Annotated in this window: 111 protein-coding genes, 1 tRNA gene, 3 pseudogenes and 1 riboswitch (1 of these 116 running past the window's edge); of the genes and pseudogenes, 79 read left to right on the top strand and 36 right to left on the bottom strand. The window is 69.1% G+C overall.

Features of this window, described 5'->3' with window-relative positions; genetic code table 11:
- The 5 genes in view from secD to IPJ61_RS09095 are tightly spaced (at most 56 nt apart) and all read left to right on the top strand, a layout consistent with a single transcriptional unit that may run on beyond the window.
- Positions 1-1037, top strand: the 3' portion of a protein-coding gene (secD, locus tag IPJ61_RS09115) for a protein translocase subunit SecD (RefSeq protein WP_459251274.1). 592 nt of this gene lie to the left of the window's left edge; only the last 1037 of its 1629 coding nucleotides appear in the window; the start codon falls outside the window, past its left edge; its stop codon occupies positions 1035-1037.
- A complete protein-coding gene (gene secF, locus IPJ61_RS09110) occupies positions 1037-2152 on the top strand; it encodes a protein translocase subunit SecF (protein ID WP_297106003.1) in 1116 nt (371 codons plus the stop codon). The genes secD and secF overlap by 1 nt, the downstream gene beginning before the upstream one ends.
- Complete coding sequence (locus tag IPJ61_RS09105) at positions 2149-2694, top strand: adenine phosphoribosyltransferase (RefSeq protein ID WP_297106001.1); 546 nt, start codon at positions 2149-2151, stop codon at positions 2692-2694. The genes secF and IPJ61_RS09105 overlap by 4 nt, the downstream gene beginning before the upstream one ends.
- Before the next feature lie 4 nt (positions 2695-2698).
- Positions 2699-3775, top strand: a complete 1077-nt coding sequence (locus IPJ61_RS09100) for a potassium channel family protein (RefSeq protein WP_297105997.1) — start codon at positions 2699-2701, stop codon at positions 3773-3775.
- A 56-nt stretch (positions 3776-3831) separates the two neighbouring features.
- A complete protein-coding gene (locus IPJ61_RS09095; RefSeq protein WP_297105992.1) occupies positions 3832-6105 on the top strand; it encodes a RelA/SpoT family protein in 2274 nt (757 codons plus the stop codon).
- Between the two features lie 2 nt (positions 6106-6107).
- Here IPJ61_RS09095 and IPJ61_RS09090 read toward each other — a convergent pair whose 3' ends face one another.
- The gene (locus IPJ61_RS09090) at positions 6108-7352 is read right to left on the bottom strand and encodes a DUF349 domain-containing protein (RefSeq protein ID WP_297105989.1); all 1245 of its coding nucleotides are present in this window, start codon (positions 7350-7352) and stop codon (positions 6108-6110) included.
- Between the two features lie 30 nt (positions 7353-7382).
- On the opposite strand from IPJ61_RS09090, the gene IPJ61_RS09085 reads away from it, so the two are divergent.
- From IPJ61_RS09085 to aspS, 5 genes are all read left to right on the top strand, one after another.
- Positions 7383-8054, top strand: coding sequence for an MBL fold metallo-hydrolase (locus IPJ61_RS09085; RefSeq protein WP_297105985.1), 672 nt, complete (start codon positions 7383-7385; stop codon positions 8052-8054).
- A 9-nt stretch (positions 8055-8063) separates the two neighbouring features.
- Positions 8064-9395 carry a histidine--tRNA ligase gene (gene hisS, locus IPJ61_RS09080; protein WP_297105983.1) on the top strand — a complete coding sequence of 444 codons (1332 nt, stop codon included), beginning with the start codon at positions 8064-8066 and terminating at the stop codon, positions 9393-9395.
- A 1081-nt stretch (positions 9396-10476) separates the two neighbouring features.
- On the top strand, positions 10477-12825 hold the full coding sequence (locus IPJ61_RS09075; protein WP_297105980.1) for a CHAP domain-containing protein: 2349 nt from the start codon (positions 10477-10479) through the stop codon (positions 12823-12825).
- 487 nt (positions 12826-13312) lie between these two features.
- Entirely contained in the window at positions 13313-14437 is a 1125-nt protein-coding gene (locus IPJ61_RS09070) for an AI-2E family transporter (RefSeq protein WP_297105977.1), read from the top strand.
- A 68-nt stretch (positions 14438-14505) separates the two neighbouring features.
- Positions 14506-16287, top strand: coding sequence for an aspartate--tRNA ligase (aspS, locus tag IPJ61_RS09065; protein WP_297105974.1), 1782 nt, complete (start codon positions 14506-14508; stop codon positions 16285-16287).
- Here aspS and IPJ61_RS09060 read toward each other — a convergent pair.
- Entirely contained in the window at positions 16284-17504 is a 1221-nt protein-coding gene (locus IPJ61_RS09060; protein ID WP_297105971.1) for a multidrug effflux MFS transporter, read from the bottom strand. The two genes, aspS and IPJ61_RS09060, sit on opposite strands and share 4 nt — an antisense overlap.
- A gap of 36 nt (positions 17505-17540) precedes the next feature.
- On the opposite strand from IPJ61_RS09060, the gene IPJ61_RS09055 reads away from it, so the two are divergent.
- The 10 genes from IPJ61_RS09055 to IPJ61_RS09010 are packed head-to-tail and all read left to right on the top strand — an operon-like array spanning position 17541 to position 27385.
- Positions 17541-18899 (top strand): replication-associated recombination protein A, encoded by a 1359-nt coding sequence (locus IPJ61_RS09055; protein ID WP_297105968.1) that lies wholly within the window; start codon positions 17541-17543, stop codon positions 18897-18899.
- A 22-nt stretch (positions 18900-18921) separates the two neighbouring features.
- Positions 18922-19314 carry a DUF948 domain-containing protein gene (locus tag IPJ61_RS09050; RefSeq protein ID WP_297105965.1) on the top strand — a complete coding sequence of 131 codons (393 nt, stop codon included), beginning with the start codon at positions 18922-18924 and terminating at the stop codon, positions 19312-19314.
- Positions 19311-19544 (top strand): hypothetical protein, encoded by a 234-nt coding sequence (locus IPJ61_RS09045; protein WP_297105962.1) that lies wholly within the window; start codon positions 19311-19313, stop codon positions 19542-19544. Before IPJ61_RS09050 ends, IPJ61_RS09045 begins: the two co-directional genes overlap by 4 nt.
- A 19-nt stretch (positions 19545-19563) precedes the next feature.
- Positions 19564-22215, top strand: a complete 2652-nt coding sequence (gene alaS, locus IPJ61_RS09040) for an alanine--tRNA ligase (protein ID WP_297105960.1) — start codon at positions 19564-19566, stop codon at positions 22213-22215.
- The gene (ruvX, locus tag IPJ61_RS09035) at positions 22208-22669 is read left to right on the top strand and encodes a Holliday junction resolvase RuvX (RefSeq protein ID WP_297105956.1); all 462 of its coding nucleotides are present in this window, start codon (positions 22208-22210) and stop codon (positions 22667-22669) included. The genes alaS and ruvX overlap by 8 nt, the downstream gene beginning before the upstream one ends.
- Positions 22666-23796 carry an endolytic transglycosylase MltG gene (gene mltG, locus IPJ61_RS09030; RefSeq protein WP_297105953.1) on the top strand — a complete coding sequence of 377 codons (1131 nt, stop codon included), beginning with the start codon at positions 22666-22668 and terminating at the stop codon, positions 23794-23796. The genes ruvX and mltG overlap by 4 nt, the downstream gene beginning before the upstream one ends.
- Positions 23790-24605, top strand: coding sequence for a shikimate dehydrogenase family protein (locus IPJ61_RS09025; protein WP_297105950.1), 816 nt, complete (start codon positions 23790-23792; stop codon positions 24603-24605). Before mltG ends, IPJ61_RS09025 begins: the two co-directional genes overlap by 7 nt.
- Positions 24606-24618: 13 nt before the next feature.
- A complete protein-coding gene (gene aroC / locus IPJ61_RS09020) occupies positions 24619-25815 on the top strand; it encodes a chorismate synthase (protein ID WP_297105948.1) in 1197 nt (398 codons plus the stop codon).
- Positions 25812-26312 (top strand): shikimate kinase, encoded by a 501-nt coding sequence (locus IPJ61_RS09015; protein WP_297105946.1) that lies wholly within the window; start codon positions 25812-25814, stop codon positions 26310-26312. Before aroC ends, IPJ61_RS09015 begins: the two co-directional genes overlap by 4 nt.
- Positions 26309-27385, top strand: coding sequence for a 3-dehydroquinate synthase family protein (locus IPJ61_RS09010; protein WP_297105943.1), 1077 nt, complete (start codon positions 26309-26311; stop codon positions 27383-27385). The genes IPJ61_RS09015 and IPJ61_RS09010 overlap by 4 nt, the downstream gene beginning before the upstream one ends.
- Positions 27386-27394: 9 nt before the next feature.
- On the opposite strand, the gene IPJ61_RS09005 is transcribed toward IPJ61_RS09010, so the two are convergent.
- Complete coding sequence (locus IPJ61_RS09005) at positions 27395-28180, bottom strand: hypothetical protein (RefSeq protein ID WP_297105940.1); 786 nt, start codon at positions 28178-28180, stop codon at positions 27395-27397.
- A gap of 299 nt (positions 28181-28479) precedes the next feature.
- Between IPJ61_RS09005 and IPJ61_RS09000 the strand changes: the two genes are divergently transcribed.
- From IPJ61_RS09000 to IPJ61_RS08990, 3 genes are read left to right on the top strand one after another with little or no spacing between them, the layout of a single operon-like run.
- Positions 28480-29130 (top strand): hypothetical protein, encoded by a 651-nt coding sequence (locus IPJ61_RS09000; RefSeq protein ID WP_297105937.1) that lies wholly within the window; start codon positions 28480-28482, stop codon positions 29128-29130.
- Entirely contained in the window at positions 29127-30071 is a 945-nt protein-coding gene (locus IPJ61_RS08995; protein WP_297105934.1) for a hypothetical protein, read from the top strand. Before IPJ61_RS09000 ends, IPJ61_RS08995 begins: the two co-directional genes overlap by 4 nt.
- 5 nt (positions 30072-30076) lie before the next feature.
- Entirely contained in the window at positions 30077-30793 is a 717-nt protein-coding gene (locus IPJ61_RS08990) for a response regulator transcription factor (RefSeq protein WP_297105931.1), read from the top strand.
- Between the two features lie 67 nt (positions 30794-30860).
- Here the strand turns inward: IPJ61_RS08990 and IPJ61_RS08985 are convergent, their stop codons facing one another.
- From IPJ61_RS08985 to IPJ61_RS08975, 3 genes are all read right to left on the bottom strand, one after another.
- Entirely contained in the window at positions 30861-31427 is a 567-nt protein-coding gene (locus IPJ61_RS08985) for a hypothetical protein (protein WP_297105929.1), read from the bottom strand.
- Entirely contained in the window at positions 31424-32143 is a 720-nt protein-coding gene (locus IPJ61_RS08980; RefSeq protein ID WP_297105926.1) for an ABC transporter ATP-binding protein, read from the bottom strand. The genes IPJ61_RS08985 and IPJ61_RS08980 overlap by 4 nt, the downstream gene beginning before the upstream one ends.
- A gap of 129 nt (positions 32144-32272) precedes the next feature.
- Positions 32273-33562 carry a sensor histidine kinase gene (locus IPJ61_RS08975; protein ID WP_297105915.1) on the bottom strand — a complete coding sequence of 430 codons (1290 nt, stop codon included), beginning with the start codon at positions 33560-33562 and terminating at the stop codon, positions 32273-32275.
- A 158-nt stretch (positions 33563-33720) separates the two neighbouring features.
- On the opposite strand from IPJ61_RS08975, the gene IPJ61_RS08970 reads away from it, so the two are divergent.
- From IPJ61_RS08970 to IPJ61_RS08895, 16 genes are all read left to right on the top strand, one after another.
- Entirely contained in the window at positions 33721-34833 is a 1113-nt protein-coding gene (locus IPJ61_RS08970; RefSeq protein WP_297105912.1) for a sensor histidine kinase, read from the top strand.
- A complete protein-coding gene (locus IPJ61_RS08965; RefSeq protein ID WP_297105910.1) occupies positions 34830-35504 on the top strand; it encodes a response regulator in 675 nt (224 codons plus the stop codon). The genes IPJ61_RS08970 and IPJ61_RS08965 overlap by 4 nt, the downstream gene beginning before the upstream one ends.
- A gap of 77 nt (positions 35505-35581) precedes the next feature.
- Positions 35582-36145, top strand: a complete 564-nt coding sequence (gene efp / locus IPJ61_RS08960) for an elongation factor P (protein WP_297105907.1) — start codon at positions 35582-35584, stop codon at positions 36143-36145.
- The gene (gene nusB, locus IPJ61_RS08955) at positions 36145-36573 is read left to right on the top strand and encodes a transcription antitermination factor NusB (RefSeq protein WP_297105904.1); all 429 of its coding nucleotides are present in this window, start codon (positions 36145-36147) and stop codon (positions 36571-36573) included. The genes efp and nusB overlap by 1 nt, the downstream gene beginning before the upstream one ends.
- A gap of 14 nt (positions 36574-36587) precedes the next feature.
- Complete coding sequence (carA, locus tag IPJ61_RS08950; protein WP_297105901.1) at positions 36588-37715, top strand: glutamine-hydrolyzing carbamoyl-phosphate synthase small subunit; 1128 nt, start codon at positions 36588-36590, stop codon at positions 37713-37715.
- Complete coding sequence (carB, locus tag IPJ61_RS08945; protein WP_297105897.1) at positions 37715-41020, top strand: carbamoyl-phosphate synthase large subunit; 3306 nt, start codon at positions 37715-37717, stop codon at positions 41018-41020. Before carA ends, carB begins: the two co-directional genes overlap by 1 nt.
- On the top strand, positions 41017-42069 hold the full coding sequence (locus IPJ61_RS08940) for a quinone-dependent dihydroorotate dehydrogenase (RefSeq protein WP_297105894.1): 1053 nt from the start codon (positions 41017-41019) through the stop codon (positions 42067-42069). Before carB ends, IPJ61_RS08940 begins: the two co-directional genes overlap by 4 nt.
- Entirely contained in the window at positions 42066-42863 is a 798-nt protein-coding gene (gene pyrF / locus IPJ61_RS08935) for an orotidine-5'-phosphate decarboxylase (RefSeq protein WP_297105890.1), read from the top strand. Before IPJ61_RS08940 ends, pyrF begins: the two co-directional genes overlap by 4 nt.
- A 107-nt stretch (positions 42864-42970) precedes the next feature.
- On the top strand, positions 42971-43282 hold the full coding sequence (gene mihF / locus IPJ61_RS08930) for an integration host factor, actinobacterial type (RefSeq protein WP_297105888.1): 312 nt from the start codon (positions 42971-42973) through the stop codon (positions 43280-43282).
- 22 nt (positions 43283-43304) lie between these two features.
- Positions 43305-43883: a guanylate kinase gene (gmk, locus tag IPJ61_RS08925; RefSeq protein ID WP_297105885.1), complete on the top strand. Its 579-nt coding sequence runs from the start codon at positions 43305-43307 to the stop codon at positions 43881-43883.
- On the top strand, positions 43880-44224 hold the full coding sequence (gene rpoZ, locus IPJ61_RS08920) for a DNA-directed RNA polymerase subunit omega (RefSeq protein WP_297105883.1): 345 nt from the start codon (positions 43880-43882) through the stop codon (positions 44222-44224). The genes gmk and rpoZ overlap by 4 nt, the downstream gene beginning before the upstream one ends.
- 98 nt (positions 44225-44322) lie before the next feature.
- Entirely contained in the window at positions 44323-45510 is a 1188-nt protein-coding gene (gene metK / locus IPJ61_RS08915; protein WP_297105880.1) for a methionine adenosyltransferase, read from the top strand.
- A 3-nt stretch (positions 45511-45513) separates the two neighbouring features.
- Positions 45514-47442 carry a primosomal protein N' family DNA-binding protein gene (locus IPJ61_RS08910; RefSeq protein WP_297105877.1) on the top strand — a complete coding sequence of 643 codons (1929 nt, stop codon included), beginning with the start codon at positions 45514-45516 and terminating at the stop codon, positions 47440-47442.
- Entirely contained in the window at positions 47439-48350 is a 912-nt protein-coding gene (fmt, locus tag IPJ61_RS08905) for a methionyl-tRNA formyltransferase (protein WP_297105874.1), read from the top strand. Before IPJ61_RS08910 ends, fmt begins: the two co-directional genes overlap by 4 nt.
- Positions 48311-49681 (top strand): RsmB/NOP family class I SAM-dependent RNA methyltransferase, encoded by a 1371-nt coding sequence (locus tag IPJ61_RS08900; protein ID WP_459251292.1) that lies wholly within the window; start codon positions 48311-48313, stop codon positions 49679-49681. Before fmt ends, IPJ61_RS08900 begins: the two co-directional genes overlap by 40 nt.
- Positions 49682-49807: 126 nt before the next feature.
- Positions 49808-50047, top strand: coding sequence for a hypothetical protein (locus IPJ61_RS08895; RefSeq protein WP_297105870.1), 240 nt, complete (start codon positions 49808-49810; stop codon positions 50045-50047).
- Between the two features lie 109 nt (positions 50048-50156).
- Here IPJ61_RS08895 and nadC read toward each other — a convergent pair whose 3' ends face one another.
- Genes nadC through nadA form a run of 3 tightly spaced genes read right to left on the bottom strand, consistent with a single transcriptional unit; the run spans position 50157 to position 53775 of the window.
- Positions 50157-51023, bottom strand: coding sequence for a carboxylating nicotinate-nucleotide diphosphorylase (gene nadC / locus IPJ61_RS08890; protein WP_297105868.1), 867 nt, complete (start codon positions 51021-51023; stop codon positions 50157-50159).
- Positions 51020-52762, bottom strand: coding sequence for an L-aspartate oxidase (gene nadB / locus IPJ61_RS08885; RefSeq protein ID WP_297105865.1), 1743 nt, complete (start codon positions 52760-52762; stop codon positions 51020-51022). Before nadB ends, nadC begins: the two co-directional genes overlap by 4 nt.
- Positions 52762-53775 (bottom strand): quinolinate synthase NadA, encoded by a 1014-nt coding sequence (nadA, locus tag IPJ61_RS08880; RefSeq protein WP_297105862.1) that lies wholly within the window; start codon positions 53773-53775, stop codon positions 52762-52764. The genes nadB and nadA overlap by 1 nt, the downstream gene beginning before the upstream one ends.
- Before the next feature lie 62 nt (positions 53776-53837).
- Between nadA and IPJ61_RS08875 the strand changes: the two genes are divergently transcribed.
- A complete protein-coding gene (locus tag IPJ61_RS08875; RefSeq protein ID WP_297105859.1) occupies positions 53838-54557 on the top strand; it encodes an NUDIX hydrolase in 720 nt (239 codons plus the stop codon).
- Here IPJ61_RS08875 and IPJ61_RS08870 read toward each other — a convergent pair.
- Positions 54541-54891, bottom strand: a complete 351-nt coding sequence (locus tag IPJ61_RS08870) for a DUF488 domain-containing protein (protein ID WP_297105856.1) — start codon at positions 54889-54891, stop codon at positions 54541-54543. The two genes, IPJ61_RS08875 and IPJ61_RS08870, sit on opposite strands and share 17 nt — an antisense overlap.
- Before the next feature lie 47 nt (positions 54892-54938).
- On the opposite strand from IPJ61_RS08870, the gene rpe reads away from it, so the two are divergent.
- Genes rpe through IPJ61_RS08855 form a run of 3 tightly spaced genes read left to right on the top strand, consistent with a single transcriptional unit; the run spans position 54939 to position 57303 of the window.
- Positions 54939-55592, top strand: a complete 654-nt coding sequence (rpe, locus tag IPJ61_RS08865; protein WP_297105852.1) for a ribulose-phosphate 3-epimerase — start codon at positions 54939-54941, stop codon at positions 55590-55592.
- Between the two features lie 7 nt (positions 55593-55599).
- Positions 55600-55800, top strand: a complete 201-nt coding sequence (locus IPJ61_RS08860; protein ID WP_297105850.1) for a hypothetical protein — start codon at positions 55600-55602, stop codon at positions 55798-55800.
- A 15-nt stretch (positions 55801-55815) separates the two neighbouring features.
- Positions 55816-57303, top strand: coding sequence for a cation:proton antiporter (locus IPJ61_RS08855; RefSeq protein WP_297105847.1), 1488 nt, complete (start codon positions 55816-55818; stop codon positions 57301-57303).
- A gap of 21 nt (positions 57304-57324) precedes the next feature.
- Here the strand turns inward: IPJ61_RS08855 and IPJ61_RS08850 are convergent, their stop codons facing one another.
- The gene (locus IPJ61_RS08850) at positions 57325-58155 is read right to left on the bottom strand and encodes a proteasome assembly chaperone family protein (protein WP_297105844.1); all 831 of its coding nucleotides are present in this window, start codon (positions 58153-58155) and stop codon (positions 57325-57327) included.
- Between the two features lie 149 nt (positions 58156-58304).
- Here IPJ61_RS08850 and IPJ61_RS08845 point away from each other — a divergent pair, with 149 nt between their 5' ends.
- From IPJ61_RS08845 to IPJ61_RS22525, 13 genes and pseudogenes are all read left to right on the top strand, one after another.
- Positions 58305-59030: a BglG family transcription antiterminator gene (locus tag IPJ61_RS08845; RefSeq protein ID WP_297105841.1), complete on the top strand. Its 726-nt coding sequence runs from the start codon at positions 58305-58307 to the stop codon at positions 59028-59030.
- A 2-nt stretch (positions 59031-59032) separates the two neighbouring features.
- The gene (locus tag IPJ61_RS08840; protein ID WP_297105838.1) at positions 59033-60127 is read left to right on the top strand and encodes a BglG family transcription antiterminator; all 1095 of its coding nucleotides are present in this window, start codon (positions 59033-59035) and stop codon (positions 60125-60127) included.
- Positions 60124-61209, top strand: a complete 1086-nt coding sequence (locus IPJ61_RS08835) for an amidohydrolase/deacetylase family metallohydrolase (protein WP_297105835.1) — start codon at positions 60124-60126, stop codon at positions 61207-61209. Before IPJ61_RS08840 ends, IPJ61_RS08835 begins: the two co-directional genes overlap by 4 nt.
- Positions 61199-61573, top strand: coding sequence for a hypothetical protein (locus IPJ61_RS08830; protein ID WP_297105832.1), 375 nt, complete (start codon positions 61199-61201; stop codon positions 61571-61573). Before IPJ61_RS08835 ends, IPJ61_RS08830 begins: the two co-directional genes overlap by 11 nt.
- 9 nt (positions 61574-61582) lie before the next feature.
- Entirely contained in the window at positions 61583-61948 is a 366-nt protein-coding gene (locus IPJ61_RS08825) for an SFCGS family glycine-rich protein (protein ID WP_297105830.1), read from the top strand.
- Positions 61948-62283, top strand: a complete 336-nt coding sequence (locus tag IPJ61_RS08820; RefSeq protein WP_297105827.1) for a DUF4312 family protein — start codon at positions 61948-61950, stop codon at positions 62281-62283. The genes IPJ61_RS08825 and IPJ61_RS08820 overlap by 1 nt, the downstream gene beginning before the upstream one ends.
- A 254-nt stretch (positions 62284-62537) precedes the next feature.
- Positions 62538-63808, top strand: a pseudogene (locus IPJ61_RS08815) (ISL3 family transposase).
- A gap of 9 nt (positions 63809-63817) precedes the next feature.
- Complete coding sequence (locus tag IPJ61_RS08810; RefSeq protein ID WP_297105824.1) at positions 63818-64558, top strand: DUF4311 domain-containing protein; 741 nt, start codon at positions 63818-63820, stop codon at positions 64556-64558.
- Positions 64558-65247: a DUF4310 family protein gene (locus IPJ61_RS08805; protein ID WP_297105821.1), complete on the top strand. Its 690-nt coding sequence runs from the start codon at positions 64558-64560 to the stop codon at positions 65245-65247. The genes IPJ61_RS08810 and IPJ61_RS08805 overlap by 1 nt, the downstream gene beginning before the upstream one ends.
- Entirely contained in the window at positions 65244-66341 is a 1098-nt protein-coding gene (locus tag IPJ61_RS08800) for a DgaE family pyridoxal phosphate-dependent ammonia lyase (RefSeq protein ID WP_297105818.1), read from the top strand. Before IPJ61_RS08805 ends, IPJ61_RS08800 begins: the two co-directional genes overlap by 4 nt.
- A gap of 18 nt (positions 66342-66359) precedes the next feature.
- Positions 66360-67079: a KDGP aldolase gene (locus IPJ61_RS08795; RefSeq protein ID WP_297105815.1), complete on the top strand. Its 720-nt coding sequence runs from the start codon at positions 66360-66362 to the stop codon at positions 67077-67079.
- Positions 67080-67163: 84 nt separating this feature from the next.
- Positions 67164-70640: a methionine synthase gene (gene metH / locus IPJ61_RS08790; RefSeq protein ID WP_297105812.1), complete on the top strand. Its 3477-nt coding sequence runs from the start codon at positions 67164-67166 to the stop codon at positions 70638-70640.
- A pseudogene (locus tag IPJ61_RS22525) lies at positions 70630-72218 on the top strand (HAD-IA family hydrolase). The gene metH and the pseudogene IPJ61_RS22525 overlap by 11 nt, the downstream one beginning before the upstream one ends.
- Before the next feature lie 302 nt (positions 72219-72520).
- Here the strand turns inward: IPJ61_RS22525 and IPJ61_RS08775 are convergent.
- The 4 genes from IPJ61_RS08775 to IPJ61_RS08760 all read right to left on the bottom strand — a co-directional run bounded on the left by IPJ61_RS08775 (position 72521) and on the right by IPJ61_RS08760 (position 75510).
- Positions 72521-73009, bottom strand: coding sequence for a GNAT family N-acetyltransferase (locus IPJ61_RS08775; RefSeq protein WP_297105802.1), 489 nt, complete (start codon positions 73007-73009; stop codon positions 72521-72523).
- An 82-nt stretch (positions 73010-73091) separates the two neighbouring features.
- Positions 73092-73343 (bottom strand): hypothetical protein, encoded by a 252-nt coding sequence (locus IPJ61_RS08770; protein ID WP_297105799.1) that lies wholly within the window; start codon positions 73341-73343, stop codon positions 73092-73094.
- A gap of 2 nt (positions 73344-73345) precedes the next feature.
- A complete protein-coding gene (locus IPJ61_RS08765; RefSeq protein WP_297105797.1) occupies positions 73346-73510 on the bottom strand; it encodes a hypothetical protein in 165 nt (54 codons plus the stop codon).
- 146 nt (positions 73511-73656) lie between these two features.
- On the bottom strand, positions 73657-75510 hold the full coding sequence (locus IPJ61_RS08760; RefSeq protein WP_297105793.1) for a DUF222 domain-containing protein: 1854 nt from the start codon (positions 75508-75510) through the stop codon (positions 73657-73659).
- Between the two features lie 484 nt (positions 75511-75994).
- Here IPJ61_RS08760 and IPJ61_RS08755 point away from each other — a divergent pair, with 484 nt between their 5' ends.
- Complete coding sequence (locus tag IPJ61_RS08755; protein WP_297105790.1) at positions 75995-76795, top strand: alpha/beta fold hydrolase; 801 nt, start codon at positions 75995-75997, stop codon at positions 76793-76795.
- 82 nt (positions 76796-76877) lie between these two features.
- Here IPJ61_RS08755 and IPJ61_RS08750 read toward each other — a convergent pair whose 3' ends face one another.
- Complete coding sequence (locus IPJ61_RS08750) at positions 76878-77231, bottom strand: DUF3054 domain-containing protein (protein ID WP_297105787.1); 354 nt, start codon at positions 77229-77231, stop codon at positions 76878-76880.
- A gap of 299 nt (positions 77232-77530) precedes the next feature.
- Here IPJ61_RS08750 and IPJ61_RS08745 point away from each other — a divergent pair, with 299 nt between their 5' ends.
- The 13 genes from IPJ61_RS08745 (at position 77531) to IPJ61_RS08685 (ending at position 88541) form a co-directional block, all read left to right on the top strand.
- Positions 77531-77686, top strand: a complete 156-nt coding sequence (locus IPJ61_RS08745) for a hypothetical protein (RefSeq protein ID WP_297105784.1) — start codon at positions 77531-77533, stop codon at positions 77684-77686.
- Between the two features lie 139 nt (positions 77687-77825).
- A complete protein-coding gene (locus IPJ61_RS08740) occupies positions 77826-78371 on the top strand; it encodes a hypothetical protein (RefSeq protein WP_297105781.1) in 546 nt (181 codons plus the stop codon).
- Positions 78372-78450: 79 nt separating this feature from the next.
- Complete coding sequence (locus IPJ61_RS08735) at positions 78451-79479, top strand: peptidoglycan-binding domain-containing protein (RefSeq protein ID WP_297105778.1); 1029 nt, start codon at positions 78451-78453, stop codon at positions 79477-79479.
- Positions 79476-80123 carry an ABC transporter ATP-binding protein gene (locus IPJ61_RS08730; RefSeq protein WP_297105775.1) on the top strand — a complete coding sequence of 216 codons (648 nt, stop codon included), beginning with the start codon at positions 79476-79478 and terminating at the stop codon, positions 80121-80123. The genes IPJ61_RS08735 and IPJ61_RS08730 overlap by 4 nt, the downstream gene beginning before the upstream one ends.
- A 50-nt stretch (positions 80124-80173) precedes the next feature.
- Positions 80174-81214, top strand: a complete 1041-nt coding sequence (locus IPJ61_RS08725) for an FtsX-like permease family protein (RefSeq protein ID WP_297105772.1) — start codon at positions 80174-80176, stop codon at positions 81212-81214.
- Between the two features lie 50 nt (positions 81215-81264).
- Positions 81265-82062, top strand: a complete 798-nt coding sequence (gene prcB, locus IPJ61_RS08720) for a proteasome subunit beta (protein WP_297105770.1) — start codon at positions 81265-81267, stop codon at positions 82060-82062.
- Between the two features lie 2 nt (positions 82063-82064).
- On the top strand, positions 82065-82715 hold the full coding sequence (gene prcA, locus IPJ61_RS08715) for a proteasome subunit alpha (protein WP_366505435.1): 651 nt from the start codon (positions 82065-82067) through the stop codon (positions 82713-82715).
- Complete coding sequence (locus tag IPJ61_RS08710; RefSeq protein ID WP_297105764.1) at positions 82708-83784, top strand: prephenate dehydrogenase; 1077 nt, start codon at positions 82708-82710, stop codon at positions 83782-83784. Before prcA ends, IPJ61_RS08710 begins: the two co-directional genes overlap by 8 nt.
- Positions 83781-84437, top strand: a complete 657-nt coding sequence (cmk, locus tag IPJ61_RS08705; protein WP_297105761.1) for a (d)CMP kinase — start codon at positions 83781-83783, stop codon at positions 84435-84437. Before IPJ61_RS08710 ends, cmk begins: the two co-directional genes overlap by 4 nt.
- 326 nt (positions 84438-84763) lie before the next feature.
- On the top strand, positions 84764-85318 hold the full coding sequence (locus tag IPJ61_RS08700; RefSeq protein WP_297105760.1) for an HNH endonuclease: 555 nt from the start codon (positions 84764-84766) through the stop codon (positions 85316-85318).
- The gene (der, locus tag IPJ61_RS08695) at positions 85272-86765 is read left to right on the top strand and encodes a ribosome biogenesis GTPase Der (protein WP_459251273.1); all 1494 of its coding nucleotides are present in this window, start codon (positions 85272-85274) and stop codon (positions 86763-86765) included. Before IPJ61_RS08700 ends, der begins: the two co-directional genes overlap by 47 nt.
- A gap of 6 nt (positions 86766-86771) precedes the next feature.
- Positions 86772-87830: a YdcF family protein gene (locus tag IPJ61_RS08690; protein ID WP_297105756.1), complete on the top strand. Its 1059-nt coding sequence runs from the start codon at positions 86772-86774 to the stop codon at positions 87828-87830.
- Positions 87831-87845: 15 nt separating this feature from the next.
- Positions 87846-88541 carry a class I SAM-dependent methyltransferase gene (locus tag IPJ61_RS08685; protein WP_297105754.1) on the top strand — a complete coding sequence of 232 codons (696 nt, stop codon included), beginning with the start codon at positions 87846-87848 and terminating at the stop codon, positions 88539-88541.
- Positions 88542-88616: 75 nt separating this feature from the next.
- Here IPJ61_RS08685 and IPJ61_RS08680 read toward each other — a convergent pair.
- Positions 88617-88690 (bottom strand) — tRNA-Pro (locus IPJ61_RS08680).
- A 92-nt stretch (positions 88691-88782) separates the two neighbouring features.
- Positions 88783-88926 carry a hypothetical protein gene (locus IPJ61_RS08675; protein WP_297105751.1) on the bottom strand — a complete coding sequence of 48 codons (144 nt, stop codon included), beginning with the start codon at positions 88924-88926 and terminating at the stop codon, positions 88783-88785.
- A 45-nt stretch (positions 88927-88971) separates the two neighbouring features.
- On the opposite strand from IPJ61_RS08675, the gene IPJ61_RS08670 reads away from it, so the two are divergent.
- Together IPJ61_RS08670 and IPJ61_RS08665 are read left to right on the top strand one after the other, a co-directional pair.
- Positions 88972-89676, top strand: coding sequence for a Pr6Pr family membrane protein (locus tag IPJ61_RS08670; RefSeq protein WP_297105748.1), 705 nt, complete (start codon positions 88972-88974; stop codon positions 89674-89676).
- Positions 89677-89696: 20 nt separating this feature from the next.
- A complete protein-coding gene (locus tag IPJ61_RS08665) occupies positions 89697-91415 on the top strand; it encodes a lipase family protein (protein ID WP_297105745.1) in 1719 nt (572 codons plus the stop codon).
- Between the two features lie 20 nt (positions 91416-91435).
- Here the strand turns inward: IPJ61_RS08665 and IPJ61_RS08660 are convergent, their stop codons facing one another.
- Genes IPJ61_RS08660 through IPJ61_RS08650 form a run of 3 tightly spaced genes read right to left on the bottom strand, consistent with a single transcriptional unit; the run spans position 91436 to position 94790 of the window.
- On the bottom strand, positions 91436-92281 hold the full coding sequence (locus IPJ61_RS08660) for a transglutaminase family protein (protein WP_297105743.1): 846 nt from the start codon (positions 92279-92281) through the stop codon (positions 91436-91438).
- Positions 92278-93198, bottom strand: coding sequence for an alpha-E domain-containing protein (locus IPJ61_RS08655; RefSeq protein WP_297105741.1), 921 nt, complete (start codon positions 93196-93198; stop codon positions 92278-92280). The genes IPJ61_RS08660 and IPJ61_RS08655 overlap by 4 nt, the downstream gene beginning before the upstream one ends.
- The gene (locus IPJ61_RS08650) at positions 93192-94790 is read right to left on the bottom strand and encodes a circularly permuted type 2 ATP-grasp protein (protein WP_297105738.1); all 1599 of its coding nucleotides are present in this window, start codon (positions 94788-94790) and stop codon (positions 93192-93194) included. Before IPJ61_RS08650 ends, IPJ61_RS08655 begins: the two co-directional genes overlap by 7 nt.
- A 122-nt stretch (positions 94791-94912) precedes the next feature.
- Between IPJ61_RS08650 and IPJ61_RS08645 the strand changes: the two genes are divergently transcribed.
- Positions 94913-95194: a DUF2277 domain-containing protein gene (locus IPJ61_RS08645; protein ID WP_297105735.1), complete on the top strand. Its 282-nt coding sequence runs from the start codon at positions 94913-94915 to the stop codon at positions 95192-95194.
- Positions 95195-95223: 29 nt separating this feature from the next.
- Here IPJ61_RS08645 and IPJ61_RS08640 read toward each other — a convergent pair whose 3' ends face one another.
- Positions 95224-96360, bottom strand: coding sequence for a helix-turn-helix transcriptional regulator (locus tag IPJ61_RS08640; RefSeq protein ID WP_297105731.1), 1137 nt, complete (start codon positions 96358-96360; stop codon positions 95224-95226).
- Between the two features lie 160 nt (positions 96361-96520).
- Here IPJ61_RS08640 and IPJ61_RS08635 point away from each other — a divergent pair, with 160 nt between their 5' ends.
- Entirely contained in the window at positions 96521-97909 is a 1389-nt protein-coding gene (locus IPJ61_RS08635) for an FAD-binding oxidoreductase (protein ID WP_297105728.1), read from the top strand.
- A gap of 26 nt (positions 97910-97935) precedes the next feature.
- On the opposite strand, the gene IPJ61_RS08630 is transcribed toward IPJ61_RS08635, so the two are convergent.
- The 3 genes from IPJ61_RS08630 to IPJ61_RS08620 all read right to left on the bottom strand — a co-directional run bounded on the left by IPJ61_RS08630 (position 97936) and on the right by IPJ61_RS08620 (position 99316).
- A complete protein-coding gene (locus IPJ61_RS08630) occupies positions 97936-98304 on the bottom strand; it encodes a fluoride efflux transporter FluC (RefSeq protein ID WP_297105726.1) in 369 nt (122 codons plus the stop codon).
- A complete protein-coding gene (locus IPJ61_RS08625; protein ID WP_297105723.1) occupies positions 98304-98744 on the bottom strand; it encodes a FluC/FEX family fluoride channel in 441 nt (146 codons plus the stop codon). The genes IPJ61_RS08630 and IPJ61_RS08625 overlap by 1 nt, the downstream gene beginning before the upstream one ends.
- A complete protein-coding gene (locus IPJ61_RS08620) occupies positions 98732-99316 on the bottom strand; it encodes a universal stress protein (protein WP_297105721.1) in 585 nt (194 codons plus the stop codon). The genes IPJ61_RS08625 and IPJ61_RS08620 overlap by 13 nt, the downstream gene beginning before the upstream one ends.
- Positions 99314-99386, bottom strand: a riboswitch (Fluoride riboswitch). (Overlaps the previous gene by 3 nt.)
- 46 nt (positions 99387-99432) lie before the next feature.
- Here IPJ61_RS08620 and IPJ61_RS08615 point away from each other — a divergent pair.
- A complete protein-coding gene (locus IPJ61_RS08615; protein WP_297105717.1) occupies positions 99433-100350 on the top strand; it encodes a TIGR01777 family oxidoreductase in 918 nt (305 codons plus the stop codon).
- Here the strand turns inward: IPJ61_RS08615 and IPJ61_RS08610 are convergent.
- The 8 genes from IPJ61_RS08610 to IPJ61_RS08575 all read right to left on the bottom strand — a co-directional run bounded on the left by IPJ61_RS08610 (position 100347) and on the right by IPJ61_RS08575 (position 107684).
- Entirely contained in the window at positions 100347-100775 is a 429-nt protein-coding gene (locus IPJ61_RS08610; protein WP_297105714.1) for a VOC family protein, read from the bottom strand. The two genes, IPJ61_RS08615 and IPJ61_RS08610, sit on opposite strands and share 4 nt — an antisense overlap.
- 165 nt (positions 100776-100940) lie before the next feature.
- Entirely contained in the window at positions 100941-101759 is an 819-nt protein-coding gene (locus IPJ61_RS08605; RefSeq protein WP_297105711.1) for an ABC transporter ATP-binding protein, read from the bottom strand.
- Positions 101756-102811 carry a FecCD family ABC transporter permease gene (locus tag IPJ61_RS08600; protein WP_297105708.1) on the bottom strand — a complete coding sequence of 352 codons (1056 nt, stop codon included), beginning with the start codon at positions 102809-102811 and terminating at the stop codon, positions 101756-101758. The genes IPJ61_RS08605 and IPJ61_RS08600 overlap by 4 nt, the downstream gene beginning before the upstream one ends.
- A complete protein-coding gene (locus IPJ61_RS08595) occupies positions 102808-103761 on the bottom strand; it encodes a FecCD family ABC transporter permease (protein ID WP_297105705.1) in 954 nt (317 codons plus the stop codon). Before IPJ61_RS08595 ends, IPJ61_RS08600 begins: the two co-directional genes overlap by 4 nt.
- A gap of 86 nt (positions 103762-103847) precedes the next feature.
- A complete protein-coding gene (locus IPJ61_RS08590) occupies positions 103848-104894 on the bottom strand; it encodes an iron-siderophore ABC transporter substrate-binding protein (protein ID WP_297105703.1) in 1047 nt (348 codons plus the stop codon).
- Between the two features lie 136 nt (positions 104895-105030).
- Entirely contained in the window at positions 105031-105843 is an 813-nt protein-coding gene (locus IPJ61_RS08585; protein WP_297105700.1) for an AraC family transcriptional regulator, read from the bottom strand.
- 3 nt (positions 105844-105846) lie between these two features.
- Positions 105847-106953 (bottom strand): AI-2E family transporter, encoded by a 1107-nt coding sequence (locus IPJ61_RS08580; protein ID WP_297105697.1) that lies wholly within the window; start codon positions 106951-106953, stop codon positions 105847-105849.
- Positions 106954-107018: 65 nt separating this feature from the next.
- Positions 107019-107684, bottom strand: coding sequence for a DUF937 domain-containing protein (locus IPJ61_RS08575; RefSeq protein WP_297105694.1), 666 nt, complete (start codon positions 107682-107684; stop codon positions 107019-107021).
- Positions 107685-107791: 107 nt separating this feature from the next.
- Here IPJ61_RS08575 and IPJ61_RS08570 point away from each other — a divergent pair, with 107 nt between their 5' ends.
- Positions 107792-108571: an HAD-IIA family hydrolase gene (locus IPJ61_RS08570; RefSeq protein WP_297105691.1), complete on the top strand. Its 780-nt coding sequence runs from the start codon at positions 107792-107794 to the stop codon at positions 108569-108571.
- A gap of 200 nt (positions 108572-108771) precedes the next feature.
- Positions 108772-109239 (top strand): Fic family protein, encoded by a 468-nt coding sequence (locus tag IPJ61_RS08565; RefSeq protein WP_297105688.1) that lies wholly within the window; start codon positions 108772-108774, stop codon positions 109237-109239.
- On the opposite strand, the gene IPJ61_RS08560 is transcribed toward IPJ61_RS08565, so the two are convergent.
- Positions 109216-109440: an integrase core domain-containing protein gene (locus IPJ61_RS08560; RefSeq protein ID WP_297105683.1), complete on the bottom strand. Its 225-nt coding sequence runs from the start codon at positions 109438-109440 to the stop codon at positions 109216-109218. The two genes, IPJ61_RS08565 and IPJ61_RS08560, sit on opposite strands and share 24 nt — an antisense overlap.
- Positions 109441-109460: 20 nt before the next feature.
- Here IPJ61_RS08560 and IPJ61_RS08555 point away from each other — a divergent pair, with 20 nt between their 5' ends.
- Positions 109461-109829: a hypothetical protein gene (locus IPJ61_RS08555; RefSeq protein WP_297103262.1), complete on the top strand. Its 369-nt coding sequence runs from the start codon at positions 109461-109463 to the stop codon at positions 109827-109829.
- A complete protein-coding gene (locus IPJ61_RS08550; protein WP_297105680.1) occupies positions 109826-110938 on the top strand; it encodes an integrase core domain-containing protein in 1113 nt (370 codons plus the stop codon). Before IPJ61_RS08555 ends, IPJ61_RS08550 begins: the two co-directional genes overlap by 4 nt.
- Before the next feature lie 37 nt (positions 110939-110975).
- On the opposite strand, the pseudogene IPJ61_RS08545 reads toward IPJ61_RS08550, so the two are convergent.
- Together IPJ61_RS08545 and IPJ61_RS22180 are read right to left on the bottom strand one after the other, a co-directional pair.
- Positions 110976-111973: pseudogene (locus tag IPJ61_RS08545) on the bottom strand (IS3 family transposase); the annotation flags it as partial.
- A gap of 539 nt (positions 111974-112512) precedes the next feature.
- On the bottom strand, positions 112513-112782 hold the full coding sequence (locus tag IPJ61_RS22180) for a substrate-binding domain-containing protein (protein ID WP_366505620.1): 270 nt from the start codon (positions 112780-112782) through the stop codon (positions 112513-112515).
- Positions 112783-112820: the final 38 nt, after the last annotated feature.

The raw sequence follows: 112820 nt of genomic DNA, 5'->3' as shown, positions 1-112820 counted from the left end.
CGACCCGCGCCCTTGTCGCCTGTGACCCCGACGGCGTGCAGAAGTACCTGCTCGGCCCCACCGCGGTCATGGGCACGGAGCTGGAGACCGCGTCGTTCGGCATCCCGCAGGGCGACCTTTCCTACGCCGTCCAGCTGAGCCTCAAGCCGGCCGGAGCGGCACAGTTCAAGGAGCTCACGGGCGCCCTGCTGACCCGTACCAGCCCGCAGAACCTTTTCGCCATCGTCCTCGACGGCGTCGTCCAGTCCGCGGTGGAGCCGCAGGTCCAGATCGCCAACGGGCAGGCGTCAATCACCGGTAGCTTCACCGCCGAGAGCGCCGCCAACCTCGCCAACGTCCTGAAGTACGGCTCGCTGCCTCTCAACTTCGAGCCGAGCCAGGTGGAGACGGTGTCGGCGACGCTGGGCGGCGAGCAGCTCAGGGTCGGCATGATCGCCGGCGCGATCGGCCTGCTCGCGGTCACGCTCTACTCGTTCCTGTACTACCGCGCCATGGGCATCGTGGTCGTCGCGTCGCTGGCCGTCGCGGCCGCCGCCACCTACGCGGTGATGGTGCTGCTCGGCGCGGCGGTGGGCTTCACGCTGAACCTGCCCGGCATCGCCGGCGCGATCGTCGGCATCGCCGTGACCGCCGACTCCTTCATCATCTACTTCGAGCGCATCCGCGACGAGATCCGCGAAGGCCGCAGCCTGAAGTCCGCGCTCAGCTCGGGCTGGGTTAAGGCGCGCGGCACCATCGTCATCTCGGACGCGGTGTCGCTGCTGTCGGCGGTCGTGCTGTTCTTCCTCGCGATCGGCTCCGTGCGCGGCTTCGCGTTCACCCTGGGTCTCACGACCTTGATCGACCTGGCCGTCGTGTTCTTCTTCACCAAGCCGCTCGTCGAGATGCTGGGCCGCACGAAGTTCTTCGGCCAGGGCCACAAGTGGTCCGGCCTCGACGCCGCCCACATGGGCGTCACGGAGGACTCGCTGCTCGGCCGACGGCTGCGCCGCAGGACAGATCCCGTTCCCGCCACCCAGACCCCGCAGGAGGCCTGATGACAGGCAAGAAGCTAGGCATCGCCGGGCGGCTCTACACGGGCCAGCTGAGCTACGACTTCATGAAGAACCGCAGGCTGTGGTTCATCGTCTCCGGCGTCATCGTCGCCGTCGCGGTGCTCTCCGTGCTGATCCGGGGCCTCAGCCTCGGCATCGAGTTCACGGGCGGCACCGACTTCCAGGCCCCGATGGCGATCAAGGCCGGCACGGTCGACGACGTACGCGAGAAGGTCGCCGAGATCGACGTGGCGGACCTCGAGGCGCAGGTCTTCTCTCTTGGTGAGACCAACATCCGGGTGCAGACCCGCTCGCTGAACCCCGAAGAGACCTCCGTAGTTCGTGCCGCGGTCGCCGACATCGCGGGCGTCCAGGCCGAGGAGGTCGCCTACAACGCGATCGGCGCGTCGTGGGGGAAGACGATCTCGCAGCGCGGCCTCGTCGCCCTCTTCGTCTTCATGGGTCTGGTGATGCTGCTGATCGCGGCGTACTTCCGGGACTGGAAGATGTCGATCGCTGCGATCGTCGCGGTGATCCATGACCTCGTGCTGACCGTCGGCGCCTTCGCCCTGCTGGGGTTCACGGTCACGCCGTCAACGATCATCGGCGTGCTGACCATTCTCGGCTACTCGCTGTACGACACGGTGGTCGTGTTCGACAAGATCCGCGAGAACATCCGCGGCTTGACCGAGACCAACAAGACGTACTCCTACCAGGCGAACCTCGCGGTCAACCAGGTCGTGATCCGTTCGGTAAACACCACCGTGATCGGCGTGCTGCCGGTGCTGGCGCTGTTCGTCGCGGGCACCTGGCTGCAGTCGGGCCCGCTCGCCGACCTCGGCCTCGCGCTGCTCGTCGGCATGATCGCAGGCGCGTACTCCTCCCTGTTCGTCGCGGCCCCGCTGCTGGCGTGGCTGCGCGAGCGCGAGCCGGACATGGTCGAGCACCGGGAGCGGATCGCTCGCCGCGCTGCGCGCGCCGAGCACAAGCGCGCACACGCCGCGGAGCTGACGGAAGCCGACGTCACGAGCGACGGCTCGGCGGCGGCCACCGTTTCTACGGTCCGGACGCAGCGACGCACCGCGTCCACGCGCGCTGAACGCAAGGGCAAGAAGTGAGCAGGGAGGGCGCGGAGCGCCGCGCCCTCGTCGGCTCGCTGATCCGCGATGTCGTCGACTTCCCGAAGCCGGGCGTCGTGTTCAAGGACATCACGCCGCTGCTCGCCTCCCCGAGGGGCTTCCAGGCAGCCATCACGGAGCTGGTCACCGGGGCGCCGGAGCGGATCGACGTCGTCGTGGGCATGGAGGCGCGCGGATTCATCTTCGCAGCCCCCGTCGCGCTCGCGCTCGGCGCCGGCTTCGTGCCGGTCCGCAAGCCGGGCAAGCTGCCCGGCGAGACCATCAGCCACAGCTTCGAGCTGGAATACGGCAACGAGACCCTCACGATGCACCGCGACGCGATCCGCCCCGGGGCGCGGGTGCTGGTCGTCGACGACGTGCTCGCCACCGGCGGCACCGTCGGCGCGACGGCGGAGCTCCTGAAGCAGATGGGCGCCGAGCTCGTTCACGTCAGCGTCGTCATGGAGCTGGGATTCCTCGGCGGCCGGGACCGGCTGGCGGAGGCCGGCATCGACAAGTGCTCTGCCCTGGTGACAGTCTGAGGCCATGGCCAAGCTCCAGCAAGGCGGTCGCGGGGGAGTCCTCTCCCTCGTCAGCCTGCCTCGGATCGCGAGCTCCCCTTTCAAGGAGCTGGGCAGACGCGCGCTGCTCGCCCTGCTGCTCCTTTTCACCACCACCATGCTGGTGTGGCTCGACCGTGACGCATACGTCGACAACACCGCCGGCGACGGCGTGTCGTTCATCGACGCGCTCTACTACGCGACCGTCACCGTCACCACCACCGGCTACGGCGACATCACCCCGGTGCTGCCGCATGCCCGGCTGCTGAACGCGCTGCTGATCACACCCTTGCGGATCGGGTTCCTCGTGGTCCTCGTCGGCACCACCATCGAGGTGCTCGCTAACCAGGGCAGCCGCAGCATCCGTGACGCGATTTGGAGGAAGAAGATGCGCAACCACGTCGTCGTCATCGGCTATGGCACGAAGGGCCGCAGCGCCGTCAACACGCTGCGTAGGCAGGGCGAGCGGGCGGACAGGATCGTCGTGCTCGACGGGAGCGCGGTCGCCGTGGAGGAGGCCAACGCCGATGGCCTTGCCGCCTTCCAAGGCGACGCGACGCGCCGCGACGTGCTCAGACGCGCCGAGGTCAGCAAGGCGCGCCAGATCATCATCTCGCTCGATCGCGACGATGCGGCCGTCCTCGCCACGTTGACGGTGCGGCAGCTGAACCCGACGGCGGGCGTGATCGTCGCTGTGCGGGAGCAGGTGAACGTGCCGTTGGTGCGGCAGTCCGGCGCGTCGTCGGTGGTCACCAGCTCCGAGACCGTCGGGCGCCTCCTCGGGCTCTCGGCCATCGGTCCCGAGATGGGCACCATCATCCAGGACATGCTGACCGGCGGAGAGGGCCTCGAGGTGCATCAGCGGCTCGCGGAGGCGACGGAGATCGGGCAGCCGCCGTCGGCGGTGCAGGGCGAGCGCGTGATCGGCATCATCCGCAACGGGACGCTGCGTCGGTTCTACGACAAGACAGCGACGCGGATCGAGGTCGGCGACGAGTTGATTGTCGTGCGCCGAGCGCACCCCACCGCGACGAAGGCCCTCCTCCGCGACGAGGATGATTAAGCGGGCGAGGATGATTAAGCGACAGTAGCTCTCCAAAACGGCACTAGACTCACGCCATGGCGGAGGAAGCACTGACAGGGCCGTCCCGGCTGGTGACCGGGCCGGAGCAGCCGCGCCTGCGGATGCGTCACCGGCTCGCGCGCTTGGGCGCCGTCCGCTCCAAGTCCGCCGTGCTCGACCCCCTGTTCAGGATCGTCCGCTCGAACCACCCGAAGGCCGACACCGCGCTGCTTGAGCGTGCCTACAGGGTGGCCGAGAAGTACCACGAGGGGCAGACCCGTAAGTCGGGCGACCCGTACATCACGCACCCGCTCGCCGTCGCCACCATCCTCGCCGAACTCGGCATGACCGAGCCCGTCATCGTCGCCGCGCTGCTGCACGACACCGTCGAGGACACCGACTACTCGCTCGACCAGCTGCGCGCCGAGTTCTCCGACGAGGTCGCCCGCATGGTCGACGGCGTCACGAAGCTGGACAAGCTGACCTACGGCGAGACCGCGAAGGCCGAGACCATCCGTAAGATGATCATGGCGACCTCCGAGGAGGTCCGGGTCCTCGTCATCAAGCTGGCCGACCGCCTACACAACATGCGGACCCTCGCGTATCTCCGGCCTGACAAGCAGGTGCGGATCGCGACGGAGACGCTGAACATCTTCGCGCCGCTGGCCCACCGGCTGGGCATGAACACCATCAAGTGGGAGTTGGAGGACCTCTCGTTCGCGACGATCGAGCCGAAGGTCTACCAGGAGATCGTCGAGATGGTGGCGCAGCAGGCCCCGGGCCGGGAGCGTTACCTGCGTGACCTGATCGGGCAGTTCCAGGGCATGCTCGCCGAGAACAAGATCCAGGCGACGGTGTACGGGCGGCCGAAGCACTACTACTCGATCTACCAGAAGATGATGGTGCGCGGCCGCGATTTCCGCGACATCTACGACCTCATCGGCCTGCGCGTCCTCGTCGGCGACGTCAAGGACTGTTACGCGGTCCTCGGCGTGGTGCATGCCGGCTGGAAGCCCATTCCCGGCCGGTTCAAGGACTACATCGCGGTCCCGAAGTTCAACATGTACCAGTCGCTTCACACGACGGTGTTGGGTGCGAACAACGAGCCGGTCGAGTTCCAGATCCGCACGCACGAGATGCATCGTCGCGCCGAGTACGGCGTCGCGGCGCACTGGAAGTACAAGGCGGACCTCCGCGACGGTGTGACGCCCGAGGAGGCGGGCCTGCGGGCGATGCATCAGCTGGGCGTGATGAGCAAGGAGACCGAGGACCCCAGCGAGTTCCTCGACTCCGTGCTTTTCGAGATCAATGCTGACGAGATCTACGTCTTCACCCCGAAGGGCGAGGTGATGGCCCTGCCTGTGGGCGCCACGCCCGTGGACTTCGCGTTCGCCGTCCATACCGAGGTCGGCTACCGGACGATCGGCTCGCGGGTCAACGGCCGTCTCGTCTCGCTCAGCACGAGGCTGCAGCAGGGCGACAAGGTCGAGATCCTGACCACGAAGGCGCAGGACGCCGGCCCGAGCCGCGACTGGCTGAGCTTCGTGGTCAGCAGCAGGGCCCGGCAGAAGATCCGCCAGTACTTCTCCCGCGAGCGCCGCGACGAAGCGATCGAGCTGGGCAAGGAGGCGCTCGCGAAGGACCTTCGCCGCACGGGCGTTCCGATGCAGCGGCTCCTCACGCTGGAAAATCTCACCGCTGTCGCCAACGAGTTGGGTCACAAGGACGTCCCCGCGCTGTACGCCGCGATCGGTGAGGGACACCTGGGTTCGCAGTCCGTCGTCGAGAAGCTTGTACAGCTGCACGGCGGCGAGGAGGAGACGGTCGACACGGCCACCGAGGACGTGGTGGTGCGGCAGCGCCGTCGGCCCGTCCGTGACGGAGGTCACATCCTCGTCGACGGGGACGACTCGATGAGCGTCAAGCTCGCCAAGTGCTGCTACCCGCTGCCCGGCGAGGACATCATCGGCTTCGTCACCCGCGGCGACGGCGTCTCCGTGCACCGCGCCGACTGTCCGAACACGCCGGCGTTGATGAAGGAGCCCGAGCGGATCGTCGGCGTGAAGTGGGCGGGCATCGACCAGAACGCCGCGTTCCTGGTGACCATCCAGATCGAGGGCATCGACCGCGCCCGGCTGCTTTCCGACGTCTCCGCGGCGCTGTCCGAGCAGCATGTCGACATCCTGAGCGTGAACATCACGACGAACAAGCACCGCCAGTTCTCCGGCAAGTTCACCTTCGAATCGCAGGACCCGAAGCACCTGCAGCACGTGCTGAACCAGGTGCGCCGGGTCCCGGGCGTCTACGACGTCTACCGCGTCGCGGGTTGACCCTACTTGGTGAACTCCGCGAGGGTCACGCGAGCTTGGTCGAGCCAGCTGGCGTAGGTCTCGATCGACTTGGCTGCATCCTTCGCCTTGCGGGCGTCGCCCTTGGCCTCGGCCGCGGCCAGGTCTGTCTGCAGCTTCGCGATCTGCGCCTCGAACATCGCGACGGTGTCCTCCGCTCGTCTGCGGGCCTCGGGATCCGTGCGGCGCCACTCCTCGGCCTCGAGCTCTGCGACCTTGTCTCCCAGCGCGCGGACCTTATTGTCAAGGTCGCGCATCGCCTGGCGCGGCACGTGGCCGAGGTCGTTGAACTTCGAGAGGAACTCGCGGTGGAGCGCCTTCGCAGCGTCGACGTCGGTGACTCCCTCGAGGTCCTTGACAGCCTGAGCGAGCAGCGCCTGCTTGGCGGCGAGGTTCTCCGACTGCGCCCCGTCGACCGCGCTCTGGGCAGTGGTGCGGGCATCGAAGAACTGGTCCTGCAGGGCGCGGAAGCGCGCCCACAGCGCGTCGTCCTCGGAGCGGCGCGCGGTGCCCGCGGCCTTCCAGCGCTGCATCAGGTCGCGGAACGCGCCGGAGGTCGGGCCCCAGTCGGTCGAGTCGGCGAGTGCCTCGGCCTCGGCGATGATCGCCTCCTTCAGCGACTTAGAGCTGTCTCGGCGCTCGTTCAACTCCGCGAAGTGCGCCTTGCGGCGTCGCGTGTAGTGCGTGCGCGCGGACGAGAAACGATGCCACAGCTCGTTGTCGGTAGCGCGGTCGATCCGGGGGAGCGCCTTCCACTCGTCGAGCAGCGTGCGAAAGCGGTCGACGCCGCCGCGCCAGTCGGTGCCCTGCGCGAGCGCCTCGGCCTCGGCGACCATGGCCTCCTTCGCGGCCGCGGTCGCGGCGTGCTGCTCGGCACGAGCGGCCTTGCGGGCCTCCACCTGCGCGGGGAGCTTCTCCGCCAACGCGTCGAGCCTGGCCACGAGGCCGTCGAGGTCTCCGACGGCGTTCGCCGTGGCCGCGTTGTTCTTGGCGGTCGCGATCGCGGACTTGGCCTCTTCCGGCGACATCGCCTGGGCCGCGACCCGGGACTCGAGGAGCCCGACCTCTGCGGCGAGGTTCTCGAAGCGGCGCACGTAGAACGCCAAGGCTTCTTCAGGGGTCGAATCGGGGATCTGCCCGACACTTCGTTCGGCGCCGCCCTGGATGACGTAGACCGTGCCGTCGGCGTCGACGCGGCCGAAGTCAGCGGGCGCTTGCTGTTCGCTCATGCGCACAATCTAGCCGGATAGGCTGGAGTTGTGCGTGTTCAGCCCATCACCGTGTCCCCCTGGCAGGCGAATTGTTACGTTGTTGTGCCTTTCGAGGGTGCGACGGAGTGCGTGATCGTCGACCCTGGCGTGACGGCGGCAGGCCCGGTGAGCGAGGCGCTCATCCGGCTGGGCGCGACCCCGGTGGCGCTGCTGGCGACGCACGGACACTTCGATCACATCGGCGACGCACACCTGCTCGCCGCCGACTACGGCATCCCGCTTTACCTCGCCACCGCGGATCAGCACCTCATCACGCGGCCTGGGGACGGGCTCGGTGCGCAGGGGTCCGTGCTGATGCGGCAGCTGACCGGAAGCGAGGTCGCGCCCGGGGTCGGTGACGTCCGCGCCTACGGCGGCACCGTCGAACTGGCGGGGCTTCGGGTGGAGCCGTGCGCCGCCCCGGGGCACACGAGAGGCTCGACCCTGCTCACGGTCACTCGGGACGACGTCTCCGTCACGTTCACCGGCGACGTGCTGTTCGCCGGCACGATCGGGCGTACCGATCTGCCGGGCGGTAGCATGTCCGCGATGCGCGAGTCGCTGCGGCGCATCGCCCAGCTCTTCCCTGCGGACCGCACCTTGCTGCCGGGCCACGGGGAGCCGACGACCATGGCGGCGGAGTTGGCGACGAACCCGTTCCTGCAGCCCTACAGCCTGTGAGGTCCCGCCTTGGCCCGCCCTAAGCCGCTCAGCGGTTTTCCCGAGTTCCTGCCCGCTGGGCGCATCGTCGAGAACCGCGTCCTCGACGTCGTACGGTCGACGTTCGAGCTGCACGGGTTCGCGCCTATCGAGACGCGCGCCGTCGAGCCGCTGGAGCAGCTGTCGCGCAAGGGCGAGATCGAGAAGGAGATCTACGTCGTGCGGCGGCTGCACGCCGAGGCAGGCGACGCCGACGAGTTAGGCCTGCACTTCGACCTCACCGTGCCGTTCGCGCGCTACGTGCTGGAGAACTCGGGCCACCTCGCCTTCCCGTTCCGGCGCTACCAGATCCAGAAGGTATGGCGCGGGGAGCGCCCCCAGGAGGGGCGCTACCGGGAGTTCACGCAGGCCGACATCGATATCGTCGGCCAAGGGACGCTCGCGGCGCACCACGACGTCGAGATCCCGCTCGTCGCGCTGGACGTGTTCGAGAAGCTGCACCGCGACCTCGGCCTGCCGCCCGTCAGCCTGCGCGTCAACAACCGCAAGCTGTCCGAGGGGTTCTACCGCGGGCTGGGGATCGAGCAGCCCGACGCCGTCCTGCAGCGCGTGGACAAATACGACAAGATCGGGCCCGTTGCTGTCACGGAACTGCTGACCTCAGAGGTGGGTCTGAGCGCGGCGCAGGCCGATGCGTGCGTCCGGCTCGCGGGCATCTCCGCGGCCGACGAGTCGTTCGTCGACGAGGTGCGCGCTCTGGGTGTCTCGCATGAGCTCCTGGACGCGGGCTTGGAGGAGTTGTCCTCGCTGATCCGCGTCGCGCGCCGTTCGGTTCCCCACCGGGTGGTCGTCGACCTGAGGATCGCGCGCGGCCTCGACTACTACACGGGCACCGTCTACGAGACGCTGCTCGTCGGCTCGGAGCGGCTGGGCTCGGTCGCCAGCGGCGGCCGTTACGACTCGCTCGCGACCGACGGCAAGACGACCTTCCCAGGCGTCGGGTACTCGTTCGGCATCACGCGCATCCTGGCCCCGCTGATCGGCAAGGGCGCGTTGACGGCGTCGCGATCGGTTCCGTCGGCGGTGCTGGTCGCCGTCGACAACGAGGAGGCCCGCGAGCAGGCGATTGATGTCGCCGCCCGGCTCCGTTCCCGTGGTGTCGCCGTCGAGGTGGCGCCGAAGGCGGACAAGTTCGGCAAGCAGATCCGCTTCGCCGAGCGCCGCGGCATCCCCTTCGTCTGGTTCGGTGCTGGCTACGACGACTCGGTCAAGGACATCCGCACAGGGGCCCAGGCCCCAGCCTCGCCCGACGCCTGGACCCCGCCCGCCGTCGACCTCCACCCGACGATCACCGCTCCTTGAGCCGCGCCGAAAGGTGCCGCGTCAGCTTCGTTCCTTGAGCCGCGCTCTAGGAGCGCAGCGACGCAGCGCGTGTCGAAAGGTGCCGCGTCAGCTTCGGTCCTTGAGCCGCGCCGTAGGAGCGCAGCGACGCAGCGCGTGTCGAAAGGTCCCGCGTCAGCTTCGTTCCTTGAGCCGCGCCGTAGGAGCGCAGCGACGCAGCGCGTGTCGAAAGGTCCCGCGTCAGCTTCGTTCCTTGAGCCGCGCCGAAGGAGCGCAGCGACGCAGCGCGTGTCGAAAGGTCCCTCGCCGATCACCGCTGGTTGAGCCGAGATGCGTCGACGGAGTCGACCGCGACTCGTGTCGAAACCAATGACTGGCACCCGGTCTGAGGACTTGGCCGAGGCCGGTGTAGCGGTGCTGAGAGAGTTCCCGGGCGGCGCATTCAGCGCAGGGGCGGAGGTCTGTCTCGCCGTCGCGTGCGGGGTGGGCTTTCTTCGACGCGCCGCCCGACAACTCTCTCAGGACCGCCGGTGTCGGGGTTCGCTCGGTGCGCCAACGGCGTCTCACCGGCTCCCGCGACGCCAGTTCAGGGTTAGTGTGGCTGCATACCTTCGATCTGTCCCGGCGACGGCATTATCGTGGCGGCAAAAGTCAGCATGCTGACTTTGACGTTCACGTTAACCGGACTGGCTGTGTGGATCGAACGTTTGCAGCCACGTTGACGTTGTCGGTGTTGCCGCCGCCCGACGGTGAGGCCCGACCCTCATTCCTGAGCCGCGCCGAAGGGGCGTGCCGTCGCTCGTTGAGTTGAGCCGGACCCCGGGCGCGATGCGCCCAGACTGTGGCGGCCGTTCCTTGAGCCGCGCCCTCGCGCGAAGCGCCGGGCGCGTGTCGAAAGGTCCCGCGCTTGTTTCGTGTACTCGACCACGATTCGTCCGTGTCGTCACTGTTGAGGACACGGACGCTGTCCGCCGCGTGAATGCTCTTGTCTGGGTGTACGGAGTCGTATGGAGTAGGTCGATTCTCTTGCAGGGCGGGGTAAGCGTCTGGGAGAGTGTCAGGCGGTACCCGCAAGTTGGGTCGTTTGATGAAGGGGTGGGACATGGTCAAGGTGGACGACGTTGCGGTCGAGGGCCAGCGGCGAGCGGTGGCGAGTCGCTGGGTCGCGGTGTGGGTGGCGCTGGCGCTCGCGGTGGTCGGGAGCATCGCGGTGCCCACACCAGCACGCGCCGACTCGCCGCCGTTCAGTCACTGCTACGCGACGCGGAACCAGAGCTGTGTGTCTCAGTGGGGCTACACGGGTCAGCGAGCCTGGAACTACCCCGTGGATGCATATGGCAACAACTGCACGAACTATGCGGCATTCAGGTTGAGCGCGAACGGCTTCCAAAATCCAGGGAACCTTGGCGACGCGTCCAACTGGGCGACCAACGCACGAGCGAAAGGCCTGCATGTCTTCGCAGGGTCTGGGAACTCTCCGCGGGTTGGTGACGTTGCGCAGTGGAACTACGGACACGTCGCCTACGTAGAGTGGGTGAGCGCTGACGGCTCGCAGTTCGCGATCTCCGAGACGGGATACGAGTGGAACGGGTACGTCAGCATGTCGGGGCGCGGCATTTTCGGCGGGGGTGGCAAGCGCAATCAGGCGGCTTGGCCTGACAACTTCATCCGGTTCAACGGAGGTTCCGTACCGAGTCCGTCCGGTCAGGAAGGGCGTCCGTACTACTTGTCGGCAGTGAAGTCGAGTGGGGAGGCTTTCGCAAAGTCGGGGATGCACGGCGAGTGGGTCAAGGAGACCTCGTCGGTGATCCAGACGGCCGTGGCGTCCGACCCGGTGAACGGTCTGTTCTATGGCGCGCTCGCATCGGATGGAACGCTTCGTGGGAAGCAGGGTCTTCATGGTGGCTGGACGACTCTCAGCAGTGGTGTGAAACAGTTCTCGATCGCATCTGACTCGGTGAATGGTCTCTTCGTAGCGATAGTCAAGGAGAAGGATGGCGTCGTCTACGGCAAGCAGGGGATGCATGGCGGCTGGACTCGCCTTACGGATGGTGCAGAGCAAGTGGCGATCAGCTCCGACGCGAAGAACGGACTCTTTGTTGGTGTGCTCTACGGCGATGGGGTTGTGCGCGGTAAGCAGGGAATGAATGGTGAGTGGACCAAGCTGACCAGTGGCGTTAAGCAGATCGCGGTGACGTCGGATCCGGCGAATGGCGTCTTCTACGCAACGCTCCACGGGAACGGAGTCGTTCTCGGCAAGCAGGGAATGCATGGTGGATGGACCACGCTCACTGAGGGCGCGAAGCAGGTTGCGATCGCCTCCGATTCTCGCAACGGGCTTTTCGTGGGTCAGGTGAATAGCGCTGGTGTTGTGTATGGCAAGCAGGGCATGAACGGCGCCTGGACGAGGCTCACTGATGGCGCGCAGCAGGTCTCGGTCTCGTCAGATCCTGCTGGCGGCGTGTTCTATGTGACGCTTCATGGAGATGGTGTCGTGAACGGCAAGCAGGGCATGCATGGCGGGTGGACCAGGCTCACCAGCGGTGCGCTTCAGGTGGCCCTGCCCGGAGACTCGTCTGGTCGGCCGGTGAAACTGCCGCTGACTGCGTCACCTGCTCCTCAGATCAGCGGCGTGGCTCAGGTCGGGAAAACTCTCGCCGTGAACTCTGGGGAGTGGAAGCCTGCTCCGGTGACTCTGGCCTACCAGTGGCTGCGCGACGGCAAGACGATCTCGGGTGCGACCAAGGCGAGTTACACCCTGACGTCGGAGGATGTGGGTGCGAAGGTCTCGGTGAAGGTGACCGGGGCGAAGGCCGGGTACGTGACGGTGAGCAAGACGTCGGCGCAGACAGCGGCCGTGTCCGCGGCGCCGTCGCCGAGTCCGGAGCCTACGACGCCGTCGGTGAAGAAGCTGACCGCGACTCCTGTTCCGGTGATCACTGGGTCCGTGAAGGTGGGGAAGAAGCTCACCGCCGCAGCGGGGGAGTGGAAGCCTTCCGGGGTGGTGTTGTCGTATCAGTGGTACCGGTCGGGGAAGAAGATCGCGAAGGCGACCGGTCAGACATACAAGCTGACGGCGGCGGACAAGGGCGCGACGATCTCGGTGAAGGTGAGTGGGAGGAAGTCGGGCTACATCACGGTGACGAAGATGTCGGCTGTGACGAAGAAGGTCAAGGCCGGGACGTTGTCGGCGACGCCGAAGCCGAAGATCAGCGGAACTGCGAAGGTGGGCAAGAAGCTCACCGTCAAGGCGGGGGTGTGGAAGCCGGTGACGGTGAAGCTGTCGTATCGGTGGTTGCGGAACGGGAAGGCTGTTAAGGGGGCGACGAAGTCGACCTACAAGCTCAAGAAGGCGGATAAGGGCAAGAAGATCACCGTCAAGGTGACCGGCAAGAAGTCCGGCTACACCACCGCCTCGAAGGTCTCGGCGGCGACGAGGAAGGTTGCCTGAGGCGCGTGGTACTCGGCTGACCGAGAGGAATGAACGCTAACTGGCCGTTCTGGGAGGGATCTCTCCCGGAACGGCCAGTTAGCGTCGGATCGGGTCGGGTGGTCGTGTATGCGGTCGGGCGCGGGACGTTTCGACGCGGGCCTGGCGCTTCGCGCGGGGGCCCGGCTCAACGAACGATGTGGAGGTTTCGCGCGGGGGTCTGGCTCAAGGAGCGATGTGGACGTTTCGCGCGGGGGTCTGGCTCAAGGAGCGATGTGGACGTTCGCGCCGGGGTCTGGCTCAAGGAGCGAGTGGGTGCGGCGTGGGCGAGTTCGCGACTCTGCTTGCCCAGTGCCTTAGGAGGGAGATGTTTGTTGGTCTACCAACAAACATCTCCCTCCTAACTGGCTGGAGGGCCCGGAGTCGACGCGGCCTACGCCGTCGACCCCCACAAGAGGGGGATGGGGCTGCATAGGGGGAGCGGCGCGGGGGTGCGCGCCATTAGGGTGTGGCTGACGGCCGGGGCGTCCGGTCGCTGCCGTACCGACGAGGGGATCCTCGCCGCAGTACCGACGAGGGGATCAACGTGGACGACGTGCGGCTGCGGCGGCTGGGGAGAAGCAGCTGGGCGCTCCTCGGGATCATCGCGCTCGTCGTCGTGATCGCGATGGCGATCGGGGCGATCCGCGGAATCGTCGTCCCGCTCGTGATCGCCGTCATCCTCGGCACCGTCCTCGAACCGCTGGTCGAGTGGCTGGAGCGGCGCGGACTGCCTGCGACGCTCGCCACCGTCGTCTCGCTGCTGACCGCCGTTCTCGTCGGGATCGGCATGGTCGCGATCGTCATCTGGGGCTTCCTCAAGCAGCTGCCCGAGATCTCCGCGCAGCTCGTGCTCGGATGGGAGTCCTTCGTCCAATGGGGCAAGAGCCTCGACATCGACGAGATCTGGCTCGAGCGCGGGCGGGTGGCCGTCCAGGACTATGCGCCGCGCGTCAGCCAAGGCATCCTCGGCGCGGTGTCGGGCACGTTCTCCGGGGCCGTGTCCTTCGGGATCGGTGCCTTCTTCGCGATCTTCTTCCTTTTCTTCGTGCTGCGCGACGCCCGCACATTCCCCGAATGGCTGGCAAAGGTCACGCACCTCGACGCGCGCGCGGTGGCCGAGGTGACCATCGCGGCGAAGGAGTCCATCCGCGGCTATTTCAAGGGCATCGGCATCACGGCGCTGATCACCGCGCCGATCTTCATGATCCCGCTGCTCCTGCTGCGGGTGCCGCTCGCGGTGCCGATCTTCATCCTTTACTTCTTCCTCTCGTTCATTCCGTTCATCGGCGCCTGGCTGACCGGCGCGTTCGCCGTCCTGATCGCATTCAGCACGGGCGGCGCGTCCGCGGCGGGCATCGTCGCGCTGTCTCTGCTGGTGTCCAACGGCACCATCCAGAGCGCCGTGAGCTCCTGGGCGCTGGGCTCCTCGCTCAAGCTCCACCCCGTCGCGGTGCTGCTCGCGACCCTTGTCGGCGGCACCATCGCGGGCATCCTCGGCATGATCCTCGGCGCCCCGCTGGTGGCCGCCGCGAAGCGCTCGGTCGAGGCTCTCCGCGAGATCAAGCAGGAACGAGAGATTCGGCAGGAGTAGAGCCTCCCGGATACCATGGCCGTCGCGAGCCGCACCGTCTATGCGGCCGACGACGAAAGGAATATGCCGTGATCCGCACCCACGAAGCAGGAACGCTACGCGCTGAGAACGTCGGCCAGGAGGTCGTCCTCGCCGGATGGGTGGCGAAGCGGCGAGACCACGGCGGTGTCGCTTTCATCGACCTGCGCGACGCCTCGGGCATCTGCCAGATCGTCGTGCGCGACGAGTACCTCGAGTCGGCGGGCATCCACGACCTGCGCAACGAGTTCTGCATCAAGGTGACCGGCGTCGTCGACGCCCGCACGCCCGAGAACGTGAACCCGAACATCCCCACCGGTGAGGTGGAGGTGGCCATCCGGGAGCTCGAGGTCCTGAACCCCGCCTCGCCGCTGCCGTTCCAGATCGACGAGCGCACGAACGTGGGCGAGGACTCCCGCCTGCGCCACCGCTACCTTGACCTCCGCCGGCCGCGCCAGCACGAGGCCCTCGTGCTGCGCTCGCGCGTCACCCACACCATCCGCGAGGTGCTCGCCAAGCGCGACTTCTACGACATCGAGACCCCGACGCTGACCCGCTCGACCCCGGAAGGCGCCCGCGACTTCATCGTCCCCGCGCGTCTGCACCCGGGCAAGTGGTACGCGCTGCCGCAGAGCCCGCAGCTGTTCAAGCAGCTGCTCATGGTGGCGGGCATGGAGCGTTACTACCAGATCGCGCGCTGCTATCGTGACGAGGACTTCCGCGCCGACCGCCAGCCGGAGTTCACTCAGCTCGACATCGAGATGAGCTTCGTTGACCAGGACGACGTCATCGGGCTCGCCGAAGAGGTCATGGCCGCGTGCTGGCGCCTGATCGGCGTCGAGATGAGTACGCCGCTGCCGCGGATGACCTGGCACGACGCGATGAACGACTACGGCTCCGACAAGCCCGACCTCCGCTTCGACCTCAAGATCCGCGAGCTCACCGCGTTCTTCGCCGACACCCCGTTCCGCGTATTCCAGGCGGACTACGTCGGCGGCGTCGTCATGCCCGGCGGGGCGTCTCTGCCGCGCCGCCAGTTCGACGCCTGGCAGGAGTGGGCGAAGCAGCGCGGCGCCCGCGGCCTCGCCTACATCACAGTCGGCGACGACGGCGAGCTGGGCGGCCCTGTAGCCAAGAACATCTCGGAGGCCGAGCGCACGGGTATCGCCGAGGCCATGGGCGCCAACCCTGGCGATGCGATCTTCTTCGCCGCCGGCGCCCGCGAGCAGTCGCAGGAGCTGCTCGGCGCTGCCCGTCTGGAGATCGGCCGCCGCTGCGACCTCATCCCTGAGGATGCCTGGAGCTTCCTCTGGGTGGTCGACGCGCCCATGTTCAAGTCGACGGCCGACGCGGAGAAGGCGGGCGACGTCGCCGTCGGCGGCGGTAAGTGGACGGCCGTGCACCACGCGTTCACCTCGCCGAAGCCCGAGTCGCTTGACACGTTCGACACCGACCCCGGCTCGGCGCTCAGCTACGGCTACGACTTCGTCTGCAATGGCAACGAGGTGGGCGGCGGGTCGATCCGTATCCACCGCCGCGACGTGCAGGAGCGGGTGTTCGACGTCATGGGCATCGGCGCGGAGGAGGCGCAGGAGAAGTTCGGCTTCCTCCTCGACGCGTTCTCGTTCGGCGCCCCGCCGCACGGCGGCATCGCGTTCGGCCTCGACCGCCTCGTGATGCTGCTCGGCGGTTTCGACTCGATCCGCGACGTCATCGCGTTCCCGAAGAGCGGCGGCGGCTTCGATCCGCTGACCGAGGCGCCGGCCGCGATCACCGCGCAGCAGCGCAAGGAGGCGGGCGTCGACGCCAAGCCGGAGCCGAAGAAGGACTAACCAGCGGTAGAGAACCGGTGGGGGCGGAGCACCAGCCAAAGGGAGGCGCCCGCCAGCACGGCACAGATCAGCATCGCGAGGCCCATAGGGGTGGCGTCGTTCAGCTCGAACGAGCCGATGATCGGGCCGACGAGGCTGCCTGCCAGCATGCTGGACGACCCCATCAGCGAGGCCGCGACACCCGAAGCCGTGCGGTGACGCTGCAGCGCGAGCACGTTGTTGTTCGGTATGCAGAAGCCGACGCCCAGCGTGTAGGCGAACATGAAAGGCACAAGCGCGAACAGCGGGCCGTCGACGAACCCGACGGCCACCACGCCCGACGCGGCGACGATCATCAGCGTGTTGCCCCAGGCAATCATCCACTGCGATCCGAAACGGAGGGCGAGCCGCGCGCCGGCCTGGATGCCTGCGAAGATGCCGACGGAGCAGGTTGCGAACACGGCGCCGAAGCCCTGCGCGGACAGCCCGTAGACCTCCTGCAGCAGGACCGACGACGTGGAGACGTAGCTGAAGAGCCCCGCGAAGCCGAACGCCGCCGTCAGCAACGCCCCGACGAAGATCCGGTCGGAGACCACGGTGCGGTAGGAGCGGAGCAGCGGACCGATTCCGCCGCGGGTGCGCTCGGCGGGAGGGCGGGTCTCGACGGTGAACCGCAGCACGAGCGCGATGATGACCGCGCCGTAGAGGGCGAGGGCCCAGAACACCCCGCGCCAACTCATCATGCTCACCAGCACGGAGCCGATGATGGGCGCGAGGATCGGGGCGAGGCCGGAGATCAGCGAGAGCCTCGCTAGCGTCTTCACGAGCGCGCGGCCGTCGAACAGGTCGCGGGCCATCGCCATGGCGACGACGGCGCCCCCGGCCGCGCCGATGCCCTGCAGGGCGCGCATCGCTGTCAGGAACTCGACGTTGGGCGCGATGGCGACGAGCACGGAGGCCGCGACGTGCAGCGAGCTGGCGACGATCAGCGGGATCCGGCGTCCTATGCGATCGCTCCAGGGGCCGATCACCAGCTGTCCGAGGGCGAAGCCCAGCGTGGTGGCAGAGAGCGTGACCTGGACCTGCGCGTCGGTGATGCCGAGGTCGCCCTTCAGGGCGGGGAAGGCGGGCAGGTAGAGGTCGATCGTGAACGGGCCGAGGCCCGTCAGCAGCCCGAGGGTGACGATGATTGCGATGCGGCGCCGTTTGGAGAAGCGGCTACCTAGGTCTGGCGACATCAATGCTTTCGTGACGGGAGGGGTAGATTGCGTCCGATGAGCATAGACCTGTTCGGCAACGTCGATCCGCAACCAGCGCAGCGGGGCGGGTCGCTGAGCGACGCCGCGAACCCCCAGGCGCCGTTGGCCGTGCGCCTCCGGCCGCGGACCCTCGACGAGATCGTCGGACAGCAGCATCTGCTCGCCCCGGGATCGCCGTTGCGACGACTCGCGGACGGGCAGCCGATGTCGGTGTTCCTGTGGGGTCCGCCCGGCGTTGGCAAGACCACCATCGCGTCGGTCGTGTCGCGTGCTACGAACCGCCGGTTCGTCGAACTCTCCGCTGTCACGGCCGGGGTGCGCGAGGTGCGTGCGGAGCTGGACGAGGCGCGCCGTCAGCTCGCCCGCGGCAGCGCGACCGTTTTGTTCGTCGACGAGGTGCACCGCTTCTCCAAGGCGCAGCAGGACGTGTTGCTGCCAGCCGTCGAGAACCGCCTGGTCACGCTCATCGCCGCGACGACGGAGAACCCGTCGTTCTCCGTGATCTCCCCGCTGCTCTCCCGGTCGCTGCTGCTGCGGCTGCAACCGCTGACCACCGAGGACCTGGTTGCCCTCATCGACCGCGCCCTCGACGACGAGCGCGGGCTGAGGACGGCGGCGGGGGAGAAGTACACCCTCGACGACGACGCGCGCGATCAGATGCTGCGCCTCGCGGGAGGCGACGCCCGCCGCGTCCTCACCTATCTCGAGGAGTCCGCGGCGGCCGCGGAGGCGCGAGGCACCGACACCATCGACCAGGCCGCCGTCGAGTCGTCGGCCGACCGTGCGGCCGTGCGCTACGACCGCGACGGCGACCAGCACTACGACGTCATCAGCGCCTTCATCAAGTCGATCCGCGGGTCAGACGTCGATGCCGCCCTCCACTACCTCGCCCGCATGCTGGAGGCGGGTGAGGATCCGCGGTTCATCGCACGGCGGCTCATGATCTCGGCCTCCGAGGACATCGGCATGGCCGCTAGCGGCGTGCTGCAGACGTGCGTGGCCGCGGCTCAGGCGGTGCAGCTGCTCGGGATGCCGGAGGCGCGGATCACGCTGGCCCACGCCACGGTCGCCGCCGCGACGGCGCCGAAGTCGAACGCGGCCTACATGGGGCTGAACGAGGCGACCGCGGACCTGCGCGCGGGCAAGGGCGGCCTCGTCCCGCCCCACCTGCGCGACGCCCACTACTCGGGGGCTGCGAAGCTCGGCCACGGCGAGGGCTACAAGTACCCGCACGACTACCCGCACGGCGTCGTCGCCCAGACCTATCTGCCCGAGGACCTGGTGGGCGCGCAGTACTACCACCCGACCGAGAACGGCCAGGAGGCGGTCATTTCCGAGCGCGTCACAGCCCTCCGCAACCTGCTCAACCCGTAACCGGTCGGCTACAGTTACGCCCATGTCTGTTGGAGAAGTTGCCGGCCTTATCGCCGCGATCGCCCTGTGCGTCCTCGTGGCGCTCGCCGCCGTGCCGCTGCTGAAGCTCGGCCGCGTGCTGGACGAGACGCGGATCGCCGTCCGCGACCTCGGCAACAACAGCGTCCCCATCCTTCAGGAGTTGAAGGGCACCGTCGTCGCCACCAATGACGAGCTGGCGAAGCTCAGCGTCGTCACCACCGACGCCGCGCGCGCCTCGGCCCATGCGACGGTCGTGACCGAGAACGCCGCGCAGCTCTCGACGCTGTTCGCCGCCACGCTCGGCGGCCCGCTCGTCAAGACCGCAGCCTTCACCTACGGCCTCCGCAAGGCCGTGAAGGGCGGCAAGGCGGCCAAGGGGAGGAAGGCCTCGTGAGGAACCTCTTCTGGTTGCTCGTCGGAGTGGCGCTGACCGTCGTCGTCGTCCTCAAGGGCAAGGAGCTCTACCGCAAGCTGACGCCCGCGGGCGTCGCTGAGCAGGTAGAGCAGCAGGGCAAGAAGGCCGCCGCGAACCTAGGTGACTTCGTCGGCACCTTCCGTGCCGCCATGGCTGAGCGGGAGGCCGAACTCCGCGCCGAGTTGAACATCCCCGCCACCAACGACTGACATACAAGGACACCGAAACATGTTGACCTCCGAAGTCCGGAGCCGGTTCATCGACTTCTTCGCGCGCCACGACCACACGGTCGTGCCCAGCGCGTCGCTGCTCTACAACGACCCGACGCTGCTATTCGTCAACGCCGGCATGGTGCCGTTCAAGCCCTACTTCCTCGGCGACGAGCCGGCGCCGTTCCCGCGCGCCGCCTCCGTGCAGAAGTGTGTCCGTACGCTCGACATCGACGACGTCGGCAAGACGACGCGCCACGGCACGTTCTTCCAGATGCTGGGCAACTTCTCGTTCGGCGACTACTTCAAGGCGGGAGCGATCTCGCTCGCCTGGGATTTGGTCACCGGCAGCGAGGCTGACGGCGGCTGGGGCTTCGACCCGGAGAAGGTCTGGGTGACCGCGCTCTTCGGCGACCAAGAGACGATCGATCTCTGGCAGAAGGTGGGTATCCCGCGCGAACGGATCCAGGAGCGCGGGCTGAAGGACAACTACTGGCACATGGGCGTTCCCGGACCGGGCGGACCCTGCTCCGAGATCTACATCGACCGCGGCCCCGAGTTCGGTGCCGACGGCGGCCCGGAGGCCGACGAGGACCGCTTCCTCGAGATCTGGAACCTCGTGTTCCAGCAGGAGGAGCTGTCCGCTGTGCGCGCGAAGGACGACTTCGACGTCCTGCGCCCGCTGCCGAGCAAGAACATCGACACCGGCTCCGGCCTTGAGCGCGTCGCGCTGCTGAAGCAGGGCGTTGCGAACATGTACGAGATCGACGAGGTGTACCCCGTCATCGCGAGGGCCGCGGAGTTGTCGGGCAAGCGCTACGGCGAGGACCCGGTCGACGACGTGCGCTTCCGGGTGATCGCCGACCACGTCCGCTCCGGCCTGATGCTGATGACCGACGGCGTGACTCCCGGTAACGAGGCGCGCGGCTACGTGCTGCGGCGCCTGCTGCGCCGCGTCATCCGCGCCATGCGCCTGCTGGGTGTCGGCGACCCGGTCCTCGGCGAGCTGCTGCCCGTCTCGCGCGACCTGATGCGCGTCTCCTACCCGGACATCGACGACGCATGGCCGCGCGTCTCCCGGGCCGCGGAGGTCGAGGAGGAGACCTTCCGCCGGACGCTCCAGTCGGGCACGACGATGTTCGACACCGCGGTCGGCAAGGCGCGCGGCGAGAAGGCGACCGAGCTGCCGGGCGACAAGGCCTTCCAGCTGCACGACACGTACGGCTTCCCGATCGACCTCACCATGGAGATGGCGGCGGAGCAGGGCCTCACCGTCGACCGCGCGAAGTTCGACGCGCTCATGAAGGAGCAGAAGGACCGCGCCCGCGCGGACGCGAAGGCCAAGAAGGGTGGTCTGCAGAGCACCGAGGCCTACCGCGAGCTGCGGGAGACCGGCGAGGTGCCGTTCCTGGGCTACACCGATCTCGACGTCGCCACCCGGGTGCGGGGCATCGTCGCCGACGGCAAGGTCGTCGACCGCGCGCTCGACGGCTCCACGGTCGAGATCGTGCTGGCCGAGACCCCGTTCTACGCGGAGGCCGGCGGCCAGGATGCGGACCGCGGCACCATTGCGGGCGACGGCTTCAGTCTCGATGTGATCGACGTGCAGCGCCCCGTCCCCGGGCTGGTCGTGCACCGGGTCGAGGTGCTGGGCGAGCTGCCGGTGGGCGCGCTCGTGGACGCGAGGGTCGACGCCGAGGCCCGCCACGGCTCGTGCCAGGCGCACACCGCCACGCACATCGTGCACGCGGCGCTGCGTCAGCTCGTCGGCAAGAACGCCACGCAGGCGGGCTCGTACAACAAGCCCGGCTACATGCGCTTCGACTTCTCCTCGACGCAGGGTCTCTCGGATCAGCTCAAGGCCGAGGTCGAGGCCGTCGCGAACGAGGCGATCACCGCCAACTACGCGGTCACGGCGCAGCAGATGCCGCTGGAGGAGGCCAAGGCGCTCGGCGCGATGGCCATGTTCGGCGAGAAGTACCCGCCGATCGTGCGGATGGTCGAGCTGGCGGGGCCGTGGTCGCGCGAGCTGTGCGGCGGCACGCACGTCGCAACCACCGCGGAGATCGGCGTGCTGAACCTGCTCAGCGAGTCGTCGATCGGATCGGGCGTGCGCCGCGTCGAGGCCCTGGTCTCGGCGGATGCGTTCGCCAAGTTCGCCGCGGAGCGCGCCCTCGTGGCGGAGCTCACCGACACGCTGCGGGTCCAGCCCGACCAGCTTGTCGGTCGCGTCGAGCGTCTCGTCGCGCAGCTGAAGGACGCGGAGAAGCAGATCGCCGCGCTGAATGCGGAGCGGCTACTGGCCGGCGCCGCAGGCATGGTGAGCCAGGCGGGCGACGTCGACGGCGTCCGTTACCTCGGCGTCGCCACCCCGGGCGTGGGCGGCGGCGACCTCCGCACGCTCGCCCTCGACCTGCGTGAGCGGCTGGGCTCCGGCCCCGCCGTCGTCGCACTGGTCGGTGGCGCGGAGAAGCCGATGGCACTCGTGGCCACCAACGACGCCGCCCGCGGCCTCGGCCTCAGCGCGGGCCAGTTGATCGGCGTCGCGTGCGCGGCCCTCGGCGGCAAGGGCGGCGGAAAGCCGGACCTGGCCCAGGGCGGCGGCACGGACGCGTCGGCGGCGCCGCAGGCCCTCGCGGCGGTGCGCGAGGCGCTCGCGCAGCGTGGCTGACACCGTCCGCCTCGGGCTCGACTGGGGCAAGGCGCGCATCGGCGTGGCCGCGGCCAACGAGGGCACGTCGTTCGCCTACCCGGTCGAGACCGTGCAGGCCGGCCCCGACGAGCTGCGCCGCCTCGCCGCGATCGTCGCCGAGTACGAGCCCGGCCTGATCTACGTCGGGCTCCCGCTGACGCTGTCCGGCGAGCGGGCGCTGGCCGCCGAGTACGTGCTTGCGAAGGCGGCCGCGCTGGCAGGGGCCGTCGCCCCGATTCCCGTGCGGCTGGTCGACGAGCGGATGAGCACCGTCTCGGCATCGCGTAGTCTGGGCTCAGCCGGGCGCCGCGCGAAGCAGCAGCGGCAGGTGATCGATCAAGCCGCGGCGGTCGACATCCTGCAGCGGGCGCTCGACCTGGAGGAGCGCGTCGGAACCCCGGCGGGGGAGCCGGCACCGAGGGAGGCAACGTGAGTCGCAGGTTCGTGGACAACGACAAGCTGGACTGGCACAAGATCGGCTACGTCGCGCGCAGCGCGTTCGCCGTGCTGTTGTCGGCAACCGTCCTGATCGGCGGCGGCTGGTTCGTCTACTCGAAGGCCCACGGCATGTACATGTCCTGGCGCACGGCCGACGACTACATCGGCGAGGGCACCGAGGAGCGCGTCGAGGTCCTGATTCCGCTCGGCCCCAGCCAGACGCAGGTCGGCGACATCCTGACCGAGGCGGGCGTGGTCAAGTCCACCAAGTCCTTCCGGAAGGCCGCGCAGGAGAGCGGCAAGTGGCCGGAGTTGAAGGCCGGCCGCTACCGCCTCCCGAAGGAACTCCCCGCGGAGGTCGCCTTCCGGATGCTGCTCGACCCCGACAACCAGATCCGCCTCGAGATCACGTTCCCGGAGGGAACGACCGTGGCGGAGCAGTTCACGATCATGGACACCAACACCAAGGGTATCGCGCTCACCGCGAAGGACATGCAGAAGGCGGCGAAGACGCCCGAGAAGCTCGGCCTCCCGAAGTACGCGAAGAATAAGCTGGAGGGCTTCCTGTTCCCGTCGACCTATGTCGTGGCGGAGCCGCCGGCGGCGGCGGACGTGCTGAAGGGCCAGATCAAGCAGTACAAGAAGATCGCGGAGAAGCTGTCCCTCGAGGGGCGGGCCAAGGAACTCAAGGTCAAGCCGTTCGAGGTCGTGACGGTCGCGTCGATCATCGCGGCGGAGGTCACGAAGCCGGCAGACCAGCCGATGGTCGCCGCGGTCATCTACAACCGTCTCGAGAAGGGCATGAAGCTCGAGATGGACTCCACCGTCCACTACGCCGTCGGGAAGACGGGCAAGGTCACCACGACCGCGGAGGACCGCAAGAGCAAGTCTCCGTACAACACCTACCGCCACGAGGGCCTGCCCCCCGGCCCGATCAGCAACCCCGGCGAGACCGCCCTGGAGGCCGCGCTCAGCCCGGCGGACAGCGACGCGTTGTTCTTCGTGACCGTCGATCTCGACACGGGAGAGACACGGTTTGCCTCAACCCTTGCGGAGCACAACGCCAACAAGAAGATATTCCAGGCGTGGTGCGCGGCCAACAAAGACCGCGGCCAGTGCTGAGGCGCGCGGGCGTCGTCGGCGATCCTGCCGGCCATTCGCTCTCGCCCGTCATCCATCGCGCGGGCTACGCGGCGGTCGGCCTCGACTGGGACTACCAGGCCTACACGGTCGGCACGGAGGAGTTCGGCGGATTCGTGCGTGCGCGGCTGTACGATCCCGAGTGGGCGGGGCTGAGCGTCACCGCGCCGCACAAGGAGGCCGCCGTCGCGTTCGGGGAGCCCGACGAGCCGACGCGCTTGCTGGGCGTCGGCAACACGCTCGTCTTCGGCGATCGGGTCTCCGTGCACAACACCGACGTCCCTGGCTTCGTCCGCGCGTGGCGCGCGCACGGCCTGGATGCGCCGCGCCGCGTCGCGGTGGTGGGAAACGGGGCGACGGCGAAGTCCATCGTCCTTGCGCTCGCCGGTTTGGAGGCCCGCCAGGTTGTCGTGCTCGCGCGCGCGCCGGAGCGGGCCGCGGGCGTGATCGCGCTGGCGCGCATGCTCGGCCTTGAGGCGGAAGTGCTGCCGCTGGGCACGGATCCCGGTGCCGTCGATCTCGTCGCCAACACCGTCCCCGTCGCGGCGACGGCCCCGCACGCGGACCAGCTGGCGGCGCGCACGAGGATCGTGTTCGACGTCGTCTACGACCCGTGGCCGACGCCGCTGGGTGCCGCCGCGCAGCGCGAGGGGCGCATCCGCCTGAACGGCCTCGACCTGCTCGCGGGCCAGGCCGTCGACCAGTTCTTCCTGCTGACCGGCCACCAGGTCACCTTCGAGCTGGCCCGCTCGGCAGCCGGTCGCGAGATGAGCAGGCGCGCGGCTCTCTGACACAATGTCGGTCATGCTCCGCTACCTCACCGCCGGCGAATCGCACGGCCAAGCCCTGATCGCGACCATGGAGGGCATCCCCGCCCACGTCGAGGTCGGCGTGCCGGAGATCGCGGAGAACCTGCGCCGCCGTCGGCTGGGCGTCGGGCGCGGCGCGCGGATGAAGTTCGAGGCCGACGAGGTGACGCTGCTCGCGGGCTTCCGCCACGGGGAGACGCTGGGCTCGCCGATCGCCATCCAGGTAGGCAACACCGAATGGCCCAAGTGGCAGCAGGTCATGGCGCCTGGCGAGGTGGATGCGGAGGTGCTGGCGAAGCAGGCGCGCAACGCGCCGCTGACCCGCCCCCGCCCCGGCCACGCGGATCTCGCGGGCATGCAGAAGTACGACTTCGACGAGGCCCGCCCGATCCTCGAGCGCGCCTCGGCTCGGGAGACCGCGGCGCGCGTCGCGCTGGGCACCATCGCGCAGGCCTTCCTGAAGCAGGCGCTGGGCGTGTCCCTGCTCAGCCACGTCGTCGAGCTCGGGCCGGTGCGCGCCACGCGCGCGGAGCTCCCGACCCTCGACGACCTCGCCGCCATCGACGAGGACCCCGTACGATGCTTCGACGCCGAGGCCTCCGCGACGATGCAGGCGGAGGTCGATGCCTGCCACCGTGACGGCGACACGCTGGGCGGCGTCGTCGAAGTCGTCGTCTGGGGCCTGCCCCCGGGTCTCGGCTCGCACATCCAGGGCGACCGCCGCCTCGACGCACGGCTGGCCGGCGCGCTCATGGGGATTCAGGCCATCAAGGGCGTCGAGGTCGGCGACGGCTTCGAGCTGGCCCGTACCCGTGGCTCGCTGGCCCACGACGAGATCCTGCCCGCCGAGGCGGGCGTCGTGCGCGCCTCGCACCGCTCCGGCGGCACCGAGGGCGGCATGTCCACCGGCGAGGTGCTGCGCGTCCGGGCTGCGATGAAGCCCATCGCCACCGTTCCCCGCGCGCTGCGCACCATCGACACCTCGACGGGCGAGGCTGCGGCCGCGCACCATCAGCGCTCCGACGTCTGCGCTGTCCCCGCGGCCGGTGTCGTCGCGGAGGCGATGGTGGCGCTGGTCCTCGCCGAGGCCGCGCTTGAGAAGTTCGGCGGCGACTCGGTGGGCGAGACCCGCCGCAATTACGAGTCCTACCTCGCCGACGTCGCGGCCCGCGGCTTGGCGGTCGGCCGATGAGCGTCGTCCTGATCGGCGCCCCGGGGGCGGGGAAGTCCACGGTCGGCAAGCGTCTGGCGCGTCGGCTGGGGCTGTCGTTTGTCGACGTCGATGCCGTGATCGAGCGAGAGGCGGGTAAGCCCATCGCGGAGATTTTCGCGGACGAGGGCGAGGCGCACTTCCGCCAGCTCGAGGAGCGCGCGACCATCGACCTGGTCGCTGCCGAGGGCGTGGTCGCGCTCGGCGGCGGGGCCGTGATGAACCCGGCGATCCGCGAGGCGCTCGTGGGCCACGACGTGATCTGGCTGAAGGTCTCCATCGGGCAGGCCAGCCGCCGCGTCGGCCTCAACACCGCCCGCCCGCTGCTGATGGGCAACATGCGCGCGCGTCTGATCGAGTTGCTGCGCGAGCGTACGCCGGTCTACGAGGCGGTCTCGACGCAGATCATCGACACCGACGGCCGAGGCTCCTCCGAGGTCGCCGACCAGCTCGCTGCCGAGCGCGGAGCGGTCCTGTGAAGGTGAGTGTTGACTCCCAACTGGGGCCCTACGACGTGTTCATCGAGCCGGGCGCGCTTCGGCGGCTCCCAGACTTCGTCCAGGGCGCGTCACGGGTGGCCATCGTTCACCCGGGGACGCTTCCCGGCCTCGCGGTCACCGTCGCCAACCTCGTCGACCGGCCTGTGACGCTGATCCCGGTGCCGGACGCGGAGGCGGCGAAGACGCCCCAGGTGCTGGCCGACTGCTGGGACGCGCTGGCCGACGCCGGCTTCACGCGCAGCGACGTGATCGTCGGCGTGGGGGGTGGAACCACGACCGACCTCGCAGGCTTCGTCGCCGCCAGCTGGCTGCGCGGCGTCGACTACGTGAGCATGCCGACGTCGGTGCTCGGCATGGTCGATGCCGCCGTCGGCGGCAAGACGGGCATCAACCTGCCCGCGGGCAAGAACCTCGTCGGCGCGTTCTACGAGCCCAAGGCTGTGTTGTGCGACCTATCGCTGCTGGGGTCGCTGGCGCCGGAGGAGGTGTCGTCGGGGTTGGCCGAGGTGGTCAAGTGCGGCTTCATCGCCGACCCGGCCATTCTCGAACTCGCCACCTCGGACTTGTCCGATGCCCGCGACGTCGGCAGCGCGCGGTTCGCGGAACTGGTCGCGCGCGCGGTCGCTGTCAAGGCGCGGGTCGTGGCGGCCGACTTCACCGAATCGACCTCGAAGGGATCGGATGTCGGCCGCGAGGCGCTGAACTATGGGCACACGCTCGGTCATGCGATCGAGCGCCACGCCGGCTACACGTGGCGGCACGGCCAGGCGATCTCAGTGGGCATGGCGTGGATCGCACGGGTCTCTCGCGACCTGCTGGGCCTCGACCCTTCGTTCGTCGCGCTGCACGACGAGCTGCTCGGCGGTCTGGGGCTGCCGCTGTCCTACGACGCTCCGTTCGCCGAGCTGCGCCCGGTGATGAGCCTGGACAAGAAGGCACGCGGGAACACCCTGCGCCTTGTCGGCTTGACGGCGCAGGGCGCGCCGCGGATCATCGACGACGCCCCCGAGCGGTTGCTCGAGGGCGCCTATGCGGAGCTCAGCCGCGGATAGCCGCTCGGCTCAGCCGGCCAGCACCGAGCACTGACCGAGTGCCCGCCGCCCGATGGTGTTGCCGTAGCCGGTGATGCCATGGGTGATGTGCGTGCACACGACGTTGCGGCCGATCTCATTGCGGACGATGTAGGTCTTGTCCTCGTTTTCGCCGCCTTCGGTCGTCGGGTCATCGAGGGTGACGTCGGCCACCAATAGGTCCCCAGAGATCTTGTTGAACATGATCCCGATGCACCATGTGTTCTGGCCCGCGATGACCACGCTGCCGCGGACTGTGTTGTTCTTGATAGACCACGGGATCTCGTAGGACCCGCCGCCGAGCACCGTGAGGTTGCGCAGCGACACGCCGTTGATCAGCGCGGCCGAGGGCTTTATCAGGGTCACGTTGCCCTTCACCGTGATGCGCGACTGGCCCTCCTCGGGGTCGGAGGCGCAGGGGTGGGCCGAGTTGCCTGTGTACTTCGCTGCCTGGCAGCCGAGCCCCACGAACGCGCTCCGGCCGCTGGTGATGCCGCCGTGTACCGTAATCGTCGAGGGCGCGCTCTGGGCATCGAGCATGGCGCCTGCCCTGATGTCGATGTTGCCCTTGACCGTGATCGTGGCCCCGGGCGCCACCTCGCACGCGCCCTTCACCGTGATGCGGGAGTACGTCCCAGACGGGATCTCCCCGCCCTTGCAAACGTAAGCTTGGGGGGAGTGGCCGTGCTCCGGAGCTGCGGAGGCGGGGCTTGCCGTGAGCCCGAGCGCCCCGCTGAGAACCAGCGCGCCGAGCACCTTCCATCGGAGTTTCATCATCGACACCATCCTTCTTGGACGTCGCTGGCGCACGCCCCAACGCGTGCGCCCTGTTCGACAGGTCTCCGCTCTGCCAGGCCGGATTACTATCCCAGATATATGGGGAACAGGAACGCAGGGCTAGTGGTCTGTCGCACCTAAAGGTGCCGATCAGGACGCGGGGTCAGGCGGGATGAGCGACAAGGCGGAGGAGGGAGTCATTGCGGGGCACTACGTCGACCGACGACAACGACGTCAATCGCCCGCATGGCGCCGCGTACCGGTGCATCTAGGTGCGGCGGGCCACTAGGCTGGCGCGCATGGCTGAGGTCTGGGAACTGCTCGGGGAGGCGCTGCGTCTGTACCCGAACCTGTTCGACGGCGTCGACAAGACGGCGGCTGAGATGTTGGAGCCCGCGCTTGGCGTCGCGGCGCTCGCGGGGGCGTCGACCGTTCTTGGGCACATCGCCGTACTATTGGTGAACCGCGTGCACGGCATCCGCCTGGTGGTCAGCATGTTGCTCAGCATCGTCATGTTCGGGCTGCTGTACGTCTTGCAGGCCGTCGTGACGTGGACGTTCGGGTCGATCGTCACGCAGCGGCCGCTGCCGCTGCTCCCGCTGATCGTCGTCGCCCTGACGGCGACGGCGCCGCTCGTGTTCAACTTCGCGACGATCCTTCCGCACATCGGGATGCTGATCGGGCGGGGGCTGCAGGCGTGGGCGTTCCTGGTGTTCGTGCTGGGCATCATGGTGGCGTACGGCGCCACATTCTGGGCGGCCTTCTTGTTCAGCCTTGCGGGCTGGCTCGCCATTCAAGTGTTGTCGCGCGTGCTGCAGAAGCCGCTGGGTTGGGCGGCGTCGCGCCTGTGGACGCTCGTCACCGGAACGCCGACGATGCTGACCGCTGACGACATCCTGTCGGGCATGCCGTTCGTCCCGGTGAGCACCGAATCGACGGTGACGCGATGAGCTGGATACTGACCGCGATCCTCCTGGTGGTCTTCGGGTTCGTTCTGCTTTCGCCGCTCGAGTCGCTGCGCTGGTGGTCGAGCAAGGGTGAGGAGGAGGTTCGCGCCACCTTCGAGGAGTTGTCGGATGCGGAGCTGCCGCCCGTGCGTCACAAAGGCCAGTTCGCCGTCTTCCTCTCTGGCATCGGCACCCTGAGCGGCACCGAGCTGACGAAGCGCGAGACCGCGTTCGTGGAGGCGCTGCGGGAGGAACTGCCCGACCTCGTGGTTGTCGACGACGTCTTCCCTTACGCCGTCGACAACCGAGGCCTGAACCAGCGCGTCGGCATGCGGATCTGGAAGTGGCTGGATCGGATGCGGCGCCGCTGGCCGCTCAGCCCGCTGCCGTACCTGATCCAGGTGCGTAACGTGGGCCACGTGCTGGTGTCGGCGGATCCGCGCTACGGCCCCACCTACAGCATTGGGCTTGCGCAGGAGATCTGGCGCGGCTTGCAGCGGCGCGGCTATCGGGCCGGCAGCGGGGATCCGGTTATCATCATCGGCTACTCGGGTGGGGGGCAGGTCGGCTTGGGCGCTGCATGGTTCCTGGCCGGCGTCGGGGTGCCTGTTTCGATGATCTCGATCGGCGGCGTGTTCGGCGACGATCCCGGCCTCGATCGTCTCGACCACCTCTGGGACTTGTACGGCACCCGCGACAGCGTCCGCTACCTGGGGCCGATCGCGTTCCCCGGCCGCTGGCCGACGGCGCCGCTGTCGCGTTGGGCGCGGGCGAAGCGCGAGGGTCGCGTGACGCCGATCGAGATCGGCACCATGAAGCACGACGGGCCGGATGCATACTTCGGGCGCCGTAAGTTCGGGGCTGATGGCCGTCCGCACGCGGACGCGACCCGCGAGGCGGTTGCGGCGATCCTGCGTGAACAGGCCGGCCAGTCGGCGGCGTGACGGCGATGCGCGTCTTCCTGGCAGAGGATCAGTATCTGCTGCGTCAAGGCCTCGAGCGGTTGCTCGTGTCTCAGGGCGTGGAGGTGGTCGGCAGCGTCGCGACCGCCGAGGACTTCCTGGCAGCGATCGACCTCGGCCTCGGAGAGCCGGGGCGGGTTCAGCCGGCTGGCGGCGTTGGGGCGTCCACAGCGAAGTCGTCGATGGATCTGGCGTTGCTTGACATCCGGATGCCGCCGACGAACACCGACGAGGGGATTCGCGCGGCGTTGGAGTTGCGCCGTCGCCGCCGCGGCTTTCCCGTCGTGCTGCTCAGCCAGTACGTGGAACACGTCTACCTCGACGAGTTGTTGGGCGACGGCGCCGGCGGGATCGGCTATCTGTTGAAGGACAGGGTGTTCGACGACGTGAGCTTCGTCGCGTCGTTGCGCACGGTCGCCGCGGGCGGCACGGTCGTAGACCCGGAGGTGATCGTGACCCTGATGCAGCGCCAGACGGCGCGCGGCAGGCTGTCGTCGCTCACTCCGCGTGAGACGGAGGTCCTGTCGCGCATGGCCCAGGGAGACGCGAACACGACGATCGCCGCGCGCTTGGTGGTCACCGAGAAGGCGGTGCAGAAGCACATCAACGCGATCTTCTCGAAGCTCGGCCTCGCCGAGGAACCGACGTCAGCGCGCCGCGTCCTGGCCGTCCTGGCCTTCCTCCGCGGCACGACCGTCCCCTGAGCCTCGTTCCCTTGGAGGCATCGCGGGTCCCTGACCAAGGTCTCGGACGCTTCGACACGGACCCGGCTCAAAGGGTCGGGATACGCACCAGGTAGGCAACGGGGCCGACGAGGATCAGGCACAGGGGGATCGCCCAGGATAGGGGAGCGGAGGCGGGTGCCATCGGCCAGGAGAGGAGGTCGCTGCTCATCGGGAGCAGGCAGACAGCCGAGGCGAACGCCCAGGCGATCGCTGGTAGGGCTGCCGCCCGGAGTGAGAAAAGCGCTGCCGACAGCAGCGTCAGGCCGCAGTAGCCGAGGGCATTGCGGAACGACTCCCACAGCACGGATCCGCCGATTACGATCGCCGACGCCGCCACGAACGCGAGGGCGAGGGCAACGAGGGCGAGGTCGAGCAGCCAGATCCTCCGTCGGGCGAGCGACTCGCGGACAGCGTCTTGGCGAGCCAGCCCAACCGTGAGTGCCAACGCGGTCACGAGGGGGAGGACTGCGCTGAGCGGCGCGGTGAGTGCCCTGCCACCGGTCAGGTTCGGGAAGGCGACGAACACCGCAGAACCCGGGAGCCCGAGCCAGGCTGCGATGAAGGAAAGGACGAGAACGGGCAGTGCGGCACGGTTGGCCGCCCACAGCCTCATGCGCGTGCCCGACGCTGAGCGTCCAGTGCGAGCAGATTCGCCGGCGATCCCTTCCAGCGGACTCGGCCGTCGGCGAGCACGCAGACGTGGTCGAACGCGTCCTCCACGTCGGCCAGGTCATGCGTGCTCACCACCACAGGAAGGTCGGCAGGCAAGGCGGTGAGGATCTCTCGGAGCCCGACCCGCTGCGCGGGGTCGAGGCCCGCCGCCGGCTCGTCGAGGAGCAGGACGCGCGGGCGGCAGGCGAGGGCGGAGGCCAGGCCCATCCGACGCAGCTGGCCTCCGGAGAGGCGGGTGGAACGCTCGTCCGCCTTGTCGCTGAGGCCGACCTGGGCGAGGGCTCCTCGCGCGGATGCGAGCGAGGCTTTCGCCGACAGCCCGCCCAACCATGCGGCGTAGCGCACCGCGTCGAGCACCGTCAGGCCCGGCATGGGGGAGACATGCTGCGGCAGGTACCCGACCGCGGCCCTGAGCAGGTGCCAGTGCGTCGCCCCATCGAGCGTGACGGTGCCGGTTCGCGGTGAGGTGAGCCCCGCCGCGAGCCGCAACAGGGTGGACTTGCCCGCGCCGTTCGGTCCCAGCAGCACCGTGCGGCCAGGCGGGAACGCGACGGTGACCCCGCGCAGCACCTCCTTGCGGCGGGTGTAGCCGAAGCGCACGTCGCGCAGGGCGAGAGTCGGGCTGCTTGCGGGCGCGCTGAGTACAGGTGTTGGCATGTGAGGTCCTTGAGGATGTGGGGTTCAGGTCTGTTGGCAGTCCCTGGACAGGCGGCAGCTAGTGGCTTCGGCACGGGCGCTCGTTCCTCGTCGCCCGGCTCAACCAGCCGTGCTTGGCTCAACCAGCGGTCAATCCAGGGGTTTGGGGACGCGGACGGTGGCGACGGTCGGGCCGCCGACGGGGCTGATGAACTCGAGCTCGCCGTCGAAGGGGGCCAGACGCTGGCGAAGGCCCACCAGGCCGCCGTCGGCGGTCTCGACGGCGCCGCCGAGGCCGTTGTCGGTGACTACTGCCTCAACGACCCGGTCGTCGGCCGTCAGCTCGATCACCACCTCCGTGGCGGCGGAGTGCTTGGCCGCGTTGCTCAGCAACTCCGCGACGGCAAAGTACAGTGCCGTCTCGACGGTCGGCACGAGTCGACCCTCCAGCGAGGACACGATTCGCGTCTCGATGGGGCTGGCGGCTGCGAGTGAGCGCACCGCCTCGACCAGGCCGCGGTCCGCGAGCACCGGTGGGCGGATGCCACGAACGAGCGACCGAAGCTCACTGAGGGCCGCCGACGAGTCGTCCTTCGCGGCGGCGAGCATCGCGCGGGCTCCGTCCGGGTCGTGGTCGAGGAGCCGCTGCGCTTGCGTCAGCGTCATTCCCATCGTCACGAGCCGGGCTTGCGCGCCGTCGTGCAGGTCGCGCTCGATGCGCCGGATCTCCGCCTCCTGCAGCTCCAGCGCGGTGCGCCGGGTCGCGGTCAGCGTCGCGACCCGCTCCTCGAGCGACGCCGTCGAACTGGTGGCGAGCATGTAGCTCACCCAGCGGGCGTGGAGGCGTTGAATGAGCCGCGCGACGATGGGCGCGAGCCCTAGCTGAATCAGGCCGAGCACGCAGACCCCGAGCGCATTCGATGAGTCCACGTAGTAGTCGCCGCCCCAGAAGCTGAGGTAGATCGCATAGCCGAAGTTGTCGTACAGGAAGATCGACACGGGCGCGAGGGCCATCGTGAGCCCGTACCAGGTGAGGAGCGCAGGTACTACGAGCCCGACGGCGGTGGCGATCGGGTTGACCAGGTGCCAATCCAGGTCGCGAGCCTTGGCCCTGTCTTGTAGCTGCGCGCCGAGCGGCGCGAGCCCATTTGCTTTGTGCGGCGGACGCGCCGGCTCGTACTCCGCGATGAGTCGACGGCCGAGCTGCGCCGAGGCCCACTCGCGCTGACGTTCCGCGTTGGTACGCAGCGCGCCGAACACCTTCTCGATGTGCCCGAACCCGAGGAGGGAAAGCACCGTCGCCACCAGCCAGCGGATCAGCGTGAGGGTCTCGCGGAAGGCATACCAGCCGAGGCGTGCGGCGTCGCCCATCGAGCCGAGGTCCTTGACGAGGCGTCGGCTGAGTCCGCCAGACGAGCTGCGGTGTCGGGATGGCTCCATGGGGATCAGCTTGCCCGGTTTCGCGCGGTAGCGCAGTGGTCCACGCCCGTGTGTTCGAGGTGGTGCTGGCACCACCGACGTGCGACGAGGCCAACGCTGAGACATCGAGTTCGCTTCGAGCGCGCGATCTGGAGCCCCGAGGTGAATACGATGCGCTCATGAATGCGCGACGTGTCCTGACACGGGGTGGGCTTGAGTTCTGCATCGGCCTCATCTGGTTCGCGTTCTCGTTTGCCGGATGGGCGTGGGGTCGCATAGGCGTCGGGGCTCTCCTCGTCGACACGCTGGCGCTCGGTGCGCTGCTTCTCGGGGTGTTCCGCCCGCTGGCGGGACTTGTCGCGGCCTCCGCCGTCGTGGTGCTCGCGCTGTTAGCGGACCCGCAGGGTCTCGGGATGTGCCACTACATCGCCCTGTGCGCGCTCATCCCGGCGATCCGACGAGGCCACCTCAAATCCTCGGCGGCCGCCAGCGCCGTGGTGGGCGGCACGGTCGCCGCGACGATGCTCCGCAGGAACGGTAGCGCCGACGGCATCGTCGCCGCGGTCATCGCCACACCCGCACTCGTTGGTATCGCGTGGCTCGTCGGCTTGGCATTCCGGTGGATCGCTCAAGCCGAGGCGGATCGACTGTCGCGGCACTTCGCGGAACGGCAGCTCCACATCGCGACGGATATCCACGACTTCGTGTCCCGAAACCTCACAAGCCTGCTCGCCCAGGCTGAGTCCGACAGAGACCTTGTGGCGGCCCATCCCGAGTTCGCAGGCGAGCTGGTGACCAGACTGAGGCAGTCGAGTCTCGCGCTTCGCGGCGTCACCCAGGATCTTCAACTCACGCGGAGCACGGCGCCCTTGCGCGCCGGGCCGGTCCGTGAGGTCCTTGAGGCCGAGGTCATCGCGTTGCGCACTGTCGGGTTCGCTGTAGAGGTCACGGGAGAGGGGAGGGCGTTGGACGACCTCCCCGAAGACGCCGACTTCGCCGCCGGCCGCATCCTTGCGGAGGCGTTGCACAACGTGCTCAAGCACGGCGACACCTCGGAGCCCTGTCATGTCACCGTCGATCGCACCCCGGGGGAGCTACGCGTCGCGGTCCGCAACAAGGTCGCGAAGCGTGGTCGGCGTGGCTCCCCTGCGTCGTTGGGACTCACCGGCATGGCGCGGCATGCTGCCTTAGCCGAGGGCGCCGTCGCCTCAGGAAGGTCGGGAGCGCATCATTGGGAATGCGCCGCCGTGTTCCCCTTGCCGAACGGCGCCTCTGAGAGGAGTTGGTCATGAGCATCCGGGTCGCGATCTGCGAGGACGACAAGCGCTATCTGCTCGCGCTCGTCGAGACCCTGCGAACCGATCCAGGCCTCGACCTCGTGGCCACGGCCCGCGACGCCCGCACGGCGCTCGGTCTCGTCGCCGAGGTCGACGTCTGGCTGGTCGACATCCGGCTTCCCGGAATGCAGGGCACGGACCTGGCCGCAGAACTGCGGCGCGCCGACGCGAACACCAAGGTCATCCTCATGACCTCGTTCCCGGCGGGCTACGTGCTCGACTCCCTCCACGACGGCGTGAGGGGGTTCCTGCACAAGGACACGCCGCTCGCCGCGGTGCCGGCTGCGATCCGATCCGTGCACGCGGGGCTGAGGGTGGGCACCGACGTCGTCTATGAGACGCTGCGGCGGCACATGGAGAGCCTCATCGTCGTCGATCCCGAAAGGTATGAGCGGCTCGTGGGCGACGAGAGGGACGCGCAGCTGCTGCAGTTGATGCGGCGGAGCGCCAGCATCCCGGACATGGCTGCGCAGATCCAGCTCAGCGTTCCGGGGGCCAAGAAGCGCCTGACGAAAATGTTCCGGTGCGCCGGCGTGAGCAACCAGCAGGAGCTGCTGAACTGGCTCTACGACCCCACCTGCGGGCCGGCGCATCTCGCGGGGGAACCTACGCCGGCGCTCTGTTAGGAACGAGCGGGCGATGTTGGGTAGAGTGGCCCGCTGGCCGGACAGAGCCCGAGAACCTCGACTCAGGAGACAACCCGATGGCGTCAACGAACGATCTGAAGAACGGCATGGTGCTTGACCTTGACGGTCAGCTGTGGCAGGTCCTCTGGTTCCAGCACCACAAGCCGGGCAAGGGCAACACCGTCGTGCGTTCCAAGCTCAAGCACGTGCTGAGCGGCAAGATCATCGATCGGACGTTCAACTCCGACACCAAGGTCGATACCGCGACCGTCGACCGCCGCGAGATGCAGTACCTGTACCTCGACGGCGAGGACTACGTCTTCATGGACAACACCACCTACGACCAGCTGTATGTCTCCGCCGACACCGTGGGCGACGCGAAGGACTACATGCTGGAGAACCAGACGGCGATCGTCGCCACCCACGAGGGCAACCCGCTGTTCATCGAGCTCCCGGCCTCGGTCGAGCTCATCATCACCTACACCGAGCCCGGGCTGCAGGGCGACCGCTCGACCGGCGGCACCAAGCCCGCCACGCTGGAGACCGGCAAGACCATCCAGGTGCCGCTGTTCATCACCAACGGTGAGAAGATCAAGGTCGACACGCGCGACGGCTCCTACCTCGGGCGCGTTTCGAGCTAGTGCCAGGCACCACCGCCCACTACGGCGCGCAGACAAAGGCCCGAAAGGCCGCGCTCGACATCCTCTTCATGGCCGAGCAGCGCGACGCGTCCATCAGCGAGACCTTCGCCGAACAGCGAACGCTGCGCGGAGTTCCGGTCCGTGAGCTGACAACCAAGATCGTGCTCGGCGTCGCCGAGCATCAGCACGACATCGACACCCGGATCGAGGACGCCGCCTCAGACGGCTGGCACCTCGAACGGATGCCGGCGGTCGACCGGAACATCGCCCGGCTGGCCGTTTTCGAGCTGTACTACACCGACACCCCGCCGGTGGCCGTGATCGCCGAGGCGGTCCGGCTGGCGTCGGACCTTTCCACCGATGATTCGCCGACGTTCCTGAACGGACTCCTGTCCAAGGCGTTGGCCGCCAAGCCAGACACGAACTGATCGAGGAGAAGCGCGTGAGTTCCCTTCCTGCACTGTTGGTTTTGGAGGATGGGCGCGTTTTCCGTGGCCGTTCCTTCGGCGCCGAGGGCGAGACCTTCGGCGAGCTGGTCTTCTCGACGGGAATGTCGGGCTACCAGGAGACGCTCACCGACCCCAGCTACCACCGCCAGGTTGTGCTCTCCACCGCGCCGCACATCGGCAACACCGGCTGGAACGACGAGGACGACGAGTCGCAGAAGATCTGGGTGGCCGGTTACATCGTCCGCGACCCTGCTCCGCGCCCGTCGAACTGGCGCGCGAACCGCTCCCTGGACGACGAGATGCGCGCGCAGGGCATCGTCGGCATCTGCGGGGTCGACACCCGCGCCATCACCCGCCACGTCCGCGAGGGCGGTGCGCTGCGCGTCGGCATCTCCACCGTCGAGACCAACCCTGAGGCGCTGCTGGAGCGTGTCCGCGCCATCGCCCCGATGGCGGGTGCGGACCTCACCTCGGACGTCACCACGCCCGAGGGTTACGTCGTTCCGGCGGTGGGGGAGAAGCGATTCACCGTGGCCGCCATCGACCTCGGCATCAAGTCCATGACGCCCACGAACCTCGCCGCCCGCGGCATCGAGGTGCATGTGCTCCCGGCGTCGACGACCATCGACGACATCCGCACCCTCAACCCCGACGGCGTGTTCTTCTCCAACGGCCCCGGCGACCCGGCCACGGCCGACGGCCCCGTCGCGCTGCTGAAGGACGCGCTGGCCGACGGCTTGCCCTACTTCGGCATCTGCTTCGGCAACCAGCTGTTCGGGCGCGCGCTCGGGTTCGGCACGTACAAGCTGAAGTTCGGCCACCGCGGCATCAACCAGCCGGTCGTCGAGCGCACCACGCGCAAGGTGGAGGTCACCGCGCACAACCACGGCTTCGCCGTCGACGTCCCCACGGATCGCGAGAGCGACACCCCGTATGGCCAGGTCACCGTCTCCCACGTTTGCCTGAACGACGACGTCGTCGAGGGCCTCGAACTCCGCCGCGACGGCCGCCTCGTCGGCTTCTCGGTGCAGTACCACCCCGAGGCCGCAGCCGGCCCGCACGACGCCAACTACCTCTTCGACCGCTTCGTCGACATCATGTCGGCCGGAAAGGACGCCTGATGCCCCGCCGCACGGACATCTCCTCGATTCTCGTCATCGGGTCGGGCCCGATCGTCATCGGCCAGGCCTGTGAGTTCGACTACTCCGGCACGCAGGCGTGCCGCGTGCTGCGTCAGGAGGGGTTCCGGGTCGTCCTCGTGAACTCCAACCCGGCCACCATCATGACCGACCCCGACTTCGCCGACGCCACCTACGTCGAGCCGATCACGCCGGAGTTCGTCGAGCGCGTGATCGCCAAGGAGCGCCCCGACGCCGTCCTCGCCACCCTCGGCGGCCAGACCGCGCTGAACACCGCCGTCGCGCTGCACGAGAACGGCGTTCTTGAGAGGTACGGCGTCGAGCTGATCGGCGCATCGATCGACGCCATCCAGCGCGGCGAGGACCGCGAGCAGTTCAAGCGCATCGTCGAGGCCATGACCGACATCCCGGGCGGTGCCCCCGAGGTTGCGCGCTCGGCCATCTGCCACTCGATGGACGAGGTGCTGGCCGCCGCCGAGCAACTCGGCTACCCCGTGGTCGTGCGCCCTTCGTTCACGATGGGCGGCGTCGGCTCCGGCTTCGCCCACAACGAGGCTGAGCTGCGCAACATCGCCGGCGCGGGCCTGGCCGCCAGCCCCGTCACCGAGGTCCTGATCGAGGAGTCCATCCTCGGCTGGAAGGAGTACGAGCTGGAGGTGATGCGCGACAAGGCAGACAACGTCGTCATCATCTGCTCCATCGAGAACTTCGACCCGATGGGCGTGCACACCGGCGACTCGATCACCGTCGCCCCCGCGATGACGCTCACGGACCGCGAGTACCAGCGCATGCGCGACGTCGGCATCGGCATCATCCGCGCCGTCGGCGTCGACACCGGCGGCTGCAACATCCAGTTCGCCGTCAACCCGGTGGACGGCCGCATGATCGTCATCGAGATGAACCCGCGCGTGTCGCGGTCGTCGGCGCTGGCGTCGAAGGCCACCGGCTTCCCGATCGCCAAGATCGCCGCGAAGGTGGCCGTCGGCTACACCCTCGACGAGATCCCCAACGACATCACCCAGGTCACGCCGGCCAGCTTCGAGCCCAGCCTCGACTACGTCATCGTCAAGGTGCCGCGGTTCGCGTTCGAGAAGTTCCCCGCCGCGGACCCCTACCTGACGACGCACATGAAGTCGGTCGGCGAGGCCATGGGCATCGGCCGCAACTTCACCGAGGCCCTCGGCAAGGCGCTGCGCTCGCTGGAGGATCCGAAGGCGCCGTTCACCTTCCAGACCCCGAAGGAGTCGGTCGAGGAGCTGCTGGCGACCATCCAGCGGCCGTTCGACGGCCGGATCCAGCTGGTGATGAAGGCGCTCGTCGCCGGCGCCACCGTCGAGCAGGTGTTCGAGGCCACCAAGATCGACCCCTGGTTCCTTGACCAGATGGTGCTCATCCTCGACGTCGCTCGCGAGGTGCAGCGCGCCGACGATCTCACGCCCGAGCTGCTGTTCGAGGCCAAGCGGCACGGCCTGTCCGACGCGCAGATCGCGGGGCTCCGCAGCCTCAGCACCGAGGTGGTGCGCGGCGTCCGCTGGGCGCTCGGCATCCGCCCGGTCTACAAGGCGGTCGACACCTGCGCCGGCGAGTTCGCCGCATCGACGCCGTACCTGTACTCGTCCTACGACGAGGAGTCCGAGGTGCCCAGCCGCACCAAGGAGGCCGTCATCATCCTGGGCTCCGGGCCGAACAGAATCGGCCAGGGCATCGAGTTCGACTACTCCTGCGTACACGCGACGCTCGCCCTGCGCGAGGCGGGCTACGAGACCATCATGGTCAACTGCAACCCGGAGACGGTCTCGACCGACTACGACACCTCGGACCGCCTGTACTTCGAGCCGCTGACGGCCGAGGACGTGCTGGAGATCTACCACGCGGAGACGAAGGCGGGCCCCGTCGCCGGCGTCATCTGCCAGCTCGGCGGACAGACGCCGCTCAAGCTCGCGCAGACGCTGAAGGACGCGGGCGTGCCCATCGTGGGCACTTCACCAGAGGCCATCAACCTGGCGGAGGAGCGCGGCGCCTTCGGCCGCGTGCTCGCCCGCGCCGGTCTTCCTGCCCCCAAGCACGGCATGGCGACCACCGCGTCGGAGGCGAAGGCCATCGCTCGTGAGATCGGCTATCCGGTGCTCGTGCGTCCCAGCTACGTGCTGGGCGGCCGCGGCATGCAGATCGTCTACAACGACGACGCCCTCGAGACCTACATCGCGAAGGCGACCGAGGTGAGCGAGGACCAGCCCGTGCTGGTCGACCGCTTCCTGGACGACGCCGTCGAGATCGACGTCGACGCCCTCTACGACGGCACCGACCTGTACATCGGCGGGGTCATGGAGCACATCGAGGAGGCGGGCATCCACTCCGGCGACTCAGCCTGCTCGCTGCCCCCGATCACCTTGGGCGATGCCGTCATCGAGCAGATCCGTCACTACACGCGCGAGATCGCCGACGGCGTGGGCGTGCGGGGCCTGCTGAACATCCAGTTCGCGCTGCACGCCGACACGCTCTACGTCCTGGAGGCCAACCCGCGCGCCTCGCGCACCGTGCCGTTCGTCTCGAAGGCGACCAACACGTCGCTCGCGAAAGCCGCCGCGCTCCTGATGCTGGGCAAGAGCATCGCGGAGCTCCGCGAGTCCGGATGGCTCCGCCGCGAGGGCGACGGCTCGACGCCGATCCCCGGCGCGCCGGTGGCCGTCAAGGAGGCCGTGATGCCGTTCAACCGGTTCCGCACCACGGCGGGCGCCTTCGTCGACACGCTGCTCGGCCCCGAGATGCGCTCGACGGGCGAGGTGATGGGCCTCAGCGACAACTTCGGCACCGCCTACGCCAAGGCCGAGTCCGCCGCGGGAGGAGCGCTGCCGACGAGCGGCACGATCTTCGTGTCGATCGCAGACCGCGACAAGCGCCACGCCATCTGGCCGATCAAGCGCCTCGTCGACCTCGGCTTCCGCGTGCTCGCCACCCGCGGCACCGCTGCGGTCCTGCGCCGCAACGGGATCGCCGCCGACGATGTGTTGAAGCTGCACGAGCGCGCCGACGGCGATGCCGCGCCGAGCATCACCGACATGATCACCACCGGGCAGATCGACCTGATCTTCAACACCCCCGAGGGCACGGGCGACTCCGGTGCCAACACCCGCGAGGACGGCTACCACATCCGCACCGCGGCCGTGCTCGCCGACGTGCCGCTGGTCACCACCGTCCCGGGTCTTGGCGCGGCGACCCAGGGCATCGAGGCGCTGCAGCGCGGCGAGGTCGAGGTCGGGTCGCTCCAGGAGTGGGCCGCACGGTGACGACGCTCGGCACCAGGGCGCTGCGATCCGCGTACCACGTGGCCCGGTTCGGGCTCTTCCGCTACGGCGGGGGAGACCCGGAGCGGGTCCACGAGGCGATGATCGGCGCGCTGGCCCGGGTGCCCGCGGGCGCCCGCGCCCGCACCGTCGACCCCGTCACGGTCGCCGGCGTCCGTTTCCCGAACAGGATCGGCCTGGCCGCCGGGCTCGACAAGGACGGCGTCGCGGCGCACGCCTGGGCGCGGTTCGGGTTCGGCTTCGCCGAGCTCGGCACCGTCACCGCCCACGCCCAACCGGGCAACGACAAGCCGCGTGTCTTCCGCGCTGTCGAGAGCCGGGGCATCGTCAACCGGATGGGCTTCAACAACCACGGTGCCGCTGCGCTCGCCGACACGCTCAGGGCCAAGGGCGTCGCCCGCGGCAACGGGGCCCTCGGTATCCCGCTCGGCATCTCGCTCGGCAAGACGAAGGCGACCCCGCTGGAGGAGGCTACCGACGACTACCTCGCCTCGCTGCGCCTGCTCGCCCCCCTGGCCGACTACATCGCGGTCAACGTCTCCAGCCCCAACACGCCGGGGCTGCGCAGCCTGCAGGCGGCCTCGGAGCTGGCGGGGCTGCTCGGCGCCCTGACCGACGAGGCCGCGCGGCTGTCGTCGCGGCCGGTCCCCGTGTTCGTGAAGCTCGCGCCGGACCTCGAAGGCCCGGACCTCGATGAGACCCTCGCCGTCATCAACGACTCCGCGGTCTCCGGCGTCATCGCCACCAACACAACGCTGTCGCGCGAAGGCCTCGCCGCTGCCGACGCCGTGCTGGCCGCCGAGGCCGGCGGCCTCAGCGGCGCACCCCTGACCGCGCGGGCGCTCGCCTTCGTCGAGCGGCTCGCCGCGGCCACGGAGCTACCCGTGATGGGTGTCGGCGGCATCATGACACCGGCCGACGGCGCCCGCATGTTCGACGCCGGGGCCGCTCTCGTGCAGCTCTACACCGGATTCATCTACGAGGGGCCGGCGCTGATCCGCGGCCTCCAGGAAATCAGGAGGCCCGCATGACCACCTACGCCGATCGGCTCGCCGCCCTCACCGCCGCGCGCGGCAGGCTGTGCGTCGGCATCGACCCGATGCCGTCCGTCCTCGACGCCTGGGGCCTCTCCCACGACGTCGACGGCCTCGAGCGCTGCGCCCGCGGCATCGTCGAGGAGCTGGGCGGCACCGTCGCGGTGTTCAAGCCGCAGTCGGCGTTCTTCGAGGCCTACGGCTCGCGTGGCGTCGCCGTCCTGGAGCGCGTCCTTGCCGACATCCGCGAGGCGGGCGCCCTCAGCATCCTCGACGTCAAGCGCGGCGACATCGGGTCGTCGATGGCCGGCTACGCCGCGGCGTTCCTCGGCGCCGATGCGCCGATTCGGGCCGACGCCATCACCGTCAGCCCGTACCTCGGCGTCGGCTCGCTGACCCCGGCCATCGAGGCCGCCGTCGCAGGCGGCCAGGGCCTCTACGTGCTCGCCCGCACCTCCAACCCCGACGGCGGCACCATCCAGCTTGCCGACGCGGGGGGAGCGACCGTCGCGCAGCACGTCGTCGACAGCGTCGCCGCGCTGAACCCCGCCAACGACTACGCGGTCGGCCTCGTCGTCGGTGCCACGCATCGCGACCCGGGCTGCAACCTCGACGCCTTCAACGGCTCGATCCTCGCACCGGGGGTCGGCGCGCAGGGCGGGACGATCGACGGCCTCCGCGAGGTGTTCGGGCCCGCGCTGCCGCACGTGTTGCCGACCGCCAGTCGCGAGGTGATCGGGCACGGCCGCACCGCTCTGGTCGAGCGTGCGAGGGCACTGATGTCCCTCTGAATCAACCAAAGTGAATCTCGAAATTCGAAACCGGGCGATGACCGGCTAGATTGCCCCTACCGTGGCCGTCAGACCGCGGCCAAACCGCAAGCGAGTAGGGGTTTATCATGGCGATTCCTCAATTGAGCGAGGAGCAGCTGCAGGCTGCGCGTGAGGCGGCGACGCAGGCGCGCCGCGCCCGAGCCGACCTCAAGGAGCAGGTGAAGTCCGGTGCCGTCAGCTTCACCGACGCGCTGGAGAAGGCGGCCGACGACGACACGCTCTCCCGCATCAAGGTGGTCGACCTCCTGCGCGCCCTCCCGCGCGTCGGCGTGACCCGCGCGGCGGAGATCATGGAGAACCTCGCGATCGCCCCGAACCGCCGCATCCGCGGCCTGGGCCGGCACCAGGTCGAGCGGCTCGGCGAGCTGCTCGGCTGACCAATGCCCTAAGCTTCCACGGGTGAGTGGATCAGGCGTCTGGGTGATCTCCGGCCCTAGCGGGGTCGGCAAGGGCACGGTGTGCGCGCGGCTGCGCGCCGCGCATCCCGAGGCGTTCTACTCGGTGTCGATGACCACGCGGCCCGCGCGGCCGAACGAGGTCGACGGCGTCCACTACCGCTTCGTCGGTGTCGATGAGTTCCGCCGCCTGATCGACGAGGGGGAGCTTCTCGAGTGGGCCGTCGTGCACGGCGTCCACTACTACGGGACGCCAAAGGCCCCGGTCGAGGCGGCGCTCGCCGCCGGCCGCGCCGTCGTGCTGGAGATCGATCTGCAGGGGGCCCGGCAGGTCAAGAAGAACCTCCCCGAGGCTCGGCTCGTGTTCCTCGAGCCGCCCAGCTGGGAGGTGCTCGTCGACCGGCTGCGGGGCCGGGGCACCGAGGACGAGGCCGCGCAGGCCCGCCGCCTGGAGACGGCGCGGCGGGAGATGGAGGCGCGTTCGGAAGCCGATCACCGCATCGTCAACGTCGAGATCGAGGAAACCGTCGCCGCTTTGGTAAGCTTGCTTGGCCTCGCATGCGACCCCCTTATCGAAGGATGACATTGAATACCCAGCCAGAGGGCATCACGAACCCGCCCATCGACGACCTGCTTGAGGACATCGACTCCAAGTACCGCCTTGTTCTCTTCGCCGCCAAGCGCGCGCGCCAGATCAACGCGTACTACTCGCAGCTCGGCGAGGGCCTGCTCGAGAACGTCGGCCCCATGGTGCCGGCCGCTCCCGAGGAGAAGCCGCTGTCGATCGCGCTGCGCGAGATGAACGCCGGCATGCTCCAGTTCACGGAGATCGACCCGGCCGCCGAGGAGGCAGCCCGGACCACCGAGATCGATCCGTCCTTCTCGTTCGTCGATCCGTTCGCGGACAACGACGCCGCGTCGTAAGTCACACCTCTCGACGCTCCCCATTACCGAGGGGCGGCTTGTTGCCGCCGACTGAAACCTCGCTGACTGCGGCTTGCTGCCGCGATAGGAGTGCTCTCATGAGCCGTCTCTTCACATCGGAGTCCGTGACCGAGGGTCACCCGGACAAGATCGCCGACTCCATCTCGGACGCCATCCTCGACGCGCTGCTCGCCGAGGACGCCCAGTCTCGGGTCGCCGTCGAGACCCTCGTCACGACCGGCCTCGTGGTCGTCGCCGGCGAGGTGACGACGGAGGGCTACGCCGACGTCGCGTCGATCGCCCGCCAGCGGATCCTCGACATCGGCTACGACTCGTCCCACAAGGGGTTCGACGGCGCGTCGTGCGGCGTCACCGTTGCCCTCGGCAGCCAGTCGCCGGACATCGCGCAGGGCGTCGACGACGCCTACGAGCACCGCGTGGGCTCGGATGAGGACGCCATCAACCGGCAGGGTGCCGGCGACCAGGGCCTGATGTTCGGTTTCGCCTGCGACGAGACGTCGGCGCTGATGCCGCTGCCCATCGACCTCGCTCACCGGCTCTCCGAGCGGCTGAGCGCGGTGCGAAAGGATGGGACCCTCGACTATCTGCGCCCCGACGGCAAAACCCAGGTCACCGTCCGCTACGACGCCGACGGTCATCCGGAGGGCATCGAGACCGTCCTGGTCTCCACCCAGCACGCCGAGGAGGCGACGGCCGCGCAGCTCACCGCCGACCTCACGGCTCAGGTGATCGAGCCCGTCCTCGACGCCTACGGCTTCGCGCTCCCCGATCGGGTCCTCGTGAACCCCACCGGCCGCTTCGTCATCGGCGGCCCGATGGGCGACGCGGGCCTCACCGGCCGCAAGATCATCGTCGACACCTACGGCGGCATGGCCCGCCACGGCGGCGGCGCGTTCTCTGGCAAGGACCCGTCGAAGGTGGACCGCTCTGCTGCGTACGCGCTGCGCTGGGTCGCGAAGAACGTCGTCGCCTCCGGCTTGGCGTCCCGCTGCGAGGTGCAGGCCGCCTACGCCATCGGTGCGGCGCACCCCGTCGGCTTCTACCTCGACACGTTCGGTACGGCCGTCGTTCCCGAGGAGCAGATCCGCGACGCCGTCCTCGCCACGTTCGATCTCCGCCCCGGAGCGATCGTCCGCGACCTCGACCTGCTGCGGCCCATCTACAGCGACGTGACGGTCTACGGTCACTTCGGCCGCGAGCTGCCGAACGCCACCTGGGAGCGCACGGACCGGGCCGCGGCCCTGGCGGCCGCCGTCAAGGGATAGACCTTGCTTGTCGCGCGGGTCGCCGTCGACGTCCCTCTGGCCCACCTCGATCGCCTCTTCGACTACGAGGTGCCCGAGGCTCTGGCGGAGGCGGCCGTCGTCGGCGCCCGCGTGCAGGTCCGGTTCAGCGGCCAGCAGCAGCGCGGCTGGATCGTCGAGTTCGCGGACTCGTCCGAGCACCCGCAGCTCGCGAAGCTCGGCAAGGTGATCTCGGCCGAGCCCATCGTCACGCCCGCGGTCTACGAGATGATCCGCGCGGTCGCGGACCACTACGCGGGAACCTGGCCCGACGTCGCCCGCCTCGCCATCCCGCCGCGCCACGCGTCGACGGAGAAGGCCCCCCAGCGCGAATGGCCGGAGCCGCGGTCCGCGCCCGCGCCGTCGGTCCTGCCGGGGTACCCGGCGGGCAGTTCCTTCCTGGACGCGGTCGCCGCGGGCCGGTCGCCGCGCGCGCTCTGGCAGACCGCCGCCGTCGCGGGCGGCCCCGGAGACCTCCTCGGCGGCGTCATCGAGGCGGTCGACGCCGCGCTGCGCTCGGGCCGCTCCGCGCTCGTCGTCTTCCCCACGGTGCGCGACCTCCAGCGCGCCACCCCGCGCTTCCACGAGGTCTTCGGCGCGGGCGCCGTCGGCAGTCTCGCCTTCGAGGCCGGCCAGTCGGCGCGCTACCGCGCCTACCTCGCGGCCAGCCGCGGCCAGGCACGCATCATGCTCGGCACCCGGGGCGCGTCGTTCGCGCCGTTGAAGGACCTCGGGCTGATCGTGGTCGTCGACGACGGCAACGACGCCCACTCCGACCCGCGCACCCCGCACCCGCACAGCAGGACGGTCGCGGTGCTGCGCGCGGCGCACGAGTCGGCGGCGCTGCTGCTGGCCGGGCACGGCCGCTCGACGGACGCGCAGGCGTTGCTCGAGCGCGGCTGGCTGGGCGACATCAGCCTCCGTCCCGACGACGCCCGCCGGGTCTCCGCACCGGTGCGCGCCGTCGGCGAGCTCGACCGCGACCGCGATCCCACGGCGGCGCGCCTGCGCATCCCCTCGGTGGCGTTCCGCTTCCTCCGCGACCACCTGGCCCAGGGGCCGGTGCTCGTCCAGGTGCCGCGCGTGGGGCATTCGGCGTCGCTGCGCTGTGCCCGCTGCCGCAACGTCGCGCGCTGCCCGAAGTGCTCCGGCCCGATGCGCGCCCGCCGCCGCGACCTGCCCGAATGCGCCCTCTGCGGCTTCGCGCCCGCGCGCTGGAACTGCCCCCACTGCCACACGTCCGAGCTGTCGACGACGCTGCCCGGCGCCGCGCGCACGGCCGAGGAGCTGGCGCGCGCCTTCCCCGGCGTGCTGGCCGTCAACAGCTCCGCGGATCGCATCCGCGACGAGGTTCCGGACCAGCCCGCGATCGTGGTGGCGACGCCTGGGGCCGAGCCGCCCGCGCCGTCGGGATACGCCGGCGTCTTGATCCTCGACGCGGACGTCACGCTGGCCCGCGCCGACTTCCGCGCGGGCGAGGAGGCGGTGCGGCGCTGGTCGGAGGCCGCGGCGCTGGCCCGCTCGCCGCACGACGGTGGGTCCGTGCTGATCGTGGGGGAGTCCACGCATCCCGCGGTCCAGGCGATGGTGCGCGCCGACCTCGCGGGCTACATCGAGCGCGAGCTCGCCGACCGCTCCGATGCCGGGCTCGTGCCCGCGGTCAAGCTGGTCCGGATCGTCGGTGACGGCGACGCCGTGCGCGAGTTCCTCGACAACGACGACTGGGCCGGGATCGAGCTGCTCGGCCCCACCGAGGTCGGCCCGGAGCGGTGGGCTGCCCTGCTGCGCGCGCCGCTGGAGGCCGCGCGCGAGCTGACCCGTAGGGTGAAGCACGCCGCGGCCATCCGCTCGGCCCGTAAGGAGCGCGGCCTGCTCAGCATCACCGTCGACCCCGAGACCCTGGAGGACAGATGAGGCTCGTCTTCGCCGGCACGCCCGAGGTGGCGGTGCCCGCCCTCGACGCGCTGGTGGCGTCGTCGCACGAGGTCGTCGCGGTGCTGACGAGGCCCGACGCCCCCGCCGGGCGCGGGCGCAGGCTCACGCCGTCGCCCGTGGCCGCACGCGCAGAGGAGTTGGGCATCGAGGTGCTGAAGCCCAGCCACCCCCGCGAGCCGGAGTTCCAGGCGCGGCTGCGCGAGTTGGCGCCCGACGCGTGCGCCGTTGTGGCCTATGGGGCGCTGCTGCCGCAGTCGGCGCTGGACATCCCGCCGCATGGCTGGGTGAACCTGCACTTCTCACTGCTGCCGCGATGGCGAGGCGCGGCGCCCCTGCAACGGGCGATCATGACGGGCGACGACGAGATCGGCACGGCCTGCTTCCGGATCGTGCGCGAGCTGGACGCTGGCGACGTCTACCTGATGGAGGCGCGCCCGATGCCCGACGCGACGGCGGGGGAGGTTCTGGCGTCCCTCGCGGTGTCGGGGGCGCAGCAGCTCGTGCGGGCCATGGACCTGGTCGAGGAGGGCGCGACGCCGACACCGCAGCCCCTCGACGGCGTCACGCTGGCCGCCAAGATCACGGTCGACGACGCGCGGCTCGACTTCGCGCGCGGGGCGGGCGAGCTGCGGAACCAGGTCATGGGCTGCTCGCCGGACCCGGGCGCCTGGTGCGAGCTGGACGGGCAGCGGTTCAAGGTGTTCCGCGCCCGCGTCGGCGGCCCCGAGGGCCTCGCGCCGGGCGAGCTGGCGGCGACCAAACGCGAGCTGTTCGTCGGCACCGGCGACGGCGCGCTGGAGCTGCTCGAGGTGCAGGCGCCGGGCAAGCGCCGCATGCCCGCCATCGACTGGGCGCGCGGCGGCGTCGTCGGGAAGCGCCTCACGTGAACGCGCCCAACCCGCGCCGGGTCGCGTTCGACGTCCTGCGTCAGGTGACCGGCGAGGACGCCTACGCCAACCTCTCCCTCGCCAAGCGGCTGGCGCACGCGCACCTCGAGTCCCGCGACGCCGGGCTGGTCACCGAGCTGGTCTCCGGCACGTGTCGCCTGATGGGCACCTACGACCGGGTGATCGAGAAGGCGTCCGGGCGCCCGCTCGGGAGCCTCCAACCCGCCGTGGTCGACCTGCTGCGGCTCGGCTGCCACCAACTGCTCGGGATGCGGGTCAAGAAGTACGCCGCCGTCGGGTCCACCGTCGACCTGGCCCGCGCCACGGTCGGTCAGCGCGTGACCGGGCTCGTCAACGCGATCATGCGGAAGGTGTCGGCCCGGACGCTCGAGGAGTGGACCGAGGCGATCGCGGCGGGCGAGGACGAGATCGGCGCGCTCGCCGTGCGCGGCCACCACCCGCGATGGATCGTGGAGGCCTATGCCGACGTCCTGCCCCGCGCGGAACTGGCGGAGGCCCTGGCCGCGAACAACGCCGCGCCGCGGCCGAGCCTCGTGCTGCGGCCCGGACTCGCGGAGCCGGCCGAGCTGGAGGACGCGGAGCCCACGCGCTGGTCGCCGTTCGGCGCCACCGCCGCGGGCGCGCCGGCGGATCAGCCCGTGGTGCGCGACGGCAGGGCGGGCGTGCAGGACGAGGGATCTCAGCTCGTCGCGTGGGCGCTGGCCCGCACCGCCGCGCCGCACGGCCCCTGGCTGGACATGTGCGCGGGCCCGGGCGGAAAGGCGGCGCTGCTGGTCGGTCTCGCCCGCCAGGCGGGCACCTGGCTGCTCGCGAGCGAGGCGCAGGAGCACCGCGCGGGCCTGGTTCGCCGCGCGCTCTCGGCCTATCCCGACGGCTGGACCGTCATCGCCGCCGACGGCACCAGGCCTGCCTGGGCGACGCGCGGCGCGGACGCCGACGGCGGCTTCACGCGGGTGATGGTCGACGTCCCGTGCTCGGGCCTGGGCGCGTTGCGGCGTCGGCCCGAGTCCCGCTGGCGTCGTCGCCCGGACGACGTAACCGCGCTCGGCGAGCTGCAGCGCGCCTTGCTTCGCACCGCCCTCGACTCGGTCGCGCCGGGCGGCGTCGTCGCCTACGTGACCTGCTCGCCGCACCGCGCGGAGACCGTGGAGGTGGTCGACGACGTCCTCGCCGAGCGCCCCGAGGTCGCGAGGCTCCGCGCCGCCGACGCCCTGCCGGAAGTCCCGGACTGCGCCGTCGGGGATGACGTCCAGCTCTGGCCCCAGCGCCACGGCACCGACGCGATGTTCCTTGCCCTGCTGAGGGCATAGCAGTCCGGCCCCTGCCGCTGCCATGTTGCGATTTGGCAGAAGTCCCAAGCGCTGTGCGGATGGGCGACTCAAGGTGCTACGGTGCAGCTCAGTAGTCGTTTCAGGTATCGATAGGAGCCCGCAAAGATGCCACTGGGAGGTTGGGAGCTCGCTATTGTCTTGGTGGCGGTGGCGATTCCGGTAGTGCTATTGGTGTTCTGGATCATGGCCTTGGTTGAGGTGGTCCGGACTCCTGAGGCCTTGTGGAAGGCAGCTGGACAGGACCGCGTGGTGGCCCTTTTGCTCCTAGTTCTCCTTCCTGTCGTGGGCTACCTCATCTACCTGATTGCCATACGCTCGAAACTTGGGGCGACGGCACAGCGCTAGCGCGAACTGCGCCACCCAAGGAGGTGCTACGAGGGCCTGTTCAGTGGGATCATCACCCTCGGAAATGGCTGGGCCTTGCTTGCGCTGTTCCGCAAACGGTACGGACCCATCAGGCGAGGTCGAGGCCGAGGTCGAGGACAGTCGCGGAGTGGGTTAGGGCTCCGACGGCGATGAAGTCCACGCCGGTCTCGGCCACCTCGCGGGCACGCTCCAGGGTGAGCCCGCCGCTGGCCTCGGTCCGGACCCCTGCGGCGCGGCAGAGCGCGACGGCGCGGGCGGTGTCGTCGAGGGCGAAGTTGTCGAGCAGCACCAACTGCGCGCCCACCGCAACGGCCTCCCGGACCTGGTCGAGCGTGTCGCACTCGACCTCCACGGGAATCCCGGGAGCGTGCTCCCGGACGGCGCGGAACGCCGCGGCCACCGACCCGGCGGCCGCCACGTGGTTGTCCTTGATCAGCGCCGCGTCGCCCAGCGCCATCCGGTGGTTCGCTCCGCCGCCGCAGACCACGGCGTACTTCTGCAGCGACCGCAGGCCGGGAATCGTCTTGCGGGTGTCGCGCACCGTCGCGCCGGTCCCCGCGAGCGCGTCCGCCCAGCGTGCGGTCGCCGTCGCGACCCCCGACAGCTGGCCGAGGAAGTTCAGCAGGGTGCGCTCGGCGGTCAGCAGGCAGCGCACCGGGCCGGTGACGCTCAGCACCATGTCTCCGGGCAGGACGCGGGATCCGTCGCCGCGGACGACCTCGGCGGTGGCCTCCACGCCGAGCCGCGACGCGACGGTCTCCAGCACGGCGACGGCCACGGGAACCCCGGCGATGGTCCCCGCCTCGCGCGCCGCGACGTCGGCGGTGCCGACGGCGTCGGCCGGCACTGTCGCCTCGGTGGTGACGTCCGGGCCGAGGCGCAGGTCCTCGTCTAGGGCCGTGTCGATGAGCCGGATGACCTCACCCGCGTCGACGGCGCGAAACGGATCGGTCATGCGGCGGTCCTCTCGGTGCGGGGGAGCTCTTCCTCAGTGACGACGGGGTGTCCGATGCAGGTCATTGGTTTCGACACGGACCCGGCGCTCCGCGCGGGGGTCCGGCTCAACCAGCGTGAAGAGCCAGGCCATTGCTCGACATCGTCGGGGGCCGCAGCGCCTGTTGCCTGAGCCGGGTCCAGGCGCACCAGGTGGCGGCGTGGGGTGGCCGCGGTTGTCGGGAAGTCGACGCGACGGTGCGCGCCGCGCGACTCGCAGCGGGCCATGGCCGCCGCCACGAGAGCCGCGGCCACCTGATGCAGGTTGGTGGCGGTGAGAGAGGCGTCGTCTAAGTTCGCTGCAGACGGCGCGGACGACACCGTCGCCGCCAGGGAACCCAGCCCCGAGGCGTCGCGGGATACGAAGGCGTGCCTCTGCATGCCTTCGCGGAGCGCCGGGAGCGCGGCCGGGTCGACGAGCCGGGCTAGCGTCCGATGCGCAGGGAAGACCTCGGTGGGAGCGCCGCCGACAGACAGCGCGCCGGCCAGCAGCGCGCCGACCCGGTCGCCGGCGACCAGCGCCTCGGTCAGCGAGTTCGAGGCCAGCCGATTGGCGCCGTGCACGCCGGTGGCCGCGACCTCCCCGACGGCGAAGAGCCCCGGCACCGAGGTGCGGCCGGTGAGGTCCGCGGCGATCCCGCCGCACGAGTAGTGGGCGGCGGGATGCACGGGGATCGGCTCGATGACCGGGTCGATCCCGCGCTCTCGGCACATCGCGAGGATCCCCGGGAAGTGGCCCTCCCAGAGCTCGACGCCGAAGGCCGTCGCGTCGAGGAACGCGTGCGGCTCGCCGGTTCGCTCCAGGTGGGCGATGATCGCCGCGGAGACGACGTCGCGCGGGGCCAAGTCCGCGAGGGGGTGGACCCCCGCCATGATCCGGCGGCCCGCGGCGTCGGTCAGGAGCGCGCCCTCGCCACGGACGGCCTCGCTGATCAGCACGCCGCGGGAACGGGCGTCGGCGTCGGCCAGCACCGTGGGGTGGAACTGCATGAACTCGAGGTCGCGCGCGACGGCCCCCGCCCGCAGGGCCGCGGCGACGCCGTCGCCCGTTGCACCCGGCGGGTTGCTGGTCACGGGCCACAGCTGCCCGATGCCGCCGGTGGCGAGCGCGACGGCGTCGGCGAGGATGTCGCGCACAGACCCGTCATCCTGCAGCACCCGCACGCCGCAGGCCCGGCCGCGGCGATCGGTCAGGACGTCGACCAGGCGCGTCCGCTCCCACACCCGCGTGCGGGACCCTTTGAGCGCCAGCGAGAGGGCGGCCCACAGGGTCCGCTCCACCTCCGCGCCCGAGCCGTCGCCGGCGTGGACGATGCGCCGCGCGTTGTGCCCGCCCTCGAGGTGCAGGTCGAGGGAGCCGTCGACTTCGCGCGCGAAGCGGGCGCCGAGCCCGATCAGCCGCGCGATGGCGGCGGGGGCGGAAGCGACGAGGTCCGCGACGGCGTCCTCATCGCACAGCCCCGCGCCGGCCACGAGAGTATCGGCGACGTGGGCGGCCATCGAGTCGGAGTCGGCCCACACGGCGGCGAGGCCGCCTTGCGCCCACGCTGTCGCGGAGTCGGTCACGGCGCCGCGCGTCACCGCGATGCAGTCGACACCCGCGCCGGCCAGGTGGAGCAGCGCCGACAGCCCGGCGGCGCCGGTGCCGACGACGACCACCCCCGTCCGCGTCGTCGCGCCCGACGCGGGGCCCTGGAGCATCATTCCCCACCGCCGGGGTTGCCGATGGCGACCATGCGCTCCACGGCAAGGCGGGCGCGCGCCGCGATGGCGGCGGGAACGTCGACCTCGTATCCCCTTGTCAGCGAAGGCTCGCCGAGGCAGGCTTCAAGCTTGGCCGGGGTGTTGAGCTTCATGTACGGGCAGGCGGCGCGCGGGTTGACGGCCTGGAAGTCGGTGCCCGGGTTGGCGAGGCGCAGCTGGTGCAGCATGCCGATCTCGGTGGCGACGAGAACCTTGCGTGAGGTCTCGCGGCGGGCGGCGTCGAGCATGCCGCCGGTGGAGAGGATGTGCGTGCGATCCCCGGGCAGCTCGCCGGACTCGGCCAGCCAGAGTGCGCTGGTGGTGCAGCCGCATTCGGGGTGTACGTAGAGGTCGGCCTCGGGGTTCGAGCGCACGGCGTCGACGAGGTCGGTGGGGGAGATGTCGGCGTGGACGTGGCACTCGCCCAACCAGACGCGGATGTTCTTCCTGCCCGTCTTGCGGCGCACGTGGGCGCCGAGGAACTGGTCGGGAAGAAAGAGGATCTCGCGATCTTCGGGGATGGAGGCGACGACGTCCACAGCGTTGGAGCTGGTGCAGCAGATGTCGGTCTCGGCCTTCACCTCGGCGGTCGTGTTGACGTAGCTGACCACGACCGCACCGGGGTGCTCGGCCTTCCAGGCGCGCAACTGGTCGGCATCGATGGTGTCGGCCAAAGAGCAGCCGGCCGCCTGATCGGGGATGAGGACGCGCTTGTCGGGCGAGAGGATCTTGGCGGTCTCGGCCATGAAGTGGACGCCGGCGAACACGATGGTGGAGGCGTCGGACGTGGCGGCGATCCGGGAGAGCGCGAGCGAGTCGCCGACGTGGTGGGCGACGTCCTGGATGATCGGGTCCTGGTAGTTGTGGGCGAGGATCACGGCGTCGCGTGCCACGGCCAGCGCGTGGACGCGCTCCTGCCAGGCGGTGACGTCGTTCGCGGTCCACGCGGTGTGGTCGAGCGTGAGGGTCATGACTGCTCCTTCCAAGTTATCGCCTAATAGGCGAAAACCGCTCGAACTGTAGCATGCCAGCCATGACCTCTCAGAATCCCGTCCGTGACGCCGCCGGGGTCGCGCTGTACCGGCACGAGGCGATCGGGGTCGTCGCGCAGGTGCGGCCGGTCCGCGGGACGGCGCGGCTGTGCGTCCTGCTCGCCCGCAGGGAGAGCGCCCCGTACGCGGGGAGGTTCGCCCTTCCCAGCGGCCCGGTCGAGCTGGACGAGACGCTGAGGGAGTCGGTGCGCCGGCACCTGGCGGAGAAGCTGGACCTGTCGGGCGTGACCTATCTGGAGCAGTTGGGCACGAGCTCGGCGCCGGAGCGGGACCCGGCGCAGCGCACCATCGCGACCAGCTACCTGGGGCTCGTGCCCACGGACCTGGAGCCGCAACTACCCGAGCGGGCCGCCTGGTTCGACGTCGACGCGCTGCCGGAGTTGGCCTTCGACCACGACTGGGTCATCTCCGAGGCGCTGATCAGGCTGCGGGCGAAGCTCAGCTACACCAACCTCGGCTTCGCGCTGATGCCGGCGGAGTTCACCATCGCGGAGCTGCGGAGCGTCTACGTCGCCGCGCTGGGGCACGACGTGGCGCCGACCAACCTGCAGCGGGTCCTCGCGCGAAGGGGCCAACTGGTGCCTACCGGCACGATGGCGGGCCCGGGGGCGAAGGGCGGCCGGCCGGCGCGCTGCTTCCGTTTCCGCGACCGCGAGCTGGTGGTCACGGACCCCTTCGCGGTGCTCAGGCCTGACGCGTGAGGTAGGCCTGCAGCACGACGGCTTGGTTGTGCACCTCGTCGTGGGCACCGTAGAGCAGCGTGACGACGTCGTGGCCCGCGCATTGCGCGAGCAGCGCCGTCGCCGCGCCCGAGGCGTCGAGCTCCGCGCGGTACTTCTCGGCGAACTCGTCGAAGCGCTCCGGGATGTGACCGAACCACTTCCGCAGTTCTGTCGACGGTGCCGCGTCCTTGTCCCACAGGTCGAGGCGCGCCTCCTCCTTCGAGAGGCCCCGCGGCCAGAGGCGATCCACCAGCACCCGGAAGCCGTCGTCGTCGGACGCGGGCTCGTACACACGCTTGATCTGGATGTTCATCTTGTCGACACTAATGGCCCCGGGGCGCCGTTCGATAGTCTTCGCGCATGCGCATCACACCGAGCATCCTGAACGCCGACTTCGCGAACCTGGCCGGGGAGATCGCCCGGATTCCCGATGCGGACGCCATCCACGTCGACGTGATGGACAACCACTTCGTGCCGAACCTCAGCCTGGGCCTGCCGGTGGTGGAGTCGATCCGCGCGGCGACCGACGCGATGCTGGATATTCACCTGATGATCGAGGCACCCGACCGCTGGGCTCCCGCGTACGCGGAGGCCGGCGCGGAGTCGGTGACGTTCCACGTCGAGGCGGCGGCCGCGCCGATCCGCCTGGCGCGCGAGCTGCGAGCACGGGGCGCGCGGGCGTCGATCGCGCTCAAGCCCGCGACGCCCATCGACTCCTACGCCGACATGCTCGACGAGGTCGACATGGTGCTGCTAATGACCGTCGAACCGGGGTTCGGCGGTCAGTCCTTCCTCGACCTGGTGCTGCCCAAGATCCGCCGCACGCGCGAGCTGCTCGGGGACCGCCCCATCTGGCTGCAGGTCGACGGCGGCGTCTCCGAGACGACGATCGAGCGGGCCGCCGAGGCCGGAGCCGACACCTTCGTCGCCGGGTCCGCGGTCTACCGGGCCGAGGACGCGAACGCGATGGTCAACCGGCTCCGCGACCTGGCCTCGGCCGCCTGCGGGCACTGAGGCGCGGATGCTCGACGAAGGCGCCATCCTGGCCGTCGCGGCGGTCCTGATCATCGTCGCGGTCTCCCTGCTCGCGCCCCGCGTGGGGGTCGCCGCGCCGATTCTGCTCGTCGTCGTCGGGCTCGTGGGCAGTTTCATCCCGGGCGTCCCACAGGTCAGCATCGCCCCGGAGTGGATCCTCGTGATCGTGCTGCCGCCCCTGTTGTAGTCCGCGGCGGTCAACATGCCGGCGACCGACTTCCGGCGGGACTTCGGCGCGATCGGCGCGCTGTCGGTGCTGCTGGTGGTTGTGTCCGCGTTCGCGAGCGGACTCGTCATCTGGTGGCTCCTCCCGGGGCTCGGCCTTCCCGCGGCCGTCGCCGTCGGCGCCGTGATCAGCCCGCCGGACGCCGTGGCGGCAACGTCCATCGGCAAGCGCCTCGGCCTGCCATCGCGGCTCGTCACCATCCTTGAGGGAGAGGGCCTCGTCAACGACGCGACGGCGCTCGTCATGATGCGTACGGCGCTCGCGGCGACGGCGGGCGGGATCAGCCTCTGGGGTGCGCTGAGCGACTTCGCGCACGCCGTCGTCTTCGCCCTGTTGATCGGCACCGTCGTCGGGTTGGCGGCGGTCTGGGTGCGGTCCAAGGTCGAGGACCCCGTGCTCACGACCGCGGTCTCCTTCGTCGTCCCCTTCGCCGCGTTCATCCCCGCGGAGGAACTGCATGCCTCCGGTGTGCTGTCCGTCGTGGTGGCCGGACTGATCACCGGCGCGATGAGCGCCAAGCGGTTCTCCGCTCACGACCGGATCAACGAGCGCACGAACTGGCGCACCATCCAGCTGTTGCTGGAGAGCGGCGTCTTCCTGCTCATGGGCTTCCAGCTGAAGATGCTGGTGCAGGACGTCGTCCGGGCCGGCCTGAGCGTCTGGGACGCCATCATCATCGGCCTGATCGCCACCGCGGTCCTCGTGCTGGTGCGCGTCGCGTTCGTCGTCCCGCTCGTCGCGCTGCTGCGGCGCTCGAAGGCGAAGGGGCAGCAGCAGGCCGAGTTCCTGGAGGGCGCGCTGCGGCACATCGAGAACAGCGACTACCCCGAGGACGCCCGCACGGAGCGGATGACACGCCACATCCGGCGGCGCCATGCCGACGCGTCCTTCTTCGCTACCCAAGGGCTCGGCTGGCGCGGCGGCGCGGTGCTCGCCTGGTCGGGCATGCGCGGCGTCGTCACCCTGGCCGCCGCACAGTCCATCCCTGCCAGCGTGCCGTACCGCTCCGAGCTGATCCTGATCGCGTTCATCGTGGCCGTCGTCACGCTCGTCGGGCAGGGCGGCACGCTTCCGTGGCTCATCCGCAAGCTGGGCGTGCAGGGCGACGACAAGGACGAGACGCGCCGCGAGTACATTCGCCTCGTCGGCGAGCTGCGGACGGCGGCGGTGGACATGTTCGAGAGCCCGACACTGCACCGCCCCAACGGCAAGCCCTTCGATCGGAAGGTCATCGAGCACGTCCGCGCGACCAGCCTTGCCGCGAGCGTCGAGCACGACCCTGACACCGGGTGGTCGACCGTCCCGGTCAAGCTGCAGCAACGCATCGAGCTGCAGCGCCTGCTGCTCGACACCGAGCAGGCTGCGCTCCTCGACGCGCGGTCGAGCGGCACCTACCGCTCAAAGACCATCGAGCGCGCGCAGCACTACCTCGACCTGCAGGCCGCGAGGATCGACGTGTCCTGAGAGTTAGTGGCCCGTCGACCACTACTCGCCGCGCTGCTGACGCAGGAACTTCTCCAGCTCCGCAGCGATGGTGTCGCCGGTGGCGCCCTCGACCTCCTCGGCGTCGCGCGCCTCCTCGAGGTGTTCGATGTATTCGGCGATGTCCGGGTCCTGGTGGCTGAGCGCGTCGACGGCGCTCGTCCACTTCACCGCCTCCTGCGCGAGCTCGGCGTGATCGAGTTCGACGCTCAGCACCGTCTCCAGCTCGCTGAGCAGCGCGTCCTGCGCCTTCGGGTTCGGCGGCGCGGCCACGTAGTGCGGCACGGACACCCAGATGGACGCCGCGGGAATCCGCTCGTGCAGCATCATCTGCGCAGCGATGCCGATGATTCCCGTCGGCCCCGTGTAGTCGTTGGGCTCCATGCCGAACCGGTCCTGGAGCTGCGGGTCCGAGGTGTAGAGCCCGACGGGTAGCGGCCGCGAATGCGGCGTGTCCGACAGCATCGCGCCCAGGAAGACCACGAGGCCGGCCCTGGTCTCCTTCACCCGGTCGACGAGCTCGCGCGTGAACGTGCGCCAGAGCAGGTTGGGCTCAGGGCCGATGATGGTCACGATGTCGCGCGCGGGATGGTGCACGGCGCGGATGCGCAGCGCCGGCCACTCGACCCACGGGCCATCGGCCGCCTGGTTCAGCATCGGGCGCGTGTGCTGGAAGTCGAAGTAGCGCTCGTCGTCGATCACGCCCAGGTCGGTCCCCGGGTACGCCTCCATCAGGTGGCGCAGGATGTCGCTCGCGGCGTTTCCTGCGTCGTTCCAGCCGGAGAAGCCGATGACGACGACGGGGTCGCGGAGGCCTTCCGTCTCGAACTGCATTGCTTCAGCCTACCGGGCGTCGGTCGTCTCCGGCCGCGCCGCGCCATTGGCAGGAGGCCGCCCCTGGAAGGGGCAGTCGTTTGCATCTGGTGAGGGGCGATGCGGCTCCCCTAGGGTGTCGCTGACCGATCTCGAGGAGGTGATTCGACGTGGCACTGAGCCCCCGCGGAGCCCAGGTGCTCGGCGACGTGCTGCGGGCCACGACGCCCGTGCGCCTCGCCGAGATCGCCGCGCGCGTCGGCGTCAGCGAACGCACCGCGAAGACGGACATCAATCAGGCGCGAGGGTGGCTGGAGGCCCGCGGCTACGCGCTGAGCTCGGCGGGCGCTCGCGGACTCTGGGTCAACTGCAGCGACGAGGAGCGCGCCGCACTGCTCGCCCAAGTGCGTCCCTCCAGCTTGGACACCGATCAGCGGGGCAGACGCGCGACCATCTGCTTGATGATCCTGACGGCGTCGGCGCCCACGTCGATCAACAGCCTCGCCGACGACCTCGGCGTCGCCCGCAACACCGTCCTGCACGACCTGGCCGACCTCGAGCTGGAGCTTGAACCCTTCGATATCCGGCTGGAGCGGACGCGGCTGGGGATCGCGGCCATCGGCGCGCGCGGCAAGACGCTGCTCGCGCTCGACCAGGTGCTCAGGGCGAACCTTCGCCACGACGACCTCGCATGGTTGACCTCGTTCGTCTGGGACCCCAGCAGGCTCGACGTCCAGGCCCTCACCCTCCCGCTGCGCATGGTCTTCGAACAGATCGCGGACCCGGAGGCGACGTCGGCGTGCATCGGATCGGTGGTCGACTCGCTGCAGGAGCATTTCGCCGCGCCGAACGACATCGCGATCGGCGGCATGCTGCTGCGGCTGGCCTCGTGCTGAGCATGCCCCACGCAGCCGCCCCTCCAGAGCCCGCGACCGACGAACTGCGCGGCTTCATCCAGGAGGCCGCGCGCGGGTTCACCGAGGCAACGGGGATCGTGCTCGGCGGCGATGACCTCGACTTCGTGTTCCAGGAGGCGTTCCTCGTGGCCGCGGCGCACGAGATGGCCAATGGCCTGTCCAGCTGGGAGCCGGTGCTGGAGGTCGCCCGCGGGCTGATCGACCGCGTCGACGCGCAGCTGAACGCGGATCTCGGCGGCGACGACCGGCTGCTGCAGGGCCTCACCGCCCACCTGTCGGACCGGTTCGCGAAGCTGCGCAACTCCATCATTGAGCCCAACATGATCGTGCAGGAGGTGCTGGTCCAGTACGCGCAGATCTACCGCGCCGTCGAGGACGCCTGCCGCGAGCACATCGAGCTCACGGAGGCCGACCTCAGCTTCCTCGCCCTTCACTTCGCGGCAGCCTACGAGCGCTACCTCAACCGGCCGCGGGTCCGCACCCTTATCGTGTGCGCGACGGGTCGCGGGGTCGCGAACCTGATCGGCCTCCTCGTGCAGAGCCGGTTCCCACCGATCGAGATCGTGCGCACGACGTCGATGTTCGAGGTGCAGCAGAGCGGGGTCGCCGACGTCGACCTCGTGATCAGCACATTCCCGGTGACGGTCGGCAAGCCGACGGCCGTCATCCGCTCGGTGCCGACGAAGCGCGACTTCGAGGCGATCGAGGAAAAGCTGGAGCAAGCGGCCCAGGGGATCGTGCTTCCGGTGCGCAGCGCCGCCGCCCGCTCGATGCCCGAGCTGGGCTCGTCGTATCCGGGTCTTGTCAGCCTCGGGGTGACGCTCAACCGCGAGTTGGTCGATGCCGCGGAATCGCCGCTGGCACCGCGTGCCGCAGAGAAGCTCCTGCTGCATTGCCTACTGCTGGCCGAGCGGCTGGCCTCGGGGCGGCAGTACCAGGCGACCGCTCTGGCGGCCGACGTCGATGAGGCACTCCTCGCTCGCCTGCGGGGCGTTTTCGACGCGCGCCAGCTACCTATTCAGGAGTCCGAGTTGCAGGCGATCATCGCCTATTTCGATCTCAAGGAGGAGAAGTGAACCTGATTCTGCGGGGCGGGGAGCTGTACGGCTCTGGCCCAGGGGACGTGTACATCACGGATGGGCGCATCGCGGCGACGGCAGCGCCCGACGCCATCGTCGTCGATCTCGGCGGGGCGCTGATCACCCCGGGACTCATCGACATTCACACCCATGTGTTCATCCCGGCCAAGACACTCGGCATCACAGCCGACAGCGTCGGCGTGAACCAAGGCGTGCCAACCATCGTCGACGCGGGCAGCGCCGGCGCCCGCGATTTCGATCGATTCCGAGCCGAGGTCGTGAACACGCAGCGCACGCGCGTGCTCTCCTGGTTGAACGTGGCGACGCCCGGGCTCGTCGACGGCAGGCATGAGCTGGTCGACCTCGCCAACGTCGATCTTGACCGCTCCCAGGCCGTGATCGAGGCGAATAGGGACATCATCGTCGGCGTCAAGGTCCGCATGTCCGGTTCCGTGGTCGGGGACAACGGCCTGAAGCCGCTGGAGCTGGCTCTCGAGCTGGGGGAGCGGACCGGGGTGCCCATCCTCATCCACACCGGCAACCGGCCACCGGAGATGAGCGACTGCCTCGACATGCTGCGCCCTGGCGACATCTGCTCCCACGCCTTCCACGGAAAGCCGGGCGGCATCATCGACGAGGAGGGCAACCTCCGGCCAGCGGCGCGTCGCGCCTACGATCGCGGCGTGCTCTTCGACGTCGGCCACGGCGAGGCGAGCGCCAACTTCGGCGTGCTTGCCCGGGCCAAGGAGCTCGGCATCGTGCCGCACACCATCAGCACGGACATACACGAGGGCAACGTCGGCGGGCCCGTTTTCTCGCTCGCGGTCACGATGAGCAAGGCGCTCGCGCTCGGCTTCAGCCTCGACCAGGTCCTCGAATGGACGACGACGGCGCCCGCCAGGGCCATCGGCCGTCCGGAACTCGTCGACACCAGCGTCGGGGCGCCGGCGAATCTCACCGTACTGCGCGTCGTCGAGGGGCAGTTCGGTTACCGTGACGCCGACGGCAACGAACTCAACGGCCACCAGGCCGTGGAGACCACCCATGCAATCAAGGATGGAGAGATCTATGTCATCTGACACCACGTCAGCGGACGTCGTCGCCCTGGCCGAGCAGGTCCAGGAGCGGCTGCCCGAGCCGCTGCCCGACGTCACACAGCTGTGGCGAACGCTCGAGGTGCTGCAGCCGGGCCTGGAGCAGCGCGGCTGGCACATGAACGACACCCAGCGACTAGCACTGGCCACGCACCTCGCCGCCGCCGTCAGGCGGTTCGCCACCGGTGAGCAGGTCGCCGCCATCGACCCGGTCTTCTTCTCGGAGGTGTCGGACGACGCGATGGCGCTGGCTGGCGAGCTCCTCGCCCCCATCCAGCAGACCCCCGACATCCAGATCGAGGAGAAGTTCCTCGTTGCCGTGCACCTCGATGCGGCACAGATCAGTTAGGAGAAAGAAATGGCAATCAAGGTAGTCATCGGACACAGGCTCGGTAAAGGACAGCGCGTCGCCGAAGGCGTCAAGCAGGCCGGCGGCGAAGCCATCCTCATCCCCGGCCTCGGCGCCGACATGAAGCTCGGCGACGTGATGAACGAGCACGGCGCCGACCTCGGCCTCAGCTTCTGTGGCTCGGGCGGCGCGGGCGCCGTCACCGCCAACACCAAGTACGGGTACCCCATGGAGTTCTCGCTGCGCACGATCGACGCCGGCGTCACCGCGGTGCGCAACGGGGCGAAGGTCGTCGGCTTCGGCTTCCTCGATCAGGAGGAGCTCGGCAAGCGGCTCACCGAGGAGTACGCGAAGGCTCACCCCGAGGCCGGCTGATGCAGACCGAGGACCGCAAGGTCACCGTCACAGGCAAGGGCGAGACGCTCCAGCGCGCCTTCCAGGACGCGCTGAACGACATGCGTAGGCAGTTGCTGAAGGGCAAGCCCGAGGCGCTGCTGAACGCGGACCCCGTCGAGGTGAAGGTGCTCAAGGCGGTCCGCCACGTGTGGACTGAGAAGTTCTTCGGGTTGTTCTTCAAGCGCCAGCGCGAGAACTACCTGCTGACCATCCGGTTCACGGTGCGGGTCTCCTTCGTTGACCTCACCACCATCGACATCACCGAGGTTGCCGAGCAGCCTGGGTGGACCCAACGAGTACTTCAAATGAAGTAAGAGAAGCGGTTTTTCCACCATGGCAAATACCGCAGTGATTCTCGTCGAATCCCTCGTCATCGGGGGATTGGCGGCTCTTCACAGAAGGCAGTGGGTTGAAGGGCCGCGTTTCAGCGGCGGTTGGCCCGGGGCCCTGACGGTATTGGGGGCCTGGGGTCGTGGTGGGGGCCCTCGGGTTGGCAGGATGAAGGTGTCTACGCCTCATCTGAAACCCAAGGGCCCTTGTGCGAAACGCTACCCCACCTTCCCTCGACATGTTCTGCCGGCTCGACCGTCTCGGGCTGTCCGTGACCTCGCAGCGGGTCGAACCCGACCACACGGTGCTGCGCTGCCGGCCGACCACCGCGCCCGCGGCATGCGAGGGATGTCGGGGGCCGGGGGTCCGTCATGACGCGGTATTGCGCCGTCTGGCGCATGTCCCGTACGGCTGGAGCCCACGATCCTCGAGGTCGTCGTGCCCCGCTACCGCTGCGTCCCGTGCCGCCGGGTGTGGCGCCACGACATCCGGGTCGCGGCCCCGTCGAAGGGGAAGCTGTCGCGGGACGCGGTGATGATGGCGGTCAAGTCGATCGTGGTTGATCGGATGTCGATCGCGAGGGTGGCGGCCAACCTCGGCGTGGCGTGGAACACGGCCTCCGACGCGATCCTCGCCGCCGGCGCCGAGTTGCTGATCGATCAGCCCGATAGGCTCGACGGGGTCACCACGATCGGGGTGGATGAGCACGTGTGGCGCCATACCCGCCACGGCGACAAGTACGTCACCGTGGTCATGGATCTCACTCCGACAAGGATCGGGACCGGCCCATCGAGGCTGTTGGCCGTGATCGAGGGGCGATCCAAGGCGGTGTTCAAGGCCTGGCTCGAGGCCCGAACCCCGGCGTTCAGGGACACGGTCGAGGTGGTCGCGATGGACGGGTTCACCGGCTACAAGTCCGCCGCCGTCGAAGCGATCGACAATGTGGTCACGGTCATGGACCCCTACCACGTCGTGGCCCTGGTCGGCGACAAGCTCGACCAGTGCCGGCAACGCATCCAGCAGGAGACCCGGGGTCATCGGGGCCGCTCCGGAGACCCCCTCTACGGCATCCGCCGGGTCGCCCGGACCCGCGCCGCGCTGCTCACCGAGAAACAGCAACACCGGCTCGTGAAGGTCCTCATCGACGAGCGTCACGAAGCGTTCGAGGTCACCTGGTGCGCCTACCAGGATGTCATCTCCGCCTACCAAGCCGACGACCCCGCCGAGGGAAGGAAGATCATGACCCGCGTGATCGACCAACTCAAGGCCGGGGTCCCGGCCGGGCTCGACGAGCTCAGATCCCTGGGCAAGACCCTCCACCGCCGCCGCGCCGACATCCTCGCGTTCTTCGACCACCCAGGCACATCGAACGGTCCCAGCGAAGCCATCAACGGCCTGCTGGAACACCTCCGCGGGACCGCAAGAGGGTTCCGCAACATCGTCAACTACATCGCCAGATGCCTACTCGACGCCGGCGGGTTCAGACCCCGAATCCACTCACTTCTGTGAAGAGCCGGATTGGCGGGATTCGGCGCCAGCGCGGGCGCCGCACGAATGTTCCACGCGCCGACGGTGCAGGGCATGGGTGCCTTCCGTACCTTCGGCGAGCTGAACGCCTGTAAGGGCGACCCGGTCGCTCACTTCTCCTTCGGCCTCGGCTTCCTGTTCAACGCCTGGGCCTCCGTCGTCGGCGCGGGCGCGCTGACCCAGGACGTCGACCACCGCATCATCCCGAACTGGGCCGCGGGCTCGCTGCTGCTGCGCAACAAGTCGGTCGAGGACACGCTGTACAACCCGAAGAAGATGGCCATCGCCGGCGCGATCGTCGGCGCCGTGCTCGTCACCGTGCTGAACACCACCGCTTCCGGCGTGCCGAGCGCGCTGCAGCAGGTCGCCACGCAGGTGTTGGGCCAGGCCGCCGGCTGGCTGCTGAACCCGGTCATGCCGATCCTGTTCTGGATCGCCGCCCTCGACGCCGGCAAGAAGACCGGCATGTGGGGAACGGTCCTCGGCGGCCTCTCCCACATGATCCTCGGCAACGCCGTCCCCGGCATCGTGCTCGGCATCCTGCAGGGCCAGAGCCTCGAGGCCAACGGCTGGAACCGGGTCAGCAAGATCATGTGCACCGCGATCGTGCTGCTGTTCCTCTTCAGCGGCTTCTTCCGCGGCTTCGATGTCACAGTCATGCAGCAGGTGGGCATGGAGGTGCCCATCTGGCTGGTCAACCTGCACGCTACGTTCGGATACACGGTGAAGTGATGAGCTCTATCGACATTCATGCAGAGGCCGCAAAGGCCGAGGACCTTCGCAAGAACTTCTGGTACGCCGAGTGGTCGTTCCCGATCTTCGTCGCGACGCTCGCATCCGGCATCTTCGCCGGGACGCACCTGTATTTCGTCTACGGCGTGGGCGCGTTCAACGACATCCCCATCGTGGCCCTGCTCGCCGCCGGCATGGACGATCCCGCCAACCTGGGCGCTGCCGCGGCCTTCGGCGCGAGCTTCCTGTTCGCCCGCGTGCTCGAGGGTCCGCTCGTCGGCATCCTCGACATCGGCGGCTCGCTACAGACGGGCGTCGGCATCGGCATCCCCGCGCTTCTGCTGGGCTGGGGCATTACCGCGCCGTTGGAGAACTTCTTCCTCGCACTCATCGTCGGCGCGGCGATCGGCCTCGTGATCGGCTTCATCATCGTCGCCATCCGCAAGTTCACGGTCAACGCGTCCGAGACCACGTACGGCACCGAGATCATGATGGGCGCTGGCAACGCGGCGGGCATCTACCTCGGCCCGCTCATCGTGATCGCGGCCTGCATGGCTTCGGCTCCCGTCGGTCTCGGCGCGACGATCGGCGCGGCCGTCGCGTACTACTTCAAGAAGCCGATCCCGGGCGGCGCCATCCTCGGCGCCATGCTCATGGGAATGATCTTCCCGTTGGCAGTGCCCGAATGAGTGTTTTCGAGGCCATCGGCTGCCGCCCGATCATCAACGCGAGCGGCAAGATGACAGCCCTCGGGGCCAGCGCCGTCACGCCCACCGTGGCGGCGGCGCTGGCCGAGGCCGCGCAGGACTACGTCGAGGTCAAGGAACTGCTGGTGAACGCGGGCAAGGTCATCGCCGAGGCCACCGGTACTCCCGACGGCTGCCCCGCGACGGGTGCCGCCGGCGCGATCGTGATCGGCGTGGCCGGCGTGATCGCGGGGGAGGACCTCACCCGGATCGAGGCGGTGCCCAACGTCGTCGGCGTGCCGAACGAGGTGATCATTCAGAAGGGACAGGTCGTCAACTTCGGCTCTTCGATCACGCAGCTGATCCGCATCGCGGGCGGCGTTCCCGTCGAGGTGGGCCAGGCCAACCACGTCGAGCCCGCCCACATCAGCGGCGCGATCGGGCCGAACACCGCGGCCCTGCTCTACGTGAAGTCGCACCACGCCGTCCAGAAGGGGATGGTGTCGGTCGAGGAGATGGCGGAGATCGCCAAGGCGCACAACCTGCCCCTGCTGGTCGATGCCGCCGCCGAGGAGGACTTTGGTCAGTACTACCGCAGGGGCGGGGACCTCGTGTTCTGCTCGGGAGGGAAGTCACTGAACGGGCCGACCTCGGGGTTCCTCTGCGGCCGCGCCGACCTCGTCGCCGCCGCCCGCGCCCAGTACGCGGGCGTCGGGCGGCCGATGAAGGTGGACAAGGAGGCCGTTCTCGCCCTCTGTGCCGCACTGACCGAGTACCCGAACCGGCCCGACCTCTCTGGCCAGCAGCGGGATCGGATGCAGTGGCTGTGCGACGAGCTGAACAAGGTGCCCGGGCTGAAGGGCAGCATCCTGGCCGACGAGGCGGGGCGCGCGATCTACCGCGCCCAGATCGTCGTCGATCCGGAGCTCTTCGGGATGGACGCCATCGAACTCACCACGAGGCTGAAGCAGGGCACGCCGGCCGTGTTCACCCGCGACTACTACGCCAACACAGGGTCGTTCCAGGTGGACCCCCGGCCGTTGCGTGACGGTCAGGAAGCCGAGATCGCGCGCGCCGTAGTCGCGCTCGCGAAGTAACGCGAAGTAAGGAGACAGATGTCAAAGATCGAACTCAATGTTCTCGCCAAGGACCTCGACAACGCAGTGGCGGTGACCGAGGCCGCGGCGGGCAACGTCTACGTGGCGGTGCTCACCAAGGGCTTCCCGACCGTGGCCGACGCCATCGAGCAGGTCAAGGCCTACACCGCGGCGGGCGTGCGCGCCTCTGTCGGTCTCGGCGCAGGCGACCCTGCCATGTGGCGGCGCGTCGTCGACGTGTCGGTCGCGACGCTGCCGGCGCACGTCAACCAGGTGTTCCCGGCGTCCGGCCTCACCGTCGGCGCCCTCGAGGTGGCGGGCGCCACCGACACCTGGGTGAACGCGCTGATCGCACCGGGATCAAAGCCCGGCCTCGTCCGCGTCGGCACGGGGCCGAACAGCGTCGGGTTCGACGGCGAGGTCTCGGCCGAGCAGGCCGCAGCCATGGTCGCGGAGGTCGGCGTGGCGAGCGTGAAGTTCTACCCGATCGGCGGGGTCTCGCAGCTGGACCACCTGGCGGCGATGGTCAAGGCGTCGGTCGCCGCCGGCGTGCCGATCTTCGAGCCGACTGGCGGCATCGACGTCGAGAACTTCGACGCGGTGGTGAGCACCTGCCTCGAGGCTGGCGCCACGCACGTGGTCCCGCACGTGTACACGTCGATCGTCGACAAGGCGACGGGGAACACCATCCCCGAGCTGGTCACGACCCTCAACGAGAAGGCGGCTGCCCTGCTCTGAGCTCCGGCGCACCAGGCCCCCGTTGGCGCTCGCTGGGCGCGAACGGGGGCCTTCGTTGTCCGCCGTGAGCACTATGGTTGGCGGGTGCCCACCACCTTCAGAGACTTGCTCGGTTCCCGCGTCCTCGTCGCCGACGGGGCGATGGGCACGATGCTCCAGTCCTTCGGTGACCTGTCGCTGGAGGATGACTTCCAGGGGCTGGAGGGGTGCAACGAGGTCCTGAACGTGACCAGGCCGGACGTCGTTGCGTCCGTGCACCGCGCTTACCTTGAGGCTGGCGCGGACTGCGTTGAGACCAACTCGTTCGGGACCAACCTGGCAGCGCTCGGCGAGTACGACATCGTCGACCGGCTGGAGGAGCTGGCGGAGGCCGCGGCCCGGATCGCCCGCGAGGTGGCCGACGAGTACTCCACCGAAGACAAGCCGCGCTTCGTGCTCGGCTCTGTCGGACCCGGCACCAAGCTCCCGACCCTGGGCCACGTCACCTTCGCCGCCGTCCGCGACGCCTACCAGCTCCAGGTGCGATCCATGATCGCCGGCGGCATCGATGCCGTGCTGATCGAGACCTGTCAGGACCTCTTGCAGGCCAAGGCCGCCGTGATCGCGGCCAAGCGCGCCCGCGCAGAGGCGGGCATCGACCTTCCCATCCTCGTCAACGTCACGGTGGAGACCACCGGGACGATGCTGCTGGGCTCGGAGATCGGCGCCGCGCTCGTGACGCTCGAGGCCCTCGGCGTCGACTGTATCGGCCTGAACTGCGCGACGGGTCCTGCCGAGATGAGCGAGCACCTGCGACACCTCTCGCGTCGCGCCGGCATCGCGGTGGGAGCGATGCCGAACGCGGGCCTCCCCGAGATCACCCCCGACGGCGCCCGGTACCCGCTCGGTCCCGAGGGACTCGCGGAGGCGCTGGGCATGTACCTCGACGAGTTCGGCCTCTCGGTGATCGGCGGCTGCTGCGGCACGACGCCGGAGCATATCCGGTTGCTCGCCGAGGCGTTCTCGGGCCGCGCCGTCGCCCCGCGCACGCCGCAGGTCGAGGAGGGTGCGTCGTCGCTCTACATCGAGGTGCCCTTCGACCAGGATGCGTCGTACCTGAACATCGGCGAGCGCACCAACGCCAACGGCTCCAAGGTGTTCCGCGAGGCCATGTTGGCTGGGAACTGGGACGAGTGCGTGGAGATCGCCAAGTCGCAGGCCCGCGACGGCGCGCACGTGCTGGACCTGTGCGTCGACTACGTGGGCCGCGACGGCTCCGCCGACATGTCCGAGCTCGCCTTCCGGCTCTCGACGGCGGTGACGCTGCCGATCGTGCTCGACTCCACCGAGCCGCACGTCCTCGAGGCGGGCCTGGAGCGCCTCGCGGGGCGCTGCATCATCAACTCGGTCAACTACGAGGACGGCGTCGGGCCCGATAGCCGGTTCGGCAAGATCATGCCGATGGTGCGCGAGCACGGGGCCGCCGTCGTCGCGCTGACCATCGACGAGGAGGGCCAGGCCCGCACCGCCGAGTGGAAGGTGCGCGTGGCGTCGCGGCTGATCGACGACCTCGTCGACAACTGGGGCATGAGGGTCGGCGACATCCTCGTCGACGCGCTCACCTTCCCGATCGCCACCGGCCAGGAGGAGACCCGCAAGGACGGCCTGGAGACCATCAACGCGATCCGCGAGCTGAAGCGCCGCTACCCGGGGGTGCGCACGACGCTGGGTCTGTCGAACATCTCGTTCGGCCTGAATCCCGCCGCGCGCATCGTCTTGAACTCGGTGTTCCTGCACGAGTGCGTCCAAGCCGGGCTCGACTCGGCCATCGTGCACTCGGCCAAGATCCTGCCGATGGACCGCATCCCCGAGGAGCAGCGCCAGGTCGCGCTCGACATGGTCTACGACCGCCGTCGCGAGGGCTACGACCCGCTCAGCCGGTTCCTGGAGATGTTCGAGGGCGTGACTGCGGCGTCGGCCCGGCAGAGCCGCGCGGCGGAGCTGGCCGCGCTGCCGTTGAGCGAGCGGCTGCAACGCCGCATCATCGACGGCGAGGGCAAGGGCCTCGACGCCGACCTGGACGAGGCACTGGAGTCGAAGCCGGCGCTCGACATCATCAACGAGGACCTGCTCGCGGGCATGAAGGTCGTCGGGGAGCTGTTCGGCTCCGGCAAGATGCAGCTGCCGTTCGTGCTGCAGTCGGCCGAGGTGATGAAGACGGCCGTGGCCTACCTCGAGCCGCACATGGAGAAGACCGACGGTTCCGGCAAGGGAACGCTCGTGCTTGCCACCGTCCGCGGCGACGTGCACGACATCGGCAAGAACCTCGTCGACATCATCGTCAGCAACAACGGCTACACGGTCATCAACATCGGCATCAAGCAGCCGGTGCAGGCCATCATCGAGGCCGCCGAGAAGCACAACGCGGACGTGATCGGCATGTCGGGGCTCCTGGTGAAGTCGACGCTGGTGATGAAGGACAACCTGCTGGAGCTCAACCGGCTGGGACTAGGGGAGCGGTACCCGGTGCTGCTCGGCGGCGCGGCGCTGACGAGGGCGTTCGTCGAGCACGACCTGAACGACATCTTCGACGGCGAGGTGCGCTACGCCAAGGACGCGTTCGAGGGCCTCTCACTCATGGACGCCGTCATGGCCGTGAAGAACGGCGTCGAGGGTGCGAAGCTGCCCGAGGCGAAGAGGCGGCGGTTCGCGAAGGTGGAGGTCGAGGAAGAGGATCCGGATGAGCCCGGTCTGCGCTCCGACGTCGCCCGGCGCATCGACGTACCCGTGCCGCCGTTCTGGGGCACGCGCGTGGTCAAGGGCATCCCCTTCGCCGACGTGCTGCAGTGGCTGGACCACCGCGCCACCTTCCTCGGACAGTGGGGACTGAAGTCGCTGCGCGAGGGCCCGAGCTACGACGAACTGGTCGAGACCGAGGGCTTGCCGCGGCTGCGGATGTGGGCAGACAGGATCAAGACCGACGGGCTCGCGAACTTCGGCGTCGTCTACGGCTACTTCCCGGTGCACTCGTCCGGCAACGACCTCATCGTCTTCGACCCGGAGGACCAGGAGCGGGAGGTCACGCGGTTCGCGTTCCCGCGTCAGCGGCGCGACCGTCGGCTATGCCTCGCCGACTTCTTCCGCGACCGGGAGGAGGCCCGCGAGCTCGGACCGGACGTGCTGGCGATGCAGCTGGTCACGATGGGCTCCGAGGTGGCGAAGGGCACCGCGAAGCTGTTCGAGGCCAACGCCTACCGCGACTACCTCGAGCTGCACGGGCTGTCCGTCCAGCTGACCGAGGCGCTGGCCGAGTTCTGGCATTCCCGGGTGCGCGACGAGTTGGGCCTGCAGGGGGACGGCTCGATCGAGGCCGCGATCCGAGACCAGGCCTATCGCGGCTCCCGGTACTCTTTCGGCTACCCCGCGTGTCCCACGATGGAGGACAGGATTAAGCTGACGGAGCTGCTGGAGCCAGGGCGCATCGGTGTGGAACTCAGCGAGGAGCTGCAACTCCATCCCGAGCAGTCGACAGATGCGATCGTCGTCCACCACCCGGAGGCCAAGTACTTCAATGCTCGCTGAACCCAAGGCAGTCCTGTGGGACCTCGACGGCACGCTCGTCGACACCGAGCCCATCTGGGACGAGACGCAGGGGGAGATGCTGGCCGAGCGCGGCCTCACGATCACCGACGAGGTCAACGCCTCGCTGCGCGGGGGTTCCGCCACCGTCACGGCCCAGGTCCTCGCCGAGTTGTACGCCGACGGCACGCCGCCGCAGGAGATCTTCGACGAACTGCACGACCGAGTGATCGCGAAGCTCCTGGTCGACTTGCCGTGGATACCCGGCGCGCGCGAGCTGATGGAGGAGCTGGGCCGCAACGGCGTGCCGTGCGCGATCGTGACGGCGAGCTACGGCAACATCGTCGAGGCGGTGCGTGCACGCCTGCCGCGGAATGTGAGATGCATCGTCACCGGGGATTCGGTGGCCAACAACAAGCCGCACCCCGAGCCATACCTGACCGGCGCGGACCTGCTGCGGGTGGACCCGCGCGACGCCGTCGCGCTTGAGGACTCGATCCCGGGGGCACGCTCGGCGTTGGCCGCCGGGTCCGTGGTGGTCGCGGTCGCGGCGGAGGTCAGGCACGAGCCGCACCCGCGGCTCCGCGTCGCCGAGCAGGGCCTGCGTGGACTGACCTGGGCCGACCTCGCCGCGACCTGGCGCGAACTGAAGGACAACGTATGAACCTCTCCGGCGTGAACACCGGACCCTTGCGTGCGGGCGATCGCGTGACGCTCACCGACGGCAAGGGCCGTCGGAAGTCGATCGTCCTGCGCGACGGCGCGACGTGGCATACCACCAAGGGAGCGGTCAGCCACGACGACCTGATCGGCGGCCCCGAGGGCGTGACCGTCACCTCGGTCGGCGGGGCGCAATACCTGGCGTTCCGGCCGCTGATGAGCGAGTTCATGGTTTCGATGCCGCGCGATGCGGCCGTGATCTACCCGAAGGATGCGGCGCAGATCCTGATGTGGACCGACATCTTCCCGGGCGCCCGGGTTCTCGAGGCAGGCGTCGGTTCCGGCGCGCTGTCCCTGGCGTTGCTGCGGGCGATCGGCCCGGAGGGCCGGCTGCATTCGTACGAGCGTCGGCAGCAGTTCGCCGATGTCGCTGCGAAGAACGTGGAGACGTTCATCGGGGGAGAGCATCCTGCCTGGACGCTCACCGTAGGCGACCTCGTCGAGGCGATCGAGGATGAGCCGATCGACCGCGCGATTCTCGACATGCTGGCTCCCTGGGAGTGCATCGACGCGGTCGCCGAGCGCATGGTTGCCGGCGGAGTGCTGACCTGTTACGTGGCGACGGCGACGCAGCTCGGCCGGGTCGCGGATACGTTCCGCGCCCACGGCGGCTTCACCGAGCCGCACCTGACCGAGACGACCGTGCGGGACTGGCACGCGGAGGGCTTGGCCATCCGCCCCGGCCACGGGACGTCGGGTCACACGGGTTTCCTTGCCATCGCCCGCCGCCTCGCCCCGGGTCAGCTGGCCCCGATGCGCAAGCGCCGCCCCTCCCCGGGCGCCTACGGCCCTGACTACAACGGCCCTCGCCCCCGCAACATCCCCGAGGAGCTCGGCGGCGCCACTCGCAGCGAGTCTTGAGGCGCGCCGAAGGAGCGCAGCGATGCGTACCCGTTCCTTTCCGCTCAGTGCACCAACCGCAGCTCACCTTCTCCCGGGACGCCGGACGCCTTCGTGAACTCCACCCGCTCAGTTCCTTGAGCCGCCCTCCGGTCTGGAGCGCTGGGCGCGAAAGGTCCCACGCCCAGGTTGAGTCCGTCAGGTTCCGCGCTTTCCGCGGGTTAGCCAGGCTGTGCACGTCAGAATGCTGACGTCCTTAACCTGGCCAATGCCGATCCGGCGAGGTCGCTGACGCTTTCAGCCTCGCAGGCGACTGAGCTTGCCTAAACCTCCGGTTCGACGAACCCCAGGTGCGCGTAGAGCGCGTGCGCCGCGGGCGAGGTCCCTTCGCCGACACGCAAGGAGACGGCATCGGCGCCGAGCTTTGCGCACGCCTGGATTGCTGCCTCGACGAGAGCGCGGGCCAGGCCGCGGCCGCGGTGGTCCGGGTGCACGAACAGGTCAATGATGAACGGACCGTCGATCTCGTCCCAGAGCGAGCGGGTGGTTGTGAAGACGGCCCCGACGACGTGTCCATCGAGTTCCGCGCCGAGACAGGCCGACGGGACGAGCTCGCCGTAGACGCCCGCGAAGGTGTCTGCGATCTCGGCGTCGGCGGCATTCAGATGGGGTGCGCCGACCTCCGGTGGATAGGCATGAAGGTAGGCAACGGCGAGGTCGGCCGAGTCGTTGGCCGTGATCGGACGAACGCGCTCGTCGAGATGCTGTGGGGTGACTGCGGTGATGTGCAACGTGCGCAGGTCGCTGGGCATGGAGGTTCCTAAGTTCGTTGAATAGTTCTGGGACGATGCGACGAGGTTGTCGCGAACTCACGAGTGGAACATGCCGCGGAGCTTAGCAGTCACGGCCTTTGGCTACCCTGCTTCGAAGCCCAACTTTTGGTGCCCCACGCGTCCGTTTGGCGTACTGCGCGTTCAGGATGGGGACCTGGGCGTCGACGTAGTCCTGCACGATGACGTCGGCCTTGTTCTCGTGCTGGCGAAGAGCACGGAACTGTGTCATGACCAGGAGCGGCTCGTCGGGTTCGGTGTCGAGGATCTCAGCCCGGATCGCAGCGAGTTCCTTGGCTCCCGTTCCGCCTCTCATGATCACGGCCTCACCATGCCGGGGTCGGCTGGGGCCAAGACCGGCCGTTCCAGCGGCCGGGCCACGCCATCAGTGACGCGGAGGAGGTTCCTCAGCCGTTGGTTTTCCAGTGCCAGCGCTTCAAGACGCCGCTTGAGGTCTTTGCGCTCGGTTGCTTGGTTCGTCATCGGATCACCTTCAGCGGGCGACTCGGACACCGCGTGAAGACAGCCTAATCGGTCCGCCGGACGCATCAGCGCCGCGGTCGAGACTGGGCCAGAGGGCTTGCTGCCAGTAGGTCCTGCTGGCTGAGTCGGCATTGTCAGGCAGCACGTCAGGCGACCGAGTTCCTGTCGTCGTAGTCGATCCGGATGGGTTGGCAGCGTTCGGTGCCGAAGGGGGTGACGTCGTAGCGGTAGCCGAGCGGTGAGCGCCATTCGATACGTCCCGGTTCGGGTTGGTGCATCACCCAGTACCCGGTGGTCTTTGCCCTGTGTACCCGCCGCGTCAACGGAGCCAGGTTCCCGACCCTCGTCTGCCCGCGCTGGCCGGGCTGGAACGCCACGGTGCGGCCCAGGTCCAGACCTTGGGTGTCTCGTTGGGAGAAGGGGAAGGGTTCGTTGGGGAACGCGAGTACCATCCCGCAGCGCATCGTCTGAGAGGGGACGTAGCCGTCGGCGGGGGCGAGGTTCGGCAGATCGATCACGGGCTGGATCTTGATGTCGATGCCCTTGCCCTCGCCCAGCAGCTCGGCCAGGAGTGTGGTGGTGATGGTGCCCGCTTTCTCGATCCGCGCGGCGGGGTCGAGGTGTCCGAGGGCGTCGGCGTGGATGTGGACCGCGATTCCCAACGACGGGCGCAGCTTCGCCACGGGCACCTGGATGGTTCCGCAGTGATGCCCGGCGCACTGGTGCGGATCGAACCGGCGCGTCCGCGGAACATCTGGGCAGGAACATCCCGGCCCGTGACAGTAGGACGTCTCGACGCTCTGGCCGGATGGTGTCGTGTCGCCGTGGCCAGCCGGCGTCTCGCCGCTGTGGCGGCACGCGCCCGGGCAGGTATGCTCCGCCCCTCGCCCCTGGCCGTAGGCAGAGCTCTCACCGGCGACGGGAAAACCGCGCGGGCCGAACGGCTCAGGCTCAGAAACCGGTGCTGTTGGCGTGTGGGGACACGTCAGGAATCCCGTGCAGGGGGATCCGTCGGGATGAACCAGGCACCGTGACATGGCACCTGGGCGTCCGTGGTGCCACGCGGGTGGCGGGGACCCGGCACAGCGGGGTTGAAGGTCACGCTCGCCGACCTGCCACTGTCCATGGTCAGGATCACCAGCCCACCAGCGTGCAGGACCACCGTCTTGAGGACCAACCGATTCTTCGCAGCCTGTGTCGCCGCAACATCCACCACGGTGAGTGGCGGGGAGGCAGAGGCCCCTCCCCTCACCCGTGGCCGGCGCGCTGGCTGGTCCTGTAGCGGGGTTAGCGAGCACGCCTGCTGCTTTCGCGCGTCGCTGCGCGGCGGTCAAGCCCGGGTAGTGGGGTTCGATCAGGCCCGCCACCTCGGTGAGCCGGGCGTCCAAGAACCGGGCGTCCAGGATGTCGAGGACGCCGGTCAGGTTCATCACACCCTCGCTCAACCCCCAGAGCCAGACACCGCGCTGCTCCCGCGCAGCCCGCTCTCTCTTCGCCGCGGCCTCAGGATCAGCCTGGACCACGAGCCGATCAACAAGCTTCTTCGCCTGCGTCCACGTCAGCTTGTGCTGTTGCCGCAGCCACGCGTCGGTGACCTCGTCGAGCAGCATCGGGTGAAGGTCACGGCACCGCGAGCTCATCATCTGAACTCGATCCACCTCGATCTCCAAGTTGATCATGGCCTCGTACAGGCGGGGGTGGCGGCACTTCAAGTCCAGGGCCGCAGACAACTCGCTGGCGGCGTGCATCGCCGGGATCCCGAGAAGGGCCGCGATCTCCAGAGACACCATCTCCGACACCAACGGTGTGCCAGAGCCCCCGAGTTGGATCTTGTTATCGAGCAGAACCTCGATGAACAGTTCCTCGTCATCCAGGCCGTAGGCCAGGGCGAGGTCGCACAAGGCTTCGACCTTGTCGGCTTCTCCGCGGCGGCGCATCTCTTCAGCGCGGGTGAGCCGCTGCGCGGCTTGCCTCGCTGTGGAGAGTGCGGTGTCTTTCATGAACACCACGCTATAGATGGGGTCTGACATTTTTCGTTCTGAGCCCGTGTAAAAGACAGTCATCGGATGCCTTGGTGGGTAACGATTTGGTAGCGGGCTTTCCGCGGTGTCCAGGCACCTGTGGTTGGGTCCACGAAGCGGGCGTGGGACGTTTTACTTCGGCAACGACGGCGCGCTTCGCTTGCGCGTCGACTCAGCACGGTGCGACACGGTCGCGGTCCACTTCGTCGACGCGCCCGGCTCAACGAAGGGTTTGGCGCGGCTCAACGAACGGTGTGGCGCTCCGCGCCGGGGATCGGCGGGCGCGACCGAGACGCTCAGACAACCGGATGTCGAGTGCTACTCGGCCAGGCGACAGGAACCAGCGCTACTTGCCCGGTCGTGAACTCGCCTCCCACACAAGCGAGTTACCGGCGGATCCGTTCGGCTGCTCGAGTAGCGAGCAGCCTTCCGCGCGCGGTACGGCACTGCAAGGATGACCGTCATGGCTGCTGATCCGACAACGACACGCGACGTGGGGGAGGCGGAGATCCACATCCATGAGTACGGGGCGCCCAACCCGCCTGCGCTGATCCTCGTGCATGGGCTCACCGACGACGGGACGTGCTGGCCCGACGCGGTCGAGCGTTGGAAGGACCGTTGGCACATCCTCGCCGTCGACCAGCGCGGGCACGGCCGCTCACCCAAGTTCACCGAGGAGCAACTTCCGGACTCGTCGGGAGTGCTCGTCGACGACCTGCTCGGCATCCTGACGCGGCTCGCCGAGCCGGCGATCGTCGTCGGACACTCCCTCGGAGGGCTCATCGCCGCCCGGGCCGCGACGCGGGCCCCCGAGCTGGTGCGGGCCCTCGTCCTCGAGGACCCCGCGAAGCCACGCGAGCACTGGGATGGGCAGAATGCTGAGTTCGCGCGGCAGCAGCTGGCGTTCGTCGAGGCCGTCGCGAATGATCCTGACCGTGAGTTGGCGCGGATGCTGACCGAGACGCCGTGGACGGAGACAGAACTCGACGCGTGGGCCTCCTCGAAGGCGCTGGTCGATCGTGGCTACCTCGCCGGTGGACTCACGCTGGGCGACACTGCGTGGGAGTCCATGTTCGACGCCCTCACGGTGCCGACGCTGATCCTGGTCCCGGTCGACGGCGAGATGGCGCCGGATCCCGCGCTGATCGCCAACCCGCTCGTCGCAGTCGTCGAACTGCCCGGGGTGGGCCACTGCATCCGTCGAGATGACGGCGAGGCCTACCACGCGATTGTGGACCCGTTCCTAGCGAGGCATGCTCGCTGACGCAGACGGTGGCTCTCGCTCCTTGGGTGCGGGTCAAGGAACGGTGAATGGTCCCGCCTCAAGGAACGCGGTAGGTCGTCCGCTATGCCGGGCGCCGACGTCGACGTAGCCAGGCGATCAGGCGCCAGCCGCCGAGGAACAGCGCCAGCGTCAGCGCGGCGACGACGAGGAAGGCAGGCTGCGCCGTGCTGCCCGCGGAGACGCGCAACGCCATGCCGCCCGCCCAGGTCACGAGCCAGACGATCGCCGCGCCGCGCAGCCCGACCCCGTCGTCCTTCAGCACGCCGAGGACCAGCCACGCGATCAGGCAGGCGGCCAGGAACGGCCACGCCGTAACGAACACGCCCGCGACACCCTCGCCGTGGGACGCGCGCCCGACCGCGGCGAACACGGCGACGAGGAGCAGGTCGAGCAGCAGCGGGCCGAAGCGTGTCATGAGAGCGACCCTAGTCCGTAGACAACTCGTCGCACGTCGAAGGCGCCTTAGAGGTCGCGCGGGTAGTGGCCATTGGGGGTCCAGGTGATATGATCCAGGTAACATGGACAAGTGATATGTGCTAGTGTGTCAACATGAAGAAACGAACAATGAAGCTCGTCGTTGGCACTGTGCTAAGTGCCGCAGCCATCTCGGTTCTCCCACTGACTGCGCATGCCGGTTCGGAGTCCGGAACTACGCCGACGTGCGTCGCAGGAGCCAAGCCAACTGTGCGGGGAGAACAGACCAGCCTCAATGTCATGCGTGTCGAAATGCCGAGCGGAACCATCAGGTACAACGCAGCGACCACGTACGTCTACACCTACAAGCATCCCTCGCTGAAGCGGGCCTCCTGGTACGTGACGTCGCCGTCCTTGCTGGATTCGGGAACCTATGGCATGTGCCTACCCGGCTAGTGTGCCGCTTCTGCTGACGTGTGGGCTTTTCGCACTGACCGGATGCACCGCCGAGAGCCCGCCGGAGGTGTCCGCGTCACCGACGGGATTTGACATCAACGTGGCCTGGGTTCCGGAGCGCCCGATCACGCTTCCAGCGATGACCGATCAGCAGAAGATGGAGTTTCGAGACCAGTGGCTCGACGGCTTATGGCGGCAGGCAATCGAGCAGTATCCCGACCTTGGAGAGAGGCCAGAGGTGAGCTTGGAGAGCTTCGGAACTCCGCAGAGTTCAAGTCAGCAACTCGCGGACTGCTTCACGGAGGCCGGCTATCCTGCGATCGCCAGCGCGCAGGGGGGCGTGGAGTATCCCGGCGGAGTTCAGAGCTCGCCTCAGTATGAGCTCGTCAACTACACCTGTTATGCCAAGTTTCTTCCAGATCCGCTCATGCTGAGGGACTGGAATGCCGATCAGCTCGGGCTGCTGTACGACTACCGCGTCGAGTGGTTCATTCCGTGCTTGGAGTCCTTCGGGCTGTCTCCCGAGGCGGGGCCGGATCGGGAGACGTTCATCAACGACTTCTATGCTCTGGATTCCGCGGCCAGAAACTGGTGGCCCGAGGAGACCGCCGTCTTTGCCGGGAAGGGCGATGAGGTCTTACGGGCCTGCCCGCCGATCCCCGTGGACTACTTCTATGGCGGCTGAGGAATCGTCGCCCCGCCGCTGGCCGTTGGTCGGGGCAGCCGGGTTACTCCTTGCGGGAGTGGCGTTCTGGGCGGGGAGAATGACGCTGGTTCCGCCGATTCCCGTAACGGTGGCGACCGACGACCAGATCTCGGTCACGGTCACTGAGCGGACCATCGGGCAGACCCTCGACTACGGCGTGCAGACGTCACGGGAGTCCCGCCCCATCGCCACCAACACGCTTGCGGGCGTCGTCGTGGTCGCGCCCGACAATGCTGTAGCCGAACGCAAGGTCGGCGACGTCCTATACGCGGTCGGCGGTGTGCCGGTGCGGGTCGTGGAGGGCGGCGTTCCCTTCTCGCGGGATCTGGAGAAGGGATTGACCGGAAAGGACGTGGCCCAACTGGAACGTGCCCTCGTGGCTCTTGGCTACCTGACCGCCGCCGACGAGGACTTCGACGAGGCGACGGCCGATGCGGTGTCGGACTGGCAGCGAAAGCTCGGAATGCAGGTGACGGGAACAGTGAAACTGGGCGAGCTGGTGGCTGCACCAACGCTTCCGGCCCACATCGGCGTCGACGATAAGGCCGTATGGGCAGGTGCTGTCCTCACTGGCGGTGAAGTTCTTGTGACGGCGGCGACCGGCACCCCTCAGTTCGTCCTGCCGCTCTCGCCTGGACAGCTGAGCCTCGTGCCGGCCGACGCGACCATGACCGTCGAGGCGTTTGGGCGGACGTGGCCCGCACAGTGGGAGTCCAGCCGTCCCAACGATGAGACCGGTGCAGGAGAACTCGTCACGTTGTCCAGCCCCGAGGGCGGGGCGGTCTGCGGAGAAGAATGCGCGTTGATTCCTGCCGAGAAGGCCTGGGCGACGGTCCATATCGAGGTGATCCCGCGCACCACGGGGCCCACCGTGCCCCTGTCTGCGGTGTCAACCGATGCCGTCGGCAAAGCGTGGGTGATGGTGACCGACGGGGACGAGTCTGAGCGCCGCGCGGTCACCGTGGTGCGGTCGCATGCCGGCCTGGCCGTCGTCGAGGGAGTGGCGGTTGGCGAGGCGGTCTTGGCGCTGCCCGCACAGGAGCCGTCGACGCCTTCACCGGCGCCAGCTGCGAGCGAGACCCCATGACCGCGGCGCTGAGAGTGTCAGGACTGGGCTTCTCCTACTCGCGAAGCCCGGAACCCGTGCTCAGCGATGTGGAGGCCGCGGTCTACGCGGGGGAGGCGGTCGCGTTGACGGGGCCCAGCGGCCGCGGAAAGTCGACCCTGCTCTACCTCCTCGGCCTTCTTCTGACTCCCAGCGAAGGCGAGGTCGAAGTGCAGGGGCGTCCGACGTCGAAGCTCTCCGATGCGCAGCGCTCGGTAGTGCGCGCACGCAGGATGGGGTTCGTCTTCCAGGACTCCCAGCTTGACCCGACCCGGAGCGTGCTCGACTCCGTCATCGAACCAGCTCTCTACGCGGGGCTCAGGAGAGACGCGGCTATCGAGCGGGCCATCGGGCTGTTGGATGCGTTCGGTGTTGAGGCCCGCGCGAATCACCTTCCCGGCCAGATCAGCGGTGGACAGGCGCAACGAGTCGCGCTGTGTCGTGCCTTGGTGAACCAGCCTGCGATCATCCTGGCCGATGAACCGACGGGAAACCTCGACCACGCTAATGCGGAGGTGGTCCTGGATCGTTTGACCAGAGCGGCGAAGGAGGAGTCCGTGGCGTTGATCGTCGCCACGCACGATCCGTTCGTCGTTTCTCGTCTTGACCGGGTGATTGCGCTGTGAGAGGAGGTTCGCTGCTGCGCGAAGCCTGGACATCCGCGTGGGCGGCGCGGGTGCCCACCGTCTTGATCCTCCTGGTGACCGCCGCGATGACATTCGCGGCAGCGGCGACGTCGGGGCGGAGCGCCGCGCTACAGACGCAGCTCGAACGGCGCGCCCAGGAGGCAGGCGCCAGGGTCATCGCCATCAGCGACGTCGGCACCGACGGCTTCCTGACACCGGTCGCGGTGGAGACATTGAGCGAGATCTCCAGCATCCAGACCGTAGCGGCGTTCACCAAGGCGTCGACCGTTACCAACGCATCCCTCGGCTGGGGCGGTCCGACAGCGAGCGCTTGGGGGCTCGTCGGTGCGTCCGCTGCCGACGTCGTAGACCTGACGGCGGGGCGCTGGCCCCAGCCCGGTGAGGCGCTGGTCTCCACCAGGGTTGCGGACACCCTCCGCATGGAGTCCGCCGCCGGGGCGCTGGTGACGCGAGACCAGCTGTCCTCTTCGGTGGTCGGCGCGTTCACCGCCGCTGCTCCCTTCGAGTGGTTGAACGACGGGGTCCTCTACCTGCCGTCTACGCCAGAAGCGGGCCAGGAGGCGCGCGTGGTCGTCGAGGACATCGGCCTTCTCGCCCCGACCGAGCGCGCGGTCCGACGGATCCTCGCCCCCGACGATCCCGCGAACATGAGGCTGACCTCGCCTCAGGATCTTGCGGAGATCTCCCGAGAGATCGACGGCGACGTGCGGGCCGCGGGGTATGAGATCACCGTGCTGGTCCTGCTCGTCGGGGCGCTCTTCGTCGGGGCCGTCAGCCTGGCCGATGTCTTGATTCGTCGCCGCGACCTGGGGCGACGGCGCGCCCTGGGCATGACGCGGTCCGACCTCACGGCGCTCATCTGTCTCCGCGTCGGCATCTCGGCCGCCTCGGGCGCAGTCCTCGGGGTTATCGCCCTTCAGGCGCATGGCGCGCTGAGCGGCACCAGCATCCCGGTCGCCTCCGCTGCCGCCAGCGCCGCGCTCGTCGCGATCGCCGCGGTTGTCGCCACCGTGCCTGCCGCTCTCATCTCGGCCGGGCGAGATCCCGTGGTGGTGCTCCGCACCGCGTGACGCGCGCCGCCGAGTGGGTGCCTCCTGGGGATAGCTGACACAATGGCCCGGTGACGAACGTGCCCGCCCTTGGCTCCTCCTTCGCGGAGTACCTGAGCACCGTCGCGCCCGAGACCCTCCCGGGGGCGCGCGCTGCCGCCGACCTGCCCGCCGTCCACGGCACGACCATCGTGGCGGCACGCTATCGCGACGGCGTGGTCATGGCGGGGGACCGACGCGCGACGATGGGATCGGCGATCGCGATGCGCGACATCGAGAAGATCTTCGGCGCCGACGACCACTCGATCGTGGGCGTCGCGGGCGTGGCCGGGCTCGCCGTCGAGCTGGTGCGGCTGTTCCAGGTGGAGCTCGAGCACTTCGAGAAGGTCGAGGGCGCGGAGCTCAGCTTCGACGGCAAGGCCAACCGTCTCGGTGCGATCATCCGGGGCAACCTCGGCGCGGCGATGCAGGGCCTCGTCGTCCTGCCGCTGTTCATCGGATGGGATCGCCTCGCGGGGCGTGGGCGCATGTTCTCCTACGACGCCACCGGCGGCCGCTACGAGGAGCACGAGTTCTGCTCCGTGGGCTCCGGCTCGGCCTTCGCGCGCGGCGCGTTGAAGAAGCTCTACGACCCCGAGGCCGACGAGATGACCGCTGTCGCGGCGCTGTTGCAGTCGCTGTACGACGCGGCCGACGACGACTCGGCCACCTCCGGCCTCGACCTCACCCGCGGCATCTTCCCGCTGGTGATGCGCGCCTCCGGCGACGGCGTGGCCCGCTGGTCCGAGGACGGCGTGCGCGCGCTGGCCGAGCAGATCGTGACCGCCCGCGTCGGCCGCCCCGACGGGCCGAGGGGGAACGCGCTGTGAGCATGTCCATGTACGTCAGCCCCGAGCAGCTGATGCTCGACCGGGCGGAGTTCGCCCGCAAGGGCATCGCCCGCGGCCGCGCCGTCGCCGTGCTGCGCTACGCCGACGGCATCGTGCTGGTCGCCGACAACCACTCGACGACGCTGAACAAGGTCGCGGAGATCTATGACCGGATCGGGTTCGCCGCCGTCGGCCGCTACAACGAGTTCGAGGCGCTGCGCGTCGCGGGAATCCGGCACGCGGACCTGCGCGGCTACGCCTACGACCGCCGCGACGTGACCGCCCGGAGCCTCGCGGGCGCCTACTCGCAGCAGCTCGGCGGGACGTTCGCCTCCGGCGCGGAGAAGCCGTTCGAGGTCGAGCTGATCGTGGCCGAGCTGGGGGAGGAGCCCGGCGGCGACGTGCTCTACCGCGTCGGCTACGACGGCGTGATCAGCGACGAGAAGGACCTGGCCGTCGTCGGCGGTGACGCCGAGCGGATCGGGGGCCTGCTGCGCGCGTCGTTCGACGCGACCGCGCCCCTGCGGGAGGCCGTCGCCGCCGCAGGCGCCGCGCTCGGCTCGACGCAGTTGGAGGTGGCGGTCCTCGAGCGCGGCACGGGGCGCCGCCGGACCTTCCGCCGCCTGAGCCGCGAGGAGTTGACGCGTGGGTAAGGCCGTCCTGATCCTGGGAGCGGGCCTCGTCGGCTCCTCGCTCGGGCTCGCGCTCACGCGCGCCGGCTACGACGTGCGCCTGTGGGACATCGCGCCATCGCACGCCGTCGTGGCGGCGGGCCTCGGCGCGGGGGCCGTCGCCGACGAGGAGACCGACAACCCGGACATCGTCGTCGTCGCGACCCCGCCGGACGCCATCCCGTCGCTCGTGGCGGAGGTGCTGGAGAAGTTCCCGCGCGCCGTCGTCACCGACGTCGGCTCGGTCAAGGCGCCGATCCTCGCGGCGGTGCGCCGCCTGGCCCCCGAGCACCAGCGCTACGTCGGCTCGCACCCCATGGCGGGCTCGCAGTTCACGGGCCCGTTGACCGCCTCCGGGGACCTCTTCGTCGACCGCACCTGGGTCGTCACCCCCAACGAGGGCAACCCGCCGGGCGCCGTCGCCGTGATCGAGCGCCTCGCCCAGGACGTCGGCGCGCGCGTCATCACCATGCCCGCCCCGCTGCACGACGAGGCGGTCGCCCAGGTGAGCCACGTGCCGCACCTGATGAGCATCCTGACCGCCTCGCACCTGCGGGAGGTGCCGACGGCGAACCTCCGACTCGCGGGCCAGGGCATCCGGGACGTCACGCGCATCGCGGGCTCGGACCCCGCGCTCTGGCGCCAGATCCTCACGAGCAACGCCGCGGCGGTGCGCCACGAACTGCTCGAGGTCGCCGCCGACCTCTCGCATCTCATCCAGGTCCTCGACGACCCCGCCGCGCTCGAGCGCTTCCTCGCCATGGGTCAGACGGGCGCCCTGTCGCTCGTCGGCAAGCACGGGGCCGAGCCCATGGACATGGTCGAGGTGACCGTCGAGATCCCCGACGAGCCGCGCGCGCTCGGCCGCCTGTTCACCGACATCGGCGACGCCGGGCTCAACGTCGAGGACTTCGAGCTCACGCACGATCCCGTGCGCCAGGTCGGCTACCTGTCGATCTCCGTCGAGAGCGACGTCGGCGAGTTGCTGCGCGTGCGCCTGACAGACGCCGGGTGGCACGCCTGGTCCGACACCCGTGGAGGAAGAAGATGACGCTGAAAGCCTTGTTCGCCATCGATGGCCCGAGCGGGTCGGGCAAGTCGACGACCGCGAAGCTGCTGGCCAACCGCCTCGGCCTCGGCTACCTCGACACCGGCGCCATGTACCGCGCCGCCACCGCGGAGGTCCTGCGCGCCGAGGCCGACGGCGCCCTGAGCGAGGCCGAGGTGGTCGCCCTCGTCGGCGCCGCGGACCTGGCCTGCGACACGACGCCCGACGCGCCGCGGTTCCGGATCAACGGCCACGACGTGACCGAGGAGATCCGCGAGCCGCGCATCTCGGCCGCCGTCTCCCGGGTCGCCACCATCCTCGAGGTGCGCCGGATCCTGATCGATCGCATGCGCGGGATCATCGACGCGCACGGCCGCGCGATCGTCGTCGAGGGTAGAGACATCACGACGGTGGTGGCGCCCGACGCCGACGTGCGCGTCCTCCTCGTCGCCGATCCCGCGGCCCGGGTGGCCCGCCGCGCCGCCGAGGTCGCGGGGAAGGCGAGTGCCGAGGAGGTCACCGACCAGGTGCTGCGCCGCGACCGCGACGACTCGACGGTGTCCAACTTCACCGACGCCGCGGAGGGCGTCACCGTGATCGACTCGACCTTCCTGACTCCCGACCAGGTCGTCGATCGCATCATCTCCCTGGCCTGACGCTCCGTGAGCCGCGCACCCCGCGAAGCGGCGGCGCGCGTCGAAAGGCGCGGCTGGTGTACTCTTACCCGCGGAAGTCGCAACGAAGGGCATTGAGAATGAGCCAAGAACACGTCATGACCAGTGGTGGTCTGTCGACGTGCCCGCGCGCCTTCCGCTTTTCCGACCGGCCGTGGAGCGCGTCATCGCGAGCCACCATCACCCCTGGGGGACCCATACCTTTCTGAGCGCACGCGCTCAGCAACGCCCCGAGGGACATTCCCCGGGGCGTTTGTCGTCTCGGGGCCACAGAGCCACCGACACCGAGACACCGAAGGGAGGCGAACATGCGCCTCACCACCCGAATCCGCGAAACCCGGCAAACGATCCCGCAACCCACCAGCACCGTCTTCGTGATCGGCCTCGACTACGACGTCAAGGGCGAGACCCATTGGACGAACGCGGTCACGGGCATCCTGGACGGCATCTACACGCCGTTCAAGGTGCACGAGACGAAGCGCGTGCGTTCCGCCGGTGGGGGCGTCGACATGCCGTGGCCGGTGATCGTGCGGCTGAACTACTGGGTCGACATCCCGTTCCGCCGCGCGCCGGAGCTGACCAGCCGCGCGTCGCGGGTCGAGATCCTGCGCCGAGACGGCTGGACGTGCGCCTACTGCGCCGGCCACGCCCACACCGTCGACCACCTGCTCCCGCAGTCCCGCGGCGGCGGGTGGACCTGGGGCAACCTGGTCGCGGCCTGCGGGCCGTGCAATCAGGGGAAGGCCGACCGCACGCCCGACGAGGCGGGCATGCGCCTGCTGTGGGACCCGCGCGTCAGCGTCAGCGAGTACGCGGGTGTCCAGGCCGAGGTCTGGCGCATCCTGCAGGCCGACGTCGCGTGAGCGGCTCCGCTCCTTGAGCCGCCCAAGGAGCGGAGCGACGCAGCGCGCGTCGAAAGGCCGGGGCCATGAAGCGCAGCCGGTACCATGTGATGTCGTCCACCCAGCCGAGGAGTCCCGAATGACCGACACCGTCAAGCCGATCGTCGCCGTCGTCGGCCGCCCGAACGTCGGCAAGTCGACCCTTGTCAACCGCGTCCTCGGCCGCCGCGAGGCGGTCGTCCAGGACAAGCCGGGCGTCACCCGCGACCGGGTGAGCTACGACGCCAACTGGAACGGCCGCGAGTTCGTGCTCGTCGACACCGGCGGCTGGATGTCTGACGCTCAGGGCATGTCCGCGCAGATCGCCGAGCAGGCGGAGCTGGCCATCTCGGCCGCCGACGCGGTGCTGTTCGTCGTCGACGCCACCGTCGGCACGCTGGACGAGGACGAGGCCGTCGTCCGGGTGCTGAGGCGCTCGAAGAAGCCGGTCGTCCTCGCCGCGAACAAGGTTGACGACCAGCGTCACGAGGCCCTTGCGGCCAGCATGTGGAACCTTGGCCTGGGCCAGCCGTATCCCGTGTCCGCGATGCACGGCCGCGGCTCCGGAGACCTGCTCGATGCCCTGCTCGATGCCCTGCCCGAGGCACCGCGCGAGCGCGACGTCGAGGAGGCAGGGCCGCGTCGTGTCGCGATCGTCGGCAAGCCCAACGTGGGCAAGTCCTCGCTGCTCAACAAGCTGGCCGACCAGCAGCGCGTCGTCGTCTCCGACGTCTCCGGCACCACCGTCGACCCGGTCGATGAGATCGTCGAGGTCGGCGGGCAGGTCTACCGGCTGATCGACACCGCCGGCATCCGCCGCCGGGTCAAGGAGGCCAGCGGCCACGAGTACTACGCCAGCCTCCGCACGCAGGCGGCCATCGAGCGGGCCGAGGTGTGCATCATGGTCATCGACGCCTCCGAGCCGCTGACCGACCAGGACCTGCGCATCCTCAACAACATTGAGGAGGCGGGCCGTGCGCTCGTCATCGCGTTCAACAAGTGGGACCTGGCCGACGAGGAGCGCCGCCGCTACCTCGACCGTGAGATCGAGCGGGACCTCGTCGCGTGGCGGTGGGCGCCGACCGTCAACATCTCCGCGCTGACGGGCCGTAACGTCGACAAGATCGGCAAGGCCATCGAGACGTCCGCCGCGGGCTGGGAGACGCGCATCTCGACCGGGAAGCTCAACGCGTTCCTCGGTCGGCTTGCTGCGGCCCACCCACATCCGGTGCGTGGCGGCAAGCAGCCCCGCATCCTTTTCGGCACCCAGGCGCACAACTGCCCGCCGACGTTCGCGCTGTTCACCAGCGGCCAGATGGACGACACGTACAAGCGCTTCATCGAGCGCCGCCTGCGCGAAGACTTCGGCTTCGTCGGCTCACCGGTGCACGTGGAGATCCGCCCGCGGGCCAAGCGCTCGGAGAGGTAAGCACCCGTGCAAGACCTTCTCTTCCAATGGGGACCCGTCCTGATCCTCGCGCTCCTCTTCGTCATCGTGGTACGGAAGGACCCGCGGAGGTTCGGGCTCGGGGTGCTGCTGGTCGTCATCGTGTGGTCGGCGGCGGTCAACCTGACCGTAAACCTCACCTCGCTCGTCATCCCGGACGCGGACACCGCGGCATGGGTCGTTTCGATAGCGGCGCTCGTGATGCTGCTCGCGTCGGTGTTCGTGGTCGGTGCGCTCGGTGCCTTCCTTATCGTCAACACCTTCACGATGTGGCGCAAAGAAGGGCTCGGCCTCGCCCCTCAGGTCTCCGGCATGCTCGGCGCGGGAATGCTGCTCTACGTTGTCGTCGGCCTCATGACGGTGTTCTTCGAGATCATCAGTCTCGTCCCGCCGCTGTTGTTCATCGGCCTTCCCGCCGTCTACCTCGGCTTCCTCTTCGTCTCCTTCCTTGCGTACTCGCTGTTGTACAACTGGGCCACGCGTCGGTTCGGCCGCCCCGTCGATGCCGTGATCGTGCTCGGTTCCGGTCTCGGCGATGGCGAGCGCGTCACGCCGTTGCTGGCCGGGCGTCTGGAGCAGGGGCGGGCTGTCTTCGAGCGGTCGCGTGCGGCGGGCCGCGATCCTGTCCTGGTGGTCTCCGGCGGCAAGGGTGACGACGAGCAACTCGCCGAGGCGGAGGCGATGGGTGCCTGGCTCGTGGAGCGGGGCTTCGATAGAGACAAGTTGCTTCTCGAGAAACAGTCACGAGACACCGAAGAGAACCTCGCGTTCTCGACGGCGTTCCTGCGCGGTCGCGGGGACGTCGTCGTCGCGACCAGCGACTACCACGCGTTCCGCTCGGCCATCGTGATGCGCAAGGAGGGCATTCCCGGCTACACCGTGGGCTGTCGCACCGCCCGCTACTACTGGCCCAGCGCGACCGTCCGGGAGTTCGCGGCGATCCTGCTTGAGCACTCGAGGGCGAACCTGCTGATCCTGACGCTGCTCTGGCTTCCCGCTCTGATCTACCTGGTCTACCTGGTCACGATGGCGGTGAGAGGCCTCTGAGGGAAGGATACGGATATGCGGAACGCTGCCACGGGGATGCCGCACGCCCACGAGGCCGACGGTCATGCCGCGCCTCACGCGGACCCGGTCTCGTTCTGGGAGGCGCGCTACAGCGAACGGGACCAGATCTGGTCCGGCCGTGTGAACGCGGTGCTGGCTGATGCCGTCGCGTCCCTCCCACCGGGCCGGGCGTTGGATCTCGGCTGCGGCGAGGGCGGTGACGTCGTCTGGCTCGCCGAACAGGGCTGGGACGTCGTCGGCGTCGACATCTCGCCGACGGCGGTGAACCGCGGGCAGGCGGCGGCACGGTCGCGCAGGCTCACGGACCGCGTCCACTTTCTCGTCGTCGACCTGAGTGACACTGCCGCCCTGGGTGAAGACCTGGGGGGATTCGACCTCGTCGCAGCCAGTTTCCTGCAGTCACCAATGGAGCTGGACCGGGCGCGGATCCTCCGGGCCGGCGCGGCGCTCGTCGCCCCCGGCGGCCATCTCCTCGTGACCTCTCACGCGGCTCCACCGCCCTGGGCGAGCTCGGAGCACCTCGCGGCCTTCCGACCGATCACGCCGGAGAGCGAACTCACCGCGTTGGGCTTGGACCCGACGGCGTGGGAGACGGTCGTCGCGGAGATTCGCACCCGAGTCGCGGTGTCGCCCGACGGCGAACGCGCGGAGCTCCTCGACTGCGTGGTCCTGATCCGCCGCGCCGCCTAACCGCATGCGCGTCCGGCAAGCTGCGAAACGAGACATCGCCCCGGTGGGAAGTGGTGTTCCCTCCGGAGCGATGCGTCGGGCTGACAGGATTTGAACCTGCGACCCCCTGACCCCCAGTCAGGTGCGCTACCAAGCTGCGCTACAGCCCGCCAGGTCGTTTCCGACCCGCCAGTGAACTTTAGCCGACACCGCGGCTCGCGGTCCAACTGGCGGTGGCTCGACCTGCGTTGGTCGAGCGACTTCACACCGCGGCGGGCACGACGCCGTTCATGTCGGCGAGGTAGACGTCGATCAGGCGGACTCCGTGTGCGTCGCGCGCCTCCCGCGCGCGCTGGAGCCACGCCCGGTCCGGCCGGGTGAGCCGCGGCGCGATTCGCTTCGCCAAGACGACGTTGAGCGATCCGGTAGGCGACTACGGCATGCTTGGCGCATGAACCTCAGGACGTGGTCGGTTGTTCGCCTCATGGGCGCCGCCTTGACGCTCGCCGCCATCGTTCACCAGTTGACCGTCACCCTGTCGAACGCGCTCGCGGCGACCACGCCGCATGGGTCGCACGTCCCGACGGTGTTCGCCAACTTCCTGAGCTTCTTCACCATCGAGTCGAACCTCATCGCGACGGTTGCGCTCACGATGGCCGCGGTGTGGGGGCTGCGGGCGTCCGACGGCGAGAGGGAGCCCCGCGGCACCGGCTTCCTGCTCGCCTGTGCCTCGACCTACATGCTCACCACCGGGGTGGTCTACAACCTGCTGCTGCGGGGGATCGAGCTGCCGCAGGGGACGACGGTGGTGTGGGCCAACGAGATGCTGCACCTGGTGGGGCCGCTGCTGATGGTGGCCGACATCGCCGTCGCGCCCGGGCGTCGACGCCTTCCGTGGCGGACTCTGGCCCTCATCGTCGCGTTTCCCGTCCTCTGGGCCGTGTACACGCTGGTGCGCGGGCCGCTGATCACCAGCCCTGCCACGGGGCTGCCGTACTGGTATCCCTACCCGTTCCTCGACCCGAACCAGCCCGGGGGCTACGGGCTGGTCGCCGTGTACGTCGTCGGAATCGCCGTGGCGATCCTCTCGATCGGTACGGTTGTCATCTGGGTCTCGCGCGTCCGCGACAAGGCCTCGCCCGCACCGGGCGGATGACTCTTGGCGGGAGGCCGCGATTGACTAGCTGGGTAAAAGCGATCGCCGGGGCGCTCGGTGCGGTCCTCGGTGTCGTCCTCGCCGTGCGGCCGTTCGCCTCGGTGAGCCTGCTGCTCCTCGCCCTGGGCATCGGCCTGATCGTTTCCGGCATTGTCGAGATGCTGCAGCGAGGAGAAAGCGCGCGACGGGAACGTAGCTACGGACGCTGGAACCGCGTGCTGCTCTCCGTACTCCTCGTCGCCACGGGCGTGTTCGTCCTGGTCTTTCCCGGTGCGGGGCTGCGGGTCACGGTCGCCGTCGGCGCGGTCCTGCTGCTTGTGGGCGGCCTGCGCGACCTTCTCTCCGGCCTGATCGGCAAGGAGCACCGCATCGCGAACCTGCTCGGCGGGACCGCATCGCTCGTCTTCGGCGTCCTCGCCCTGTCCTGGCGCGACATCACGGTGCTCGCGTTCGGCCTCATCTTCGGGGTCTGGCTCGCGCTTCGGGGTGGGCGACTGCTGCTGGACGCGGTAGGCGAGTTCCGCGGCGTCGCGCGGCCACGGGAACGCAGCCCTCGTCAGTGGCCTCGGATCGCATGGGGTGCGGTTTCCCTCGTGCTCGCCGTCGCGCTCGCGGCGCTGGGTAACAAGCTGGCGGGAACGCCCAGGCCCGATGAGTTTTACGCGCTGCCCGCGGACGTTCCCTCAGCCGCGGGCACGCTGTTGCGCGCCGAGCCGTTCACCCGCGCGATGCCCGACGGCGCGAGCGCTTGGCGCATCCTGTACACGACGACCCGCGACGAAGGTGTTCCCGCAGTCGCTTCCGGGCTCGTGGTCGTGCCCGACGACATCGACCAACCGCCGATTATCGCCTGGGATCACGGCACGACGGGTGCTGCGGTCGGCTGCGCGCCCACCCTGCTGCCCGATCCGCTGGCCTCGGGCGCGATGCCCGACCCCGCGGCGGTGATAGCTGCGGGATGGGCCATTGTCGCGACCGACTACATCGGCCTCGGCGCCGACTCTCCCCACGAGTACCTCGTGGGGCAGCCGGTGGGGCGGGCGACCCTCGACGCCGTCCGCGCCGCGCGCCAATTGATGGGGGTGTCGCTCGGTGGGCAGGTCGCGGTCTGGGGGCATTCGCAGGGTGGCGGCGCGGCGCTGTGGACGGGAGGGCTCGCGGCGAGCTACGCGCCCGAGATCGACGTCGTAGGCGTCGCGGCGATGGCACCGGCCGCGAACCTGCCCGCGATGATCGACGAGCTCGCCAACGAGAAGGCGGGCACGCTCGTCGGCCCGCTCGCGCTCGCCGGCTTTGCCGAACGGTACGACGACGTACGGGTCACCGACTACCTGAGGCCTGCGGCCACGCTCCTGTACGAGGAGACGCTCGCCCGCTGCTGGAGCGATCCTGCGATGCTCGTGTCGGTAGCCCAGGCCGTCGTGATCGACCGCCCCATCTGGTCGCGGAGCCCGAATGAGGGCCCGCTCAGCCAGCGCCTCGAGGAGAACGTCCCGCGCCTGCCGATCGCCGCCCCGCTGATGATCGCGCAGGGCCTCGCCGACACCCTCGTGCTCCCCGACGCCCAGGGCACGTACGTCGACGAGCTATGCGCGGCCGGCCAGAAGGTCGACTACCGCACCTTCGACGGGGAGGACCACGTCAGCGTCGTGAGCGCCGGCTCGCCACTGCTCGACGAACTGGTGCAGTGGACGACAGACCGCTTCGCAGGCGCGCCTGCTACCGACACCTGTCGGTAGCAGGCCTGTCCGACACTGGATCACGTCAGGCGCGTGATCTCCACGGCCACGAACATGTCGGAGGCCCGGCCCCCGGTGAAGATGCCGTGGAGCGGCGGGACGTCGGCGTAGTCGCGGCCGATCGCCACCTCCACGTGCATCTCGCCGGGGCGCAGGTTGTTCGTTGGATCCACGCCGACCCAGCGTCCGTCCCAGTACTGCACCCACGCGTGCGACTCGCCGACATAAGGCACGCCGATCTCCGCGTCCTTCTTCGGCATCAGGTACCCGGACACGTAGCGGCAGGGCACGCCGGCGACGCGCAGCGCTCCAATCACCAGGTGCGCCATGTCCTGGCAGACGCCGGAGCGCTGTTGCCAGGCCTCTGCCGCGCTGGTGTGCACCGACGTCGCGCCGGAGACGTAGGACACCTGGCCGTAGATCCGGTCCACGATCTGCTCGACGGCGTCCCTGGGCGTCGCGGACAGGTTCCGGGTCTCGCGCACCCAGTTCGCCAGGTCGGCGGGCGGGTACACGCGATCGGTCAGGCCGAGGAACTCGCAGTAGCGGTCCGAGACCCGCGGCGAGGCGAGCTCGGGCCAGCCCAAGCCACCCGCCTGCTCCGGCGGACGAAGCACGTCGACGACGCTGGTGGCGGTGACCTCCAGCGCCTCGTGGCGTTCGAACACCTCGAACGCTGTCACGGCGGTGCCCCAGTAGTCGGTGTAAGTGTAGGTCCAGGGCACCGGCGAGATCTCCACCCGGCTGTGCAGCACCTGCTGCGCGTGCGTCGAACGCGGAATCATCCGGATCTCGTTGAACGACGCCGTCGCGGACTCCGCATAGCGGTACCCGGTCGAGTGCACCACTCTCAGTTGCGTGCTCACAACGCCCCCTCCCGCCACTCCGGCGCCACCGCGCCCTCGAAGAACCTGCGGGTGATGGCCGCGTCGGCCCTGCCGCAGGTCGACTGCAGCACGGTCATCCGCTCCGGCAGGTCGTCCAGCAGCTGGGATTTCTCCCGGAACTCCAGCTGCGCCCGGGCCTGGCCGAGCAGCCTCGCGGCCTCGCTGTCGTAGGCGGCCTGCGGAGAGCCGGCCTCAAGCACGCTGAGCGCCTCGAGCGCGGTGTCGAGCGTGGTGAGTACCGAACGCGGGAACAAACGGTTGAGGAGAAGGAACTCCACCGACTCAAGGTCAGAGTCCTGGTCGAAGGCCCGTTGGACGAACGCGTGGTGCGCCCCGGTCGAGCGCAGCGCGGTCGACCAGGCCGACGCGGAGGTCGTCAGCGCCGCCGCCTCAACCAGCCGGGCGGTCATGTCGATGCGCTCCAGGCTGCGTCCCAGCACGAGGAAGTGCCAACCGAGGTCGCGGCTCATGGTGCTGTCCGCCGTCGCCGTGATGACCGCGCAACGCTCGCGCACCCAGCGGAATGCCACCGCAGGACGCATGGAGCTGAGCTGCCCCTGCTGGACGGCGTGCCAGGTGGTGTTGATCGATTCCCACATCTCCGTCGGCACGGTCTCGCGAGAGCGCCGGGCGCTCTCGCGGGCGCCCTTGATCGAGGCGAGGATCGACGACGGCGAGCGCGTGTCGTAGCACAGCCGCTGCATGACGATCGAGGGGCTCGCCTCCGGCGTCGGCACGCCCATCACGGACAGCAACAGTCGCGCGGCGACCTGCGTGTCGGCCAGCGGGTCTTCGACGGTGAGGTACAGGTGGACGTCGAGGATGCGGGCGGTGTCCTCCGCGCGCTCCAGGTACCGGCCGATCCAGTACAGAGACTCTGCGATCCGGCTCAGCATGTCGCCTCCTCCGTCCGGCCTTGCTGTTGCTGTTGTTGCTGTTGCAGGTACTGCTGCTGCTCGGACGGCTGGGGCGCGCGCGAGTCCTGCCTGGCCTGGGGGTGGATCGGGGAGTCCGACGACGCCCGAGAAACCGGGGCCGGCTCGACCTCCTCACCCTTCCTCGGCGCGAGCACCCAGGTGTCCTTCGAGCCGCCACCGCGCGAGGAGTTGACGATCAGCTCGCCTTCGCCGAGCGCTACGCGGGTCAGGCCGCCGGGAAGCACCCACACCTTCTCGCCGTCGTTGACCGCGAACGGCCGCAGGTCGACGTGTCGGGCGCCCATCCCGCCCGGGGCCATCGTCGGCACCGTCGAAAGCTGCACAACAGGCTGCGCGATCCATCCGCGCGGACTGGCCAAGATGCGGGTCCGTGCCTCGTCGAGTTCGGCGCGCGACGCCTTCGGGCCGATGATGATGCCTTTGCCTCCCGAGCCGTCGACCGGCTTGACGACGAGCTCGTCGAGGCGGTCGATGACCTCCTCGCGCTGGGTCGGGTCCTCGAGGCGCCATGTGTCGACGTTGTTCAGCACCGGTTCCTGGGCGAGGTAGTAGCGGATCAGGTCGGGAACGTAGGTGTAGACCAGCTTGTCGTCGGCCACGCCGTTGCCGATGGCGTTCGCGATGGTGACGTTGCCTGCGTGTGCGGCGTTGACGAGGCCGGCGCAGCCGAGCAGGGAGTCACCGCGGAAGTGCATGGGGTCGATGAAGTCGTCGTCGACGCGGCGGTAGATGACGTGCACCTGGCGCAAGCCCGACGTCGTTCGGACCATCACGCGGCCCGCCTGGCAGACCAGGTCGCGGCCCTCGACGAGCCGCACGCCCATCATCCGGGCCAGTAGCGCGTGCTCGAAGTAGGCGGAGTTGTAGACGCCCGGCGTGAGGACGACGACGGTCGGCTCGGAGACGCCGCTGGGCGCGCAGGCCCGCAGCGCGGCGAGCAGCCGATGCGGGTACTGGCGCACCGGGCGGATGCGGTGGTCGGCGAAGACCTCTGGGATTGCACTGGTCAAGACGCGCCGGTTCGTCATGACGTACGACACGCCGGACGGGATCCGCACGTTGTCCTCCAGCACGCGGAACTGCCCGTCGGCGTCGCGGATCAAGTCGATGCCGCTGACGTGAACGCGCACGCCGCTGGGGGGCTTCAACCCGGCGACCACGCGGTGGAAGTGGGGCGAGGTGGCGACGACGCGGCGGGGGAGGACCCCGTCGGCGAAACACTGCCCGGGGCCGTAGACGTCGTCGAGGAACGCCTCGAGCGCCTTGACGCGCTGTGCGACGCCCTGCTCGATCGTGCGCCACGAGGGCGCGTCGATCACCCGCGGGAGGATGTCGAGCGGGAAGGGCTGCTCCTCGCCGCCGATGTCGAACGTCACTCCCTGGTCGACGTAGCTGCGCGCGAGGAAGTCGGCGCGGGCCCGCAGCTCCTCGGGGGAGAGGGCGGTGACGCGGCTGTGGATGCGGGCGTAGGGACCGCGGACGGTCTCGCCGTCGAACATCTCGTCGTAGGCGCCGACGGGGGCTCGGTATCGGTCGAATGTCGCAAACACGGGCTCAGGCTAGAAAGCGGTCATGTCCGCCGTGTTTCAGCCCGGAAACACCTCTGCTTCCGTCTCTGGCGCGATGTCGTCGATCCGTTGCCGCAGCGCCACAGCGGACGTAGGGTCGGGGCATGTGCCGCAACATCCACACCCTCCATAACTTCGAGCCCGCCGCCACTTCCGACGAGGTGCACGCCGCCGCACTGCAGTACGTGCGCAAGATCGCAGGGACGACCAAGCCGTCGAAGGCGAACGAGGAGGCGTTCAGCCGCGCCGTCGCGGAGATCGCACATGCCACCCGGCACCTGCTTGAGGACCTTGTCACCACCGCGCCGCCCAAGAACCGCGAGGCCGAGGCCGCGAAGGCTCGCGAACGGGCGGTGCGCTCGGGCCGCTATGCGCAGGCCGGCTGACGCTAGGGCCACCGCTTGCGCAACAGACCCTAGACCTGCGCAGTGAACCAGCCCTCGGGGCCGACCCCGGTGCTGAGCCTCGGCACGTACTGGTCGAAGTAGACGCGGGCGATGAGCTCGCGGCGGCTGCGCACGGAGGCCTTCTCGAAGATGGACTTCAGATGGTCCTGAACCGTCCAGGCGGACAGGTGCAGGTTGCTGCCGATCTCCTTGGTGTCGAGGCCTTGCAGGACGAGCGCGACGACGTCGCGTTCACGGGCGGTCAGCCCGAACGCCGCGACGACGAGCGGCACTACCACCGGCGGTCGCGCCTCCTCGATGGTCACCACGACATCGCCGACGGCGCCGTTGCGGGCGCTGAGCGGTGTCGCGTGCAGCACAAGCCAAAGGCCGCTCACGGTGCGGATCCGTGCGCGCGGCGGACTCGGCCACTGACCGACCGCGTAGCGCCGGGCGGCACCGACGAGCGAGGAGATGACACCGTCGGGGGACGTGCCCGTGCCGCCGAGTGTGAGTTCGTCCAGCCAGCGCATCGCCCCGGGGTTGACCTGCACGACGGTGTCGTCGTCGCCGACGATCATCACGCCGGGCCCGACCGGTGAGGCCAAGGGAGCGGACGCGGAGAGCGAGGCGAGGAGCCCACCGCGGACGCCCGCGCCCATGATGCACGAGAGGGCGGCGAGGAACGCCACCTCGTCGGCGTCGAACGGCCGGTCGTCGGTGGAGCGGAACAGTGCGGTCGCGCCCCAGAGATGTCCCTGATCGAGGCAGAGCGCGCGTAGCTCGTCGCCGTAGCCGAACGCGGGGCGGATGAGCTCGCGCACCCGAGGGGAGTCGTCGGTGTGACCGGAGGTGACCTGGTGGACGCCTGCGGCCTTGATGCCGGCATCGACCATTTGCGTGAACGCGGTGACCTCGCAGCCGCCGTACTCCAGGAGACCCCACTCGTGGTCGCGCTCGTCGCGCCCGGCGAGGTCGCCGAACTTGCGGGTGCCCGTCAGGAGGCGCGTGGCCGGGTCGACGCTGCCGAAGCAGACGCCGACGAAGGGGACCGCGCGCTGGATGGAGAGCAGCGCCTCGCTCAAGAAGTCGTCGAGGTCGAGGCCCGCGTGGGCGACCACTTCCACGTCGCGTCGCACGCGTTCGGCCAGGAGTCCATTCGGCATATCCGAATTCTGCGCCTCTGCGGTCGTTTGCGGAACCCCAGATTCCTGGGGGATGCGCGGGTCCCTTCCTGCGTGTGCGGGGAGTCCCCGGCCCGGAGGGATTTCGCGGGCGCGGCCAGCGGGCGAAGGTGGAGCCACCGCGAAGAAAGGACACCACGTCATGTCAACCGACATCCTCGTCACTACCCACCCGCACCGTCCGGCGGAGGTGCTCCGCCCGCTCTGCCAGGGCCGCGTCTTCCTGCCCGGGGACGACGGCTACGACCGTGTCCGCACACCCTGGGCGGTGCAGGTGGACCAGCGCCCGGCCGCCGTCGCCGTGCCGCATTCCGCCGAGGATGTCGTCGACGTCGTACGCGCGGCGGCCGCGGCGGGCCTGCGGATCGCGCCGCAGAGCAGCGGCCACGGCGCGAGCCCCTTCACCGGGCTAGACCTGTCCGACGTCGTGCTTGTCCGGCTGAACGAGCTGACGGGCGTCACCATCGACCCCGACCTCCGCATCGCCCGCATCCTCGGCGGCACCCTGTGGGACGAGGTCGTGCAGGCAGCGGGCCCGCATGGGTTGGCTGCACTGCACGGCTCGGCGCCCGATGTGGCCGTCGCCGGCTACACGCTCGGCGGCGGCCTTTCCTGGTACGCGCGTCAGCACGGCCTCGCCGCACACCACCTGCGCGCCGTGGAGATCGTCCTCGCCGACGGCTGCCTCGTGCGCGCCGACGCGGAGAACGAGCCCGAGCTCTTCTGGGCGCTGAAGGGCGGGGGCGGGAGCTTCGGCGTCGTCACCGCCCTGGAGTTCGACCTGTTGCCGATCCGAGAGGCCTACGCGGGGATGCTGCTGTGGCCGGGGGAGCGGGCGGCGGAGGTTGCGCACGCCTGGGCCGCCTGGACGCGTGACCTCTCGAACGCCGCGACGACCGCGCTGCGGCTCATGAACTTCCCGCCGCTGCCGGAGCTGCCGCCGTTCCTGAGTGGCAGGAAGCTAGTCGTGCTCGACGGCGCGATCCTCGCCTCCGACGCCGAGGCCGCCGCGCTGCTTGCGCCGATGCGGGCCCTCGCGCCCGAGAGGGACACCTTCGCCCGGGTCCCCGCGCCGGCCCTGACCCGGATCCACATGGACCCCGCGGGCCCGACGCCGTCGGTCTCGAACTCGGTGCTGCTGCGGAACCTGCCCGGCGACGCGGTCTGCCGTCTCCTCGAGGTGGCTGGACCGAACTCGGGCATCTCCGTCTTGGCTGCGGAGATCCGACACGTAGGCGGCGCCGCCGGCAGCCCGGCGCACGCCGCGCTGGATCGGCTTCGCGGCGACTACCTGGCGTTCTTCATCGGGATCGCCCCGACGCCCGAGGCCGCAGCCGTGGGCCTCGCGGATGCGACCCGCGCCGTCGAGGCGCTGGCGCCATGGGCGAGCGGCGGGCGCTACCTCAACTTCGACGACAACGCCGTCGACGTGTCGGCCGGATACGAGGCTTCCGCTTGGGCCCGCCTGCGGCAGGTCCGCGATGCCGTGGACCCTACCCGCCGGCTCGTGGCCAATCACCCGCTCGGCTAAGCCGCGGCCGACATCGGTCCTGTGCTCTACAGCGCGCCGAGGACGAGGCCGAGGGCCGAGGTCACAAGGCACAGCAGCAGCATCCCGCCGCCGTGGACGACGGCGGCGAGGGTGCGGCCTTGTCGGAGCAGGCGAGCGCCCTCGACGGAGGCGGTACTGAACGTCGAGTAGCCGCCCAGGAAGCCGACACCGAGGACCGCGCGGGCCGAGGCAGCGCCGTCGTGGGAGAGCGCGTAGCCGGTGAGCAGCCCCAGCAGCAGGCAGGCGGTCGCGTTCACGACGATCGTGCCCACCGGAATCGAGAGCTTGCTGCGGGTGCTGACGGCGGTGTCGACCAGGAAACGGGCGACGCCGCCTAAGCCGCCCGCGAAGGCCGTGACGAGGAGGAGGCCCATCACGCGGCTCGTTTCTGCATGGCGAGGCGCCGCGCGACGGCGGAGACCGCGGCCATTCCCACCACCGCGGCGACGAGGCCGACGAACACGCTGACCGGCGCGTACGCCGCGGCCAGCGGCACGGCCCCGGCTCGTGCGAGCTGGTCGATCTCCACGACGAACGTGCTGTACGTCGTGAACCCGCCGATCACCCCCGTGCCCACACCCAGGCGGACGGCGCGGCGCCATCCCGAGTCGTCGCCGGCGTGGCCGAGCGCCTCGAGGAGAGCCCCGAGTGCCACGCTGCCGACCACGTTGATCCAGAACGTCGCCCATGGCCAGCCTGCCTCCGGGTGCGGGAACGCCGTCGCGAGGGCCGCGCGTGCGAAGGTCCCTATCACGCAGCCCGCGAAGATCAGCCCCGCATACGGGAGGAGTCGGCGCGGGCTCAGCGTGCCCATGGGCTCTCCGTGTCCTTCCAGTCGACGACGGCGAGCGGAACCGTGATCACCGGGCGATGCTGATGGTGAGCGAGGTGCACCGAAACGGAGCCTTGGAGCCGAGCGGCGAAGTCCATGCCCCGGTGCGGCTTCCTGGCTCCGATGACGATCGCCGCGGCGTCGACGGCGCGCGCCAGGTGCGTCAGCGCCCGGTCAGGTCGCCCGGCCAGGTATCGGACCTCCCACTCGAAAGGGACATCGGGCAACGTCGCCGCCACCTGTGCCCGCAACTCGTCGCGGGTGCCCTGCCAGTCGTCGAGGCTGTCGGGGCTCATCGACTCGTGCCGGACCGTGCCGTCGGCGCGCTCCTCGACGACGTAGCGGCCGGGGTCGACGTAGGCGAAGAGGACGAGCGGAGCGCCGATAGCTGTCGCCAGCGAGGCCGCGGTGAGGGTGACCAGCGGCGACTGACCGGGGACGATGCCGACGACGAGAGGATCACCGGAGAACGGCGTGATTCGTTCGGCGGCCGGTTGTGGCGGGTTGTGTGCCATGAGGGCCTCTCCGGGCAGGCGGGCCTGCCCCGTTGTCACGGTGCAGGAACCATCAGCCAACCGGCGGTTCGGGCATCACGCCCTGGCGGGATCCATCGCCACCCTCAGCATAGTCACTCCTCGTTCGCAGGGCGGCCGCGTGTCAGACTGGGGCGATGAAGATCGCGGTCACCGGCTCGACAGGGTTCATCGGCTCTGCCCTCACCCGCTCCCTGCTGGCCGATGGGCACGAGGTTGTCCGGTTGGTGCGCCCCGGCGCCCGCCTCGGCGCTTGGAGCGACGGCTCACGCGGCGCCTCCTGGGATCCGACCGCCGGGACCATCGACCGTGAGGCCCTGGAGGACATCGACGGCGCGGTGCATCTGGCCGGCGCGGGAGTCGGTGACCGCCGCTGGTCCGCCGCCTACAAGACCCAGATCCTCGAGAGCCGACGCCGGGGCACGACGCTTCTGGCCGAGACCCTCGCGGGGCTGAATAGCGGGCCTCGCGTCCTCGTTTCCGCGTCCGCCGTCGGCTACTACGGGCAGACGGGCGATCGGGTCGTGACCGAGGAGGACGGGCCCGGGGCGGACTTCCTCGCCCAGGTCTGCCAGGTGTGGGAGGACTCGGCCGACCCCGCGAGGCACGCCGGCATCCGCGTGGCGCACGCCCGCACCGGCATCGTGTTCGACGGTGGCGGTGGTGCCGCGGCGCAGCTCCTGCCGCTGTTTCGGCTCGGCCTTGGTGGGAGGCTCGGTGACGGCCATCAGTACTGGAGCCTGATCTCGTTGACAGACGAGGTCGCGGCGCTCCGCTTCCTGATCGAGCGCGACGACGTCGTGGGCCCGGTGAACCTGACCGCGCCATCGCCGGTCACCAATGCGCAGCTCACTGAGGAGCTGGGGCGCCAGTTGCGCCGCCCGACGCTGCTGCCCGTACCGCGGTTCGCCCTGCGCCTCGCGCTAGGCGAGATGGCCGTCGAAGTGATCGGCAGCCAGCGGGTCGAGCCTCGCGCACTGCGGGACAACGGTTTCATGTTCCGTCACCCGGAGCTCGCCGACATCGTCGCGGCCGGCCTCGGTGGTGCGGTCTAGACGATGCAGAACTCGTTGCCCTCGGGGTCGAGCATCACGATCCACTGGCCGGTGAACTCCTCGTCGAACACCTTGACGAGCGTCGCACCCGCCCCGACCAACTGATCCGCCTTCGCTCGCATCGCGGCGAGATCCTTGTTCTCGTGAAGGACCGACATCCGCACGTCGATATGGACGCGGTTCTTCGCGGTCTTCGGTTCCGGAACCCTCTGGATGAAGATGCGGGGGCCGACGCCGTCGGGATCGACGATTGCGTTCGCGTCGTTCCAGCGCTCCCTCGGCAGGCCCCAGGCGACGAGTGCCTCCTCCCACGTCTGGTGCGGCGCGGGAGGAGCCTCCCGGACATAACCGAGGGCGAGGGCCCAGAACTCGCCCTGCGCCAACGGGTCGGCGGCGTCCATCGTGATCGACATCTTCGCAGTCATATGCCCACCCTGCTCCTCCGGGCGCGACGGGGCAAGACCGGGAGGAGAATGCCCACCGGTCGTGGGCGTCGTCCGTGCCACGGAGCGCATCCCGACCGGACATCGCATCCGCCTCGATGGCCCGACGGGAGCGATCACGCTGCTATAGGTCGTGAATGAGAGCGGTCAAGGGCGAGTAGGTGTTGCACGGACGCGATGGCGGCCGAGGGGCAACATCAAGGGCCGGCCGCTTGTGGGGTCGGCGATGATCTGGCTGTCGATGCCGAAGACCGTACGCACCATGTCGGCGGTCAGCACCTCCTCGGGAGTGCCTGACTGGTAGACGGCGCCATCGGCGATGGCGACGAGGTGATCGGCGTAGCGGGCGGCGAGGTTGAGGTCGTGTAACACCATCACGATGGTGGTGCCGCTGGACTGGTTGAGGTCGGTCAGCAGGTCCAGCACCTCCACCTGGTGGCTCACATCCAGGAAGGTGGTGGGCTCGTCGAGCAGCAGCAGCTCGGTCTGCTGGGCCAACGCCATGGCGATCCACACCCGCTGGCGTTGACCGCCGGACAGCTCGTCGACAGCGCGTTCCGCCAGATCCAGCGTGTTGGTCGCCTCGAGCGCCGCTGCCACGGCCTCGTCGTCGCTCGCGGTCCAGCGGGAGAAGACCCGCTGGTGGGGGTGTCGGCCCCGGCCGACGAGGTCCGCAACCGTGATGCCCTCTGGGGCAATCGGCGCCTGGGGGAGCAGCCCCAACGTTCGTGCCAGCTCCTTCGCGGGCATCCGGTGCACCTGCTTCCCGTCGAGCAGCACTCGGCCCTCGCGGGGGGTGAGCAGGCGGGAGAGCGAGCGGAGCAGCGTCGACTTGCCGCAGGCGTTCGCCCCGACGATCACCGTGATCTCGCCGGGTGAGACGCTGAGGTCGAGGCCCTCAATCACCGAACGGTCGCGGTACCCGAGGCTGAGGTGGCGGGCCTCAAGGAGATGGGACCGGGTCACAGCGACCCTCCTGTGCGGTTGGTGCGGATGATGAGGTAGACGAGGTAGGGCGCGCCAAGGGCTCCCGTGACGACGCCGACGGGGTAGCGGGCGCCGAACGCGTATTGGCCGAGCAGGTCGGCGAGCAGCACCAGCAGCGCCCCGACGAGGGCTGCGGGCACCAGAGGCGAGCCATGTGGGCCGATGATCCGCGCGGCGATGGGGCCGGAGAGGAACGCGACGAAGGCGATGGGGCCTGCGGCCGCCGTCGCGAAGGCGATGAGGCCGACGGCCGAGACGATCAAGAGGATCCTGGTTCGCTCTGTGCGCACCCCGAGCGCCGCGGCGGTGTCATCACCCAACCGGAGCGCGGAGAGGTTTCTGCCCTGTCCGAGAAGGATCGGCGCGAAAATGGCGAGCGCGATGACCGCGGGCAGGTTGGACTCCCACCGCGCGCCGTTCAGGCTGCCCATCAGCCAGCGCATCGCCTCCTGAAGTTCCCACTGCGGTGCCTTGCTGAGAAAGTACGAGGTCAGCGAGTCGAGCATCGCGGCGATGCCGATGCCGATCAGGATCAACCGGGTGCCGGCAACCCCCGAACGGAACGACAACATGTAGACGGCAAGGGCCACACCGAGGCCCGCTGCGATCGCGAAGATCGATACGCCGGTTCCCGAGAGGCCCAGCACGATGATCGCGAACGCCGCTGCCGCGCTGGCGCCGGAGCTGATGCCGATGATGTCGGGACTGGCCAGCGGGTTGCGGAGCATCGTCTGGAAGGTCACCCCGCCAAGGCCGAAACTGAGACCGGCGACGACTGCGAGCACCGCGCGCGGCAGTCGCAGCCGCCCGACGGTAAACGTTGCGCCGGCGACGTCCTTTCCGAGGATCACGCTCACCACGTCGCCCATCGGATAGAAGGTGTTGCCCACCATCAGCGAGATCACGAAGAGGGCCGCGATCGCGCCCGCGAGAAGGACCATCACGGTCAGGCGGCGGCGTCCCCTGGCACGACGCCCCGACGAGACGAGCGCCACGCTCGCCGCGGACGCGGTGGTCGTGCCGGCGCTCACAGCTCGCGCACCTTCTGGCGGCGCACGATCGCGATGAAGAACGGGGCACCGACGAGCGCCGTGATGATGCCGACGTCGACCTCGTCCGGGCGCGCCACGACTCGGCCGATCACGTCAGATGCTGTCAACAGTGCCGCGCCGGTCAGCGCGCAGAAGGGCAGAAGCCAGCGGTAGTCCACGCCGACGATCAGGCGACAGACATGCGGCACCACGAGGCCGACGAATCCGATGGGCCCGGCGACCGCGGTTGCCGCGCCGCAGAGGATCACGGCTCCCAGAGAAGCGACGGCGCGAGCCAGCGCTACGTGCTCGCCGAGGCCAGCCGCCAGCTCGTCGCCGAGGGCGAGCGAGTTGAGCGACCGGGCGGAGAACAAGGCGACGATCGTGCCGATGACGAGGAAAGGCGCGACTTGCGCAATGGCATCCATGTTCGCGCCGCCGACGCCGCCGATCTGCCAGGAGCGGACGCTGCCGGCGATGTCGCCCCGGGGCAGCACGATGGCGCTGATGAAGGCGCTAAGGGCCGTTGCCGTCGCGGCACCCGCGAGAGCCAGCTTCAGGGGCGTCGCGCCGCCGCGGCCGAGCGAGCCGACCAGGTAGACGAAGATCGCGGCGATCGCCGCGCCGACGATGGCGATCCAGATGAAGGAGGTGTAAGTCCACACCCCGAACCATGCGATGCCTACCACTACGGCGAGGGAGGCGCCCATGTTGACGCCAAGGATGCCGGGGTCGGCAAGCGGGTTGCGGGTGACGCCTTGCATGAGGGCGCCGGAGAGTCCCAAGGCTGCTCCCACGACCAGAGCGAGCACGGTGCGCAGGAGCCGCTTCACCACTGCCGCCTCGCCCAGGCCGTTCGTCGAGCCGCCGAGGGCCGCGACGATCTCGGCCCAAGACACCGCCCGTGATCCGACGGCCACCGATAGCGCGCAGATGATGACCAGTGCCACGGCGACACCGAGTAGACCGAGGGCGCGTCGTCGCGCCGGGCGCCTCAGTATGGCGACGCCCGGCGCGACGAGGGTGGCCTGCTGGTTCAGCTCGGGGCCTTCACGGCGTTCGCGAGCATCGCGACGTAGTCCTCAAGAACCCACGAGATCGACAGCGGGGTGGGGTTCGCCGCCGTGCCCAGCGGGCCGCTCCCATCGAGGAAGACGACCGCGTTGTTCTTGATCGCGGGCATCTGCGAGAGCAGCGGATCAGCCTTCAGGGTGTCGACGAGCGCCTGGTCGCCATAGGTAACGATGAGATCCACGTCGTCGAACATGTCGATCTGCTCCGCGCTCACGCTGCCCGAGAACTCACCGGCCGCGGAGGCCTCGGCGACGGCGGCAGGGGTGGTGAGGCCCAGGTCCTCGAAGAACGCGGCGCGCGTGTCGTTGGCTGTGTAGAAGTTCACCTTGCTGAGGTCGGTGGTGTCGACGTGCGTGACGAACATGGTCGCCTTGCCCTTGAGCTCGGGGTGCGCGGCAACGGTCTTTCCGATCTCGTCCTCCAAGCCGGCGATGAGCTCGTCGCCCTCTTTATCCATGCCCATGCCCTTGGCGTTATAGCGGATGACGTCGCGCCACGAGGTCGACCAAGCCGCCTCGGGGTAAGCGACGGTGGGGGCGATCTCGCTCAGGGTGTTGTAGTCCTCCTGCGTCAGGCCGGAGTAGGCGGCGAGAATCACGTCCGGCTTGGTGTCGGCGACGGCCTCGAAGTCGACGCCGTCGGTCTCGTCGAACAGGACTGGGGTCTCGGCACCCAGTTCGGTGAGCTTCTCTGAGACCCAGGGCAGCAGGCCGTCGCCGTCGTCGTCGCCGAAGTTCGCCGCAGCCATGCCCACGGGAACGACCCCCAGGGCGAGGGGCACCTCATGGTTGGCCCAGTTGACCGTGGCCACCCGCTCAGGCTTGGCGGGAATGGTCGTGGTGCCGAGCGCATGCTCGATGACGATGGGGTAGTCGGAGGGTGTGGTGGCCGAGCCGGTGGTGCTGGGGGCCTGGGTGGCAGGGTCGGGCGCGGGTGCGCCACCGGCGCAGGCGGAGAGGACGAGTGCGGCGGCGCCGAACGCGACGGCGAGCAATCTAGGGAAACGCATGAGCGGAGGTCTCACTTTCGACGGGTGCGAGCACGCCGTATTGAACCGACATATCGTCGGAAATAAGTTAGGCAATGCTTACCTAATATCTTAGGCAGAGTCACACGATCTGCGCAATCGCGCTGATCGGACCTGATTAGTGCGTTTCGGACAGCGAAGGCTTCTCGTGAAAGGTCTCGTTGAGGAACCTGCTAGGCACGACCCCGGTGGTGCGTCGGAACGCGGCGGCAAAAGCGCTTTGGGAGGTGTAGCCGGTGAGTCCGGCGACCTCGAGGAGAGTCAGGCCGCCGTCGAGGAGAAGAATGGCGTGCTGGGCGCGCAGCCGAGCCTGCCACTCGCGGAAGCCGAGGCCGGTCTCCTGCTGAAAGGTGCGGGTGAGTGTGCGGGTACTGACCCCCAGGGCCTCGGACCAGTCGCTGAGGCGGCGGCCGTCGCCGGGATCCGCGGTCAGCACCTCGACGATCGGGTGCAGCAACTCGCTCGAGGGCACGTGCACAAGCAACGGATCGGGGGAGGGCTTCAGCACGTCGAGAATCATCGCTTCGGTGAGGGAGCGGGATGCTTCGGTGAGCGCCTGATCGTCGAGCCTATCGAGGAGGTGGGACAGCAGGGGCGTGATCTCGACGGCCACCGGGGTGGGCGAGAGCGACGGCACGGCGTTCACCGCGAAGTGCGCCGTTCGATACCACGTGCCGGCCGGCGCCCAGCCCGCGTGCAGCACGCCCGCAGGCACCCACAGGCCGTCGTGGTTTGTGACGGTCCACGTCCGGGTGCCGACGGTCACGGTGGAGACCCCTCGGGCATTCCACAGCAGCTCGTGCGTCGGGTGCGCATGATGGTCCCAGGTGGTGTCGGCGGAGAGGAGTTCTCCCATGCCGGCGATGGTGAAGGGGACGTCGATCTCGCCCGCGCGGAACGTGGGAAGGGTGAGCCGGACGGCCTCGGACACGCCCTACGCCTCGGCGTCGACCTTCGCGTCCTGCCGCGGCACGACGACCTCGTTGATGACCATCAGGATCGAGGCCGTGATCGGCACCGCGATCAGCACACCGAGCAGGCCGAGCAGAGCACCGCCCGCCATGGCGCTGATCAGGACGAGCGCGCCAGGGATGGAGACGGCCTTCGTCATGATGCGAGGCGTCATGACGTAAGCCTCGACCTGCATGTAGGCGAAGTACACGACGACGAATACCAAGCCGAGCCAGCCGACGGTGAACAGCGCGACGATGCTCGCGATGATCCACTGCAGCACGGACCCGATCATGGGGATCATCGTCACCAGCAACGCCATCGCCCCGAGCAGGGCAGCGAACGGGACGCCGAGGATGGTGAGCAGGAGGAAGGTGACGACTGCGTTGCAGACCGCGAGGATCGCCATGCCGGACACGTAGCCGCCGACTGATTCGGTCAACTGGTCGGTCACCCTCCGGACCTGAGGCCGCCCGTAGGCGGGGCTCAGGCGGACGACAGCCGCCTTGAGTTGCTCCATGCAGCCGAGGAAGTACAGCGTGAGGACGAGGACGATCAAGGTCCCGGAGGCTGCGTTCACGATGCCGGTGCCGATGGCGAGGGCGCCACCGCCAATGATGGCGAGGTTGTTCGGGTTGGCCAGCCACTGTCGGGCCTGCGCCAGCAGCTGCTCGTAGAGATCGGCCTGGCCGCTGGCGTTGATGATCCGCTGGAACCAGGCCTGGTCCTGCAAAGAGGTGACGTAGCCGGGGAAGGCCTTTACCAACTCCGCGATCTGGACCACTGCGACTGGCACGACGAGCGCGAGGAGGAGTCCGACGACCAGTGCCATGCCGATGAACACCACGGCGATCGCCGCACCGCGGCCCAGTTTCCGCTTCTGCAGCCAGCGGAGGAGCGGCTCCAGGGCCATGGCGACGAAGAGCGCGACCCCGACGGTGAGCATCACGGACACCAGCGTGCTGAGGGCTCCGGCGAGCCCGACAGCGATCAAGCCGCCGATGGTGGCGAAGAAACCGATCGACAGCGGACGCGAAAGGTAGATGCGGCCGAGGCGTCGAGGGCGGGGACTGATGGGCTCCGGGGTCATGGCGCGGAGTCTAGCGGTGCGCGCCGCGCGTCAGAAGATGTGGAACACCCTCGTCAGGTTCGGACCTAGCGGCGACCCCCTCCCAGCAGCCCGCCGAGGATGTCGCCGAGGACTCCACCACCGGCCGACGGCGCGGTCTGGCCCTGGGGCGCCTGCGGTGGGAACGGCATCGTCGGGGCGCTGCTGTCACTGCTCCCCGGCACGCGGAACTGTGGCTGCTGGGGGACCGGCTGCGTCTGCGGCGCCTCCGACCTGCCCCCGCCCAGGATCTGCCCGAGGATGCTACCCAGGATCCCGCCACCGCCGGCCTGCGGTGCCGACTGCGGCCGCCCCTGCCCCTCGTCGACCTTCATCAACTTGTTTGCGAGCCACGCCATGACGATGGGCGCAAGGATCGGCATGAGCTTCTGGATCAGGCCTTGGTCGCCGGCCGCGCCGCCGAGCTGCGCGACGACCGCGTCCTCGTTGGACCCGAACACATGGCTGGCGATCTTGGCGCCGTCGGACTCATCGACGTTGCTGACGTCGAAGGGGGAGCGGCCCGCGTGCTGGCCCAGCGCCTCAAGCAGCGAGGCCTCGCCCGCCTGGTCCTGTGCGTTGGCGTCCATGCCCATCAGCAGCGCGGGGAGCACAGCGCCGACGGCCCTGCTCACGTCGGCGGGATCGCTGCCGACCTGAGCCGCGAGCTGGTCGATCGGCAACTGGTCGAACAGATCCTGGATGTCAAACATCATTGTTCTCCTCGTGAAGTAGTTGACTAAGGCTAGCGGCACGCGCTAGCGACGTCCGACGAAGCAGCCGGTTCCGTCGGGCGCGCGCGAGGTGAAAGACTGGCCTCATGCGAACACTGCGCGACATCGAATGCTTCCTCACCGACATGGACGGCGTGCTCGTGCACGAGGAGGTACCCCTCCCGGGCGCCGCCGACCTGATCGATCGCTGGGTGACGACGTCCAAGCGCTTCCTTGTGCTCACCAACAACTCGACGTTCACCGCCCGCGACCTCGCGGCGCGGCTGTCCCGTTCGGGGCTGCACATTCCGGAGGAGAACATCTGGACCTCCGCCATGGCGACCGCGGCGTTCCTCAAGAACCAACCGGGCGACAAGACGGCCTTCGTGATCGGCGAAGTGGGCCTGACGACGGCGCTCCACGAGGCGGGATTCGTCCTCACCGATGTCGACCCGGACTTCGTCGTGCTGGGGGAGACCCGCAACTACTCGTTCGAGGCGATCACCACGGCCATCCGGTTGATCGTCGACGGCGCCCGGTTCATCGCCACGAACCCCGACGCCACGGGGCCGAGCAAGGACGGCATCCTGCCTGCCACCGGTGCGGTCGCCGCGATGATCACGGCGGCCACGAACCGGAACCCGTACATCGTCGGGAAGCCGAACCCGATGATGTTCCGCTCGGCGATGAACCGGATCGAGGCGCACTCCGAGACCACGGCAATGATCGGTGATCGGATGGACACCGACATCGTTGCGGGCATGGAGGCCGGCCTCCTCACGGCCCTGGTGCTGACGGGCGTGACGACGGCGGAGGACGTCGAGACCTACCCGTTCCGCCCTGACCTGATCCTCGGTGGCGTCGCCGATCTCGTCGACCTGATCTAGGACGCGGATCCTTGCGTATGGAGGACATAGCGTAAGGATGGGCGAGCACGTCATGGCCCACGGTTGGCAGAGAGACCCTGGGGTGGCGCGAGTCATGGCGCACATACGAGGCCGCGGTCGTCCCGTCAATCGCCGGTCTGAGCGTTGTTGAACTGCTCGACGCGCCGACGGCAGCTCGAGTAGGTGCTGCGCAGCACGCGGTGGCTGCCTTCGATGCGGAGATGACCGACGAGTTCGGATCGTTGGAGTTGGGCACCATCGACACCGTGCTGATGCGTTCGGAGGCATCGTCGTCATCGCAGATCGAGCACCTCACGGCGTCGGGCAAGCAGCTGGCTCTTGCGGAGATCGGCGCCTCCAAGAGTGCCAACGCGCGACTAGTGCAGGCGAACGTCGCGGCGCTGGAGAGCGCATCGCACACACACGCGCTGGACACCGACGCGGTCGTTGAGCTGCAGCGTGAGCTGCTCGGTGAGACCGGCCTACACATCGGTGTCCGCAACGAGCAGGTCTGGATCGGAACGTCTGGATCCAGCCCCGGGTGGGGCCGCGTTCGTGGGGCCGCATTACTGCCGGGTGGAGGCGAATCTCAACGATCTATGGGCGTTCCTCAAGCAACCGACAACGATCCTGGGCCGCCCCCGTCATTCGGTCCGGACGGTGTGTGAGTCGTCGGTTTCGATTTGATGGGTGCATTGCCGAGCGTACTCGGCTGGGGGCAGGTAGCCGAGCGAGGAGTGCCGGCGGTGATGGTTGTACTCGTCCTTCCAGTCGCCGATCACGACCTGTGCGTGCAGTAGCCTTTCCGCGTCTGAGATCGCTAACCAGGATCCGGTTTTAAATGTCCGCGTCCTTGCTGGTTGGATCAACCGGACAAGGAGATCAGATCATGACTACACAGCAGCCATCGGTGGCGGGCCAGTCGGGCCAGTCGGGCAGGGCGTCGCGGCGCAAGCGTAAGAGGCTCGCGCCGTCGCAGAAGTACGAGGTCTTCACCTCGGTCTTGACCTCGTCGGCGACCCAGCGGGAGCTGGCCGACAAGTATGGCATCGACCGGACCACGATCCGTTCGATCTGCGCGACCGCGAAGCAGGGCGCGTTGGACGCGTTGGCGGCGGCGGTGCCCGGTCGGCGCGGTAAGACGGCCGAGCAGGCCGAGTTGGACGATGCCCGGGCGGAGATCGAGCGGCTCAAGGCCACCATCTGTGAGCAGGCCGTCGCCCTGCATTTGGAGAAGGGAAAAGACGGTTGGGAATGATCGCCGGCGCCGTTCCCAGCCGTGTGGATGCGCCGGTCAAGAAGGCCCTGCTGGACCTGGTCGATCATGCTGTGGCGGAGGGCTTCTCCACACGGTGGGCCTGCCGGCAGCTCGGCGTGGACCACGCCCGGGTGCTCACCTGGCGGTCCCGGGCAGCGGACGGCGGCGACCTGGCCGACGCGCAGCCCGGCCCCCTGCCCGGGGAGGCGTCGCATGCACTGTTGGACTGGGAACGCGACGAGATCGTCCAGATCGTCCGGGACTGGGAGCAGGTGGACCTCTCGCACCGCAAGCTGGCCCACCGCGGTTCCTATCTTCAGCGGGTGTTCGTGGCCGAGTCCACGGTGCTACGGGTGCTGACCGCGGCCGGGATGCACCTGCCCGGCCTGCCGCCACGCCCACCGCGGCCGAAAACGCCGTGGCCGGAGTGGGCCGAGCTGGTCCCCGGGGTGATCTACATCTACGACTTCACGCACTTCTCGGCGCTGCCCGGCTGGTGCGCGCTCGCCGTCGTGGACGTCGTGTCCCGCTACTGGCTGGCGACCGTGTTCTCCCCGGAGGAGACATCGGTGCAGGTCGAGAACGCGTTCATCGACGCTCTGGAGGCAGACGGAAAGGGCTGGCTGCTCGAGGATCTGGCGTTCGTCGACCAACTGGCCTTAGGCGAGATCCCAGATAACGACGAACGAGTGCCGATGCTGCTTGCTGTCTCCGACAACGGGCCCCAGATGCGATCCGACCGCACCGCGCAGTTCATGGCCATCGCCCGCATCGCCCAGCACTTCGGACGCCCAGGCACTCCGAACGACCAGGCGTGGATCGAGTCGTTCTTCGGCCACCTCAAGACCGAACACCCACACCTGGACACCATCGACGACCCCGCCGTCATGCGCACCGAACTAGACGCCAGAAGAGAGCACTACAACAACGTCAGACTCCACGAGGGCATCGGCTACGTCACCCCCGCCGACGAGCACTACGGCCGCGGCGACGCGATCCGCAAGGCCCGCCGCGACGGCCTAGCCGACGCCCGCGCGACCCGCATTGCCACCCGCCGCGCCATGCGGCACAATCAACCCAAACAGACCAGCCCGGATGAGGACAATTAAAACCCGCTACTGGTTAATTATTTCAGAAACGTGGCGGTAGCGAGTAGAAGCTGTTGATGTTGAGGCACTCGTCGCGGATCCGGCTGTTGAATGACTCGACGTACCCGTTGCGCCAGGGCGAGCCCGGCGGGATGTAGGACAGGCCGGTGCGGGTGCCGGCCCAGTCGGCCATCGCCTCGCTGATGAACTCCGGCCCGTTGTCCGACCTGAGCACCGCCGGGGCGCCCCGGGCGGCGACGAGGTCCTCGAGGTGGGCGGTGAGCCGGTCCGCGGTGATCGATCGTTCGGTGAGTCCGCCGATGCACTCCCGGGTGTGCTCGTCGACGATCGAGCAGATCTTGATCGGTCTGCCCTGCTCGTCGGCGTCGAACTGGAAGTCGACCGCCCACACCACGTTCGGCGCGTCCGCCGTCGGCGTGTCGATGGTCGAAGATCCGACGCGCTTGCGTCGACGCCGCTGCGGGACCCGGAGCCCCTCGTCACGCCACAGGCGTTGGACCTTCTTGTGGTTCACCACCCAGCCCTCGGCGCGGGCGTCGTGATACGCCCGCCGATACCCGTAGCGGGGATGGTCCTTCGCCCAGGCGCGCAGCCACTCCCGCAGCGCCCGGTCTGGGTCCGTGACCGTGTCGGCGTTGAGCGGGCGTCGGTACGCGGAGCGGGAGAGCCCGGCCAGACGGCACGCCATCCGCTCGCTCACCTGCAGTGTCCTGATCAGGTGCGCGACGGCGGCACGGCGCCTGCCCGGGCCTAGAAGTTTCCCTCAGCCAGCTCCTTGAGCGCGGCCTTCTCCAGCTCCGCTTCGGCGAGCAGCCGCTTCAACGTGGCGTTCTGCTTCTCGAGCTCCTTGAGGCGCTTCGCGTCGTCGGCCTTGAGGCCGCCGTACTGGTTCCGCCACCGGTAGTACGTCTGCTCGGACACCCCGAGCTCCCGGCACACCGCCGCGACATCCTGCCCGTCGGCGAGCATCCTGTCGGCCTGCCCGAGCTTACGGACGACCTGCTCCGGCGTGTGACGCTTCCTACTGTTCGTCATGATCTGACCAGTCTCCCTGCCCGCCACCGCGGGCAACAGGACGACTCGCATAACGACCGGACCTACGAAACGGGGTCAGCCCAACACCGCTGGGCCGATTGGGACCGAGGCCCGTTCACGGCCCAGTCCCGCTCGCACGTCTCCGTGTACCGACTCCAAATCGACCGGTAAAGGAGTCTCCCTGTGATCTCGTTGAGCGCCGAGCCCCAGTTCTCCTGGCGCGGACCTCTCCAGAACCAGGAAGTGAACGCGCTTCATGCGGAGGCGTTCGAGCATCCTGATGATCGGGGAGCGGCGTGGTCAACGCCTCGCCGCCGCGGGAGGGTGAACAGGGCTGCCGCGACCTAAAATGACATAATCTAGATTATCGGTCACTTGTCCAATATGTGCTGGGCCGCACAGCATCGCGATGTCGGCGTCCTCGTCGAACTTAACGAGCGGGCCACCAGGTTGACCCGGACCAGGGTCAAGCACCGGCTCGTCGGCTGTTTGTCCGGTGCAGCCGCCGACAGTACGACCCACGCTAGCGTTTGTCGCTCTTAGGGGTGTGGTGGTGTGCGTGTCGATTCGCGGGGGATGAGGTGTGGGTGGAGGACCACGTGGCGGGGTGGTGCGCTGGGGTTGGCGGTGCGGTCGCGTATGAGCTGTGCCGCTATCTGTCCGATCTCAGTGACTGGTTGGCTGACGACTGTGACGGTGGGGGTCGCTAAGGAGGTCCACACCTCGTCGTCTGTACCGAGAAGCGCAACGTCACGGTTGGGGACTGCTTGTAGTCCGAAGTACGCGCCTTGTGTCGAGGGACCGTTCACGCAGTACAGGACGTCAGGGGCTGAAGGTTGCGTGAGAA

This window comes from Tessaracoccus sp., from assembly GCF_016714275.1.
Classification (GTDB): Bacteria; Actinomycetota; Actinomycetes; order Propionibacteriales; family Propionibacteriaceae; genus Arachnia.
Note: the sequence above shows the minus strand (reverse complement) of the source record. Positions and strands in the feature narration are given on the sequence as shown.

Excerpts from the sequence above, each read along its gene's own strand:
- IPJ61_RS08830 (WP_297105832.1), top strand. The coding sequence starts at position 61,199 with ATGTCATCTGACACCACGTCAGCGGACGTCGTCGCCCTGGCCGAGCAG.
- IPJ61_RS08645 (WP_297105735.1), top strand. The coding sequence starts at position 94,913 with ATGTGCCGCAACATCCACACCCTCCATAACTTCGAGCCCGCCGCCACT.
- fmt (WP_297105874.1), top strand. The coding sequence starts at position 47,439 with ATGAGGCTCGTCTTCGCCGGCACGCCCGAGGTGGCGGTGCCCGCCCTC.
- IPJ61_RS08615 (WP_297105717.1), top strand. The coding sequence starts at position 99,433 with ATGAAGATCGCGGTCACCGGCTCGACAGGGTTCATCGGCTCTGCCCTC.
- nadC (WP_297105868.1), bottom strand. The coding sequence starts at position 51,023 with ATGACCGATCCGTTTCGCGCCGTCGACGCGGGTGAGGTCATCCGGCTC.
- prcA (WP_366505435.1), top strand. The coding sequence starts at position 82,065 with ATGTCCATGTACGTCAGCCCCGAGCAGCTGATGCTCGACCGGGCGGAG.
- IPJ61_RS08630 (WP_297105726.1), bottom strand. The coding sequence starts at position 98,304 with ATGGGCCTCCTCCTCGTCACGGCCTTCGCGGGCGGCTTAGGCGGCGTC.
- IPJ61_RS08580 (WP_297105697.1), bottom strand. The coding sequence starts at position 106,953 with ATGACCCCGGAGCCCATCAGTCCCCGCCCTCGACGCCTCGGCCGCATC.
- efp (WP_297105907.1), top strand. The coding sequence starts at position 35,582 with ATGGCGTCAACGAACGATCTGAAGAACGGCATGGTGCTTGACCTTGAC.
- IPJ61_RS08745 (WP_297105784.1), top strand. The coding sequence starts at position 77,531 with ATGCGTGTCGAAATGCCGAGCGGAACCATCAGGTACAACGCAGCGACC.
- IPJ61_RS08825 (WP_297105830.1), top strand. The coding sequence starts at position 61,583 with ATGGCAATCAAGGTAGTCATCGGACACAGGCTCGGTAAAGGACAGCGC.
- IPJ61_RS08970 (WP_297105912.1), top strand. The coding sequence starts at position 33,721 with ATGAATGCGCGACGTGTCCTGACACGGGGTGGGCTTGAGTTCTGCATC.
- IPJ61_RS08770 (WP_297105799.1), bottom strand. The coding sequence starts at position 73,343 with ATGAGAGGCGGAACGGGAGCCAAGGAACTCGCTGCGATCCGGGCTGAG.
- IPJ61_RS08755 (WP_297105790.1), top strand. The coding sequence starts at position 75,995 with ATGGCTGCTGATCCGACAACGACACGCGACGTGGGGGAGGCGGAGATC.
- IPJ61_RS08765 (WP_297105797.1), bottom strand. The coding sequence starts at position 73,510 with ATGACGAACCAAGCAACCGAGCGCAAAGACCTCAAGCGGCGTCTTGAA.
- IPJ61_RS08655 (WP_297105741.1), bottom strand. The coding sequence starts at position 93,198 with ATGCTGAGCCGGATCGCAGAGTCTCTGTACTGGATCGGCCGGTACCTG.
- rpoZ (WP_297105883.1), top strand. The coding sequence starts at position 43,880 with ATGACATTGAATACCCAGCCAGAGGGCATCACGAACCCGCCCATCGAC.
- IPJ61_RS08965 (WP_297105910.1), top strand. The coding sequence starts at position 34,830 with ATGAGCATCCGGGTCGCGATCTGCGAGGACGACAAGCGCTATCTGCTC.
- IPJ61_RS08740 (WP_297105781.1), top strand. The coding sequence starts at position 77,826 with ATGACCGATCAGCAGAAGATGGAGTTTCGAGACCAGTGGCTCGACGGC.
- IPJ61_RS08820 (WP_297105827.1), top strand. The coding sequence starts at position 61,948 with ATGCAGACCGAGGACCGCAAGGTCACCGTCACAGGCAAGGGCGAGACG.
- IPJ61_RS08975 (WP_297105915.1), bottom strand. The coding sequence starts at position 33,562 with ATGGAGCCATCCCGACACCGCAGCTCGTCTGGCGGACTCAGCCGACGC.
- IPJ61_RS08685 (WP_297105754.1), top strand. The coding sequence starts at position 87,846 with ATGCGGAACGCTGCCACGGGGATGCCGCACGCCCACGAGGCCGACGGT.
- IPJ61_RS09060 (WP_297105971.1), bottom strand. The coding sequence starts at position 17,504 with ATGTCGCCAGACCTAGGTAGCCGCTTCTCCAAACGGCGCCGCATCGCA.
- IPJ61_RS08700 (WP_297105760.1), top strand. The coding sequence starts at position 84,764 with ATGCGCCTCACCACCCGAATCCGCGAAACCCGGCAAACGATCCCGCAA.
- IPJ61_RS09095 (WP_297105992.1), top strand. The coding sequence starts at position 3,832 with ATGGCGGAGGAAGCACTGACAGGGCCGTCCCGGCTGGTGACCGGGCCG.
- IPJ61_RS08800 (WP_297105818.1), top strand. The coding sequence starts at position 65,244 with ATGAGTGTTTTCGAGGCCATCGGCTGCCGCCCGATCATCAACGCGAGC.
- metK (WP_297105880.1), top strand. The coding sequence starts at position 44,323 with ATGAGCCGTCTCTTCACATCGGAGTCCGTGACCGAGGGTCACCCGGAC.
- IPJ61_RS09000 (WP_297105937.1), top strand. The coding sequence starts at position 28,480 with ATGGCTGAGGTCTGGGAACTGCTCGGGGAGGCGCTGCGTCTGTACCCG.
- IPJ61_RS08990 (WP_297105931.1), top strand. The coding sequence starts at position 30,077 with ATGCGCGTCTTCCTGGCAGAGGATCAGTATCTGCTGCGTCAAGGCCTC.
- IPJ61_RS08750 (WP_297105787.1), bottom strand. The coding sequence starts at position 77,231 with ATGACACGCTTCGGCCCGCTGCTGCTCGACCTGCTCCTCGTCGCCGTG.
- IPJ61_RS08760 (WP_297105793.1), bottom strand. The coding sequence starts at position 75,510 with ATGAAAGACACCGCACTCTCCACAGCGAGGCAAGCCGCGCAGCGGCTC.
- IPJ61_RS08875 (WP_297105859.1), top strand. The coding sequence starts at position 53,838 with ATGACCTCTCAGAATCCCGTCCGTGACGCCGCCGGGGTCGCGCTGTAC.
- carB (WP_297105897.1), top strand. The coding sequence starts at position 37,715 with ATGCCCCGCCGCACGGACATCTCCTCGATTCTCGTCATCGGGTCGGGC.
- IPJ61_RS08795 (WP_297105815.1), top strand. The coding sequence starts at position 66,360 with ATGTCAAAGATCGAACTCAATGTTCTCGCCAAGGACCTCGACAACGCA.
- IPJ61_RS08855 (WP_297105847.1), top strand. The coding sequence starts at position 55,816 with ATGCCGGCGACCGACTTCCGGCGGGACTTCGGCGCGATCGGCGCGCTG.
- IPJ61_RS09005 (WP_297105940.1), bottom strand. The coding sequence starts at position 28,180 with ATGATGAAACTCCGATGGAAGGTGCTCGGCGCGCTGGTTCTCAGCGGG.
- IPJ61_RS08625 (WP_297105723.1), bottom strand. The coding sequence starts at position 98,744 with ATGGGCACGCTGAGCCCGCGCCGACTCCTCCCGTATGCGGGGCTGATC.
- IPJ61_RS08640 (WP_297105731.1), bottom strand. The coding sequence starts at position 96,360 with ATGCCGAATGGACTCCTGGCCGAACGCGTGCGACGCGACGTGGAAGTG.
- IPJ61_RS08980 (WP_297105926.1), bottom strand. The coding sequence starts at position 32,143 with ATGCCAACACCTGTACTCAGCGCGCCCGCAAGCAGCCCGACTCTCGCC.
- IPJ61_RS08775 (WP_297105802.1), bottom strand. The coding sequence starts at position 73,009 with ATGCCCAGCGACCTGCGCACGTTGCACATCACCGCAGTCACCCCACAG.
- nadB (WP_297105865.1), bottom strand. The coding sequence starts at position 52,762 with ATGCTCCAGGGCCCCGCGTCGGGCGCGACGACGCGGACGGGGGTGGTC.
- IPJ61_RS08575 (WP_297105694.1), bottom strand. The coding sequence starts at position 107,684 with ATGTTTGACATCCAGGATCTGTTCGACCAGTTGCCGATCGACCAGCTC.
- IPJ61_RS08550 (WP_297105680.1), top strand. The coding sequence starts at position 109,826 with ATGATCGCCGGCGCCGTTCCCAGCCGTGTGGATGCGCCGGTCAAGAAG.
- IPJ61_RS08555 (WP_297103262.1), top strand. The coding sequence starts at position 109,461 with ATGACTACACAGCAGCCATCGGTGGCGGGCCAGTCGGGCCAGTCGGGC.
- IPJ61_RS08805 (WP_297105821.1), top strand. The coding sequence starts at position 64,558 with ATGAGCTCTATCGACATTCATGCAGAGGCCGCAAAGGCCGAGGACCTT.
- IPJ61_RS09050 (WP_297105965.1), top strand. The coding sequence starts at position 18,922 with ATGTCTGTTGGAGAAGTTGCCGGCCTTATCGCCGCGATCGCCCTGTGC.
- IPJ61_RS08735 (WP_297105778.1), top strand. The coding sequence starts at position 78,451 with ATGACGCTGGTTCCGCCGATTCCCGTAACGGTGGCGACCGACGACCAG.
- IPJ61_RS08850 (WP_297105844.1), bottom strand. The coding sequence starts at position 58,155 with ATGCAGTTCGAGACGGAAGGCCTCCGCGACCCCGTCGTCGTCATCGGC.
- IPJ61_RS08840 (WP_297105838.1), top strand. The coding sequence starts at position 59,033 with ATGCCCCACGCAGCCGCCCCTCCAGAGCCCGCGACCGACGAACTGCGC.
- rpe (WP_297105852.1), top strand. The coding sequence starts at position 54,939 with ATGCGCATCACACCGAGCATCCTGAACGCCGACTTCGCGAACCTGGCC.
- IPJ61_RS09055 (WP_297105968.1), top strand. The coding sequence starts at position 17,541 with ATGAGCATAGACCTGTTCGGCAACGTCGATCCGCAACCAGCGCAGCGG.
- IPJ61_RS09015 (WP_297105946.1), top strand. The coding sequence starts at position 25,812 with ATGAGCGTCGTCCTGATCGGCGCCCCGGGGGCGGGGAAGTCCACGGTC.
- IPJ61_RS08635 (WP_297105728.1), top strand. The coding sequence starts at position 96,521 with ATGTCAACCGACATCCTCGTCACTACCCACCCGCACCGTCCGGCGGAG.
- IPJ61_RS08570 (WP_297105691.1), top strand. The coding sequence starts at position 107,792 with ATGCGAACACTGCGCGACATCGAATGCTTCCTCACCGACATGGACGGC.
- cmk (WP_297105761.1), top strand. The coding sequence starts at position 83,781 with ATGACGCTGAAAGCCTTGTTCGCCATCGATGGCCCGAGCGGGTCGGGC.
- aroC (WP_297105948.1), top strand. The coding sequence starts at position 24,619 with ATGCTCCGCTACCTCACCGCCGGCGAATCGCACGGCCAAGCCCTGATC.
- IPJ61_RS08860 (WP_297105850.1), top strand. The coding sequence starts at position 55,600 with ATGCTCGACGAAGGCGCCATCCTGGCCGTCGCGGCGGTCCTGATCATC.
- IPJ61_RS08985 (WP_297105929.1), bottom strand. The coding sequence starts at position 31,427 with ATGAGGCTGTGGGCGGCCAACCGTGCCGCACTGCCCGTTCTCGTCCTT.
- alaS (WP_297105960.1), top strand. The coding sequence starts at position 19,564 with ATGTTGACCTCCGAAGTCCGGAGCCGGTTCATCGACTTCTTCGCGCGC.
- IPJ61_RS08995 (WP_297105934.1), top strand. The coding sequence starts at position 29,127 with ATGAGCTGGATACTGACCGCGATCCTCCTGGTGGTCTTCGGGTTCGTT.
- IPJ61_RS08610 (WP_297105714.1), bottom strand. The coding sequence starts at position 100,775 with ATGACTGCGAAGATGTCGATCACGATGGACGCCGCCGACCCGTTGGCG.
- nadA (WP_297105862.1), bottom strand. The coding sequence starts at position 53,775 with ATGACCCTCACGCTCGACCACACCGCGTGGACCGCGAACGACGTCACC.
- IPJ61_RS09100 (WP_297105997.1), top strand. The coding sequence starts at position 2,699 with ATGGCCAAGCTCCAGCAAGGCGGTCGCGGGGGAGTCCTCTCCCTCGTC.
- IPJ61_RS09090 (WP_297105989.1), bottom strand. The coding sequence starts at position 7,352 with ATGAGCGAACAGCAAGCGCCCGCTGACTTCGGCCGCGTCGACGCCGAC.
- IPJ61_RS09075 (WP_297105980.1), top strand. The coding sequence starts at position 10,477 with ATGGTCAAGGTGGACGACGTTGCGGTCGAGGGCCAGCGGCGAGCGGTG.
- IPJ61_RS08590 (WP_297105703.1), bottom strand. The coding sequence starts at position 104,894 with ATGCGTTTCCCTAGATTGCTCGCCGTCGCGTTCGGCGCCGCCGCACTC.
- IPJ61_RS08670 (WP_297105748.1), top strand. The coding sequence starts at position 88,972 with ATGAACCTCAGGACGTGGTCGGTTGTTCGCCTCATGGGCGCCGCCTTG.
- IPJ61_RS08870 (WP_297105856.1), bottom strand. The coding sequence starts at position 54,891 with ATGAACATCCAGATCAAGCGTGTGTACGAGCCCGCGTCCGACGACGAC.
- mihF (WP_297105888.1), top strand. The coding sequence starts at position 42,971 with ATGGCGATTCCTCAATTGAGCGAGGAGCAGCTGCAGGCTGCGCGTGAG.
- pyrF (WP_297105890.1), top strand. The coding sequence starts at position 42,066 with ATGACCACCTACGCCGATCGGCTCGCCGCCCTCACCGCCGCGCGCGGC.
- secF (WP_297106003.1), top strand. The coding sequence starts at position 1,037 with ATGACAGGCAAGAAGCTAGGCATCGCCGGGCGGCTCTACACGGGCCAG.
- IPJ61_RS08895 (WP_297105870.1), top strand. The coding sequence starts at position 49,808 with ATGCCACTGGGAGGTTGGGAGCTCGCTATTGTCTTGGTGGCGGTGGCG.
- IPJ61_RS08730 (WP_297105775.1), top strand. The coding sequence starts at position 79,476 with ATGACCGCGGCGCTGAGAGTGTCAGGACTGGGCTTCTCCTACTCGCGA.